A 115343-nucleotide genomic window follows, 5' to 3' on the forward strand; every position below is an offset into this window, starting at 1 on the left:
ATGAACGATTTCTGGCAACACTGTTCCGCACTGCTGGAGCGCGAGCTGACGCCCCAGCAGTACGTGACGTGGATCAAACCCTTGGCCCCGGTGGCCTTCGATGCGTCGGCGAACACGCTGTCCATCGCCGCGCCGAACCGTTTCAAGCTGGACTGGGTCAAGAGCCAGTTTTCGGGCCGGATCTCCGATCTGGCCCGTGATTTCTGGAACGCGCCGATCGAAGTCCAGTTCGTCCTCGATCCGAAGGCCGGCATGCGCAGCGCAGCGCCCGCGACCGGCGCCGCACCGGCTGCCCCGCGCGCGCCGCTGGCGCCGAGCGGCCCGGCCGCGACGGTCGCCGCGATCGCCGCCAACCTCGCCGCGAATGCCGCCGCCGCGCCCAGCGCGCCGGCCGACGTGCCGATGACGCCGTCGGCGGCCGCCGCGCACCACCTGAATGCCGACGACGCCGATATCGACCTGCCCAGCCTGCCCGCGCATGAAGCGGCGGCCGGCCGCCGCACGTGGCGTCCGGGCCCGGGCGCCGCGCCCACCAACGGCGGCGAAGCCGATTCGATGTACGAACGTTCGAAGCTGAACCCCGTGCTCACGTTCGACAACTTCGTGACCGGCAAGGCGAACCAGCTCGCGCGCGCCGCTGCGATCCAGGTCGCGGACAACCCCGGCATCTCGTACAACCCGCTGTTCCTGTACGGCGGCGTCGGCCTCGGCAAGACCCACCTGATCCACGCGATCGGCAACCAGCTGCTGCTCGACAAGGCCGGCGCGCGGATTCGCTACATCCACGCAGAGCAATACGTGTCGGACGTGGTGAAGGCGTACCAGCGCAAGGCGTTCGACGACTTCAAGCGCTACTACCATTCGCTCGACCTGCTGCTGATCGACGATATCCAGTTCTTCTCCGGCAAATCGCGCACGCAAGAGGAATTCTTCTACGCGTTCGAGGCGCTGGTCGCGAACAAGGCGCAGGTGATCATCACCAGCGACACGTATCCGAAGGAAATCTCGGGCATCGACGATCGCCTGATCTCGCGCTTCGACTCGGGCCTCACCGTCGCGATCGAGCCGCCCGAGCTCGAGATGCGCGTCGCGATCCTGATGCGCAAGGCGCAGTCGGAAGGCGTGAACCTGTCGGAAGATGTCGCGTTCTTCGTCGCGAAGCACCTGCGCTCCAACGTGCGCGAGCTCGAAGGCGCGCTGCGCAAGATCCTCGCGTATTCGAAGTTCCACGGCCGCGAGATCTCGATCGAACTGACCAAGGAAGCGCTGAAGGACCTGCTGACCGTGCAGAACCGGCAGATTTCGGTCGAGAACATCCAGAAGACCGTCGCCGACTTCTACAACATCAAGGTCGCGGACATGTATTCGAAGAAGCGCCCCGCGAACATCGCGCGGCCGCGGCAGATTGCGATGTACCTGGCGAAGGAACTCACGCAGAAGAGCCTGCCGGAGATCGGCGAGCTGTTCGGCGGGCGCGATCACACCACCGTGCTGCACGCGGTGCGCAAGATCGCCGACGAGCGCAGCAAGGACGCGCAGCTCAACCACGAGCTGCACGTGCTGGAACAGACGCTGAAGGGTTGAGCGCGCGCACCGCGCTTGATAATTCGGCCTCCGCCCCAATTTAAGGGGGGCGGTTCGGTTTTGAGGCACAATACTGGTTTGACCGCCCCGGTGGTGGCGGGCCAAGAGCCCGGCTGGCGGGGCGCTGCGAGGCTGCTGCGCTGCAGGCCGTTACTCAACGAAGGAACTCTATGCAACTGGTCAAGACCGAACGAGACACCCTCCTCAGGCCGCTGCAAACGGTCAGCGGCATCGTCGAACGCCGCCATACGTTGCCGATCCTCGCCAACCTGCTGATCACCAAGAACGGCCCGGACGTTTCGTTCCTGTCGACCGACCTGGAGCTGCAGATCACCACGCGCGCCGATTTCGGCGTCGGCGGCGACCAGGTCGCGACCACCGTCGCGGCCCGCAAGCTGCTCGACATCCTGCGCGCGATGCCTGACGGCCAGGTCACGCTGTCGCTCGCCGACAAGCGCCTCACCGTTCAATCGGGCAAGAGCCGCTTCGCGCTGCAGACGCTCGCGGCCGACGAGTTCCCGACCGTCGCGCAGGCGAAGGATTTCGGCGCCACGCTCACCGTCCCGCAGAAGTCGTTCCGCCAGTTGCTCGGCATGGTGCACTTCGCGATGGCGCAGCAGGACATCCGCTACTACCTGAACGGCATGCTGCTCGTCGTCGACGGCGACCAGCTGATGGCCGTGGCCACCGACGGCCACCGCCTCGCGTTCTCGTCGATGAAGCTCGAAGGCGGCACGTTCGGCCGCCAGGAAGTCATCGTGCCGCGCAAGACGATTCTTGAGCTGCAGCGCCTGCTCGAAGACATCGACGACACCGTCACCATCGACATCGCGCAAACCCAGGCCAAGTTCACGTTCGGCCAGGTCGAGCTCGTGTCGAAACTCGTCGAGGGCAAGTTCCCCGACTTCCAGCGCGTGATCCCGAAGGCGCACAAGAACACGTTCGAGATCGGCCGTGAAGAACTGCAGCGTTCGCTGCAGCGCGCGGCGATCCTGACTTCGGACAAGTTCAAGGGCGTGCGCTGCATCATCGCGCCGGGCCAGCTGAAGATCATGTCGACCAACGCCGATCAGGAAGAGGCGCAGGAAGAACTCGAAATCGCCTACCAGGGCGATACCGTCGACATCGGCTTCAACGTCACGTATCTGCTCGACGTGCTCGCGAACCTGAAGGTCGACACCGTGCAGGTGAGCCTCGGCGACGCCAGCTCGAGCGCGCTGATCACCGTGCCCGAGAACGACGAGTTCAAGTATGTCGTGATGCCGATGCGCATCTGACGCGCACGACATCAAGACACACACCAGGGGGCGGCAAGCCCCTTTGGCGTTTTTATGGCGAACCGACAACCCGCCCCTTTGGTGCCCTGACGGCGCCTAGGACGGGCCAGGAAAACTGGAGCGGCCCGGCGTTTTCGCAAGAAAACGCACCGCGCCGCCGCTTGAGTGGCCTCGCAGAACCGGAAGATATCCATGAGTGAACAGCACAATTCGCAACCCGATAACAGCAGCTACGGCGCCTCGTCGATCCAGATCCTCGAAGGTCTGGAAGCGGTGCGCAAGCGCCCCGGGATGTACATCGGCGACACGTCGGACGGCACCGGTCTGCACCACCTCGTGTTCGAGGTGCTCGACAACTCGATCGACGAAGCGTTGGCCGGGTACTGCAACGACATCCACGTGACGATTCACGCCGACAACTCGATTTCCGTGACCGACAACGGCCGCGGGATTCCGACCGACGTGAAGATGAACGACAAGCACGAGCCGAAGCGCAGCGCCGCCGAGATCGTGATGACCGAGCTGCACGCCGGCGGCAAGTTCGACCAGAACAGCTACAAGGTGTCGGGCGGCCTGCACGGCGTGGGCGTGTCGTGCGTGAACGCGCTGTCGAGCTGGCTGCGCCTCACCGTGCGCCGCGACGGCAAGAAGCGGTTCATGGAGTTCCACCGCGGCGTCGCGCAGGATCGCGTGCTCGAGGTGGTGGACGGCGTGGAAGTGTCGCCGATGCCCGTGACCGGCGACACCGAGAACCGCGGCACCGAAGTGCACTTCATGGCCGATCCGACCATTTTCGGCACGGTCGAGTATCACTACGACATCCTCGCGAAGCGGATGCGTGAACTCTCGTTCCTGAACAACGGCGTGCGGATTCGTCTCACGGACCTGCGCTCGGGCAAGGAAGACGATTTCGCGTTCGCCGGCGGTGTGAAGGGCTTCGTCGAGTACATCAACAAGACGAAGACCAACCTGCACCCGACGGTGTTCTTCGCCAACGGCGAGAAGGACGGCGTGGGCGTCGAAGTCGCGATGCAGTGGAACGACAGCTACAACGAAAACGTGCTGTGCTTCACGAACAACATTCCGCAGCGCGACGGCGGCACACACCTGACCGGCCTGCGGGCCGCGATGACGCGCGTCATCAACAAGTACATCACCGACAACGAAATCGCGAAGAAGGCGAAGGTCGAGACGACCGGCGACGACATGCGCGAAGGGCTGTCGTGCGTGCTCTCCGTGAAGGTGCCGGAGCCGAAGTTCAGCTCGCAGACGAAGGACAAGCTGGTTTCGTCCGAGGTTCGTGCGCCGGTTGAGGAAGTTGTCGCGAAGGCGCTCGAAGAGTTCCTGCTTGAGACGCCGATCGACGCGAAGATCATCTGCGGGAAGATCGTCGAAGCTGCTCGGGCGCGTGATGCTGCGCGGAAGGCGCGTGAGATGACGCGTCGGAAGGGCGTGCTCGACGGCGTCGGCCTGCCGGGCAAGCTCGCGGACTGCCAGGAGAAAGACCCGGCGAAGTGCGAAATCTACATCGTCGAGGGTGACTCGGCTGGTGGGTCGGCGAAGCAAGGGCGTGACCGGAAGTTCCAGGCGATCCTGCCGCTGCGCGGCAAGGTGCTGAACGTCGAGAAGGCGCGCTACGACAAGCTGCTGTCGTCGGAACAGATCGTCACGCTCGTGACCGCGCTTGGGTGCGGCATCGGCAAGGAAGACTACAACCTCGACAAGCTGCGCTATCACCGCATCATCATCATGACCGACGCGGACGTCGACGGTGCGCACATCCGGACGCTGCTGCTCACGTTCCTGTATCGCCAGATGCCGGACATGATCGAGCGCGGGTACGTGTATATCGCGCAGCCGCCGCTTTACAAGATCAAGGCGGGCAAGGACGAGCGGTATCTGAAGGATGACGTGGAGCTCAACGCGCATATGCTGCGCTTGGCGCTGCAAGGGTCGGAGCTGGTGCCGGGTGAGAATGCGGCCGCGATTTCTGGGGATGCGCTTGGGGAGCTGGCAAGGTCGTATCTGCTGTCGCAGAGCGTGATCGATCGGTTGAGCCGGTTGTATGACCCGGCTGCGCTGGAAGCCGTCATGGATGGCGTGGTGATCGATCTCTCCAGCGAGGAGTCGACCGAGGCTTCGGCGAAGGCGCTGCACGCTGCGTTGCATGATGAAGCGCTGAAGAACGAAGTGCGCGTGGTGCCTTCGTATGACGCGGTTCGCGAACAGCGGGCGCTGCATGTCGAGCGGACGCATCACGGCAACGTGCGGGTTTCGGTCATCGACCAGGAATTCCAGCACACGGCGGATTATCAGCAGCTCGTGACGACGGCGAATACGTTCAAGGGGCTTATTGGGGAAGGTGCGGTCATCAAGCGCGGTGAGCGCAGCATGGCCGTGGCGGACTTCAAGAGCGCGATGAAGTGGCTGCTCGCGGATGCTGAGCGGAACGTCTCCAAGCAACGCTATAAGGGCCTCGGCGAGATGAACCCCGAGCAGCTGTGGGAAACGACGATGGATCCGGCAGTGCGGCGTCTGCTGCGTGTGCAGATCGAAGACGCGATTGCTGCGGATGGGATCTTTACTACCCTCATGGGGGATGATGTCGAGCCGCGGCGGGCGTTTATCGAGTCGAATGCGTTGCGGGCGGGGAATATTGACGTGTAACTCACGCCTGTAGGTAGATGCATAATCTGAGAAAAACAGACCCACAAGTTGAGAAATTTGTGGGTCTTTTTTATAGCTCGTGTGCTGCCACTGCGACGCATTCCGGGAGTTCCATCCCTGAAGGGGGGAGACTGCGCTCCCCTGACATTGGCCACGCATGCACCGGTGTCATCTAGTGGCGACATTGCATGCACCAGATATTTCTGGTATCAATGACCCAGTTTGCTTGTGCCTCGTGCTGAGTGGTCCGGCCACCGGAACCGCAAATTCGCACGGTGCGCCCGGCGTGCAGCAATGTATCGCCGGACGGGTCAGCCATAGCATCGGCGCGCCCGCAGGAAACAGCCCGAGCCCTGTAGTCCGCCTTAGCACCGTAGCTTCAGCCGTTTTGAGGTCGCATTGGACGGTCGGTAGACTTTATTTTCAGGCTTGGGCGGGCCTGACGCTTCGCAGCGCTTGCCAGCCTGGGCAAAAAGCCCAGAATGGGAGGCAAAAGTGGCGTTTCAGGTCGAAAGCAAAAACGTGCCAGCGGCGAGCGCTTCGGCGGCTGCCTCTCGGCTTGCGCTTTGTTCTTGTGCCTCGTGCTGAGTGGTCCGGCCACCGGAACCGCAAATTCGCACGGTGCGCCCGGCGTGCAGCAATGTATCGCCGGACGGGTCAGCCATAGCATCGGCGCGCCCGCAGGAAACTGACCTCCCTGGGCTTGGGGCAAGCGAACCAATGCGGCCCCGTACCCAACAAGAAGCAGAAGCATGGGCCCTCTCTATAAGAAGGTTTGCCGCACACCCAATCTCCGCAAAGCGGCGCGCGCCGTTCTCACGAACGCCCTGAATTCAACGTCCGAAAGCACCCGCGACGAAGCGAAGAATTTCCAACTCGCACTCGACAAACATCTGGGGGCGCTCCGCAAAGAATTGGTTGCAGGTACCTTCAAATTCCCACCAGCTCGCGGCGTCGCGGCCAAAAAGCCAAACAAGACGACCCGTCGACCTATCGTCATCGCCCCCATCAAATCGCGTGTCGTTCAGCGGGCGATTCTCGACGTGCTGAGCGGCATGAAGTTCGTGAAGGATGTCCAGAAGAAGTGGCTGAACTTCGGCGGTGTAGAGGATGGAGGCGTAGCGAAGGCCATCGAGCGCACGTACCGAGGCGCGGTCCATTACCCGTTCTACATTCGCACTGACATCAAGGACTTCTTCACGCAGGTCCCGAAAGACGCGCTGCTCGCACTCGTAACGAAGCATACCGAGGACCCCGAGTTCGATGCATTGCTAAAGAATGCTATCCAAGTCGAGCTTGAGAACATCGCGGAATTGAGGGAACACAAGGAGCTTTTCCCGCTGTCGTCACGCGGTGTGGCACAGGGCTCTTGCCTGTCGCCTTTGCTATGCAATCTGCTTCTGCACGACATCGATGTGCACCTCAACAGCAGCGACTGCATGTCAGTACGCTACATCGACGATCTCATCATCTTTGCGCCCAATCGAAGCCAAGCGTTCAAGAGGTTGAAGGAGCTTAAGCACTCGCTCTACCAGTTCAAGCTCGATGCTTACGACCCTCCGACGCGAGGTAAAGATTCCGACTCGTCGAAGGCTGCGGCGGGCGAGACGAGGAAGGGATTCTCATTCCTCGGATGTGATGTCTCACCAGAGGCCATCTCGCCAGGGAAGCCTGCTCGAACTTCATTACTCGAAAAGGTGGATGCACTCTGCAAAATTGCTTTGATGAGTGAAAGACATCTCAATATCCGCACGAAGATGCAACTGCAGTTTGTGAACGACCCGACGCTGTTGGGTACTTACTGGCGTATCTCGAATACCGTTCGAGCCTGGGGCGCAGCCTTCTCATTCTGTACAGATCAGCGCATCTTCAGGCAGCTTGACACTGAAATCGAGCGAAGATTGACGGATTTTCGTCGACAGTGGGCCATCAAAGTGAAGTCATTGGCTCCCTCGGACCGGCAGCGTCTCCTTGGCATGAACCTGCTCGACGATACAGCTTTCAAGTCGGAGTATGCAGACTTGGTTTCATCACGAGCTGAAACAAAAGCCGTGAAGAGCACAGCGAATTGACGGAATGGCGAGGCCCTCGATTAACGCGAATATTGCAATCAACACTCTTATTCTCACTGAGACTCGATTTTATTCAAGTCAAATCAGACGCCTCCATTTTCACATCCCCGGTCAAATTCTTTGCTAGGTCCCGCAGTATATCGAATACGCCCTGAAACCCGACTAATGAAGGCGAATCGAACGGCTTGATACCTTGATCTACCGCATCGGCGAATTGCTTTTTGCTCATGACCACGGGTTTGCTACGCAAGCTACCGTAGCCGACAACGTCCGCATCAACGATGAGAGTCGTCGCCTTCGGATGACGGTAGATGACTTCTTCATTTCCAACGTGATTGCCATCTTGCTCGAACTCTTCTCGTGCAAACAGACGCCTACCTTGAGCATCCTTTTGCCAGAGAAATTCATTGAAATATAAGTGTTCGATGCAAATCTGTTGGCACCCCAATCTGTGCTCGGGGATTGGCAAGACAAGGGAGTACACATTGTTCCCATGATGTTTCAATTTCCCATATTTATCCTCGGCTTTTTTTGCAAATTCACTATCACGATCAAAAACATAAACTTGCGTTTGATGTCGAAATTCATCACGCTTCGCGTCACTCAGGCAATTTTGCCACAGCTTACCCTCTCCCCGTGGGCGGTCCGAATGGTCAGCCCAGTCGACGTTCAAGTCGGTGTACTGCCCATCCGCCTTGAATCGCCGAAACGCATGTCGCAGGTGGATAGTGTCCGTCACACCCTCGGTATAAAGCATTAGACGAGGCGAACTCATTTGAATTTTCTCCTCCACACCCAACGAGAAACCATCGTCCAACTTCACCAATTTCTTTGCTAATGCGAGGTAGGTTGTGTCCTCTGCCCCCTTGATGAAACGTACAAATTCCAGCCTGCCTCGAATTACTTCACGAAAATCTGGCGGCGTACTTTTCCAACCAGGTCGATTGCGCTTGTAGTGATTAGAGAAGAACCACGAAGTAGCAGACTCTTCGCCAAATTTCGACCAGACGTGCAGGACAGTTCTGAGCCCACGAATATATTCTCGGCTGACATTGACTTTTTCGTTGACCGTAATTCCGGTTACCTGCTGGCGACCACTTCTATCGAATATTCTAGTCTTTGCATCATTGACCTTGAACCCCTGCCGCTCAATTAATCCTCGCAGGCTGTCTCCGACGTTAGCTTGGATTGAAACGCCATCGGGCGATGCCGGAGAGCATATTTGAGGACTCAAACGCTTCAGATTTGTCGAGAAAATCAAGTCGTCCGCATAACGCGTATAGAGGCAACGATGCTCCTTTGCCATGCGTTTCAATTCAAAATCAAGTGACCTACATATGAAATTCGAGATAATTGGCGAAGTTGGAGCTCCTTGGGGCAATTCATTGCCGTCCATCACTATTTGCGCCAGCACTGTCGCGAGTTCGTCACTAAAATTAAATGGGTGCCCCTTGAAAACACCGAACACTCGACCGAAATTAACTGACGGGAAGAAATCCTTCAAATCGACTCGAGCAACCCATTTTTGCGCAACATGAATACGAGCCTTTTGGGCAATATTCTTGCCCTTTACGTATCCATACACATGCTGCCGCGGGCGATACTCTTTCGCCAACTCGGACGCTATAATTTTCTGAATCTTTTTGAGAAGCGGCACTGGGACCCGAAGCTTTCGGTCGTCACCGCTTCGCTTCCTTATTATTTCAGTCTTGTAGCGATACTCTGGATTGAGTTTGTACAGGAGGAAATTTAGTTTCCCTGCAGAGATACCAAGAAACTGGCAAAGCTCCGCCTTTGATGTCAAGTGGGCAAAGCCGCTGAAGAGGGTGCCTTGATTATTGATGCCCATCCGGTTCAACCTATCGTTTGGTGCCGACATCCTCGTTGGCGATACCTCCTGGTCGATCTCCCGGCTCTCTCGGCGTCGACCATGGCAGTCTTGGGATAAAGTTCAAGAACCGTGACGAATACATCACAGAAAAACAACCGGATGGGCACGGCAATTATACGTCGAATTTTGTCTGATGGAGTGAGTTGCAAATCGCAGCGTGCGCAATACGCGTGAGTATTGTTCACGATGCTTGAGACTCAATGGAGAATTTCGGATGCCTCCCCGCACCGCGGGGGAGTATCAAAAACTTATGTGCCAAGCGCACACACTTCTTTGGTCGGTCCCGTTGACCCTGATAATTCGCCAATAGCTTGTTAAGCTAGGCTCGCGGTGCACTCGATTGCACAAAATAGTCGTCACCCAGTCACCAGGCGCAGCGCTAGGATGAATAGCTGTGCGTCCAGTACCCGGGTGAGCACTAATGAATACGCCAGCCCTCGCCGGCATAGTGGCGCGTCACAAAATCCCACACTTCGTTGACCTTCGCGTTCCACAGGGCATCTGGATAGGGTTCCTGCGGCAATTCGTTCAGTCGATGCCGGATTTCGGACCACACAGCGCCGCGCGTTTCCTGGCCGCGCAACCAGTCCACACCGTCTACTAGCTCGTGGAGCTTAGCTAGCAGCGCCCTCGCAACGCGTTTTACCTCCACCTCCTCGGCCCCGGTTAGCTTCGGCTCCGGGGTGGTAAGCAAGTCGAAGATAGCCAGCTCCTCCTCTGTCAGCCCTTCGCGGGCGGCACGCTGTTCCTCCTCGGAGAGGCCGGCGACGAATTCTTTCAGCGCCTCGAAGAACTTTTCCGCGTCAATGGAGCCCGCGTTGTATTCGGCCACCAGCTTTTCCAGCTTCTCGACCAGATCGACGCGGGTCGGGTTGGCCTCGGCCATCTTCTTGACCTTGTCCTCGGCCTTCTCCCGCGCGCGTTCGGCAGCGACCTTGGGGCTCTTCTCGAACAACTTAACCAGCTTGCCGAAATCGATGCCGGAGAGATCGACGCGCCCATCGGCGCCTGCACCTTCAACGATAGGCGTCAGGATGGCGACGCCTTCCAGTTTCTCGTCCAGCAATTCGGCGATCTTCGCCTGAATGGCGGAAATATCCGTCGGGCCGAGCTTAGCCTTCACAGCGTCCGCCAGCATGTGGAACACCGCAACCGGCTTGAGATAGGGCGCGGCCCGCTCATCGGGCAGCAACGCCTTATAGGCCTTGGTCACCGCGCCGGCGAGGCGGCCAAACTCCCTCCGCCTCTCATCAGGCGCGATCAGCACCTCCACAGCCTTGGCGATCAGGCCGAGACGGGAAAGGGTATCTGCCGCCATGATCGCATCGGTATCGACAGCCAGCGGCTGCGTGAAGCTCCGTGCCTGTTCCAGCGCCACTTCCAACGCCTTGACCAAGGCGTCCTTATCCTTGATCGGCGTTTCGTCCTTGTCGGCGCCGCCCGCGCTGCCGGCGTAGATCGCCAGTGCCTTCTGCAGATTGTTGAACACGCCCACGTAATCGACGATCACGCCGCTGGTCTTGCTCGGCGCGTTGCGGTTGGCGCGCGCAATGGTCTGCACCAGAGTGTGGTTTTTCATCGGCTTGTCGAGATAGACAGTGCCGATGCTGGGTACGTCAAAGCCAGTGATCCACATAGCGCAGACGAAGACGAGCCGCAGCGGGTCGTTTTTGTCCTTGAACTTCTCCTCCAGGTCTTCTTTCTGCATCCGCTCCCGGTGGGGGAGGATATCGAGGTCCTTTTTCTTGAGGTCGCCGATCTCGTTCTGGCTCTGGCTGACAACCACGGCCATATCGAGCTCACGCAACCACAACAGTCGCTCGGCAATAGCCGCGCCTTCCGCTTCATGCGCAGTCTTGAGCGCCTTCTCATCCGCCGCGATCAGCCGAGCGACCGCCGCCGTAACGCGATCATGCATAGAAACCGCGGTTGCCTTGTCGATGGCAACGAACATCGCCTTGCCGCGATATCCGCGCATGGCGAAGTGGAGCGCTACATCATCGGCCACCTTGTCGAGCCGGTCGGGGTTTGTAATGAGCGTGTATTGTCGGCCGAATTCGCGTTGGAGCTTCTTCTCCTGCTCCTCGCTCAAGTCCACCTCATCGAGCAGCTCGTCCAGTTCCTCCTTCAGCTCGTCAGCGTTGAGCTGAAGCTCGGGTTTGCGCGATTCATAGTAGAGTGGCACCGTCGCACCATCGCGGACGGATTGCGCGAAGTCGTAGACCGAGACGTAATCGCCGAACACCTCACGAGTGCGGCTTTCCTCGCCCTGGATCAGCGGCGTGCCGGTGAAGCCGATGAAGGCGGCGTTGGGCAGCGCCGCGCGCATATTCGCGGCGAGCTGGTCATACTGGCTGCGGTGCGCCTCGTCGGTAATCACGATGATGTCGGAACGCTCGGAGAGCACTGGCATTGGCTCCCGATCAGCGGTCGAGAATTTCTGGATCAGAGTGAAGACGTAACGCTCGTTTCCTGCCAGCAATTCCCGCAGATGCGCCCGGCTATCTGCTTGCACCTGTTGCGTATCCTTGGTGAGCGCGCCAACGCTGGCGAATTGCCCCGCAATCTGGTCGTCCAGCTCTGTGCGGTCGGTCACGATCACAAAGGTGAAATTCCCGCCCAGGCGCCGCAGCACCTTTTCCGCAAACATCACCATGGAAAGGGACTTGCCCGATCCCTGCGTGTGCCAGAACACCCCGAGGCGGCCCTTGTTCTGGCCGACATGCGCCACCGCAGCCATCGCGCGGTTCACGCCCAGCACCTGATGGTATTTGCCTACCACCTTGCGCAGACCGCCCTTGGCTTCATCAAACAGTAGGAAATTTTCGATCAGGTCGAGGAATCGCGCTGGCTCGCAAGTGGCTCGCAGCATCGTCTCAAGACTCGGGTCTTCCGGGCCATCCTCATCAAGACGTTTCCACGGCGCGAAGAAATCGAAATCGGTATGCGAGCCGCCCATCAGCGATTCATGGCCGTTGGAAAGGATCACAAAGCAGTTGAACGGGAACAACTGCGGGATGGTGTCGCGATAATCGCGCAGGTTTTCGTCGTAGGCGTTGAAGATCGGCTTGGAAAGCGCCTTCCACTCCGCATGAAGCAGCGGCAGGCCATTGACGAAGCCGACGGTGTCCGGACGACGCTTATGCAGCAGGCCCTCGATCCAGACCTGGCTGGCGACGAGAAAATCATTGGCCGCCACATCGCGCCAGTCGATCACGCGAACGGTTACGGTTTCGGTTTTGCCGTCATCCGGGCGCTTCACCTCCACACGGACGCCGTCGCGCAGCAGGTAGTAAAACTCGCGATTGGCAGCGATGGGGGAAAGCGCAGAGCGATCCTGCACCAGCGCCTCCTCGGCCAGTTTCAGTGCTTCCGCCGACAGTCCGGGGTTGAGTTTGGTGAGCGCCGCGCGCAATCGCGACGGGAGCCAAGCCTGACGAAAGTTGGTGCGGCCGGTGGGATTATCCGACCCCAGCTTTTCCTCGATCAGGTTGACGTGTTGCCAGCCAAGCTGCTGCAACAACGCCAGCGCCGGCTGCTCAACGGCGGCGTCTTCGGAAAACTCGCTGGAGAGTGAGGGCGGCATCATCTCAGGCGGCCTCCTGTTCCCGCTCGGCCTGGGTGACAGAAAGCTGGCCAGAGATTAGGCGAGGGAGAAGCAGGTCGCGTGCTGCGGCAAGATTGCGATTGGATTGCTCAATATCCCAAAGCAATGCGTAGAGTGGGCTGAGTTGCTTTTCGACCTGGTCGCGGATCGCCAATGGTGGCAATGCAATTCCAACTCGCTCGATATCCTCACGGCCGACTGCTTTATATATAGCCCCATTACCGATCAGGTCTGTCGCGTGAAAAGTTGCGCGTAGATGCGCCAATAGAAAGAACGGGGTCCCGATCTTGCTGCGGATCGAGCAAACACCTCGCCCGATGACCACGTCCTCAGTCGCCAAGTTAATCCGTCCAACGGGTGCCCTAACACTAAAAAGAATGTCGCCTGGGATAGCCACTTTCTTCCTGTTTTGCGCAGTGCAAAACACGCGCTTATCTGGGAAAAGGGCTCCGAAATCCGTTACTCCTTGATGAAACGGCAATCCAATTCCGTCCTTGTTCAGCAGTTCTGATGGTGGGGATTGGCCCATAATTAGATCGGCCAAATCTCCTAAGGACACGATTTGCCACCCGGCAGGCACGACGATACTATCGTTATCGCCGGCCGCTTGCGGCAGAGTACCTAGCGGTATGGTAACAAGGCCATGAAAGAGCCCCCGAGCCATCTCCTCCAGCACAGCGATCCGCCGACGGTTGACCTCGATCAGATCGTCATAGGCCCCCAAAATCTCCGCTATTCGGCGTTGAGTTCTGAGGGGGGGGATGTTGATCGGCATTAGTTTAAGTAGACCAATCGCCATTCGAACCTGATTGGCGGCACCTCGTGCGCAGCCGATAATGTAGTCGCGAAAAGGCTGATCTCTCCCCAGCCACCCGAGCCATTTCTGATCCACATCGTCACACGTAGATCGCACGATTACGGCATTCTGATTCAGTAAAGCATTGACGGCATTTGAGCGTGCAATCGCAGGTCGCCCGACGACAGAGTTGGGCTGACTTGGATGAGAACCTACTGTTGCAATGATTAAGTCGTTCTGTCGAATTAGATGTCTTTCATACTTTTCGAGAGAGGACTTTGGCAGATATTTGCAACCGGATAGATCTATTTGATTTCCACGGATGTTGGAAACTTGCACAACGGGAATTCCATGGTCGGTGTATTCGCTCTGACTCCAAGCTCCGCCGTTGATGAATTGAACAACCTCGCCAAGCTGGCGAACTTGCGAGCCCATTTCACTCATATCTCAAGTACCTCGGCCACATTCCGCGCGATCACAAACTGAAGCTGTGTGGCCTCGACGTTTAGCCCCTCCAACTCTTCCTGCAAAGCTTCCAGCCGCTCGCGGAAATTCTCGTCGTCGGGCTGTTCGCCCGGCGCGACGCCCACATAGCGCCCGGGAGTCAGGCTCCAGTCCTGCGCGGCGATCTCGGCGCGGGTGGCGACTTTGCACAGGCCGAGGATGTCCTTGTAGCCTTCGTCCTCGAAATGCGTGGTCATCTGCGCGCCGCTGCCCGCTGCCAGTTCCGCGTCCTCGCCACGCCACAGGCGCACGATATTGCCCAAGAATTCGATCTGGTCAGGCGTAAGGTCGCGATGGGCACGCGTCACCAGGCGGAAGATATGGCGCGCGTCGATAAACAGCACCTGATCCTCGCGAGGGGTGCCCTTCTTCCCCTTGTCGAGGAACCACAGCGTCACTGGCAGAGTAACTGTGAAAAACATATTGGGCGAGGTGGACACGATTACATCGACCGCACCGCTCTCAATCAGCTTGCGCCGCATCTCCCGCTCGGAACCGCCCGCGTCCGAAGCGGAGTTGGCCATCACGAAGCCGGCGCGGCCGTGATCGTTGAGAGCGGAATTGAACAGACCGATCCACAGGTAGTTGGCGTTATTGACGCTGGGTACGCCCAGCGAAAAGCGCGCGTCCACACGCCCTGCCTCGTTCACCAGGCGGGCGGTATCGACCTCTTTCTGGTTGAAGGGCGGATTGGCCATCACGAAATCGAACTTGCCCACCATCTGGTGCGGGTCTTCGTAATAGCTACTGGCAACGCGGATATCGCCAGAAAGACCGTGGACCGCGAGATTGAGCCGACACAGCTTCTGCGTGTCGGCCATCTTCTCCACGCCATAGACGCTGATGGCCCGCGCGGGGTTTTCGTTATGCCGCTTCACGAATTCGGCAGAATGGACGAACATGCCGCCGGAGCCGCAGGCGGGATCGAGGATGCGGCCATGAAAAGGTTCGATCACCTCGACGATCAGCTTCACGATGCTGGACGGCGTGAAATACTCGCCACCCTTCTGCATGAAGGCGGAGGCGAACTCGCCCATGAAGTATTCGAAGATCAGGCCGTAGGCGTCGCCTGCAATCGCGAGCGGTTGCAGCAGCCGCAACAGCTCACGCAGCACAGAATTGGGCAGAGAGCCGTAGCCCTGCGGCAGCACGCCGGAGAGATCGGGATTGTGCTCGGCGATGGCCTTCATCGCCTCGTTCAGCGCCTCGGCCAGATTCTCCGTCTCCGGCAGGCCAAGCAGATAGGAGAAGCGTGCATGCGGCGGCAGGAAAATCGCGCCCTTTGCGTGATAATCCGGGGGAGTCGGATTGCCGAGTCGACCGCCGCGCGGAAGCTCTGCATCGACGACATCGAACCGCGCCTCCATCTGCCGTAGAGCAATCAGTGCCAACACAGGCTGCGCATATTGGTCCGGCCTCAGCTCGGTATTCGTCCAGAGCTGGTTCGCCGTGGCGAACAGGCGCCGAGAAAGGTCTTGAAGATCTACTGCCATTGTTTCCCCTGGATGGTCATACGCCACCTGATAAGCCGATGCCGGCGAGCGCGCTCAGGATTGTATCAATGCTACGCATGATCCTGGGTCGCTCCATTGCATCGCGCGGAGGACCCGGCCCTTCTGATTGATCGCCCCTGCATCCGCGCGGGACTTGTAGCAAGGCTTCACGGCTTGAGCCAACTAATGACCGCTCTCAGAAGGTCCGACAACCGCCTGGGACGACTTCGGACCTTCGACGAAGGCAGCAGCAGGTTCACCCACTGACTATGAACTTTCTGGCGCACGGTCACCCGTCAAAACGCAGTGACATCCCAAGTTCTTGTTCACGAAATCAACACGTTGCCGGTGACCGCCTACGTCAGAAATGGAGTGTCGCGCTTCATAGTGAAAGGGCGGCGTTGATGGCCTTGCTAGGATCAACTCAATGCTCCCTGTGCTGTCGCTGCAGCCGCTCCGTGGACAGCGGAGCACGCGAAACCTAGACTGATCGCCAGTAGTTGCCGAATCCAAAAAATTTCCGCGCTTCACACCCTTAGCCATTCACGACCTACCATCCTCGAGCTACTATCTCAAAATAATTTTCACCAACTCGGGATCAAAACAATGCGAAACGCCCAGTTGTCACCGGCCGACTGCGCTATCGAATACGTACGCTCAACGGTTCTATCTCCCGCCCTAAATAGCGCCCTTCCATTAGAAATAAAAAACAAAGTGAAGCACGTTAATCGATGGCTACCGAATTTCAAGCGTGTCGGAGATTTGTCGATCTATTTATCCCGATTCGACGGCGACCGATCCTCCGCGGTCTATTCAGCAATGAAAGCTCAAGGGTTAACAACATTCGAGGATATATCGAGTGAATTTAACCGACGATTTTCCAGATGGATAACAGATGCAACAAGGCCGAGCGATTTCGTAGTCGGAGAAAATTACAGCCCTTACGATATATTGATTTTCGTCCAGAACTACGACTTGCGATCGGGTGGAATGTTTGTACTGGACAGCGATGGCAAGCCAAATTTTGTCGTCATCAAAGCCACGTTCAACGGTGGTCGCTATGCAAACAAATGGCTCGTGCGTGACAAAAAATTAAAATATTTTCTCAAGAGCAAAGGGAACGTCTTTGGTGAACACTATAAACCAAATGCAGCAATACTTGGCATTGTAGACATACCCATTCTTACGTTCGTTCGTGACAACGACGAACTTCCGTTCACATATGCAGGAGTCTTTAAATACAATAAAATTCATCGCGAAAGTGATGGAAGCAAATGGTTTGAGTTGGATCGCGACAAACTTGACAGTTTCGGAGAAGCCATTAACGCCAGGCTCATACAGGACGATCTGACTACAAGAATTGAGAAATCCTTCGCACTTCCAGACAATGAGCTGGAACGTCTTGCGAGAGAGGCGCCCAAGAAGCCTGCACGCTTTTTAGTTCACACTACGGCTTTCGATCGCGACCCTAACATCATTGCACTCGTTCTACGTCGCGCCCAAGGTTTTTGCCAGGAGTGCGGTAGTCCATCACCGTTCTCGCGCAAGAAGGATGGAACACCATATCTTGAAGTACATCACCGCGTTCCGCTAGCGCAGGGTGGCGACGATTCGCTTGAGAATGCCATAGCGTTGTGCCCGAACTGCCATCGCCGCATGCATTTTGGATAATTTTCTTTTGTTTAATTTCTCAAACACAGAAAAGTATAAATATTCGTCAAAATAAAGACAATCCCATCCAAACAACAGATAGACAAAATTTTTGAAAAAGCCACCACTGATAAACGACCAGCAAGACCACTTACAAAATATGAAGAGCAAATAGAAAAATTTACGAAATTTCTCGTCTCTCATCAACTAACGGGATTTATAGCATCCTTACTGCTCGCAGCCATCGCGTTTTTTTCCGACGATGTCACCGTTGCCCATACCGCATTCGCAACACTCACTCTTGTGGAGCTTTTCGCACTTCCACTAGGCATCGCTGTCATACTCATTTCCGCGCTATTCATATATCGAATGTTCAAAGAACCGTTCCATCAATTTTTTTATATAGCGATAACATCAGCAGAATTTGATACAAAATATATTGATGCTCTTTCACAATGCGATCCCACGGCACTTCGCTACGTTCTGACGTATTACGAAGGAGAAAGAATCTCATTGGAAAAGCGTTCAAGTTTACTGTGTGGGTCGGTAGAACGAATCGGAATCTTTCCGGCGCTCGCTGGCCTTGGAGCGCTATCCCTTAGCCTATCGAAGCTCTCCATTCTTCAAGGATGGGCAAGTTCATTAATTTTTTAATTTTTGCATTTTACATACTCAACACAATATTCGCCATGACCCAGCGGCAAGATCGTGTTATCAGCCTTCTTAAGTTCTGCATTGATATATCAAAGTAGCAAGTCCCGTCTGTTTGACTTCAGGGTGCGGCGCACCCCATCCACAACTATGCCGTTTGGCCACTCCTTGAATTTTCCGTATTTCGAGATGCCCAGTTAGGTAGACTCAAATGGCGTCACCGCAAAAAGCGCGGGCCGCATGGGCTGCCACCCATACGACCCGCTGACCACAACCAACTCACCGAGGAGTCGGAAATGGCTAACGCCAATCATAAGTCACGTGCCCCCGTAACGGAACGCTTCGTCACTGTTCAAGAGTCAGAGCGCCATCATTCCTTGACTAGGGTCCTCCGTGCCATCAGAGCACACCGGAAACTGAACACGACGTATTACCCGTGGATCAAATTGGCGGGAGTATGGCTTGAGGACGCGGGATTCGAGGCGGGAGAACGCGTCCGGATTACTGTCGAGGACAAGCGACTCATCATCACGCCGATGTGATCGGCGCATTGTCGATGATGAGCGTCGCAAGTCACTATCCGTCTGGAAGCTCGGTACCCGATGCCCCATACCGTTAGTAACTGTGACTAGCGACGATTGTTCTGAAACTGCAGCGGGCCGGTCACTCAGGCCCGCTGCCGCAAGCCTTTCGGCACGAGCTGCAACCCATACCAGACGCGCCATACATTTCCACCGCCCAAATGCAAAAACCCCCGCCTTGTCGGGCGGGGGTTTCTGGCTTAGGGAGCCTGACGATTACCTACTTTCACACGGGAATCCGCACTATCATCGGCGTAGAGTCGTTTCACGGTCCTGTTCGGGATGGGAAGGGGTGGGACCGACTCGCTATGGTCATCAGGCAAAGAGGGTTGTTCTGCTGGCGTGGCCAACAGAACCAATCTTGGAAGAAGCAGTAATTTTGAGTTGTGTGTATCACACACGAGAATCCAACATGTCGCTTTGGATCGCGGCCAGTGCTTTCACACGGCGCCGATCTACAAGGCAGACTTGTTATAGGATCAAGCCTTACGGGCAATTAGTATCAGTTAGCTGAACGCATTACTGCGCTTACACACCTGACCTATCAACGTCCTGGTCTCGAACGACCCTTCAAGGGGATCTAGTCCCCAGGGATATCTCATCTTAAGGCGAGTTTCCCGCTTAGATGCTTTCAGCGGTTATCTCTTCCGAACATAGCTACCCGGCGATGCCACTGGCGTGACAACCGGTACACCAGAGGTTCGTCCACTCCGGTCCTCTCGTACTAGGAGCAGCCCCCTTCAAATATCCAACGCCCACGGCAGATAGGGACCAAACTGTCTCACGACGTTTTAAACCCAGCTCACGTACCTCTTTAAATGGCGAACAGCCATACCCTTGGGACCGGCTACAGCCCCAGGATGAGATGAGCCGACATCGAGGTGCCAAACACCGCCGTCGATATGAACTCTTGGGCGGTATCAGCCTGTTATCCCCAGAGTACCTTTTATCCGTTGAGCGATGGCCCTTCCATACAGAACCACCGGATCACTATGACCTGCTTTCGCACCTGCTCGACTTGTCGGTCTCGCAGTTAAGCACGCTTATGCCATTGCACTATCAGCACGATTTCCGACCGTACCTAGCGTACCTTCGTACTCCTCCGTTACGCTTTGGGAGGAGACCGCCCCAGTCAAACTGCCTACCATGCACTGTCCCCGACCCGGATCACGGGCCAAGGTTAGAACCTCAAACAAACCAGGGTGGTATTTCAAGGACGGCTCCACCGAAACTAGCGTTCCGGTTTCATAGCCTCCCACCTATCCTACACAGATCGGTTCAAAGTCCAATGCAAAGCTACAGTAAAGGTTCATGGGGTCTTTCCGTCTAGCCGCGGGTAGATTGCATCATCACAAACACTTCAACTTCGCTGAGTCTCGGGAGGAGACAGTGTGGCCATCGTTACGCCATTCGTGCAGGTCGGAACTTACCCGACAAGGAATTTCGCTACCTTAGGACCGTTATAGTTACGGCCGCCGTTTACCGGGACTTCAATCAAGAGCTTGCACCCCATCATTTAATCTTCCGGCACCGGGCAGGCGTCACACCCTATACGTCCACTTTCGTGTTTGCAGAGTGCTGTGTTTTTATTAAACAGTCGCAGCCACCAGTTTATTGCAACCCCTTCACCCTTTGCCCGCAGGGGCATCAAGCTACAAGGGCGTACCTTATCCCGAAGTTACGGTACCAATTTGCCGAGTTCCTTCTCCCGAGTTCTCTCAAGCGCCTTAGAATACTCATCTCGCCCACCTGTGTCGGTTTGCGGTACGGTCATCGTTAGACTGAAGCTTAGAGGCTTTTCTTGGAACCACTTCCAATTGCTTCGCTCCCTAGGGAGCTCGCGCCACACCCTTGAATTCCGCGCCCGGATTTGCCTAAGCGCCTTCTCCAATGCAGCGACCGGGACTTCCAACACCCGGACAACCTTCCGCGATCCGTCCCCCCATCGCATCTAACAATGGTGCAGGAATATTGACCTGCTTCCCATCAGCTACGCATTTCTGCCTCGCCTTAGGGGCCGACTCACCCTACGCCGATGAACGTTGCGTAGGAAACCTTGGGCTTACGGCGAGGGGGCCTTTCACCCCCTTTATCGCTACTCATGTCAGCATTCGCACTTCCGATACCTCCAGCACGCTTTTCAACGCACCTTCGCAGGCTTACGGAACGCTCTCCTACCATGCGTGCAAAGCACGCATCCGCAGCTTCGGTATATAGCTTAGCCCCGTTACATCTTCCGCGCAGGACGACTCGATCAGTGAGCTATTACGCTTTCTTTAAAGGGTGGCTGCTTCTAAGCCAACCTCCTGACTGTTTTAGCCTTCCCACTTCGTTTCCCACTTAGCTATATTTGGGGACCTTAGCTGGCGGTCTGGGTTGTTTCCCTCTTGACACCGGACGTTAGCACCCGATGTCTGTCTCCCGTGATTGCACTCTTCGGTATTCGGAGTTTGCTATGGCGGGGTAATCTGCAATAGACCCCCCAACCATGACAGTGCTCTACCCCCGAAGGTGAGACACGAGGCACTACCTAAATAGTTTTCGGAGAGAACCAGCTATTTCCAAGTTTGTTTAGCCTTTCACCCCTATCCACAGCTCATCCCCTAACTTTTCAACGTTAGTGGGTTCGGACCTCCAGTACGTGTTACCGCACCTTCATCCTGGCCATGGATAGATCACTTGGTTTCGGGTCTACGCCCAGCAACTGAACGCCCTATTCGGACTCGCTTTCGCTACGCCTGCCCTATACGGTTAAGCTTGCTACTGAACGTAAGTCGCTGACCCATTATACAAAAGGTACGCCGTCACCCCTTACGAGGCTCCGACTGTTTGTATGCATGCGGTTTCAGGATCTATTTCACTCCCCTCCCGGGGTTCTTTTCGCCTTTCCCTCACGGTACTGGTTCACTATCGGTCGATCACGAGTATTTAGCCTTGGAGGATGGTCCCCCCATCTTCAGACAGGATTTCACGTGTCCCGCCCTACTTGTCGCACACCTAGTTCTTTCATACTGTTTTCGCCTACAGGGCTATCACCTGCTATGGCCGCACTTTCCAGAGCGTTCGGCTAACAATACAAATAAAGAGTGCAAGGCTCATCCCATTTCGCTCGCCACTACTTTGGGAATCTCGGTTGATTTCTTTTCCTGCGGTTACTTAGATGTTTCAGTTCACCGCGTTCGCTTCACATGGCCTATGTATTCAGCCATGGATACTCCAAAAGGAGTGGGTTTCCCCATTCGGACATCTACGGATCAAAGCTTGTTTGCCAGCTCCCCGTAGCTTTTCGCAGGCTACCGCGTCCTTCATCGCCTGTGATCGCCAAGGCATCCACCACATGCACTTGTTCGCTTGACCCTATAACGAGTCTGTCTCATCGACAGTCGCTACAGGTTGAGTTCTCGCGTTGTGCCGTATTCCAATTTAAGTCGAACATAGAGTTCGAATCATCTTGAGATACATCGATACAATCACAACCCGGATAGTTTTCACGTCCATCTCAAGACGCTTCCGCTATCCAAATTACTTGCTTCTTCCAGATTGTTAAAGAACGACAGCCGATATCTGTTGATATCCTCTGACTGGCTCAATCGCCAATGAGAAAAACTCGAACCAAACTTCATTCGAATGTTTGTCATTGATGATTATCGAAAGCGGCCGGCATTATAACCGTTTAAACCGCTAACAGACAGTCTTTCTGTCTTTATCAACAGCCGATAAGCGTGAGCGCTCAACTTGGCGAGAAGCTCTGGAAAGGAGGTGATCCAGCCGCACCTTCCGATACGGCTACCTTGTTACGACTTCACCCCAGTCATGAATCCTACCGTGGTGACCGTCCTCCTTGCGGTTAGACTAGCCACTTCTGGTAAAACCCACTCCCATGGTGTGACGGGCGGTGTGTACAAGACCCGGGAACGTATTCACCGCGGCATGCTGATCCGCGATTACTAGCGATTCCAGCTTCATGCACTCGAGTTGCAGAGTGCAATCCGGACTACGATCGGTTTTCTGGGATTAGCTCCCCCTCGCGGGTTGGCAACCCTCTGTTCCGACCATTGTATGACGTGTGAAGCCCTACCCATAAGGGCCATGAGGACTTGACGTCATCCCCACCTTCCTCCGGTTTGTCACCGGCAGTCTCCTTAGAGTGCTCTTGCGTAGCAACTAAGGACAAGGGTTGCGCTCGTTGCGGGACTTAACCCAACATCTCACGACACGAGCTGACGACAGCCATGCAGCACCTGTGCGCCGGTTCTCTTTCGAGCACTCCCACCTCTCAGCGGGATTCCGACCATGTCAAGGGTAGGTAAGGTTTTTCGCGTTGCATCGAATTAATCCACATCATCCACCGCTTGTGCGGGTCCCCGTCAATTCCTTTGAGTTTTAATCTTGCGACCGTACTCCCCAGGCGGTCAACTTCACGCGTTAGCTACGTTACTAAGGAAATGAATCCCCAACAACTAGTTGACATCGTTTAGGGCGTGGACTACCAGGGTATCTAATCCTGTTTGCTCCCCACGCTTTCGTGCATGAGCGTCAGTATTGGCCCAGGGGGCTGCCTTCGCCATCGGTATTCCTCCACATCTCTACGCATTTCACTGCTACACGTGGAATTCTACCCCCCTCTGCCATACTCTAGCCTGCCAGTCACCAATGCAGTTCCCAGGTTGAGCCCGGGGATTTCACATCGGTCTTAGCAAACCGCCTGCGCACGCTTTACGCCCAGTAATTCCGATTAACGCTCGCACCCTACGTATTACCGCGGCTGCTGGCACGTAGTTAGCCGGTGCTTATTCTTCCGGTACCGTCATCCCCCGACCGTATTAGGGCCAAGGATTTCTTTCCGGACAAAAGTGCTTTACAACCCGAAGGCCTTCTTCACACACGCGGCATTGCTGGATCAGGCTTTCGCCCATTGTCCAAAATTCCCCACTGCTGCCTCCCGTAGGAGTCTGGGCCGTGTCTCAGTCCCAGTGTGGCTGGTCGTCCTCTCAGACCAGCTACTGATCGTCGCCTTGGTAGGCCTTTACCCCACCAACTAGCTAATCAGCCATCGGCCAACCCTATAGCGCGAGGCCCGAAGGTCCCCCGCTTTCATCCGTAGATCGTATGCGGTATTAATCCGGCTTTCGCCGGGCTATCCCCCACTACAGGACATGTTCCGATGTATTACTCACCCGTTCGCCACTCGCCACCAGGTGCAAGCACCCGTGCTGCCGTTCGACTTGCATGTGTAAGGCATGCCGCCAGCGTTCAATCTGAGCCAGGATCAAACTCTTCAGTTCAAACCTGTTACTGTTTTCGGTTCAGTCAAGAACCGGTCGCTCACTCAAAGCTGACAGGAATATGAATCACTTCATAAACCTGACTTACTTTAGTGTGAGACTCTTGATACTTTCGCTATCTGATCCGAGGATCAGCTCGCTTCCATCAAGCGCCCACACTTATCGGCTGTTAATTTTTAAAGAGCATTCTGCGAAGAACCTGAAGTTTCTCAGCAGCGCTGCGTTTTCAGCAGCAGAGAAGCGAGATTATCAACCGTTTTTTGAAACTCGTCAACAACTTTTTTAACTACTTCGTTGCGACGACTGCGGTTTAATTTCGCGAGCACTGGAATCGATAAAACCGACTTCAACAGCACCGCTTCCCTCTTCTTCCCCCGCGCCGCGTTTCCGTTAGCGCGAAAGAGGCGTGATTCTATGCATCTGCCCCGATCTCCGCAACCCTTTTTGTGAAATATTTTTGACATGGTATAGCGGGGACCGCTGAGCCTTCCATTGCTCATATATAAGCGACACGACAGGAACAGCCCCGGTCGCCCGTGAACCGCCCCGCCGTATCGCACGCAACCTTCCGTCGATTACCGCCCCACCATCGCCCTCACCACGCCGTCCCGCCGAATCAGCCCGTGATACAGCGCCGCGGCAAAGTGCGCGAGGAACGTCAGGAAGAACAGATAGGCCAGCACGCGATGCGCAACCCTGAGCCAGGCGAACGTCACCGGATCAGCCGAAACGATCGCCGGCAGCTGCACGCCACCGCCCAGCGTCACCGGATACCCGCCGGCCGACAGCATCGCCCACCCGATCAGCGGCATCGCAACCATCAGCGCGTACAGCACCAGATGCGATCCATGCGCGGCCACCCGCTGCCACCATGGCAGATCCTCCGGCAACGCCGGCGGCTTCGACAGCACCCGCACCACGATCCGCACGCACACCAGCACCAGCACAGCCACGCCCAGCGGCTTGTGAATCGCCACCAGGATCTCGTGCCGCCCGGAAACGGACGCCACCATCCCCACCCCGATGAACAGCATCGCGAGGATCATCGCAGCCATCACCCAGTGCAGCACCCGCGCCGGCAAGCTAAACGTCGTCGAAGCCTTCATCATCGTCCCTCCCCACTCACTCGCGCCACGCCGGCCACCCCGGCCTCTTCACTCGTGCGCCGCAGATACGAATCCGCATACGCGGCCGACCGCGCCGCCAGCAACGGATCGCCCGACACCTGAATCCCCTGCGGCAGCACCGTCGGGTCGTAATTCACGTCGCGGCACGGCCCGCTGTCCTGCGCCTCCACGCGGTCGAGCACGAGCGTGCCCGCGTCGATCGTCGTGCGCTGCGCGGGCCAGACCTTCGTCGCGTCGTCCACCGGATCGCCAGGCTCCGCCAGCGTGACCAGCAGCTTCCACTTCTGCGCCCCGGCCGCGATGCGCTGCGTCACGTCCCGCTGCAGCACGTTCGGATCTCCGGCCGTCGCGACGTCGCCGGCGCCGGCCGCCTGCTCCGGCACGACGCGCCACCGCACGGCCTGGCGCTTGCCGGCCGCGTCGACGAAGTAGAACGCGTTCAACCCGTAATAGCTTTCGGTGACGTAGCTCGCGCTCGGCTTCGCACCCTTCACCCATTGCAGGAACGCGCCCGCCTCCGGATGCGCGCCGAAAAACGCCTTCACCTTCGCCGGATCGGGCTTGCCCGTCTTCGGATCGGGCCGCGTCGCGAGCGTCTGCTGGTAGAACGCCTGCGGCGTCGCCACCGGAAACACCGGCATCGCGTTCATCCCGGTCCGCCATTGCTCGCCGTCCGGTGCGGTGAGCTTCAGCGCGAGGCTGCGAATCGGCACGCTGCTGTCGGGCGCGTACGGATTCCCGCCCGGCAACGCGAAGCGCCCGACCACCGGCGTGCGTACCGCCTTGAAGAACGGCGCGACCGAATACGCGCTCGCGGCGCCGTTGCCTTCGAAGTAACCGGTCACGCACACGCCCTTCGCGTGATTGCGCCGGAAACCGGGATGGACGCCGCTGTTGGTCTGCAGCGCGTCGACGAGCCGGTGCGGGGTCAGACGCGCCGGCGCCAGCCAGCCGCCCGCATAACCGAACGCGACGGCCACGCCGGCCACCGCGCCGCCGATCACGGCCCAGCGCCACCACCCGCGCCCGGGCTCGCGCTGCGGCGAAGAAGAAGAAGGTTGCTTCATGAATGCGCTCCCGATCATCAGATCATTGTCGAACGCGCGTAGGACGCCGCCCGCGCCGCTTTATTCCACAGAAAATTTTTTCGTATGCTGGAGGGAATAATCTATGTCGCCCGGCGTCCTACGCGGCATCTACGACCCTTTCGGCAACCGGCCCGGCCATGCCCTCCACCGCCCTCGACGACGATGCATTGCGCGAACTCATCCCCAGGCTGCGACGCTTCGCGCTCTGGCTGGCGCGCGACGTCCACGCGGCCGACGATCTCGTCCAGTCGACGCTCGAGCGCGCACTGTCGCGCTGGACGAGCCGTCGCGACGACGCGTCGCTGCGCAGCTGGCTCTTCACGATCCTGTACCGGCAGTTTCTCGACGGGAAACGCAGCGCGAAGCGCTACAGCTGGCTGCTCGGCCGCATTCGTGACGACGACGAAGCGCACTGGCCGTCCGCCGAACGCGAATTCACGGCGCGCGCGACGCTCGAAGCGTTCGGCCGGCTCTCGGACGAACAGCGCAGCCTGCTGCTGCTCGTCGCGGTCGAGGGCTTCACCTATCAGGAAGTCGCCGACCTGCTCGAGGTGCCGATCGGCACCGTGATGTCGCGGCTCTCCCGCGCGCGCCAGGCGTTGCGCCAGCTCAGCGACGGCGAACTTCCTGCTCCTTCCTTGCGGTTGATGAAAAAATGAACACGCTTCCGAACGAACATGACCTTCAGGCTTACGTCGACGGCCAGCTCGACGACGATGCGCGCGCCGCGGTCGAGCGCTATCTCGCGCTGCATCCGGAGCGCGCGGAACAGGTGAAGCAATGGCAGCAGGACGCGCAGCGGTTGCGGGCCGCGCTGGAGAGCGTGCGGATGCCGGCCGATAACCCCGCGCTGGATCCGGCGGCGATTCGCGGCCGACGGGCCGAGCGCTCGCGGATGCGGTTCGCGATGGCGGCTTCGTTCGTGTTCTGCGTCGGGCTCGGGACGTTCGGCGGATGGCAGGCGCGCGGGTGGAACGCGGCGCCGCCGATCGCGCCGATGAGCGATGCGGTCAAGGCTTACCAGATGATGGTGGTCGATCGGACGGCCAAGGTCGATTACCGGCCGACCGGTGCGAGCGATTTGCAGGGATGGCTCACCAAAGGCGTGGGCGCATCGGCGCGGCTGCCGGATCTGAGCGCGGCGGGGTTCAGGCCGGTCGGTGGGCGGTTGTTCACGACGGACAGCGGGGCGACTGCTGCGATGGTGCTCTATGAGGATGATGCGGGACGGACGCTGAGCTTCTATCTCCGGCCGGCGGAATCGAAACATCGGCTGCTGCCGAACGGGCAACGTGTGGATGGTGCGCTGCTCGCGCGGTATGGGTCGGTGAACGGGCTCAATTATGCGGTGGTCGGGCCGGCGGGGAGTCTTGGGGAAAAGGCGGTCGTGCAGGCGCTCGATCAGCAGACTTGAGTGGTACGATGCGCGCCCGGCTGGAGGTCGGTGGTAGCCGGCAGGGCCTTATGCGGTGTGGCTCGGCGAACTTGAGTACGCTTGCGCTCATCGGTTGATTGCACAGCGTTCCGATTGGCCTTGCCGGCTGGTTTTCCACATCGGTGGAGCGTGTTCGGTACCCTCGCCTTTAGAATCACAGGGTTTCGAGTCGCTGCGGAGCAGGATGTCCACATCCATCATGGTTATGCTCCATGCGGACATTGATCGGCTCACTCACCTTGGGTCGGCACAGCGTTTCGGGTTGTTTGGGTGCGCGATATCCACAACCCGTAAGATAACGCGAACATCCGCACCGAATTCGCTTACCCTCACCCGTTGACTGCACAGGATTTCGAGTGTCTTGGCTTCTCGATATCCACAAGGCATTCAATCACGGCGGATCGCGCGAGCACTCTCCATATCACCCGCTCTATTTCGGCAAAGCCTTGTCAGACAAGGCGTTCTGGCAGATTCGCGTAGCCGAATGCAAAGTGCTCACCTGTTCGATGCACAGCGATTCGACTGGTCGGGTGTGGGGGTTATCCACATACGGGCCGCCGACAAGTGCACGAGACACGTCGCATATTCCGCATGCGTCCACGTCGTCGAGTCAGCCGTCTCCATCCAGTTGTGCGCTCGCGCATTCGGTTCGGCTCTTCACGGTCAGAATTCACCGAAATCCACGCCTGGCCGGCGATCCGGCTGCGCGCTCACCCTCTGCTTTCACAGCGTTTCGCATCGTTTTGTGCCTTGGTTATCCACATGCGAAGGCCGATCATCTCCACCGTCTCCGAAGTCACTTGGTCAAATAAGTCCCTAGAATCTCGCCCGTCTCCGGCCAAACTACGTAATGGATCGACTTCCCGAGCCGGTTTGCGTTGCCGAGCCCCCGCATGCCGGGAATCAGTTTCGCCATGAACGTAATCCCGATGACGTGATCCTCCGGCTTGGGATCGACCCTCGCTGCACCTTCGTCCTCGATGTAGATCTCGAAGTTGCGCAGGTCCTGCCCGGTCTTCGCAAAGTCTTCATAGGCGGCCTTCAGGCCGAGCAGCGTCGCGGTGTTGAGCGTGACCGAACACCGATCGGCCGTGCCGAAATTCAGCTTGCTCATGGTGTTCTCCGAATATCACCGGTCCAAGTTTGTCAGCGACGCCTGCAGCGGCTCGAGGAAATACTGCGATTCATCGGGAACGACGCCGTCCGTGTAACGCCGGTCTTCCCACAGCAATCGCCAGCACGTCGGGATGAACACTCCCGGGAAATCGTCCGTGATGTCCGGCGCACGCGTGCCCCGAATGAAATAATTGAAGCAACCACCATTACGCAAACCGGGCATGACGATCGGCACGATGCCCGGGCGCCTCGACCACTTGACGACGACAGGCTCCCAGATGCCGTCGCAAGGTACTTTCCGGCCGGTCCAGATGACCGGGCCCACCGCTTGCGGAACCACGGGCAGCGCGTCCGGAAACACCGGGTACGAAAGCCTGTAGAAGTTGCGCGCATAGGCATCCGGGGACAACAGCCATCTTGCCGAGCGCAGTTTTGCGAGGTCTCCGAAATAACCCTCCAGACCGAACGGCGCATACTCCATCTGGTATTCCGATGCGTGCAACAGTTGGGCCAGCGCGTCGATCTTCGGCGAGTACGGGGCAACCTGTCGACCGCGATCCCAGTAATTGGGATTCGGATAGAAGTAGGCCTCCAAAAGGTCATACTGCCTGGACGCGTGCTGCAGCAGCCCACCGCGCTGCCAGACGTGCCGGTTCCCTCGGGCCAGCTCGGGCAGCCCTCGATCGTAAGCAGCGAGAATCTCGGCGATGATCGGAAAGTGGGTGTCCTGGATGGGCTCCGGATCATCCGCGGGCCACGTGTTCACTGCATGCTCGTACGCGTTCGCAAATCGCGCAAACGCATCGCGCTTGCGCGTCCAGAGCGACAGGCTCGTCAGGCGTTGAAGCAGCCAGAAGATCTTGCGCCGGGTGGAATCGTCCGTCATGTCGTACTGCTCGACCGTGTCCGTCATCGCTGACCTTCGCCATTCGCCGCCGATCACTTCGATGCGGTCATCTTGGTTTCACTGAGCAGTCCTGCTCGGCAATCTTCTTGGTCCACGCAGCGCGGCACCGGCTTCGACGCGCAGCGTATTGCCGGTCATCCATCTCCCGCGATGCGCTTGCCACTCCTACCCTGCATCCTGCACGGCAATCAATTCCCTCAGGCATTCAACACACGTTGCCGTCAACAATCCGATCGCTGTTTCCATCGACTCGTCGTCGTCGAACCGATAGACGCCTCCTCCTTCATGCGTCCCACCCAATTCAAGCAGTTTCGTCTCTTCGGATTCGAGCATGTAGCCCGGAAACTCGATCTCATCGCGCACCAGCGTTAGCGGCACGACCCTGCGGCCGCCCTTCCAGTTGCCACGATCGTTGACGAGGTCGGACACGGCACGAGTCACGAGCTCGCCTCCGACATGTCCGTGATATGAACAATTCACCAGCGGCATCATTTCACCTTTGATTTCCAATCCGGTCGCCCGGATATCTCATTCCTTCTTTACCTTTGCCTTGAAACCCAGCTTTCCGAGATATCTCATCTGACCCAACGGCCCCTTCGGAACATCCGCTCCTCCAGCACGAAGCACATTCGCGACATGGTCGACACAACTGTTCGTACGCTCGTCATAGGCACCAAACGTCTTTCCAATCTGAGCCTGCTGATAGGCCAAGGCTGCCTTTGCGTCAGGCAACGGAACCTCGGCGGTATGCAGAATCGGGTCACCCGTCATATAACGTTCGCGCCTCTCGTTCACGATCTTGGTGGTTCCGGCCGCCTTGTCCGTCACCTGATGCGTGTGAACCGACATATAGCCGCTCTCCACCTCTACGGTGTAATGCCCGGTCGCCGAATCGGTGTCGTAGTGCCGGATAATCGCCTTGCCGCCGCACCCGCAACAAGGATCTTCGCTCAGCCCCAGCGGATCGACCCACGCGGTCGGCGCCAACACATAGCGATATTGATTGACGCCCCCCAACAAGCCAATGGGATCGGCACTCACATAGCGTGCTGTCGCGGCGTCGTAGTAACGGTGACGGTTATAGGCGAGCCCGGTCTCGTCATCCAGTTGCTGCCCCTGAAAACGAATCGCGTTCCGCACCGCGTGCCCGGATGCGCGCGAGACGCGTGAAACAATTTCCTTCGCTTCACCCCACGCCTTGTAAGTCGCTTCCCACACAACCTCACCGAGTTCGTCGGTCAGCATCAATGGCGTGCCGACTTGATCGCAGTGGTAGTAATACAGGTGAGCGTCCGCCTCTGAGACCGGAATCCGCTGCAATGGATCGTCTTCGGACGCATAACGTGCCGAACCATCACGCGTCGGAGTCGGGATCCCGCCGACAGGTACGCTGACGTATTGTGCAAGCGGCACAAAGGAATTCGCTTCGTACACGTAGTGCGTACTGCGCTCGCGATCGCTCTCATAAGCGAGCCGGTTGCCGTCCCAGCCGAATATCGTCGCGATCCCGTCGACCTCCTTCGCGATTCGTCTCCCCGCGGCATCGTAGAAATACCGCGCATCGGTCTGGCGCGCCGGCGATTCGATTCGTGCACGAACCAATCGATTGAACGCATCCCACTCAAAGCGTTGCACGCTTTCCGGTGTACGTTTCTCGGTGACGTTCCCTTGCGGGTCGTAACTGAAGCGCGAACCGGCATATTCGCTAAGCAGGTTGCCGAGCACTTTCGGCACCCCAGGAGGCAGCGTGCTGACCGATCGAACCGGGCTCGGCGCCGCTGACGTGCGCGCATGTTCCGGGCTACCGGCATCGACAAGGTTGCCGGCAGGGTCGAAGGCAAAACGCTCGGCACTGCCGTGCCCGGTCGCTTCGATCAACCGCCCGACCGGATCGTAACGATAGTCGAACAACCCTCGCCGGCTGTCCTCGATATGGGTGATCTGGCTCGCGGCGTCGTAGCGGTAATGCCGGGCCATCAACGGCGCGGGGGCCTTCTCGCGGTGGAGCGTCCAGTTCAGCAAGCGGCCGGCCGGGTCATATTCGGTCCGCTGTTCGAGCTTGCTCGCGTAGGTTCGTTGAACTTCGCGATACAAATCATCGCGTTCAAAATTCACGCGCGCTTCGTTGTCGAGCAACATCCCGTGGACGTGCCCTGATCCATACGTGAGCCAGTCGATCCTGTGTCCATCCGGCCGCACCGTACCGATACGCGTGCCCAGTTCGTCGTACGTGTGATGCCAGACGTAACTGCGCTGTTCGCCGAAAAGATCATATGCGTGATGCTCCCGCACCAGGTTTCCCGCGGGATCGAAGAAATGCTGGATGCGACTGCAGGCGTTTTGCGCGTCGACGAGTCGACCGAGTGCATCGTAGGCGAACCGCTCTTCGTTACCATCGCACGTCCGTCGTACCAGCCGGCCTCCGCGATCGAATTCGACGTGGGTAATCTTCCCGGCTACATCGATGGCGGATACATAGCCGGTGTCGTCACTGTAGGCATAGCGCGTTTCCGTACCGTCGAAGCCGACCGTCTCGAGCAGCCGGCCAACGGGATCGTACTTGCACTGATAGGTCGCATGATTCGAGTCGGTCAACCTCACCAGGCGCCCGAGCCTGTCGTAGCCGTAACTCAGCGTGTTCCCCAGCGCATCGGTGCGCACCGCGACGCGCCCCGCAACGTCATAGCTGTAGCGCGATGTACGCTCCATCGGGTCCGTGATCGCAAGCAGGCGTCCTTCGGCGTCGTATTGAACACGTCGAGTACCGGCTGCCGTGCGAATTGCTTCGAGCCGCCCGTTGCTGCCATATCGATACGCGGTTACCCTGCCTGACGCATCCGTCTCTTCGGTCAACCGACCCTGCACGTCATAGGCCCAGGTCGTCGTCTTGCCCGAGCAGTCCGTATGCGAGATCAACCGGCCCGCGTCGTCATACGACATGACCTTGACGCCACCCTTGGCATCGGTCACCTCTACCGGCAAGCCTTGTGCGTTGTAGCTGTATGTCGTCTTGTGTCCGAGCGGATCGGTTTCGACGGTGACGCGCCCCGCGTCGTCATATTCACGCAACCACACGGCACCCTGGGGATCGACGATTCGAACCATATGGTCCTTGTCGTCGTAGTCCATCTCGGTCACGCTTCCGTCGACACGAACATGCCGGACAAGGTTGTCGTGTTCGTTATAGGACATGCGTTCAACACCACCGTCCGGATAGGTATGCTGTACGAGATTGTGATAAGCATCCCGATACATCCATTCCTCTCGACCATCCGGATGGACGATGCGGAACGTGTAGCCATGCAGATCGTAATAATGCTTCGTTACGTTGCCGAGCGCGTCCGTCACACTGACCATGCGGAAGTCCGGATGCCATGCAAGTCGCGTGTCAAAGCTGCCGTCATCCGCATACTCGCGGACGCATTTCGATTTCGGCCCCGTACCGTCCCACTCAAGGTTCATCGCACGGTCGGTTCGATCCGTATAGCGTGTAATGAGGTGGTGACGGTACTCGTATTCGCGACGACCTCCATTCCGGTCGATCGCCACGAGGAGATCGCCGTCCGTGCCGTACGTATAGCGTGCAAGCGTATCGATACGCTTGCCATCGGCACCATGATGCGTCGCCTCGACGATCCGCCATTTTTCGTCGTAATGGAAGGCAACGATCGCGGTCGGCGCGATCAACCGCGTCAGCCGATGACGATCGTCGTAGTCGAGCGTGACCTGGTTGCCCGACTGATCCTTGACGAAGGCAAGACGAAATGCGTCGCCGCGCAATTCATAGGCCTCAAGCAGTTCATGTCCCCGCGTCAACGTGATCCACGTGTCGTCGAGTCGCAACAACGTCACGCCCTCGCTCCGGTCGACATGGGCGTCGCCAGGCATAAGCCGTGGATAGTCGATGCTGCGGCCTGTCGCGTCGTGGTACGTCAATCGATCCCGATGCGCATCGATACGCGTGGTGTATGCCGTAATCCAGCGTGCACCAAGCTCTCCGCCCGAATCATTCGCGTCGAAAAACGATCGATAAGTCCGTGTCCATGTAATGGGAAGAACACCGGGCAACGTGAAATCGTGGTGCTCGAGTCGCTCGTCGCCCAGCGCAAATCCCACCGAACGCTTCGTCGCAACCGGCGGCGAAGGTCGCGGACAGATCAGCTTGCTGTCGTTCGGCCCCGGATGTTGGGCCGGTTCCGTATGCCTGACCGTTTCCTTCTGTCCCTCACCTTCATGACGATGAACTTTCGTCGTTCCCTGTTCCTTGATGCCAGTCGAATGCACTTTCTGCTTGCGCAACGCATCGCGCTTCTTGTCGATGGCAGTCTGGATAAGGTTGATCAACCAGCCGATCTTGCCGGCATCGATGCCGCCCAGCGCGAGGATTTTCTCCTTGACCACCGGGATCATCGTGCGCAACGTCTTCGCCATGTTCAGCAGCGGCTCGCGATACTTGAGATCGAGCACTTTCGCTGCCTGCGTCCCCGTGTTGATGAGCTCTTTCGCCTCGATCTTCACGAAGTCGACGAGCAGATGACCGAGCCCGGCAAATGTCTTGCGAGCATCGTGCGCTGCGAAGCCCGACGTAACCTGGCCCGCATGTTGTCCCACCGCCCGCACATTGTGCGCGATGCTCAACGGCTTCTCGCCCGCCACCTCCTCGAACAGGCGCACGAAGCCGTCCATGAATTTCTCGATGTAATCGGCACAGGTCTTGAGCAGGTTGTTCAGCTCTTTCTTCACGCCGTCGACGAAACTCTGGATGCGGCCGGCGAACTGCTCGCTCAGACTGTCGATGAGTGCCTGCAGCAGCGCTGTCTGCATCACCTGCAACGTCGCTTCGCCCAGCGCCTTGCCGCTCTCGGCGACCTTCTGCCGAACGAGCTTCATCACCGGACGCATACCCATCCGGAATTCGCCCGTACCGGGTGGAATCGGGATGATGCCGATCAGGTCCAGACCGAGGTTCAGATAATCGAACACATCGGGATGCTTGCCGCTCTGCCCATGCTCAATCATGTCCTTGATATCGAGCACGAGATCGACGGCTGCCATGATGTTCGCCACCACCGGCAGCGCGTTGGCAACCATCTCGAGCCGTTCGATGGTGATGAAGTCGTGGCTGATGGCACGCAACCATCGGTCACACACCTTGACGCCCGCCTTGACGTCGACGGTTTCGATTTGCAGCAGCGGCGCAACGTAGACTTCCGTCGGCTTCGGGAGAATGACATTCGAAGAAGCGGTCATGACTGTTCTTTTTTCGAAAATGTGAGGACGCGTATCGCGCGAATGGATCGTCAGAGCATGCTCAGCGCGGGCACGGCGCTGCGCGCCGCTTGAGCAAGCGCGCCGACCTGTTTTGCCGCGGCGCCAAGCTGGGCCGCCTGCGACAGCGCCGTGCCGGCGCCCGATGGCAGCGCGCCGGTGAGCGCGCCCCTGGCAAGATTCATCGCCTGACCGCCCAATGCCTGAGCGATGCCGCTCTGGCCAACCTGCCCCGCCATGCCGGCCAGTTGAGTCGCCCCCGACACTGCCTGCATCGCGCCCGACGGCAACACGTTCGCGAGTGCCCCCTGCGCGAGCCCCATCGCCTGTCCGCTCAACGCCTTCCCGATACCGCCTTGCGCGGCCTGCCCCGCGATAGCCGCCAACTTCGTCGCAGCCGGTAGTGCCCCGGGCGGCAGCAGACCGCCGAGTTGAGACATCGCCGTCGCGGTCGGATCCGCTCCCTGCATTGGTTTCGCGGGCCATTGCGCCGTCTTGAATACGCTCGACGGATCGTACTGATTGCGCGGATCCTCGCCGAACTGGACCTGCACGGCGCCGGCCGGCAAGCCGCTCACGATCGTATGTCCCTTCGCATCAAGCGAGCCTTCCCGCAACACGCCGCCGCTGGCGTCCAGCACCGTGAACTTACCGCCCTTGAAACCCTCGCCGTTCGCGTACTGATGCAGCAACTCCAGTTGACCCGGCTGATCCGGCCTTGGACTCGGCAACGGATACCCCATGCTCGCCGGACCCGCGAACGTATGAGACGCCCCCTTCACGTCGATCTTTCCGGGCGCATGGACCTCGACATTGCCGTCCTTGATCCGGATGTATGCCCCGCCGCTCGTCAGCAGGATTTCCTGATCGGCCGCGATCTCGATGCGATCCGTCGCCGACACGACCTTCACCGCCTTCTGCGCGGTCACCTCGATGTTGTCCGACTGCGCCTGGATCTCCACCTTGCCCTTGCCCGCGAACAGCTTCATCCCCGCGTTCTGCACGAACAGGCTCAGCTTCTGCCCGATGCTCCCGATCAGCGACTTGCCCGCGGCCACATGCACGCTCTGCCCGCTCGCCACGTTCACGTGATCGTTCGCGACCACGTGCACCGACTGCTGCGTCGACATCCCGATCCCCGACGGGCTGCCGAACAGCATCACCGGTTCCTTGAACGCGTTCGCGTTACCCGTGCCGCCGCCTGCCGTGCGCCCGCCCGACGCGCTGCCCGACTTGCTGTCCTGCGTCGCGTCGGTGAACGAGCGCATCGTGTCCTGCGCGTCCTTCAGGCTTTCCGCCTGATGCTGCTCGCTCACGCCCGACATCGCCTCGATCAGGCTCTCGCCCGTCACGAGCTGCTGTTGCGCTTCCTTCACGTCGAGCGGCTGGCTGTTCGCCGCCTTCGGGTGCGTCGTCACGTACAGGCCCTGGCTCGCGCGCACCGCGCCGTACGCATCCGATCGCAGGTCGAACCCGCTGCCGAGATACGACCCGCGCGAATTGCCGTTCTGGTCGATGATGTAGCCGAGGTGCAGCAGGCTGTTCGCACTGCTGCTCATCAGCTGCACGCGGTTCTGCCCGGTCGCGTCGTCCATCACGAGCTGGTTGTAGCCGCCGCCCGAATATTCCTTCGACCGGTAGCCGGACAGGATCCCGTCGCTATGCCATTGCGGCTGGTTCGCGCCGTTGTACACGCGCCCGACCGCCAGCGGCCGATCGCAGTCGCCGCCCACATAATCGATCAGCACTTCCTCGCCGATACGCGGCACGTGCACGCCGCCGTAGCCGACGCCGGTATCGGACTGCACCACGCGCACCCAGCACGATGCATTCTCGTTACCCGGGTTCAGGCGGTCCCACACGAACTGCACGCGGATCCGGTTCAACTCGTCCGTATAGACTTCCTCGCCCTGCGGCCCGACGACGATCGCCGTCTCGAGATGCATCTCCGGCTTCTTATGCTCGAACGGGCTGCGATACGGCACGCTTACACGCTGCGCCTCGACTTCGACGAGATAGAAGCCGACCGAACCGTCGTCATGTGATACCTGAAGCCCAGGCGTGTTTTCGTAACGTGCTCGCGTCCGGTCGAGCGAGCGTTTCAAGCTATGCGGGAAATCCGAATCGCTACCGGCTACGGGAAGGTTGTTCTCGATCCACCACGCGACCTCGATCGCCGCAAACTCGCGCTGATCGGCGGAATCGCGATCATGCTCGGGATGGTCTGCCAGCGTGAAGCGTCGGCCGGCATCGATCGCGCGCACGCCGCCCGCGGCATGGAAGCGCTTTGCCTGCGACTCCCATCCCTCCATCTTTACCTTCGCCAGGTGATCACCACGGGCCTGATCCAGATACGTATAAGCGCCGGTGTACTCGTAGACTTCGAGTTGATCCGGCAACTCGCCCTGGCCGACCATCGTCGGCAACGACGTGCCCTTCGGGTTCGACGGCTGTGCAGGATTCTTGTAGTCGAATGTGCGCGTCGTGAGCGTCACACTCTGCAGCGTGCGCGTGCCTGACCATTGCGTGAACGCGTCCGCTTCGCCCGCCGTCCCGCCGCGGTAGAAGCGCAGGATTTCCGGCGACAGCGGCGCGAACGTCTGCAGGTTGTCGGTGATCACGAGCGTATGCGACTTGCCGTCGTCGGCCTGCTGCCATGCGCAGTAAAGCCCCTCGTCTTCCATCAACCGATGTACGAGGTTCCAGTCCGTCTCGCTCTGTCGCGTGTACGAACGGTTCGCCAAAGGCTGTGACAAGGCAAAGCGGAACCGCCCGCGCGCTTCCGGATGCATGCCAAGTACGTCGGAAATGATTTCCTCGACGTTCTTGTCGATCCAGATCTTCTCGTCTCGGCGAAACCGGAGCACGTGCATCCAGGCGCGCAACTCGAACTGATAGGTCGTCAACCCACCGTTCGCGCCAAGCCGGCGCGCTGTGTAGATGTAGCCGCTGACCGGCCGATATGCATTGTTCCCGAGCTGAATCCAAAGCGTCGCAGGCTGAGCGATCAGCTTCTTGAGCTCAAGACTGTCATTGCTCGATACGACGTCGAGCGTAAACGAATAGTCCCTGCCGATCTGCGATCGGCCGACCACGCGCTGTACGGCAAGTGTGTTGGCCCCCAGCGGGGTGTCCAACTTGAGCAAACGATCCTGCTGAAGCAAGCCGCCGCGAAGCGCGGCGCCGATGTCCGGCATGTTCATGATGCAGCCCTTTTTTTATTTCAGCACCCTCGGATGGTGTCTGTGACTCTGTCGGGCGGGATTTTACCGTTTAATCAGGACGTTATGGTTAATCGTCGGACCAAGAAAAGAAACATGACCAGAACACGCGCCACACGATCCATGATGCGGATCGCACCTGCCGTTGTCGCATCGTTCAGCGTCTTCCGCTGTAATCACCCCGCCTCCTTCGTGAGTGATCTAACGATTTCCGCGATGTCTTCGTCGGAGACCTTCCCGACACGATCGACAAACACCCCATAGTCGAGATCGAACTTCACATTGAATCGCTCGCCTTTGTAGCGGCAACACAGGACCTCGGCTTCCGGTATCGACACGCGTTGCTCGAACACGATGTCGCCCGGATGTTGCTGCATCCGATGTACGACTGTGTCGATATCGAGCGCGTCGAGCCGGGTCAACGAAGAATCGGTCATGGGCGGTGAGCTTATCCGCAGGGCCTTTGCATCCTGGATGCCCGCGATTCTACAGACATGACGGCTCACGTATCCCCCAGGCGCTTCACAGCTTCCCGATTCGTTCCTCTGTTCGCCGCACGCAGTGCATATCCTGAGCGGATCACAGTCGACGGACTGTGCTTATCCAAAGGTGTTAACAGGGTTCGTATATATACGTAGTGATAGTTAACAAGCGCTGTGCCCCACAGTGGATAACCTCTGTAACGCACTGAATTTTCAGCGCGAAGCGGGATGCATAACCATGGGTGTGGCACGTGAACAGCGCCGCGCAGCACAGAACAACTTTTCGTCGATTCACAGCGTCGCCGACATATCCTCAATCGTTCCACTGTGAATCCAGAGGCTTGCCGGATGGTTATCCAGAGGGGAATGTGGATAACACCACAGCGCATCGACACGTTTTGCTGTGATGCGAACAGGTGAAGCCAACGCTCCCGGCATCGCCACGCACCATCGATCGTCAGCGTCCACACACGACGATTCAAAAAATTTTCACGAAGGGGCTTGTGCTCCTCCAAAACCCTCTCTATAATTCGCGGCTTCTTAGGCTCGTAGCTCAGTTGGTTAGAGCACCACCTTGACATGGTGGGGGTCGTTGGTTCGAATCCAATCGAGCCTACCAACGAACAAAATGAAGGGGTCTGGCAGCACAACTTGCCTACAGGCAATGCGGCTCGCCAACATACAAACGCCACGCGGCAACATCGCGTGGCGTTTTTCTTTTCCGGTCCGAAACAACGCGTGAAGCCCCGATGCGTTGTGCGATATACGGCCCGGTATCGCATCGTCTCCGACAATCCGCTCCATCACACAACTGCCGCTGCACGGCGCGTAGAATCGTGTGCGCATCGACGCGGCTGCTCCGACCGTCGCTCGATCTTCACCGCATCAAAACAACAACGCTGAGAGCATACGATCATGTCCGAGGTCACGACCGCCGCACCGTCCGCAAGCAACGATGAAATCGCCGCTTACGTCGGCAAGAAAGCCGCCTGGTTCGAGCACAAATGGGCGATCGCCGAATCGCGCAAGAACCGGCTGTCGTGGAATTGGGCCGCGTGCTTCCTCGGCCCGGTCTGGATGGCGTACCGATGCATGTACTGGCAGGCGGCCGCCGTGCTGGGTGCCACGCTCGGCATCACGCTGGTCGAATTGCTGTTTTTCCCCACATACTTCGAATCGAGCACGGTCGACCCGGTCACCATCGGGATCGCGGTCTCGCTCGGCTGGTGCGGGAACAGCCTCTACAAGCGGCACGTCGAACGCAGGATCGAAAAACTGCGCCCGAGCGCGACGTCTCGCGAATCGCTTCTCGCGTTGCTCGAGGCGCAAGGCGGCACGAACTGGCTGGCGGCGGCCGGCTTCGCCGTCGCGACGCCGCTGCTCGGCGTACTGCTGTACATGATCGGCAACGCCGGAGGCGCGATGTACTGATCGCGGTAGACGGCAGTCGGCAAAGCAGAAAGAAGAGGGCGGACGGCGCCGTCGCCATGCATCCGCATGGCATGCAGTGCAGGCTCGCGCCACCTTCAATGCAGATGCTTCAACTTGTCAGGATTCCGCACGACATAGATCGCGACGATCTTCCCGTCGTCGATCTCGAGCGCGGTGGTCTGCAGCTCGCCATCGGCTTCCAGCGTGACGAACCCCGGCAGCCCGTTGATGAACCCGGCCCGCACGAGTTTCGACGCATGCGTCGCGAACAGCCCGGCCAGGTACTCGTGCACCTTCATCACCGGCTCGAAGCCGAACACCGGCTTGCCTGCGGCCGTGCGCTTGCCGCCGCCATCTGAATGCAGGCTCACATCCTCGGCAAGCATCGCGCCGAGCGTGCGCATGTCGCCGCTGCGCGATGCCGCGAAAAACGCCTCGGCCAATTCGATCCCGCGCTGCTTCTCGACATGAAACCGCGGCCGCGCCTCGCGCACGTGCGTACGTGCCCGCGCGGCGAGCTGCCGGCACGCGGCCGCATCGCGCTGGATCGTCGTGGCCACTTCGTCGAACTCGAGGCCGAACACGTCGTGCAGCAGGAACGCCGCACGTTCGAGCGGCGAGAGCCGTTCGAGCGCGAGCAGCAGCGGCAGCGTGACGTCCTCTTGCTCATCTTCCTCGACGACCGGCTCGGGCAGCCACGGGCCGATATAGGTCTCCCGCTGGTGCCGTGCAGACTTCAGCTGGTCGAGGCACATGCGCATCACCATGCGGCGCAGGAACGCCTCGGGCACGCGCACCTCGGTGCGATCGACATCCATCCAGCGGATGAACGCGTCCTGCACCATGTCCTCGGCATCCGCGACGGAACCGAGCATCCGGTACGCGACGCGGATCAGCATGCGACGCAGCGGGTCGAAGCTCGCCGCCGCATCGGCCCGTGCTTCGGGGCTGCCCTTGGCCGGGTCGAGGTTCGTCATCAGGCCACCATCTTCGCGGCGGCGGCTTTCGCGTCGGCCGGCTCGATCCACAGGCCGAAGCCGACGGCGAGCCGGTTCCAGCCGTTGATCACGTTGATCATCAGCGTGAGTTTCACCTGTTCCTCCTGGCTGAAGTGGTCGTTCAGCGCCGCGTAGGCCGCTTCGTGCGCCGCGTGGCCCTCCGACAGCCGTGTGAGCGCTTCGGTCCAGCCGAGCGCCGCGCGTTCGCGGTCGGTGTAGCAGGGCGCCTCGCGCCACGCGGACAGCAGGTAGATGCGCCGCTCGGTCTCGCCTTGCTCGCGCGCCTCGGCGGTGTGCATGTTAATGCAGTTCGCGCACGCGTTGATCTGCGATGCGCGGATCTTGACCAGCTCGATCAGCGTCGGCTCGAGACTGCCGGCAACGGCGACCGATACGGCCATCCAGTTCTTCATCAGCGCGGGGGCGGCGGCAAACGGATTGAGTTTCGCAGTCATGGTTCCTTCTCCTTTCGTGTGGGTTCCGGTGATATGACGAGCGAGCCCCCCGCGCGTGTGACATCGACGCAAAAAATTTTTGCGGCTGGAGAAGCAAGCAAAGAGCAGGGCGCCGAAGGTCGCGACGCCCGCATGCGGATAGCAGGCGAATCGGCTGCACGACGCCGTTCCTCCGACGAAACCGTGCACGCCCGCTACCTTTCATGCGCGCCGCGCGGCTGTCACCGGACGTCAGTAGCGCGCAGGAGCGGGCATGCGTATTGTTCTCTTCGCAGAGCCCCCGCCATGGCGGGCACGGGCCGGACGTCACGCCGGGGGCAGGCATGCTGGAAATTCTTTCATTTTTCTTTCGCGTTCGTTTCACCGGAAATCCGATTCGCGACGTTCACATTTCTGGCCCATACTGTTCTGCACGGGCAGATGAAGTGACGCCGCACCTGCGGCCCGGCGCGCGCGCCGGCTGCCCGACGACGCAGCAGCAGGTCGCACGTCAGCCGCGCGCATCCGAGCGCAAGGCTTTCCCTTTTCCGGCAACGCAACGCAGCGAATCGCGACGTGGACGGTAAACCGATGAGCCTTCTTGCATCACAGCTTCAGCGCCGTTACCAGGACGTGCGCACCCATAGCGTCGCACTGACCGCGACGCTGTCCGCCGAAGACCAGGCCGTGCAGTCGATGCCCGACGCGAGTCCGACGAAATGGCACCTCGCGCATACGACCTGGTTCTTCGAAACCGTCGTGCTGATGCGCCGCGTGCCCGGCTACGCGCCGTTCGACGACGCCTTCCAGTTCCTCTTCAATTCCTATTACGAAGCGCTCGGCCCGCGCCATCCGCGGCCGCAGCGCGGGCTGCTCACGCGTCCGTCGCTCGACGAGGTGCACGCGTACCGGCAATACGTCGACGACGCGATGCTGCGCGCGCTGGCCGGCGCCGATGCGGCGCTGCTCGACGCGATCGCGCCCGAGCTCGTGCTCGGCCTGCATCACGAGCAGCAGCACCAGGAGCTGATCGTCACCGACATGCTGCACGCGTTCTCGTGCAACCCGCTGAAGCCGGCGTTCCGGCCGCGCAACGGCGCCGACGCGGAACGCGCGCTCGCCGCGGGTGACGCCGGGCCATTGCGCTGGCTGCATCAGCCGGGCGGGCTCGTCGAGATCGGCCACGATGGCGAAGCGTTCTCGTTCGACAACGAACGGCCGCGCCACACGGCGCTCGTGCGGCCGTACGAGATCGCGAGCCGCCTCGTGACGAACGCGGAATTCGCGGCGTTCGTCGCCGATGGCGGCTATGTGCGGCCCGAGTTCTGGCTGTCGGACGGCTGGGCGACGGTGCAGCGGGAAGGGTGGCAAGGGCCCGCGTACTGGATGCCCGACGACGACGACGCGGCCGGCACGCGTGTGCGGCGCACGTTCGGCCTGCACGGCGTCGAGCCGCTCGCGCCCGATGCGCCGGTGTGCCACGTGAGCTTCTACGAAGCGGCCGCGTATGCGGAATGGGCCGGCGCGCGGCTGCCGACCGAATTCGAATGGGAGACCGCGTTCCCTGCTGAAGGCATCCGGCAGATGCTCGGGCACGTCTGGCAGTGGACGCGTTCGTCCTACGAGCCGTATCCGGGCTTTCGGCCGCTCGCCGGGGTGGCCGCCGAATACAACGGCAAGTTCATGGTCGGCCAGCAGGTCCTGCGCGGCAGCAGCATCGCGACGCCGCCCGGGCACGAACGGCCGACGTACCGCAATTTCTTTCCGCCGGCGGCACGCTGGCAATTCACGGGAGTGCGACTTGCGCGAGACGTCTGAGCAGACGGCCACGAGCGGTGGCCAGCAACCCGCCCGCGATTCGCGGCCGAGCGCGTTCGCGCGCGACCTGATCGACGGACTGTCGCGCATGCCGCGCAGCATTCCGCCGAAATACTTCTACGATGCGGCCGGCTCCGAGCTGTTCGACCGCATCTGCGAACTGTCCGAGTACTACCCGACACGCACCGAGCTCGGCATCCTGCGCGATCGCGCGGCCGAGATCGTGCAGCGCGTCGGCCCGCATGCGGAACTCGTCGAATTCGGCGCCGGCTCGCTCGAGAAGATCCGCGTGCTGCTCGACGCGTTCGCGGGCAACTATGCGAACGCGCCGGCGCGCTACGTGCCGGTCGACATCTCGGCCGACTACCTGCAAGTTGCTGCCGCGCGGCTGCGGTCGGCTTATCCGTGGCTCGACGTCGCGCCGCTCGCGGCCGACTACACGAAGGCCGAGCAGATGGCCGTGCTGACCGAGACGCCGCGGCGGCGCATCGGCTTCTTTCCCGGCTCGACGATCGGCAATTTCTCGCCGGAAGAAGCCGACACGTTCCTGCACGACGCCGCACGGCTGCTGCGCGGCGGCGGCCTGCTTGTCGGCGCCGATCTCGTGAAGGACGAGCGCACGTTGCATCACGCGTACAACGATGCGCAGGGCGTGACCGCGCAGTTCAACCTGAACCTGCTGGTGCGCGCGAACGCGGAGCTCGGGGCGGATTTCGACGTCGACGCGTTCTCGCATTGCGCGTTCTACAACCGCGAGCGGCAGCGCATCGAGATGCACCTGGTCAGCGACGTCGCGCAGACGGTGCACGTGCGCGGCCACGCATTCCGCTTCGAAGCCGGCGAGCACATCCACACGGAGAACTCGCACAAGTTCACGATCGACGGCTTCCATGCGATCGCGCGCCGCGCAGGTTTCGAGCCCGATACCGTGTGGACCGACGCGGACAACCTGTTCAGCGTGCACTGGCTGCGCAGCGTCGACGATATCCGCGCGTAACGACCGCTGTTGCGAACCGTTCGCACCGCACGGTGCGGGCGGTTCACCTCCCGCGCACGCCGGCGATTGCGATCGAATCGCCCGGTTTCGCGCCGAAACGCCCGTTTTACCGGCCCGATGCACCGCTGCAACGGTGTTTCGAGTACGGTCTCTCCCTTGTCCGGCAAGGCTTTGCGAGCATCCGTAAACGTCCGTTACCTGTCTCGCATACCCGTTTCACCTGTGTCTGTGTCCGATGCCTAGACTTCGAACCGTATTCACATGAAGCACGACACGTGCAGGGAGTCGCGAGATGAGCAAGAAACTTATTCTCGGTGCAGTTCTCGGTGTAGCGGCGCTGGCAGCCTCGGGCGTCGCGTCGGCCCACGTCGACCTGTCGGTCGGCATCGGCGTGCCGGGCGTCTACGCGGCGCCCGCACCGGTCTACGTCGCGCCGCCGCCGCCCGTCATGTACGCGCCGGTCGGCTATCGCGATGACGGCTGGCGTGACGATGGCTGGCGTCGGCGCGAATGGCGCGAACACGAGTGGCGCCGCCGTGAATGGCGCGAGCACGAGTGGCGCGACCGCGGCGGCTGGCGCGGCGGACGCTGGGATTGAGCGGCCCGACTGATCACCACGAGAGGAGAGTGACAACATGATGCCCACTCGGCACATCAGGCTGTGCGCTGCCGCCACTGTCGTTGCGCTCGCAACGATCGGCAGCGCGCACGCGGCGGGCTGCATGAAGGGTGCGGTGGTCGGTGGGGTCGCCGGCCACTATGCGGGGCACCACGCGGTCGTCGGTGCGGTCGGCGGCTGTATCGTCGGCCGTCACATGGCGAAGAAGCAGGCGCAGGAGCAGGCCGCGCAGCACAAGGCCGCCGCGCAGGGCATGCAGCCGGCGCAGTAAGCACTTCATCACCGTGGCGGCGCCGAAGCGCCGCCACCGCCTGCTTCGTTCCCCGTTCATGCAGATCCGGATTGATCCGACGAATGCGCGCTGCGCGCATCGTTACGATCATTTACAACGTCGTGTGGCGCGAATTTCGCGCGTTCATAGAATGTAGTCACACGAACGCGCTCCAGGGAGCACAAGATGAAACAGCAACGATACCTGTCCGTATTGACGGCCGCGCTTCTCGCGCTCGGCTCGGTGTCCGCCTACGCGGCGGCCGGCGGCAATGGCGGTGGCAACGGCGGCGGTCATGGCGCAGGCGGCTCGGGCGGCAACGCGGGCGGCATGTCCGGCGGCCACATGAGCGGCCAGGCGCTGAGCAACTCGAACGGCATGCACGCGGGCGACCGCGACAAGGGCCTGTCGCGCGCGGCTGACCGCTCCGATACGATCGCCGATCGCGCCGGCGTGCAGCCGGGTCACGGCCACACGCAAGGGCATGCGCATGGCCACACCGCGCATGCGTCGACGTCCACGCATCGTTCGCATCACAACGCATTCGGCCGCACGCTGTAAGCACGGCGCACGCATGCGATGAAAGGGCGCTTCGGCGCCCTTTTTTCATGGCGGAAACGCAACGCCGCCGGCGCGCGGAAACGTCGTGCCGACCCGATTTGCAACCAGCCGTAACCGCGCCGCGGAGAGCCCCGGCACGATCGATCGACGCAGAAAAAAGGGCGGCTCGTCGCCGCCCTTCGTATCACCGCCCGGTGCCTGCCAGCGGCACCGCCGGCTCGAACAACGCATCGGCCTGCCTGACGCGCACGAAGCGCGCGGCGCCGTCGCCGTCCACCAGCGCACGGAAATGCGCTTCGCCGCATGCGAGCTTCGCACGCTCGTGCTCGCTCGGCACGTGGCCGTCCGCATTCGGCGTATCGACGACGAAGTACAGGCGTTCGCCGCCGTCCTGTTCCGCGAGCACGGCCCAGTCCGGGTGATAGCTGCCGAGCGGCGTCTGCACGCGGAACCACGCAGGCAGCTTCGCGTACAGCTTCACGCCGTCGTGCGCTTCGAGCGCATCGGCGAACGCGCGCTCCGCGTCCGTCTCGCACACGACCGCTTCGTGGATCGACTTCTGCGCATCGGGCCGCAGGTTGCGCAGGTAACCGGTCAGCGCTTCGCTCTCGAACGATTCGAGCGCATGCACGTGGCGCTCGCCGAGCTTGCGGTACGCGATGCCCGCGACCAGCGCGTGGCGCTTGCAGCGGTTGATCGCATCGGCCGCGACCGCGATGAACTGCTGCGGATTCACGCGGAAGTCGTCGAGCCGGCCGCTGTCGGCCAGGATCGTCGCGAGCGAGCGGCGCGTGAGTTGCGTGCGGTCCTGCAGCTCGGTGAGCAGGTCGGGCAGCGGCAGCTCACCTTCGTCGAGCAGCACCGTGCCGGCGCCGGCCACTTCGATCGCCTCGATGCCGGCCTTGCCGATGTCGATCTCGGCCTTGCGCCACTGCAGCCGCGCACGCGCGATGTCCGGTGCGTCGTGCAGCGCGGCTGTGCAGTCGCGCACGAGCTTCGCGTTGTCGAACTCGACGCTGTACACGGTGCGATGACGGATGCGATCCCACAACGCGCGGAAATCGTCGCCGAACACGACGGCCTTGCCCGACGCATCGCGCCGCAACGCGATCGCGCGGCGCTCGTCGGCGTTGCGCACCGCGAAGCGGCCCGACAGCTTGCGCAGCGTCGCGACGATCGGCGCACGCAGCATCTCGAACGCGTCAGGCAGCACCAGCGCGCTCTGGCGCAGCGCATCCTTCAGCCGGTCGAGCACCTTGCCCTGCGCGTCGACGTAGCCCTGCTCGTGCAGGTGATTCCACAGCACGCGCGACAGCTCGATGCCGAGCGCGTGCGCGGGGCCGTCGTCTTCCTGCACGGGCAGCGCCGCGAACTGGTGTTCCTCGACGATCCCGAAACGGATGCCCGTATCGGCCTCGATTTCCTTCTGCAGGTTCTCCGCGAACGACTCGTAGCGTTCGGTCGCGATCACGGTGAGCGTGTTCACGCCCGCGTCGCGCACGCGTTCGCCGTCCTGGTCGACGGCGAGACGCAGCCCGCGGCCGAGCGTCTGGCGGCGCTCGCGCTCGGTCTGGATGTCGCGCAGCGTGCAGATCTGGAATACGTTCGGGTTGTCCCAGCCTTCCTTCAGCGCCGAGTGCGAGAAGATGAACTTCAGCGGCGTGTCGAACGACAGCAGCGCTTCCTTCTCGCGCATGATCAGGCCGTACGCGCGCTCGGCGTTCTCGCGGGCCGCCGCGCTGCTTTCGCTCGTGTCGGTCCAGCCGCCCTTGCGGTCGATCGAGAAGTAGCCGTTGTGCGCTCGCCCGACTTCGAGCGCGACGTCGACGCCGTCGAACAGCGCACGGTACGCCGGCACGCGCGCCGCCCGCGCATATTCCTCTTCGAAGATCAGCGCGTAGTCGCCCTTCACGGGCATCCCGTTCTCGTCGTAGCGGCGATAGCGTTCGACCGAATCGACGAAGAACAGCGACAGCACCTTCACGCCGCGCTCGGCGAGGCGCAGTTCCTTGTCGAGATGCTCGCGGATCGTGCGGCGGATCATCTCGCGCTGCACGGCGAGCGTGTCGATGTCGCCGAACGCCTCGCCGAGCGACAGGAATGCCTCGCCTTCCGGGTGGCGCAGCTCGACGTATTCGGCGCCCTTGACCGCATGCACTTCGCCGATCCGCAGCCCCGCGTACAGCGCGCGCTTGGTCAGGCGCTCGAGATCGTCGCCGTCGGTGGCCGTCACGATCTGGCGCTTCACGCCGGCCGCCGTCGCGACGTCGAGCTCGACGCGCGCGCTGATCGCGCCGCGCCGGTTCGACACGCCGACGAGCCGCACGTACGGCTTGTTGTGCGCATCCTCGACGATCGCCGACGCGATCTCGATCTGCTTGACGAGCTTGCGCTCGTACGCGTCGACCGCGTCGAGCCGGTACACCATGTGGTGACGGTCGACGTGCGTGGCCGAATAGCGCAGCGTGCAGAGCGGCGCCATCGCGGCGAGCGCTTCGCGCCCGCGGCCCTCGAGGCCGCCGTCGACGCTCTGCGGCTCGTCGACGATCACGATCGGCCGCGTCGCGCGGATCAGGTCGATCGGCTTCTCGCCGCCGGTCTTCTCGCTGTCCTTGTAGAGGTTGTTGATTTCCTTCTTGTTGATCGCGGCAACCGTCATCACCATGATCTGGATCGCCGCGCTCGCCGCGAAGTGGCGCACCTGGCCGAGCTTCGCGGAGTCGTACAGGAAGTAGTCGTACGGCACGCCCGCGTACAGCGCGCGGAAGTGATCCTCGGTGATCGCGAGCGTCTTGTGCACGCCTTCCTTGATCGCGATCGACGGCACGACGATCACGAACTTCGTGAAGCCGTAGCGGCGGTTCAGCTCGAAGATCGTGCGCAGGTACACATAGGTCTTGCCGGTGCCGGTTTCCATCTCGACGGTGAAGTCGCGCGAGCCGGGCAGGCCGGACGGCGGCAGCCCGCCGCGCAGCTGCACGTCGGCGAGATTGCGCGCGAGCGCGTCGTCGGTCAGCGACAGCCGGTTGCCGACGCCTTGCTCCGACACCGCGAAGCCGAGCGAGCCTTGCGCGGCGGCCGTCGTGCCGGGCGCGGCGTTCGCGAGCACGCTGAAGTCGCCGCGATACGATTCCTGCCCGCGAAACAGGTCGCAGACGGCGTCGATCGCCTCGCGCTGGTAGTCGAGATCCGCTTCGAAATGCAGCCGCATCACAGGCTCCGCACGCGCTTCACGCCGTGCTGCTCGAGCAGCGCGGCGAGATTGAGCTTCGCGACGTCGTCGACGAAGCCGCTGTCGCGGAACAGGCAGGTGACGTCGCGCGACGCGCCGGTCGCGTCGAGCAGGTCGACGATGCCGTCGGCGAGCGGGCCCGCGTCGTCGCGCGAAATGCGCGCATCGAAGCACGCGACGATCGAGCGGCCGATCAGGTGCACGGTCTTGCCGGCCACCTGGTGATGCTCGACCGGCGTGCACAGGTCGAGGCCGAGCTTCAGCGTCAACTCGGCGAGCAGGTCGTCCTCGGTGCGGCCGGTCTTCACGTGCTCGACGGACGCGAACAGCGCGTGGTCGAAGTCGTCGCGGCGCGGGTCCCACTCGATCACGTTGGTCGTGTCGAGCCGGTACACGCGGAAACCGAGGTCGCCATAGCTTTCCGGATAGTCGCGTGCGACCTGCTGCGCGGCGCGGCGCAGGCGTTCCTTGGTCACTTCGGCGAGCGTCAGCGGCTTTTTCAGCTTCGCGCAGAAATCGGCGGCCGCCAGTTGCGTCTTGTCGCGGCGGTCGAGCGCCTCGGGCAGCTGCACGAGGATGTAGCGGCGCGCGCCGCCGTCGGTCGCGTTCACCTGCATCACCGCGTGGCCGGTCGAGCCGGAGCCCGCGAAGCAGTCGAGCACGATGTCGTCGCCGCGCGTGCACCAGCCGATCACGGCCGCCGCGAAGTCGACCGGCTTCGGCAGGTCGAACGGGATGCCGAGCGTCTTCAGCAGCGCGTCGTCGGAGCCGGCGAACGGCAGCACCGACGGCACGTTCTCGTACATGTTCTCGTCGAGGTAGTAGATCCGCTGCGGCTGCGTGGTTTCATCCGCGCCGAATTCGATCTGGCCGCGCTCGATCAGCGCCTGCATCGTCGCGGGCGGGTTGCGCCAGCCGCGCGCCGGCATCGCGCACGGCTTGCCGGTGACGGGGTGGATCAGCGGCGTGAAATACTCTTCCGGCGCCTTCTTCTTGTTCGGCCAGGCCATCGACACGAGGCGGTACACGCGGCCGTCTTCCGACAGCCGGTCGTACATCACCTCGCCGCCGGACAGGTTGGTCTGCGCCTTCATCCATGCGCGGTATGCCTTCTGCGCGTCCTTCGCGTTGCCGCTGCGGTACACGGCGTCGTGTGCGGCGTCGAGCATGCGCTGTGCATTACGCTTCGGGCGCTTGAGCGGCGCCTGTTCGAGCAGCGTCTCGGCGTTGCGCGCGAACATCACGAGCGATTCGTGCTGGTACGCGACGCCGCGCGCGTCGCCCTTCGGGTTGCGCTTGTCCCACACGGCCACGCCGAGCTCGTTCTCCTCGCCGAAGATCTCGCGCAGCATCAGCACGAGCGCATGCACTTCGTGCTCGTCGATGTGCACGGCGATCAGCCCTTCGTCGGACAGCAGCGCGTGAGCGAGCTTCAGGCGCGGATACATCATGTTCAGCCAGTCGGTGTGGAACCGGCCGTTCGCCTCGGTATTGGTGCTGCGCTTCACGCCACCCTGGGTCTGCCCGGTCATCGCCAGGTAGTGGCGGATGCTGTCGCTGAAGTCGTCCGGATAGACGAAATCGCTGCCGGTGTTGTACGGCGGGTCGATGTAGACGAGCTTCACCTTGCCGGCGTAACTCTTGTGCAGCAGCTTCATCACGTCGAGGTTGTCGCCCTCGATCACGAGATGGCGCGTGTCGTCCCACGCGACGCTGTCGTCGGGGCAGGGTCGCAGCGTGCCCGTCGACGGCGTGAGCGCGGCCTGGCGCGCGCTGCGCTTGCCGTGCCAGTGGAAGCCGTAGCGCTCGTCGGCGTCGCCGACCGTGCGGTCGCCGATCAGCGCCTTCAGCACGTCGACGTCGACCGACGCGCCGTTCGGGCCTTCGGTCACGAGTTCGGGGAACAGCGCCTTCAGGCGCGCGACGTTGTCGGCGGTGAAATCCGTCGACATCGCCTGCGGGCTGGCCGCATCGAGTTTCTGCATCGTCTTTTCCATCGGAGCCCGGCCGCGCGCGCCAGGACGTCGGGCGCGCTCACGGCACCGGCGGCAATGGCCGCCCGGGCAAACCCGAAACGCTAGCGAGTCGGTCGGCGCAGGTCAAGCGCCGATGTGGGCCGCGCATCCGCGTATCGGCCGCGATCGCCCGCCGGACGGGCCGCAAGCGGTTTCGGGCCGGTTGTCGCACGGGCCGGCCGGCGGCACCGGGAGCAGGAGGAAAAAGGACGAAAAAAAGGGCACGGTCGGCGCCAAAGCGCCGGCGTGCCCGCATGGAGAATCCCGGATTGACCGCCCGAGGTCAGAAGCGCGTACGGATGCCCGACGTCAGTTCGAGCTGGTTCTTCGCGCCGAACGTCGACGACACCGTGTAGCCGCCGTGCAGCTTCATGTAGTCGCCGGCGAGGTACACCTCGGTGCGCTTGCTCAAGTGATAGAACACCGACCCGTAGATCGTCTCCTTGAAGCCGTTGGCGACGCCGTTGGTCAGGCTGAACGCGCCGAGGTTGGCGTTCGGCGTGAAGCCGTCCGCGTTGTTCGCGGCGTTCTTGATGCGCATCTGCTGGTAGCCGAGCTCGTAGTCGAGCGCGCCCTTCGGCGCGATCTTCATCGACACCGTCCACGAATCGTCGTGACGCTGGCCGAGCGCGCCCTGGTCACCGTTGTAGCGGAAGTAGCCGGCGTTCAGGCGCACGATGTCGAACGTGTAGTTGCCGCCGACCGAGAACGTCTGGTTACGGTAGCCGTTGTGGTTCACGTGGTTGTAGAAGCCCGACACGTTGAACGGGCCGCCGTTGTAGCCGAGCGCGGCCTGATACGCGGAGCCGGTCGCGAACGAGGTCGAGTTGCTGAACTGGTAGCCGGCGCTTGCGAAGATGCCGTTGCTGAACAGCTTCTTCCACGCGATGCCGTTGTTGTAGCGCGTGCCGGTCGGGCCGGCCGCGTAGAAGATCATCTGCTTGAAGTTGTTCGAGTTGGTCCAGCCGCCTTCCTCGGTCGACAGCCTCGCGGAGCCGTACGCATCGCCGTAGATCGTGGCCGCATCGCGGGCAATCGTGTTCTGGAAGCCGGCCGTCAGCTTGCCGAAGCGCTCGTCCTCGACGCCCACCCACGCGTCGCGGTCGAAGATCTGGCCTTCATCTTCCATCTGGCCGTTCGCGACCACGAATTCGCTTTCGAGGCGGAAGATGATCTTCGTGCCGCCGCCGATGTCTTCGGCGCCTTTCAGGCCCCAGCGGCTGCCGCTGAACCACGGTTCGCCTTCGTTGCCCATCCCGATCACGTGTTTGCCGTTCGCGTCGGCGTGGGTCCGGTAGGTCGGAAAGCTCAGGTCCATCAGGCCGTAGAGCTGCACGCTCGACTGCGCATGCGCCTGGGTGCCGGCACACAGGCCAGCCGCCGCGATGGAAAGGGCAAGGGTTTTTCGTTTCAAGATCGTCTCCTCCGAGCTGCCGCATTGAAATCTTGTCGTTTGCAGTACGTAATGTATGCCGACTCTTGCCGGCCACAGCGAGAGGGCCGACGCATAGCATCGTAGAGCGTGCAATCCTTCACGACGCTTTCCCGGACGCAAGAATCGGATCGGTGAAAACACCGAACGCGCAACAATCGCGGATCGGGCAGGCGTGCGCAAGCGGGCCTGCCGGGCATCCGGCTGACCTGAAAGACCTTTCGTGCTACGAATCGATGTTCCCGGCGTCGGGGGCGTACCCGTCAGTCCTGCGTGCTCTTCATGCGCAGGATGTAACCGAGCCCGCGCAGCGTGATGATTTCGGCCGTGCTGCCCGCGAGATGCTTGCGCAGCCGGTGGATGTAGATGTCGATCGCGTCGGCGCTCGGCTCGTCGTCGAGCGCGAACACGCTGTCCATCAGCCGCGCCTTCGATACCGTCTTGTTCTGCTGCAGCATCAGCGTTTCGAGGATCGCATGCTCGCGGCGCCGCAGCGCGAGCACCGTTTCGCCGCAGCGGAATTCGCGCGTGCCGAATGCATAGACGAGATCGCCGCACACGAGCTGCGTCGTGCCGACGCCGGCCTGCCGGCGAATCAGCGCGCGGATTCGCGCGACCAGTTCGCGCGATTCGAACGGCTTCACGACGTAGTCGTCGGCGCCCGCGCCGAAGCAGTCGACCTTGTCGTCGACCGAACCGTGCGCGGTCAGCATCAGCACCGGCACGTTGTCGTTGCGCCGCCGCAAACGGGCGAGCACCTCCTTGCCGCTGATGCCGGGCAGGCGCATGTCGAGCAGCACGGCGTCGTAGCGTTCGGTCTTCAGCACGGTGTCCGCGCGTTCGCCGTCGCCGACGCAGTCGACCGCGAAATCCTCGCCGCGCAGGAGGTTCACGATCCAGTGCGCGAGTTCGGCGTTGTCTTCGACCAGCAGGAGTTTCATGACGGCCTTCTCTTCATTCGTAGGCGGGCAGCCGTACGGTCACGACGATACCGCGATTGCCGGCTCCCGGCGCGAGCGACACGCTGCCGCCATGTGCCTGCGCGATCTCGCGGACGATCGCCAGTCCGAGCCCCGAGCCTTCGGTGTCGGCCGACACGCGGTAGAACCGCTTGAACACGTGCGGACGCGCTTCGGCCGGGATGCCGGGGCCGTCGTCGACCACGTCGAGCACGACCGCGTCGTCGTCGCGCCGCGCGCAGACGGTCACGCAGCCGCCCGGCTGTGTATAGCGCACCGCGTTGTCGACGAGGTTCATCACCAGCGCGGTCAGCAGGCTGTCGCTGCCCGCGACGTCGAGCCGCTCGCCGAGATCGGCGCCGAGGTCGATTTCGCGCCGCTGCGCGAGCACGATCGTCTCCTCCAGCACGCTCGACACCACGGCGGCGAGATCGACGCGATGGATCAGGAGCGTCGACGGCGTCGCTTCCGCATGCGCGAGCAGCAGCAGCTTGTCGGTCACGTCGGCCATCTTGCGGCTGCTGCGCTGCATGCTGTCGAGCACCGTCGCGAGTTCCGGATCGTCCTGCCCGCGCCGCTGCGCATACTGGATCTGCGTGTCGAGCACCGCGATCGGCGTGCGCAGCTGGTGCGCGGCATCCGCGATGAAGCGGCGCTGCGTGGCCGTGTGCGTGTTGAGCCGCGCGATGCACTGGTTGATCGCGTCGACGATCGGCCGCAGTTCGTGCTGCAGCCGCTCGGGGCGGATCGGCTCGAGTTCCATCGGCCCGCGGTCGGCGACATCGTCCTTCAGCTTCATCAGCGGGCGCAACTCGAAGGTGAGCCCGAGGTAGACGAGGACCACCGCGAGCACCAGCATCAGCGACAGGCGCACGAGCTGCGGCCGCCAGATCGTCGCGACCATCGCGCCGTGCGAGCGCGTCGTCTTCGCGACGACCACCGTGACGGTTTCGACCTGTCCTTCGTCGTACAGCTGGCGGTCGTAGGCCACCGCGCGCAGCGGCACGTTGTCGAGCGACGTGTCGTACAGCGTCGGCTCGACGCCGTGCCGTGCGGGCAGGTCGAGCGCCGGATTGCCGGCGAGCAGGCGGGCGTGGCCGTCGATCACCTTGTAGAACACCGAATCGCCCGACGGCGACTCGAAGATCTCCAGCGCGGCCGGCGGCACGTCGGCGACCGGCAGGCCGTTGCGCCATTCGACGTCCTCGCCGATCGTGCGTGCGGACGCGACGAGCGCGCTGTCCTGTACGAGCGCGGCCGTGGTCCGCGCGGTGTCGTACGACATCGCGCCCGCGATCAGCACGAACACCGCGAGCGGCAGCAGCAGCCACCACAGCAGCCGTCCGCGCAGGCTGTGCGCCATCCCGTTGCGCTCCTTCTCCGAAATGCCGAACCGCGCCGGGGTCGCCGGCGCGGTCGGGTGTGTCATGTCAGGCGTGCGCCGGCGGCGTTCAGAACGCCGCGGGCCGCCACTTCAACAGCCGTTTCTCGAGCCAGGTCAGCAGGTAGTCGGCGGCCAGCGCGACCACGGCCAGCACGATCATCGCCGCGAACACGCCGCTCGCGTTGAACGCGCCCTGGGCGGTGGAGATTAGCAGCCCGATGCCCTGTTTGGAACCCAGGAATTCGCCGACGACCGCACCGACCAGCGCGAAGCCGAAGCTCACGTGCAGGCTGGCGAGAATCCAGCTCAGCGCGGACGGGATCACGACGGACGTGGTGATCTGCCGGCGCGACGCGCCGAGGATCTGCGCGTTCGCGATCAGGTAGCGGTCGGCTTCGCGCACGCCCTGGAACGCGTTGCCGAACACGACGAAGAACACCATCACGACGGCCAGCGCGATCTTCGACGCCATCCCGAGGCCGAGCGCGATCACGAAGATCGAGCCGAGCACGACGCGCGGGATCGAGTTCGCGATCTGGATGTACAGGCCGAACACGTCGGCCATCAGCTTGTTGCGGCCGAGCACGATCCCGCAGATCACGCCGGCGACCGAGCCGATCACGAAACCGATCCCGGTTTCCTCGAGCGTGACCCAGACCTGCGTGAGCAGCGGCCCTTGCGACGTGCCGTTGACGAACCAGTCCTGGAGCTGCGCGAAGATCAGCGTCGGCTGCGAGAAGAAGAACGGATCGATCCACTTGAGCCGCGCGGCGAGTTCCCAGCCGCCGAGCGCGACGACGAGCACGGCAATCCGCAGGCCGATGATCAGTTGCCGGCGGCGGCGCAGCCGGGTTTGAGCGGCGCGCGACTCGTCTTCGAGCGTCGTCGCCGGAATGGCGGTGGGGGGAAGCGTCATGTCGGTCATGCTCCTGTCCTTGCTGTCCTTGCCGTGCGGTGTATGCGTCAGCCGATCTGCACTTCTTCGCGCAGGTCGTGCCAGATGTCCTTGGAAATTTCGATGAAGCGCGTGTCGTAGCGGATCTCCGACGTGACGCGCGGGCGCGGCAGGTCGATCTCGTACACGCGCTTGAGCGTCGCGGGGCGCGCGGTCAGCACGAACACGCGGTCGGCGAGCGCGATCGCCTCTTCGAGATCGTGCGTGACGAACACGACCGAGCCCTTGTTGGCGGACCAGAGCTGCAGCAGCTCGTCCTGCATCAGCGTGCGCGTCTGCATGTCGAGCGCGGAGAACGGCTCGTCCATCAGCAGGATTTCGGGCTGGTTGATGAAGGTCTGCGCGAGCGCGACGCGCTTGCGCATCCCGCCGGACAGCTGGTGCGGGTAGTGCTTCGTGAACTTGTCGAGGCCGACCTTGCGGATCCATTCCTCGGCCTGCGTGTACGCGACGTCCTTCGAGCGGCCGCGAAACAGCGGGCCGGCCGCGACGTTGTCGATCACGTTGCGCCACGGGAATACGGCGTCGGCCTGGAACACGAAGCCGATGCGCGGGTCGATCCCGTCGACCGGGCGGCCCATCACGCGGACTTCGCCCGACGCGGGCTTGAGCAGCCCGGTGATCAGGTTCAGCGTCGTCGACTTGCCGCAGCCGGTCGGCCCGACGATCGCGATGAACTCGCCGCGCGCGACGCTCATGCTGAAGTCGCGCAACGCGACGGTGGCCTTGCCTTCCGGCGAAATGAAGCGGCACGACACGTTGCGAAACTCGATCGCCGGTGTGCTCTGGGAGACTGCCTGGTTCATCGCATTCGTCCTGCGGGTGAAGAGGGCGTCGCATCGTGGCGGCGCCGGGCCGGCCAGCCGGACCGGAACGGGGGAGCGCACGGCGGCGGGATCTCCGCCGCCGGCGCCGCTGCTTACTTCGCGTTCACGAAATCGTTCGTGTAGGTGCGGGCCAGGTCGATATGCTTGCCCTTCACCGACGGGTTGAACGCCGACAGCACCTTCAGCACGGTCGCCGGGCCGTCGGCCGGCATCTTCGCGTCGGCCGTGTACATCGGCAGCGACGCCTTCAGCGCGGACACGTACAGCGCCTTGTCCTTCTGGTAATCGGCCGGCATCTTCGCGGCGATCTCGTCGGCGCTGTGCGTGTGGATGAACTGCATCGTCTTCGCGAACGCATGCGCGAGCTTGGTCGCTTCCGCCTTGTGCGAATCGGCCCAGGCCGACTGCACGTACAGGCTCGCGGCCGGGTAGGTGCCGCCGAGCGCGGCGCGCGTGCCTTCCAGCGTGCGCAGGTCGACCAGCACCTTCGCGTCGCCCATCTTCTCGAGCGCGGACACCGTCGGCTCGGTCGTCATCCCGGCGTCGATCCGGCCCTGCTTGATCGCGGCGATGAAGCTCGCGTCGGCGCCGACCGGCAGCATCGTGTACTGCGTCGACTGCACGCCATGCTGCAGCGCGAGGTATTGCGTGAGGAAGCTCGTCGACGAGCCGAGGCCCGTCACGCCGAGCGTCTTGCCTTTCGCGTCGGCCATCGACTTGAACGTCGGCGCGGCCTTGGTCGACACCATCTCGACTTCGCCCGGCACCTGGCAGAGCACGGCGATCGCCTTTACGTCCTTGCCCTTGCTCTGCAGATCGACCGTGTGGTCGTAGAAGCCGACGACGCCCTGCACGGCGCCTGCGAGCAACTCGTTCTCGGCGTCGACACCGGCCGGCTGCGACAGCAGCTCGACATCGAGCCCTTCGGCCTTGAAGTAGCCGAGTTCCTGCGTGAGCCGCGCGGGCAGGTAGATCAGCTTCGCGATCCCGCCGACCATGATCGTGATCTTGCCGCCGTCGTCGGCAAAGGCGGGGTGAGCGGCAAGCGCGCAGCTCAGGCTGGCTGCCACGGCGAGGGTGCGCAGGATGGGTCGCATCGGGTCGTCTCCGTTCGTTGTATTCGTCTGGCGCGATGCTTGTTGCATCGTCACGACGAGTATAGGGACGCGAAACCTTCTGCAACCTTTCGCGGGTTGGCGGTTCGTTTAGGGGTTTTCCAGCAACGGGGGGCTGGAACGGGCGCGACACGCGCCGAAGCGCGGCGAAAGCGGCCTGCCGGGCGTCACCGCCAGCCGATCAGCACCCGCCCCATCGCATCGAGTCCCATGTCGAACAGGTGCGACACGAACGGCACGAGGTTCGGGATCATCAGTTGCACGAGCAGCAGCCCGACGATCAGCGTGACGGGAAAGCCGATCTGGTACATGCCGATCTGCGGCGCCGCGCGGTTCAGGATGCCGAGCGCGAGGTTCGCGATCAGCAGCGCCACGACCACCGGCAGCGACAGCAGCAGCCCCATCTCGAACACGGTTACACCGAACGCGGCAAGCGTGCGCCAGCCCGGCGCGTGCAGCAGGTCGGCCGACACCGGCAGCGACTGGAACGACGCGGCGAGCGCGGCGAATACCTGCAGGTGGCCGTCCACGGCCAGGAACGCGAGCATCGCGACCGCGTTCAGGAACCGGCCCATCGCGGGCGTCGCGCCATTTGAATGCGGATCGAAGAAGGTCGCGAAGCCGAGCCCCATCGACAGCCCGATGAAGTCGCCGGCCGCTTCGACGGCCGCGAACACGAGCTGCATCGTGAAGCCCATCGCGACGCCGATCAGGAACTGCGTGACGACGATCCAGATGCCCTGCGCGGAGAACACGGTGACGTCCGGCATCGCGCCGAGCGTCGGCGCCACGACGAGCGCCATGAACGCGGCGGCACCGATCTTCACGCGCACCGGCACGGCCGCGTGGCCGACCATGGGCGCCGTCGCGACGAGCGCGAGCATTCGCACGAACGGCCACAGGAAGGCCGTCAGCCAGCCGTTGAGCTGCGCGTAGGTGACCGAGAACATGGCGGGAAAGGGGCGCCGGACGCGCGGCTCAGCCGACGCCGAGCGTCGCGACGTGCAGCAGCGTCTGCCGCAGGTAGTCGAGCATCGTCGTCAGCATCCACGGGCCGGCGATCACGAGCGTCGCGGCGACCGCGAGCAGCTTCGGGATGAACGACAGCGTCGGTTCGTTGATCTGCGTCGCGGCCTGGAACAGGCTCACGACGAGGCCGACCGCGAGCGCGACCAGCAGCAGCGGGGCCGCGAGCAGCAGGCCGATCATCATCGCCTGGTGCGCCAGCGTCATCACTTGTTCGGGCGTCATCGCGCGAATCCTCCGCCGCTTAGGTGAAGCTCTGCGCGAGCGAGCCGATCAGCAGCTGCCAGCCGTCGACCAGCACGAACAGCATCAGCTTGAACGGCAGCGACACGGTGGACGGCGACACCATCATCATCCCCATCGACATCAGCACGCTCGCGACGACCATGTCGATGATCAGGAACGGGATGAATACCGTGAAGCCGATCTGGAAGCCGGTCTTCAGTTCGCTCGTGACGAACGCGGGCACCAGCAGCGACAGCGGCACGTCCTCGGGGCCCTGCATCGGCGCGGCCTTCGAGATCTTCGCGAACAGCGCGAGATCGGTCTCGCGGGTCTGCTTCAGCATGAAGGTCTTGAACGGCGCGATGCCGCGCTGCACGGCCTGCTCCATCGGCAGCGAGCCGTCGGAGAACGGCTTGTAGCCGTCGTTGTACGCACGGTCGAGCACCGGCGACATCACGAAGAAGGTGAGGAACATCGCGAGGCCGACGAGCACCTGGTTCGGCGGCGTCGTCGCGGTGCCGAGCGCCTGGCGCAGCAGCGACAGCACGATGATGATGCGCGTGAAGCTCGTCATCATCAGCAGCATCGCCGGCAGGAACGACAGCATCGTGAGCAGCAGCATCGTCTGCACGCTCAGCGAATAGGTGGTGCCGCCGTGCGGGCCCGGGCTCGTGTTGAACGCGGGCAGGCCGTTCGCCTGCGCGTACGCGAACGCGGGGACGAGGCAGAGGATCAGCACGGGCGCGACGCGCGCCGCGCGATGCAGGAATGCGTGTTTCATCGGAATGCGGGGACGGAAAGAGGGCACAGCGCCATGTCAGCGGTCCTTGCCGCGACCGAGGCGCTTCGCGGCTTCGCCCGCGAGCGCGTCGCGAAACCGCGAACCGAACGTGCCGGGCAGAGCGCCGTCGGACGGGTTGCCGCCGGCGGGTGCGCCGGCCGACGTGGAAGCCGTTGTCGCCGCCGGGCCGGCCGGCAGCGTATGCAGCAGGCGCACGTTGCCCGGCGCGACGCCGAGCACGAGCCAGGTGTCGCCGATCTCGACGATCGTCGCGCTTTCCTTCGCACCGACCGCGACGCTCGACACGACCTTCAACGGGCCGCCGCGCCGCGCGGGCTGGAACCCGAAGCGCCGCGCGAGCCACGCGCATGCGAACACGAGGCCGATCACGACCGCGAGCCCGACGAGCGTCTGCAGTACCGCGCCGATGCCGAGCGACGGCGCGGCCGAGCCGACCATCACGCTCGACGCGATCGAACCGGGGTGGTTCACCGCGTTCATGTCGGCGGCGCCGGCCGGCGCGTACGCGAGCGATGCGGCAGCGGCAAGCGCCGCCGCTGCGATCGTGCGGCGCACGCGGTGGCCAGGCTTCACGACATTCACCGGTTCAGCTTCCGGATGCGTTCGGCCGGCGTGATGATGTCGGTCAGGCGGATGCCGAACTTGTCGTTGACGACCACGACCTCGCCCTGCGCGATCAGGCAGCCGTTCACGAGCACGTCCATCGGCTCGCCGGCGAGGCCGTCGAGCTCGACGACCGACCCCTGCGCGAGCTGCAGCAGGTTGCGGATCGCGATCTTCGTGCGGCCGAGCTCCACGGTCATCTTGACCGGGATATCGAGGATCATCTCGATGTCGTTGTGCGTCGAGCTCGGCGCGGCCTTCGACAGCGGCTGGAACACGCCGGCGCCCGTCGCGCCCGCCTGCACCGGCTGCTCGTTCTGTTCGGCGAGCGCGGCCGCCCAGTCGTCCATGCCAGGATCTTCCTCGGCCGCGGCCGGGGCAGCGTGCGTGTCGGCGGCCGAAGCCGCGAGGGCCGCGTCGGCCATCGCCTGGATGTCGTCGTCGGGCGTCTGGTTCAGCTCACTCATATCCACCTTCCTTCATCGTATCGCCCGCGCTGATCATCTTCTGCACGCGCAACGCATATTGACCATTGAAAATTCCGTAGCCGCATTCCATCACCGGCACGCCGTCGACCTTCGCGGTGATCGTGTCCTCGATCTCCAGCGGCAGCACGTCGCCCGCGCGCAGGTTCAGGATCTTCTCGAAGGTCGACGAGATCTCGGCGAGATTCGCGCTCAGCTCGACCTCGGCGGCCTGCACCTGCTGCGACAGCACGCGCACCCAGCGGCGGTCGACTTCGAGCGCCTCGCCCTGGATCGGCGACGCGAGCACGTCGCGGATCGGCTCGACCATCGAGTACGGCATGCAGATGTGCAGCGTGCCGCCCGTCGGCCCGAACTCGATCGAGAACTGCGTGACGATCACGATCTCGTTCGGCGTCGCGACGTTCGCGAACTGCGTGTGCATCTCCGAGCGCACGAATTCGAACTGCAGCGGCCGCACGCTCTTCCACGCGGTCGTGTAGTGCTCGAACACGAGGTTCAGCAGCTTGCCGATGATCCGCTGCTCGGTGGCCGTGAAGTCGCGGCCTTCGACGCGCGTGTGAAAGCGCCCGTCGCCGCCGAACAGGTTGTCGACGACGAAGAACACGAGGTTCGGATCGAACACGAACAGCGACGTGCCGCGCAGTGGCTTCACGTGCACCAGGTTCAGGTTCGTCGGGATCGGCAGGTTGCGGGTGAACTCGCTGTACTTCTGCACCTTCACCTGGCTGACGGAGATTTCCGCCGTGCGCCGCATGAAGTTGAAGATGCCGATCCGCAAGAGGCGCGCGAAACGGTCGTTGATGATCTCGAGGCCGGGCATCCGGCCGCGGACGATCCGCTCCTGCGTCGCGATGTTGTAGGGGCGGACGCCCGAATTGTCGCGCTGCTCGTCGACAGAATCGGTTTCGCCCGTGACGCCCTTGAGGAGGGCATCGACCTCCTCCTGGGACATGAACTCCTGGTGACCCATACGCGCTCCTTTCTCGGCCGCGTTACTGGACGACGAACTCGGTGAACAGCACGTCGTCGACCTTCGCGCGCTGGTTGCCCGGCTGCGTCGGCTGCTCGATCAGGGCCCGCAGTTCCTTCGCGAGCGAATGTTTGCCGTCCGGCGTCGCGAGTTCCTCGGGATGCTTGTTCGACAGCGCGAGCAGGATCCGGCTGCGGATCTCCGGCATCCGCGCGGTCAGTTGCTCCTGTGCCTTCGGGTCGGTGAGCTTCAGCGACAGGCCGACGCGCAGGTAGTGCTGCGCGCCGTCGTCCGACTGCAGGTTCACGGTCAGCGGGTCGAGCGGGAAGAACACCGGCGCGGCCAGCGGCGGCGGTTCTGCGGGCGCGCTCGCATGGCCGACGCCTGCCTTGCTCAGGAACACGTACATGCCGCCGGCGGCGGCAGCGGCCGCGCCCAGCGCGACGATGGCGATGAGTGCGATGCGCTTGAACTTGCCGGACGAAGCCGGCTTGTCGGCGGTCGGGTTTGCGGTCGTGGAGGCCATGTGAATGCGTGCGTGATGTCTCGTAGCATGCATTGTTCGGCATCCGGGCCGAGCCCGATGGGCGGAACAGAGGGGGGATTTGCGGCTATCTCAGCCGATTGTCGGCCGGATGCAGGGTAGCGGGGCCGGCGGAACGCGGCGGGACGGTACGCCGGGCGGGCGTCGGCCGCCCGGCGCGCGGGTGTCAGATCGGCAGCAGCGTCAACAGCGGTGCGATCAGCACCATCGCGACGCCCGCGATCATCATCGTGAGGCTCGACACGACGCCTTCCTCGCTGCCGATCTCGCGCGCCTTCGCGGTACCCACGCCGTGGGCGGCCGCGCCGAACAGCGCGCCGCGCGCGAGCCGCGTGCGCATCGGCACGAGTGCGAGCACGAGTTCGCCGAGCAGCATCCCGCAGATGCCGGTCGCGATCACGAACAGCGCCGTGAGGTCTTTCGGCGCGTGGATCTTGTCCGACACGGCGAGCGCGAACGGCGTCGACACCGAGCGCGTCATCAGCGAGCGCTGCAGTTCCGGCGACAGGTGCAGCAGCTTCGCGAGCAGCAGCGACCCGCACACGCCCGCGCCGATTCCGACCGCGACGCCGACCGACAGCGACAGCCAGTGGCGGCGGATCAGGTCGCGATACTCGTAGATCGGCACCGCGAACGCGATCGTCGCCGGGCCGAGCAGCCACATCAGCCAGCGCGTGTCGCGGAAGTAGACCGAATACGGGATGCCGGTCACCAGCACGAGCAACACCAGCACGCCAGGCACGAACACGAGCGGCGAGAACAGCAGCGTCTTCTTGTACGCGTAGAGCCGCTTCGACAGGAAATACAGCACGACCGTCAGCACGAAGCAGCCGACGGAGATCGCGGTGTTCACGCGGTCGGCGGACAGGTTCGATAGCGCGGCAAGCATGGGCGGCTCCGGCTCAGTGCGCGGACACGGCGCTCAGGCGCGTGCGGCGGCGTTCGGCGAACATGCGCTGCGCGGCGAGCCGGCGTTCGAGCTTCGCGGCGAGATCGACCGCGACGGCCACCGCGACCATCACGAACGCGGTGCCGGCGAGCATCACCAGCGCGATGCGCCAGCCGTCCTCGCGGAACAGCCCGCCGTACTGCACGGCCGCGACGGCGGCCGGCACGAAGAACAACAGCATGTCGGACAGCAGCCAGTTCGCGCCGTCCTTCACCCACGCGGGCGCGACGCGGCCCGAGAACAGCAGCGCGAGGAGCACCGCGAGGCCGATCACGCCGGAAGGAATCGGCAGCCCGACCTTGCGCACGGCCCAGTCGACGGCCATCCACAGCACGCCGAGCGCGGCGGCCTGCAGCGCGATCCGGCCCGTATGCGCGAGGCTGCCCGAAGCGGCAGGGCGGGCGGCGGTGGTCGGCTTGGTCATGGCGGGCTCCATACAGATCGTGCGTTGATGGTGTGAGTATAGGGTTTCCCCTAACCATAAATAAAATGACTTGTCTCTATCCTTGTCATTCCAATTCGGAATTCAGCTTGGGATTGCCGCACCAATTTGGGGAGATGTCGATGGAATTGCGCGCACTGCGGTACTTCGTCGAGGTGGTCCGCCAGCAGAGCTTCACGGCGGCCGCCGACAAGCTGTTCGTGACGCAGCCGACCATCAGCAAGATGGTGAAGGCGCTCGAGGACGAGATCGGTTCGCCGCTGCTGCTGCGCGACGGCCGGCAGATGGTGCTGACCGATGCGGGGCGGATCGTGTTCCAGCGCGGCCAGGACGTGCTCGCCGCGCAGGCGCAGCTGCAGTCGGAGCTGAAGGATCTCGGTACGCTCGGCCGCGGCGAGCTGACGATCGGCATCCCGCCGCTCGGCGGTTCGCTGTTCACGCCGATCATCGCCGCGTACAAGCAGCGCTACCCGAACATCGAGCTGAAGCTGTTCGAGCAGGGCGCGCGGATGATCGAGGCCGCGCTGACGTCGGGCGAGCTGGAGCTCGGCGGGCTGCTGGAGCCGGTCGATCCCGGCACCTTCGAGCGGCTGCCGATGGTGCGCGCGCCGCTGTGGCTCGTCGCGCCGCGCGAGTCGCGCTGGGAGGATCACGCGGCCGTGCCGCTCGCCGATCTCGCGCGCGAATCGTTCGTGTTCTATGCGGAAAGCCTCGCGCTGCACGACGCGGTGCTCGATGCGTGCCGGCAGGTCGGCTTCACGCCGTCGATCGTGAGCCGCAGCGGCCACTGGGATTTCATGGCCGCGCTCGTGCATGCGGGCGTCGGCATCGCGCTGCTGCCCGAGCCGTATTGCCGGCGGCTCGACGCCGGCCAGTTCACGTGCCGGCCGATCGTCGAGCCGGAAATCACGTGGGCGATCGCGCTCGGCTGGCTGAAGAAGGGTTACCTGTCGCACGCGGCGCGCGCGTGGCTCGACGTCGCGCGGGCGACGCTGCCGCTCGCGCCGGCAGACGATCTGGCGTTCGGAGGGTTGCGGGCGAGGGAGTGAGGGCCGGGCCGCCGGGCGATGAAGCGAACGGTGAAACAAAAAGGGCGGCCATGATGGCCGCCCGTCGGGTCCTCAGTGCCCCATCGCGGGCCCCGCCCCCTTCTTCGGCTTCGTGATCCACACGAGCGCCGCGAGCGCGATGAACATCACCGCCGACAGGTGGAAGAAGTCGTTCGTCGCCATCATGAAGCCCTGCTGGGTGACGAGCTGGTTGAGCTGCGCATTGGCCGTCTGCCCGACGATGCCGAGCTGCGCGAGCGCGCCCTGGTAGTCGGTCGTGTTCTGCGCGTAGATGCTCACCGATTCCGACAGCCGCGCATGGTGGTAGATCGCGTCGTTCTCCCAGAACGTCGAGCTGGCCGCGGTGCCGATCGCGCCGGACAGCGTGCGCAGGAAGTTCGACAGCCCCGACGCGCTCGCGAGCCGCTCGTCGGAGATGCTCGACAGCGTGATCGTCGTCATCGGCACGAAGAAGCACGCGACGCCGATCCCCTGCACGAGCCGCGGCAGGATCACGTGGTTGAACGGCACGTCGAGCGTGAACGTCGCGTTCCACAGCGACACGCCCGCGAACACGATGAACGCGAAGCTCGCGACCATCCGCAGGTCGAGCCGGTGCATGTTGCGGCCGATCAGCGGCGACAGCACGAGCGCGAGCAGCCCGACCGGCGCGGTCGCGAGGCCGGCCTTGCCGGCCGTGTAGCCCATCACCGTCTGCAGCCACAGCGGGAAGATCACGACCGAGCCGAAGAACGCCATGAAGCCGAACGAGATGATCAGCGCGCCGAGCGCGAAGTTGCGGTCCTTGAACAGCGACAGGTCGACCACCGGCTCCTTCTCAGTCGCCTCCCACACGAGCATGAACGCGATCGACACGACCGCGATCAGCGCCAGCGCGACGATGAACGACGAGTTGAACCAGTCGCGGTCCTTGCCGAGGTCGAGCATCATCTGCAGGCACGACACGCCGATCACGAGCAGCGCGAGGCCGATCGCGTCGATCCGCTGCTTCGATGTCTTCGTCTCGCGGCCGCGCAGCAGGAAATACGCGCAGGCCGCGGAGAAGATGCCGATCGGCAGGTTGATGTAGAAGATCCACGGCCATGTGTAGTTGTCGCTGATCCAGCCGCCCAGCAACGGGCCGAAGATCGGCGCGACGATCACCGTCATCGCCCATAGCCCGAGCGCGAGCCCGCGCTTCGCGGGCGGATAGCTGCGCATCAGGATCGTCTGCGACAGCGGCACCATCGGCCCCGACACGAGGCCCTGCAGCAGCCGGAACGCGATCAGCGTCTCGAAATTGGTCGCGAAGCCGCACAGGGCGGACGCGATCGTGAACGCGAGCACCGACAGCGTGAACAGCCGCACCTCGCCGACCCGCCGCGCGAGCCAGCCGGTGAGCGGCACCGCGATCGCGGACGCGACCGAATACGACGAGATCACCCAGGTGCCTTCGCTGGTCGCGACGCCGAGGCTGCCCGAGATGGTCGGCACCGCGACGTTCGCGATCGACGTGTCGAGCACTTCCATGAAGGTGCCGAGCGCGAGCCCGACGGTGAGCAGCGCGAGCGTCCCGCCGGACAGCGGCGCGGGTTCGGCGGCGGGGGAGGCGGCGGATGCCGTGGTGGCGGACATCGGAATCTCCTAGACGCGGCGCGCACGAGGCGCCGGCACAACGCACGGGCGCGCGACGCAGCGCGGCCCGGCCGGGTGGAACGAAAAAGGGAAAAAGCGGAGCGCGTGTCCTGTCATCTTCTGCCCAGACAGAGAAATAAGCGAATGCTTAACCTAGACATGGGGGCCTCCGCGCGCATCAGGCGTCTTCGTCGGGCTTCGGACAACCGGACGTGCCGAGCCCGTTGGCGATGAAGCGCTGCAGCAGGCCGGTGAGCGTCGCGAGTTCGTCGGCCGAGAAGCCTTCGAGCTGCGCGTTGAGCACGGTCGCGACCAGCGACGGCAGCGCGCGGGCGGCTTCGATGCCGCGCTCGGTCAGCGTCAGCTCGATCATCCGGCGGTCCTGCTCGCTGCGCGAGCGCGCGATCAACCCCTTGCGTTCGAGCCGGTCGAGCATCCGCGTCATCGAACCGCTGTCGTACGACATCTTGCGCGACAGCTCGAACGGCGTGCGCGCATAACCGCGCGACAACAGCAGGATCACGCCGATCTGCTGCGCGGTGAGATCGAGCGGCTCGAGCGCGCGATCCATCCGCTCGACGAGCGCCTGCTTCGCCTTCGACAGGTAATAGCCGAGGCTCGTTTCAAGCGCGATGTTCTCGGGATCGTAGAGGCCGCCGGTCATACGATTGCGCGCGCAGCAATAGTGCGTTTCAGGTTAAAACGCGCCCAGTATCTTGAAAAATGATTGCTTAGTCAATATTATTTGAGTCAACCAGTTACGACGTGCATGTTGCACTGCCGGAGACTATGTTCTGACCGATGCGCCCGCGCTGCGGGCACCCCGAGGATGTTCGCGATGCTGTTCCTGAAAAATGCCGCCGGCGCGCTGCGCCGCAACCTGACCGATACCGCTCATCATGTGTTTTCCGGGCCGCACCGCGGCTGGAAGATCGCGCTGTACGTGACGATGCTGGTCGTGCCGGGCGGCTCGCTCGCGGCGCTCGGATTCGCGTGGTTCGATCATCGCCGGCAGCGCAACGCGAAGGACGGCGCCCGCCGCACGAGCCAGCCGGCCGCCACGGAGCCGTCGACATGGCGGCCCGCCGCCGAGCCCGTCGCGGTGCCGGTGCGCTGCCACTGACACGCCACCCGCTGTCCCGCCTGATTTGGCCGGGCGCCTGCTGCGCTCCGCGCGGCAGGCGTCGCGCGCCCGTTTTCCCGCAAGCGATCCGTAATGGCCGGTAAACCGGCCAGCCGCGCCGGTAACACAATCAGGCCTTCGCGCACCGTACCCTTAGGGCTGCGCAGCTTCTCCGCCGTCAGTTACCATTTGTCCGCCAGCGGCATGACGACCGCATCGCGCGACGCCGCTCGCCGGCCGTCACGCCCAGACAGGAAAACCACCATGCCGTACGCCTCCCTCCCGCGCGCCCTTCGCCCGCTGAGCGCCGCCGTCGTCGTTGCGACGGCCGTGCTGCTCGCCGGCTGCGCCGTCGGGCCCGACTATCACCGGCCCGACACGTCGATTCCCGCCGCCTTCAAGGAAGCGCCGGCCGGCTGGAAGGTCGCGCAACCGGCCGACCGCGGCGATCGCGGCCCGTGGTGGACGGTCTACAACGATCCGCAGCTCGATACGCTGATCGGCAAGCTCAACGCGTCGAACCAGACCATCGCGCAATCGGCGGCCGCCTATCGGCAGGCACGCGCGCTCGTCACCGAAGCGCGCGCCGCGTATTTCCCGACCGTCGGGCTGACCGCATCGGGCTCGCGTGCCCGCACGCCGCGCACGTCGGTGTCGTCGGGCTCGTCGTCGAGTTTCGGCAGCGGATCGACCGGGTCGATCAACAACAGCTACAGCGTCGGCCTCGACGCCAGCTGGGAACCCGACCTGTGGGGCAAGGTGAGCCGCACCGTCAGCGCGCAGCGCGCCGGCGAAGCGGCGGCCGCGGCCGATCTCGCGAACGCACGACTGTCGCAGCAGGCGCTGCTCGCGCAGACCTATTTCCAGCTGCGCACGTCCGATGCGCTGCAAAAGCTGCTCGACGACACCGTGAAGTCGTACGAGCAGTCGCTGAAGCTCACGCAGAACCAGTACGCGCAGGGCGTCGCCGCACGCGCCGACGTGATCCAGGCGCAGACGCAGCTGCAGAGCGCGCAGGCCGCGCAGATCGACAACGGCGTCGCGCGTGCGCAGTACGAGCACGCGATTGCGACGCTGATCGGCGAACCGGCGTCGACCTTCTCGCTGTCGCCGAACCCGCTCGCGGCCGAGCCGCCGATCACGCCGGTCGACGTGCCGTCCGCGATCCTCGAACGCCGGCCCGACATCGCGGCGGCCGAGCGCCGCGCGGCGGCCGCGAACGAGCAGATCGGCGTCGCGATCGCCGCGTTCTTCCCCACCCTGACGCTGTCGGCCACCGGCGGCTTCCAGAGCTCGGTGTGGTCGCAGCTGTTCACGCTGCCGGCCCGTTTCTGGACGGTCGGCCCGCAGCTCGCGGCCACGCTGTTCGACGCCGGGCTGCGCGCCGCGCAGACCGACGCCGCGCGCGCGACCTACGACCAGGACGTCGCCGCGTATCGCCTCGCGGTGCTCACCGCATTCCAGGACGTCGAGGACAACCTCGCATCGCAGCGCATCCTCGCGCAGGAAATCGACGTGCAGCGGCAGGCCGTCGACAGCGCCGAGCACTCGCTCGCGATCGTCACGAACCAGTACAAGGCCGGCACGGTCGCGTACCTGAACGTGCTGACCGCGCAAACCACCGCATTCACCGCGCAGCAGAAGCTCGCGACGATCGCCGGCCAGCGGATGGTGTCGTCGGTCGGGCTCGTGAAGGCGCTCGGCGGCGGCTGGGACGTGGCGGACATGACGCGCGAGAACGGCGGCATGGCGGCACCGGCACCCGTGCCGGCGTCCGGTACGGCCGCACCTGCGGCCACCGCACCGTCGGCCGCTACGCCGCTCGCGCAGAAGTAGGAAGAGGAGCGGGCGACGCGCGCGTCAGCGCTGCGCGTCGCCGAAGATCAGCGATACCTCGTTGTTCCCGATCGGATGGCCGAGCAGGTTCAGCAGCCCGGCGAGGTTCGCCTGCTGTTCGGGCGCCGCATGCGCGGTGCCGCGGAACGATCCCTGGCCGGGACCGAAGTTGCCGTGCCCGTCGAGGAACAGCGGGCCCTGCGTCGTCGACAGGTCGAGATCGGCGCCTACACCCTTCGCCTGCAGCACCGCGCGGTACGAACCGAGCGGCTTCACGCGCGACACGCGCGAACTCATCGAGTCGATCGTCACCGTCAGCTGGCCGAACGCGTTGTTGCCGAACAGGCGCCAGTCGCTCCAGCCGACCCGCACGTCGCCCTGCAGGTCGAGCGTGTTGAACGGCGTGCCGAGCCCCGCGAGCAGCGACGCGGGCACGGCCATCGTGCCCGCCGACAGCACCGCGCCGCGCCACGTCGCATCGAGCGTGACCGCATCGGGCATCGCCTCGGTCTGCCGCATGCGCATCTGCACGCGCCCGGTCAGCAGCGGCCAGAAGCGCGTGGTCCATTCGACCCGGCCCGGCAGCAGCGTCGCCGCGCTCTGGTCGGCGCCCGGCGCGAGCATCAGCGTGCCCGAACCGTGCCACAGCGACCCGTCCGGGTCGACGAGATTCACGTGCCCGCCGGTCGCGCGTGCGAACTGCGGCGCGATCCACGCGGCCGGCGCGAGCGCGACGAGCGTCACCGCCGTCGCCAACCCGCCCGCCAGCACCCACAGCAATACGGCGGCGAGCCGTTTCATTCCCGGCCTCATCGGCCGACCGTCGCTTGCGTCGTCCACTGCGTCATCTATTTCTGTACGGAAGGTTGCATCACGGCCGTCAGGTCGACCTGGCCGTCGTCCTTCAGCGCGGTCGCGTGCGCCTCGCCGACCTGCACCTTGAATTGCCGGCGCGCATCGTCGAGCCACTGCGTCCACGCGGGGAACGACACGTTCTTCATCTGGATCTGCACGCCGTTGCCGACGATCTGCACCTGCGCGCCCTGCAGCCCGTGATCGGACAGCGACGCGGTCAACGCGTCCTTCAGCGCGAGGCCGGTCGGCGCGACGCCCTGCGCGGCGGCCGTCAACGACTTCGCCTCGTTCGCCTGCGCGGTCATCTGCGCGAGTTCCTGGCGCATCGTCGGCAGCTCGCGCTGGATCCGGGCGCGGCCTTCCTGCGCGGGCGACCACAGCACCGAATACGCGATCGCGACGGCCAGCACGGCGCCGCCCCAGCCGAGCAGCGTCTTCTCGCGCGGCGAGCGCTCACCCCAGAACTGGGCCAGCGTCTGGTTCAGTTGTTCGGTTTTCATGAGCGGCTCCGGATCGTCCATTTGCCCGTGTTGCTGTCGACTTCGCCGGACAGTCCGTTACGTGCGAGGCGCTGCGTGAAATCGGGATCGACCTTGACCTCCGGCTTGAAGCCCACGTCGAGCCGCCGGTCGTGATAGTCGAGCGACGCGATGCCGTTCAGCGGCAGCGCGCCCATCGAGCGCGACAGCCCGCTCGACAGCGCGAGGAAATCGTTCGGCGACAGCTCGCCGGCCGCGAGGCGCAGCTGGTCGAGCTGGCGCTGCATCTGCGCGGGCGGATCGAGCACCGTCGTCGTCTTCGGGAACGCGGACAGCAGCGTCTCGGTGATCTGCGCGGACAGCGCATCGCGCTCGCGCGACAGCTTCCACCAGTGCAGGTTCATCCCGATCACCGCGACGCCGAGCGTCGCCGCGGCAAGCGCGAGCGGCACGCGCAGGCGCTTCAGCGTCGCGCGGTCGAAGCGCCACGGCTGCGACTCGAATTCGAACTGGCACAGATCGAACTTCTCGGTGAGCGCGCGGCGCGCGAACGTGTCGAACGGCAGCGGGGCGGCGCCCGGCAACAGCGCCGCGTCAGGTCGGCCGACCGATGCGAGCCGCGGCTCCGCGCCCGGTTCGCCGAGTTCGTACAGTTCGACGTCGCCGCCGCGTGCGAGCGCGGTCAGCGTGCCGGCCGCGCGCGCCGCAGGCGCCGCGAAGCCTTCGCCGAGCGCGCCGCGCGCCACGGCGAGTTCGAGGCGCGGCGCACCGGCTGCGGCCGGCTGCGCGCCGGCCTCGACGAGCACCGGTTCGACCGACGTCGCGAGCCCGAGCACCGCGGCGACCGTCGCCGGACGGACGGCCGGCTCGACGACATCCGTGGCGAGCGCGGCGACGGTGCTCTCGCCGTCGGCTGGCGCGATCGATGCCGGTTCGGCCGACGCGCGCGGCGCCGGCAGGCAGCGGGTGGCGGGCACCGCGCTCAGGTGCCGGTGGCCGGCGGCCGTGAACGCGTCGCAGATCGTGCGGAACCACGCGCGATCGACGACGGCCAGCACGCGGCGCCCGTCGGGCAGCGCGGTGGGATCGAGCGCGATGTGGCAGCCGAGCGGATCCTGGATCAGCTGATCCTCGACGATGTTGGGCAGCGCCTGGCGCAGCTTCGGCCCCTTCAGCGGCGGCACGGTCGCGGCCAGCAGCAGCACGTCGCGCGCGGCGACGATCAGCACCGTCGCGTTCGCGCGCGGCAGCAGCGCGAGCGCGGCGCGCCCCGCACGCTGCACCTGGCCGGCCTTGTCGACGAGCGTGAACGGCAGCTCGGGCCACTGCCATTCCTGCAACGGCACGGCAGGCTCGCGCGGCGGCAAAGAAACAATCAACGTGCTCACAAGAGCTCCTCTCCCGATTGGCGTCGTTATAGCTGGTCGCGGATACGCACGACCCGCGTCGAGTGCGTGGTCGGATCACGATACACGAGCGAGGTGCGGTCGACCTCCGCGCGATCGTGCTGGATCCGGCCGTGCACGATGAAATAACTCGAATTGACGTCGACGAGGCTCGAGTCGACCGTCACGTTCGGCGGCGCGCCGGCGCCGCGCAGCGCGAGCTGCACGTCGCCGACGTTCCGGAAAAACACGGTCTCGCGGCGCGACACGAGCGCCTGCGCGGACGACACGCTCATCCCCGGTATCAGCGCGGCGATCACTTCGGCCGGCGCGGTATTCATGTTCACGGGCGTCGTGGTCGGCAGCACGGTAACGAACGGGCGCAGCCGCGCGACCATCTCGGGCGTCACGCCGTCGACGTCGAGCAGGCTGTCGACGCTCGTCATCATCAGCGGCGCGGGCCCGCGATCGCCGCCGGAAAGCCCGGGATCGTCGGTGAAGCCGCTGCCTTGCTGGTCGCCGCTCGTCACCGGCGCAGTCGCGGCGTTCGCCGCGGTACCGCCGCCGCCGGGCAGGTTCGGCATCTGGAAGCGCGTCGCCGAATGCAGCAGGCCCGCGCGCACCTGCAGCGCGATGCGCTTCGCGAACGCGCCGTCGTAGCCGAGCGTCGTCAGCAGGCGCTGGAATGCCTGGAGCTGCGTGACGTTCAGCTGCAGCACGCCGGGCGCCGGCGACGACACGAGGTTGCGCAGGTTGAACTTCGCCTGCGCGTCCTCGATCGAGCCGGAGATATAGGTGTCTTCGCCGCCGCTGTCGTTGGGGGCGCCGATCCGGCCGAGGAAATCCGACAGCTTCGTCTTCGCGATCGGCACGCCCCAGATCCCGCCGAGATAGGTGATGCCGGGCGCTGTATCGCCTTCGGAGCGCAGGATCATCCGCGTCCAGTCGAGCGCGCCGCGCGCGACCCACTGCGCCTGCGCGATCACGCGCTGGTTCTCGATGCGGCGGATCTGCACCTGCTGGCGCCACAGCATCCCCGAGACGAGAATCGCGGACAGCGCGACGACGAGCAGCGCGGTGATGATCGCGGCGCCGCGCTGGCGGCCGCGTGCCTGCATGCGCGCGGCAGCGCGGTTGAAGGAGGAGCGACGGGACGGGCGCGCGCGCATCGTCATTCCCCGACGAGGAAGATGCGCGTGACCGGCACGCGCAGCGACGTCGCGCCTATGCTGACCTGCAGCCCGGTCACCGCGCGCGCCGGCGGCGCGTTGCCGATCTGCGGCACCTTGAGCGCATCGTTGTTCTGCGCGAGCGCGTCGTCGGCCGTCTGCAGGTTGGTGGTCCAGCCCACGCGCGGCACGTACAGCTTCGCGTCGATCGCGCCGACGCCTCCCATCAGCGCGACCCAGCTCCAGCCTTCGACGCTGCTGTCCTTCAGCACGGCGCGCAGCCGGTTCGCGTCGTCGATCGGCGGCGATGCATAGCGCACGACGCGCCCGCCGGCGATCCGGTAGCGGACCACTTGCAGCCGCGGCGCGGCGCCCGGCACCTCGAGTTCGCGCACGATCTGCAGCGTATTGCCGGCGACGCCGATCGCCGGCTGGCCGGCCTCGTCGTCGGTCGCGGCGAGCCGCGCGTCGATGCGCATCTGGTCGAACATCTGCGCGAACACGCGTTCGTCTTCCATCGCGGCTGCCACCTTGTCGCGGCCGCGCATGATCTGGTCGAGCCCGCGCCACGCGAGGATCGCGACCACCGCGAGGATCGCGATCGCGATCATCAGCTCGATCAGCGTGAAGCCGCGGGCGCGGCGGCCGGACGGGCGGCGCATCGGCGCGTCAGAGCGGACGGCTGGTTTCATTCGCGACCACCGTCACCATCTGCGCGAGCACGCCGGACTGGCCGGGCATGCTCACCGAAATCCGCACGCGCCGGAACACCGGGTTCGGCGTCGTGCTCACACGCTGCGTGCAGACGAGCTGCACGTTGCCTTGCGAGCAGTCGAAGCTCTGCTCGCCGACCTCCGGCCACGCATGCGTGAGCCGCAACTGCGCGAGCGCGTTGTCGGCGCTCCAGCCGGCCAGCAGCCGGCGATGCAGGTCGGACGCGTTGTTCGCCATCGTGCCGACCGCACGGATCGACGCGGCGAGCGCGACCGCGATGATCGCGAGTGCGACGAGCACCTCGATCATCGTGAAACCGCGCGATGAAGAAAGGGAGGAGGGCAGGCGACGACGCATCGTCATTGCACCTCGTAGCGGCCGTTGCCGGTGCCGACGATCGTCGCGCTGCCGGCGGCCGAATGCAGCGTCACGCGCACCGGCGTGTCGATGCTTTCGGTACCGAACACCACGCGATTCGCATGCGTGTCGGAACCCGGATAGTCGATGTCGGCGCCCGTGACGCCGCCGTCCCAGTCGCGCGGGCGCAGCAGGTCGTCGCGCAGCGTGCGCCAGCCGTCGGGCGAGCTCACGTCGAACCGGAAACCGTGCTCGGTCGGCTGCCATGCGATCGGCCGCGCGCGCACCTGCGCTTCGTCGCCGGCCGTCTCGAACAGCAGCGCGACGCGCTGCGCCTCTTCACGCAGGTCGGTGCGCGGATTGCGCGTCAGCGACAGCGACGCGAGCGACACGAGCAGCCCCGCGATCACCAGCACGACCAGCATTTCGAGCAGCGTGAAGCCACGCGCGCGACGACGCGGCGCGCCATGCTTCATCGGGCCGCCGTCGGCGCGTGCCGGTACGAACGACACCGCGCCGCGACGCGCACGGCGATCGCGACCGCAGCGGGAGGCCGTGCGAATGGCGGGCATGAAGAACGGAAATGAAACGTCGGGCCGATTGCCGGCTTATTGCCACGAACCGATGTCGGTATCGTTGCCTTCGCCGCCTTCCTTGCCGTCGGCGCCGTAGCTGAACACGTCGATCTCGCCGTGCACGCCCGGGTTCAGGTACTTGTATCCGTTACCCCACGGGTCGTTCGGCAGGCGTTCGAGATAGCCGCCGTCCTTCCAGTTGTTCGGGATCGGATCGGTGGTCGGCTTCTGGATCAGCGAATTCAGGCCCTGCTCCTGGGTCGGATAGCGACCGTTGTCGAGACGGTACAGCTTGAGCGCCTGCATGATCGTGCCGATGTCCTGCTTCGCGGCGATGCGGCGCGCCTCGTCCGGGCGGCTCATGATCTTCGGCACGATCAGCGCCGCCAGGATCCCGAGGATCGCGACCACCACCATGATCTCGATCAGCGTGAAACCGCGCTGGCGACGCACGGCCGCGTTGCGGCGAGTGATCCACGTTTGCATGACTGACTACCTCTTCCAAAAAATGTCGTCGATTGAGTGACGCACCCCGCGCACCGGGCGATTGCCTGACGGCAAGCTTCCGGTCCCGCGGGCGCGGAGCACGCATTGTAAGGCGCGCATCGTCGAGGGCTTTCACCCAACGCAAATTTCATATACATCCGTACAATAGCGCGCATGAACGCGCTCTCGATCCGGATCCTTTCCCTAGCCCTCTTCGCGGGTTTGTGCGCGACGGCCACCTACTGGGTCGTCACGCTGTCGGCCCGCGAAGCGCCGCTGCCCGCCGCCGCCGCGCGGCTGCCGATCCGCACCGAGGACGCCGCTGCGCTCTTCGGCGGCCAGCTCGACAAGAATCCCGTCCAGGACATCCACCTGTTCGGCATTCTCGCGCTCGACCATGGCGGTGCCGCGATCGTCGGCGTCGGCGGCGAACCGCCGCGCGCCGTGTCGCTCGGCGCGGACGTCACGCCCGGCGCGAAGCTTGCCGAAGTCCGCCCGCGCTCGATCATCGTCGACCGCAACGGCGCCCGCGCCGAAATCCAGCTCCCGGCGAACACGCCGTCCCCCGCGATCTACATGCGCTGATGCGCTGAACGGCGACGGCCTGACAGTCAGGCCGTCACGTCACTGCACCATGTTGTTCAGCTCGATGATCGGCAGCATCACCGCCAGCACGATCACGAGCACGATGCCGCCCATCGCCAGGATCAGCAGCGGCTCCAGCAGGCTCGTCAGGAACATGGTGCGACGTTCGAGCTCGCGCGCTTCACCTTCGGCCGCGCGATCCAGCATCGTCGTCACGTCGCCCGTCGCCTCACCCGAACGGATCAGGTGCACGAGCACCGGCGGAAACGTCTTCACGTTGTTCAGCGCGCGCGACAGCGCGGAGCCTTCGCGCACGCGCACGATCGCATCGTCGATGTTCGCGCGCATCGCGCGGTTCGACAGCGTCTCGCCGGCCGCCTGCAACGCGCGCAGGATCGGCACGCCGGCCGCGGTCAGGATGCCGAGCGTGCTCGCGAAGCGCACCGTGTTGTAGCCGCGCACGAGCTTGCCCGCGAGCGGCGCGGTCAGCACCCAGCGGTCGAACGCGAGCCGCGGCCCGTCGCGCGACAGCGTCGCCTTCACGAACCACACGACCAGCACGAATGCGATCAGGATCGCCCACCACCAGTGCCGCACGAAATCCGACAGCGCCATCATCACGACCGTGAGGATCGGCAACTGCTGTTTCGTACTCGCGAACACGTTGACGACCTGCGGCACGACGTAGCTCAAAAGGAACGTGACGATGCCGAACGCGATCAGCGTGACGATCCCCGGATAGGTGAACGCCAGCAGGATCTTCTGCTTCAGCGCGTTGCTCTGCTCGATGTAGTCGGCGAGACGCGACAGCACGATGCCGAGCTTGCCGGTGTGTTCGCCCGCCGCGACGAGCGCGCGGTAGATTTCCGGAAAGTCGCGCGGATGCTGGCCCAGCGCATTCGCGAGCGAATGGCCGCCGAGCACCTCGGCGCGGATCGCGGCCATCAGTTCGCGGATGTAGTCGCGCTCGGCCTGCTCGGTGAGCACGCCCAACGCCTCGTCGAGCGGCAGCCCCGCGATCAGCAGGCTCGCGAGCTGGCGCGTGAGGATCGCCTGTTCGCGCTGCGACAGCTTGCGGCCGAACGCGAGCCGCTGCGAACGCGCGCCGCGCGTCGCGCTGGCGGCCGGCTCGACGACGAGCGGCGTGAGCCCCTGCGTGCGCAGCTGGCCACGCGCGGCGCGCGCGCTGTCGGCGTCGATGACGCCCTTCTGCGCGCGTCCCGCCGAATCGATTGCTTCGAAACGGAATGCCGGCATCGCGCTATGCGCCTCCCGTCACGCGCAGCACTTCCTCGAGCGACGTCGCGCCGGACGCGAGCCAGCGCTCGGCATCGTCGCGCAGCGTGCGCATCCCTTCCGCACGGCCGGCGGCGAGAATCTCGGCATCGGCCGCGTTGCGGTGGATCAGCGTGCGGATCGATTCGTCGACCAGCAGCAATTCGTACACGCCGCGCCGGCCCGCATAACCCGAATGTCCGCACTTGTCGCAGCCGACCGGATGCCACACGGTGCGGCCGTCCTCGTGCCGCTCTTCCTTGCAGACGGGGCAGAGCTGGCGCACGAGGCGCTGCGCGAGCACGCCGAGCAGCGACGACGCGAGCAGGTACGGCTCGACACCCATGTCGGTCAGGCGCGTGACGGCGGACGCCGCATCGTTCGTGTGCAGCGTCGCGAGCACCAGGTGGCCCGTCAGCGACGCCTGCACCGCGATCTGCGCGGTTTCGAGGTCGCGGATTTCACCGATCATGATCACGTCCGGATCCTGGCGCAGGATCGAGCGCAGCGCACGGGCAAAGGTCATCCCGATCCGCTCGTTCACCTGCGTCTGGCCGATCCCGCCGAGGTCGTATTCGATCGGATCCTCGACGGTCATGATGTTGGTCGTCGCGGTCTCGAGCCGCGACATCGACGCGTACAGCGTAGTCGTCTTGCCCGAACCGGTCGGGCCCGTGACGAGCACGATGCCGTGCGGGCGCGCGATCAGCTTGTCGAACTGGACGAGCGTGTCGCGGCCCATCCCGAGCGCCTCGAGGTTCAGGCGCTGCGCGTCTTTTTCCAGCAGACGCAGCACCGCGCGCTCGCCGTGCCCGGTCGGCAGCGTCGACACGCGCACGTCGACCGGCCGGCCGCCGACGCGCAGCGTGATGCGGCCGTCCTGCGGCAGGCGTTTCTCCGCGATGTCGAGCTGCGCCATGATCTTGATCCGCGAGATCAGCGCGCCGTGCAGCGCCTTCTTCGGGCGCACGACGTCGCGCAGCGTGCCGTCGACGCGAAAACGCACGACCGACGCATTCTCGAACGGCTCGATGTGGATGTCCGATGCCTGCTCGCGCGCGGCTTGCGTGAGCAGCGCGTTGATCATCCGGATGATCGGCGCGTCGTCTTCCGACTCGAGCAGATCCTCGACTTCGGGGATGTCCTGCATCAGCCGCGACAGGTCGACTTCGCCTTCGACCTCGCCGACCACCTGCGCGGCGCTGCCGTCCTGGCGCGCGTACGCCTGGTTGATCGCCTGCGCGAGCTCGTCGGCCGGCACGTGGTGCACGGCGATCGAGCCGAAATTGCGCGCGATTTCCGCGAGCGCGGCATCGCTCGTGCGTTCGCTGATCCACACCTCGAGCGTGTCGTCGAGCTGGTGCGCGATCAGCACCTGGCCGCTCTTCGCGAAGCCGTACGGCAGCATCCGCGCGGCGAGCGGCGACGGCGGCTGGCGTTCGCCCGGCGCGCCGTCGTGGGTGGAAGACGCGTGCACGTCGCTCACTGCGACGCTCCCGGCGTGGCCGTCAGCGGCTGTTGCGGCACGGCCTGCTGCGGCACGCTCTGCGGCTGCGCGGGCGTCGCTTCCGGCAACGGCTGGGCCGGCACCGGCACGACCTGGCGCTGCAGTTGCTGGCGACGCATCTTGTCGAGATCGAACAGGTTGCCGGCCGGCGTGCCGCCCTGGCTCGGGCCGATCGGCATCGGCGGGACGACCGGATCGTCCTTGTCGCGGATCACGTTGTTGTCCGACTTGTACGCACCCGTCACGCCCTGGATGTAGTCGTAGCGGTTGGACGTGACTGCCTGCGCGGTACTGCGATCGGAGATGATCACCGGGCGCAGGAACACCATCAGGTTGGTTTTCGCGCGCACCTTCGATTCGGAACGGAACAGCTGGCCGATCCACGGGATGTCGCCGAGCAGCGGCACCTTGCTGTTCGATACCTGGTAGTTGTCCTGCATCAGGCCGCCAAGCACGATGATCTCGCCGTTGTCGGCCAGGATCGTCGACTGGATCGAGCGCTTCGTGAAGGTCGGGCCGGTCTGCGCGTTCGTGGTACCGCTGACGACCGCCGAATCCTCGGTATAGAGCTGCAGCTTCAGGATCCCGCCGTCGGTGATCTGCGGCTTCACGTGCAGCGTCAGGCCGACGTCGCGGCGGTCGTAGGTATTGAATGCGTTGCTCGTCGTGCCGCTCGTCAGGTTCGAATACGAGCCGGTCGCGATCGGCACGTTCTGGCCGACGACGATCTTCGCTTCCTCGTTATCGAGCGTGATCAGGTTCGGCGTCGACAGCACGTTCGCGTCGCTCACGCCCGCGAAGTATTGCAGCAGCGCGCCGAGCCCCTGCACGCCGAACATGTTGTGCAGCCAGCCGATATTGAGCCCCTGGGACAACTGCCCGAGATTGGAGGCCAGCCCGCCGCCGGTGACCCCGCCGGCTGCGTTGGTCAAGCCGCCCGCCGTCAGGTTGATGATGCTGTTGCCGAGGCCCAGCCCGGGGTTCAGGTTCGTGCCGCCGAGAAACTGGCCGCTCGCCACCTGCCACTGGATGCCGAGGTTGCCCTGCGACGTCGAATTCAGCTCGACGATCAGCGCTTCGATATAGACCTGCGCGCGCCGTGCGTCGAGCTGGTCGATCACCGAGCGCAGGTTCCGGTACACCGGATCGGACGCGGTGATGATCAGCGAGTTGGTGGCCGAGTCGGCCTGGATCATCCCGCCCGGCTGGTTGTCGTCGCCGCTCTTGTCCTTGTCGCCGCCGAGCAGGCCGCCGGTACCAAGGCCACCGCCGGACGTGCCGCTGCCATACCCGGACGAGGACGACGAGCCGCCCAGGCCGCCCGACGGCAGCGGCGGCGTGCCGGACGTGCCGGTCGAGAAGTTGCCGCTCGACGACGAGCCGCCATTCTGGTTGAAGCTGTTCGCATCGTTGGACGATGCCGACGAACCGCTGTCGTTGCCGCCGCCCTTGCCGAGCATCCCGCGCAGCGTTTTCGCGAGCTTCACCGCATCGGCGTTGCGCAGCGGCACGACGTGCATGTTGCCGGGCACCGCGCTCGGCGCGTCGAGCTGCTGCACGAGGCGCTTCGCGGCCGCGAGGCGCGACGCGCTCGACGCGCGCAGCATCAGCGAGTTGGTCCGCGGGTCGGCCGTGACCGACACCTTCAGCGTCGCGTCGCTGTTGCCGATCGCGCCCGGGTCGAGCATTTTCTGCAGCTGCGCGGCGAGGTCGATCGCGTTTGCGTTACGCAGCGGCACGACCTGCACCTGCGCGCCCGCGGCGCTGTCGACGCCCGAGATGATCTGCGCGATGCGGCGCACGTTGTCCGCATAGTCGGTCACGACGATCGTGTTGTTCGCCGGGTAGGCCGTCACCGTGTTGTTCGGCGAGATCAGCGGCCGCAGCACGGGCAGCAGGTTGTTCGCCGATTCGTTGTGCAGCTCGAACACCTGCGTGATCACCTGGTCGCCGCGGGCCTGCGGTGCATTGCCGACATAGGTCGGCACGCCCTGGAGCTTCGCATCGGCTTCCGGCACGACCTTCAGCACGCCGTGATCCTGCACGAGTGCGAAGCCCTGCATGCGCAGCGCCGACTGCAGCGTCTTCAGCGCCTGGTCTTCCGGCACCGGACGTTCGGCCACGAGGTTGAGCTGCCCCTTCACGCGGGGGTCGACGATGATGGTCTTGCCGGTTGCGGCGCCGATCGCTTTCGCGACCTGGTCGATGTCCGCATTCACGAAATTGAGCGTGACCTGAGCGTAGGCGGCCTGCGAGGCGATGATGCCGGCGACGAGGAGGGTCGTGGCAACGCGCCGCATAACGAAGCGATTTCTTGTCATGGATGAATGGGTCGATGCCGGCTCAGGCCACTTCCGGCGGTAGTGCTGGGATCCAAGTCCGAAAGAGGCGACATTAGCAGTTTTTCATGTCCGAAATATCACATTGATCCGAGGACTGTCTCACATACGACATGTATCCGGCGAATCGTATGCAATATGTAAGAATAGGCGCGGCTCTCCGCATGCCGGCCATCGCCTCCCGATTCGCGATGAACCGACATGGAAATGCGGTATAACCGGGCTGCCGTATTCCTGCCTGTCGCAATCTGGCGGTCTGCCGGTATGATACGGGCGGCGCGTTTCTCGTCGCACGAATAACAGGCACGGGTTTTCCCGACCTTCGCGCAATTCCTTTTCGTTTCCGCACGATGAACAGACGACGGTTCGCTTCGATCGCGTTGATCGCCACTGGCGCGTGGTTCGCCAGCGCAAACGCTCGTGCGGATTGTTTCGACGAAGCCGCTAAATATCAGCAGGTCAATCCGCTGATCCTGCGCGCGATCGCGTGGCAGGAATCGCGCAACCGGCCCGGCGCGCTGAACAAGAATACGAACGGCTCGGTCGACTACGGCCTGATGCAGATTAATTCGATTCACCTGCCCGCGCTGTCGCGCTACGGCATCGGCCGCGATACGCTGATGGAACCGTGCAAGAACGTCTACATCGCCGCGTGGCACCTGAAGCAGAAGATGAACCGCTACGGCAACACGTGGCAGGCCGTCGGCGCCTATCATTCCGAAACGCCGTCGCTGCGCGACAAGTATGCGCGGCAGATCGCCGGCATCCTGTCGCAGTGGAAGCTGCTGCCGCCCGTGCAGTGACGTTGCGCCGCATCGCGGCCCGACGCGGTGCCGGCCGGCCGGCGCGCGTTTGATGCACAATGCGGATCTCACGCCGCAACTTCGCCCGTCCGCGGGCCGATCGCGCCCCGGAAGGGCGCCGCGGCCGCTTTTTCATCTTCTCCGTTGGTGCATATCATCATGAATCCGGCAATGACCCAGCCGTTGCCCGTCACCGTGCTGTCCGGCTTCCTCGGTGCCGGCAAGACCACGCTGCTCAACCACGTCCTCGCGAACCGCGCGGGCCTGAAAGTCGCCGTGATCGTCAACGATCTCGCGGCGGTCAACATCGACGCGTCGCTCGTGCGCGACGCGCAGGCGCTGTCGCATGTCGAGGAACGCCTCGTCGAGATGTCGAACGGCTGCATCTGTTGCACGCTGCGCGACGACTTGCTCGTCGAGATCCGCAACCTCGCATCCGAAGGCCGTTTCGACGCGATCATGATCGAATCGACCGGTATCGCGGAGCCGATGCCGATCGCCGAAACGTTCACGTTCGTCGACGACGACGGCACGTCGCTGTCGACCGTCGCGCGGCTCGATACGCTCGTTACCGTGGTCGACGCGTACAACTTCCTGCGCGACTACGGCTCCGACGATGCGCTCGCGACGCGCGGCATCGCCGCGTCGGAAGAAGACGACCGCACGCTCGTCGAGCTGCTGATCGAGCAGATCGAATTCTGCGACGTGCTGGTGATCAACAAGGCCGACCTCGTCAGCGCCGACGATCTCGCGCGCCTGCAGCACATCCTCGCGCGGCTCAACCCACGTGCGCATCAGGTCGTGTCGACGTTCGGCAACGTGCCGCTCGACGAAGTGCTGAACACCGGCCGCTTCGATTTCGACGAAGCCGCGAACGCACCGGGCTGGCTCGCCTCGCTCGATCACGATCACACGCATTGCGACGATCCCGACTGCCATGACGAACATCATGCGCACGTGCATGGCGAAGCCGACGAATTCGGCATCGGCAATTTTGTTTACCGCGCGCGCCGGCCGTTTCACCCGGCACGGCTCTGGGCGCTGCTGCATCAGGAGTGGCCGGGCGTGCTGCGCAGCAAGGGCTTCTTCTGGCTCGCGACGCGCAACGACATCGCGGGTTCGCTGTCGCAGGCGGGCGGCGTGTGCCGGCACGGTCCGGCCGGGCTCTGGTGGGCCGCGCAGGACCGCACGGAATGGCCGGACGACGACGAGCTGCTCGGTGAAATCCGCGCCGAATGGCTCGGCGATCTCGACGATCGCACGGTCGGCGACCGCCGTCAGGAACTCGTGCTGATCGGTATCGCACTCGACGCCGATGCGTGGCGCGCGAAGCTCGACGGGTGCCTGCTGACCGATGCGGAATTCGCACTCGGCGCGGCGCAGTGGACGGCGTTCGACGATCCGTTCCCGGCATGGGACGTCGATTCGCACGACGACGACGATCACGGCGACACGCAGATCGTGCACCCTTGAGCGCGTCGTAACGGTTTGTAAAAGTAACCGTTAACTTTTGCAAGAGCGGCGCGGACTGTGGCAAAAATGCCGCGCGCGCCCAACAAAAAACCCGCCGAAAGGCGGGTTTTTCTTGGAACAGGCGCTGGTTTAACGCTTGTTGACGGCGTCCTTGAACGCCTTGCCAGCCGTGAACTTGACCGTCTTGGCTGCCGGGATCTTGATGGTTTCGCCCGTCTTCGGGTTGCGGCCCGTACGTGCTGCGCGCTTGCCCGAACCGAAGCTGCCGAAGCCGATCAGCTGAACCGCATCACCCTTCGACACGGCCTTCTTGATGACTTCGAGCAGCGTGTCCAGCGTTTCGCCGGTTTGAGCCTTGCTGGCGCCCGTTTGGGCGGCGACGGCGTCGATCAGTTCCTGTTTGTTCATTAAGGTTCCTTTATCAGGTTAGGTTGACACGAACAGCGCGAACGCGCCGATTATACGTGCGCGAACCGTGCCGTCGAGAGTCAGACTCCGACGGCACAGCGCCGAATCCTGGCCCGCGCGACGCGCCCTCCGGCTTGCCGGCGGCCACCCCGCGGTACGGCGTTGCTATGATAGCGCAGCGCAAACCCAATAACGACAAGGGTTTCAAAGATTTTCATCGGTATTTCGCCGAATGAATCGTCGATTGCCCGTTTTTTGACCTGCGCCAACCGGACAGGATACGCAGCGCGGTCCGACCGTGCGCCGCCCCGTTGCCCTTTTCCAACGGCCGGTCGGACGGCTCCGCGCAATCCCTTGCCAGGCTTGGCTGCCACGTTTTTTGTTTCGCATGCCCGACCGACTTGTACCCGCCACGCTCGCGCTTCGCGACGACGGCACGCTCGTCTCGCCCGAGTTCGGCGAGCTCCATCGCAGTGCATCAGGCACGCTTGCGCATCATGCGTTCGTCGCGGCAAACGGGCTGCCGGCACGCTGGCGGCAGCGTCGCACGTTCACGATCGTCGCGACGGAATTCGGCGCGGGCGCCGCCTTCCTCGCGACCTGGGCCGCATGGCGCGACGATCCCGCGCGCTGCGACCGACTCCATTTCGTCGCGGTCGAACCGCATCCTTTCTCGCGCGACGACCTGCGTCGCGCGGTTTCCCATCTGGTTGCGGATACAACTATCTCGGCAAAAGCGGATGCCGATGCATTGATCGACGTATGGCCGATGCTCGTGCCGGGCCTGCACCGGCTTGAATTCGACGAAGGGCGCGTGGTGCTCACGCTCGCGTTCGGCGCTGCGATCGACATGTTGAAGAAGCTCGTCGTGCGCGCCGATGCGTTCTATCTCGACGGCGCTGCATCGTCGGCCGATGTGATCCGCGCACTCGCGAAAATGGCCGGCGACGATGCAACGTTTGCAACGCGTGCACGTTCCGACGAGATGCAGCACGCGCTCGGCGAAACGGGTTTCACGTGTCGCGAAGTCGACGATCGGCTCGTCGGCGAATATGCGCCGCGCTGGCGCTCGCGCCGGCACGAGCCGCCGCGCGCACTGCCTGTCGCGACGCGTCGAGCGATCGTGATCGGCGCGGGCCTTGCCGGTTGCGCGGTCGTCGAACGCCTGGCCGCACGCGGCTGGGACGTCACGTTGATCGAGCGGCACGAACGGATCGCAAGCGAAGCGTCGGGCAATCCGGCCGGCGTGTTTCATCCGCTGATGACACGCGACGACAACGTCGCGAGCCGGCTCACGCGCAGCGGCTTCCTGCACGCGATCGCACGCTGGCGCGCGCTCGAACGCGCGGGGCATGCGTTCGCGCGCAGCACGCACGGCATGATTCATCTCGCCGAATCGGCCGACGACTTCGCACGGATGCGCGATGCATTCGATGCGTTCGGCGCGCCGTCCGACTATGTGACGCTGCTCGATACCGGCGCCGCACGTGCGCACCTGAACCTGCCGGTCGCGCATGGCGGCCTGCTGTTTCCGCACGGGGGCGCCGTCTGGCCGGCCGCGCTGTGCGCCGCGCAATACGCGGCAGCCGGCGAGCGCGTGCGCCTGCTTGCATCTACCGGCGTCGCGCGGCTCGAGCGGCGCGGCAATGCATGGCATGCGCTCGACGATACGGGCGCGACGCTCGCCGAAGCGCCCGTCGTCGTGCTCGCGAACGCGGGCGACGCCGCGCGTCTCGCCGGGTTGCGGCATGTCGCGCTGCAACCGGTACGCGGGCAACTGACGCTGCTGCCGCCGGGCACCACGGCGCCGCTGCCGTGCCCGACGATCGGCGACGGTTACGCGGTGCCGCTCGACGACGGCACGCTGCTGATCGGCGCCACGTTCGAACCCGACGACGTCGATCCCGCGATGCGCACGGCCGGCCATGTCGAGAACCTCGATCGCGTACGACACCTGCTGCCGGGCCTGATCGGCGACCTGCCGGATCCCGCTACGCTGCGTGGCCGCGTCGCGTTTCGCTGGGTCGTCGGCGACCGCCTGCCGCTGTTCGGTCCGCTCGCCGACGAAGCGCAGGCCCTCGCGAATGCGCGCGCGCTGGGTGGCGCGCAGGCGCGCGATCTGCCGCGCACGCCCGGCCTCTACGGCGCATTCGGCTTCGGCTCGCGCGGCCTCGTATGGGCGGCGCTTGGCGCCGAACTGATCGCATCGCAACTCGAAGGCGAGCCGTGGCCGCTCGAGCGCGAACTCGCCGACGCCGTCGACCCCGCACGCTTCCTGATCCGCGCCCTGCGCGCGCGCCGCGCCGGTTCCACTGGCTGACCGGCACGCTAATCGCTCACAGTTTCCCGATTTTCCCGTGCAAGGTTATCCACTCGACACTGTGGATAACCGCGCGGAATCCGCGCGCACTTCGTGTGCAATCACAGTGGACGTAAACTGGGCAACTCGGCACAGCTGTGCAACGGCCCGAAAGTTGCTCAACTCAAATGTCTGTGCACGAACAGCCTGTGCAACCGGTTATGGTTTCGCCAAGGCATTGATCCGTCAGCGTAAACCGAAGTTATCCACAGAACTGTGCGTCCTTTGTTAACTTCTACTACGTATATATACAAGTAAACCTTTGAAACCAAAGACCTGCAGTGCCGCACAGCGCCGCGAGTCGATTCAATCGGTTCCGGAGCGAAAAAGCTGTGGCACAATCGGTTTCCTTCGCGTTCGTTCGGCCAGGCGCCGGACATGCTTCAATGGAACGGTCGGCACGATTTCGAATCTGAATCATCGAGATCTGCGCAGTCCGTTCACACACCAGGCCGACAATCCAGATCGGCAACCTGAACGACGTTCCGCCCTGTGGCGGAACAGGCGGATCCCATGTACCGCCGTCGTCGAGCACAACAATCACATTCGGGGCGATTCCCAGCCGGCGCGCATCCATTTCTGACGCTTGAACCCGTGTCGCTGGCGGTTGCTTCCAAAGGAGAAGTCACCACGATGAAGTCGGCGTTCTCATTCCTGCCCAACTGGCCGCTTGCGCCGGATGCCGTGTTCTGGGCCGGGCTCGCGCTGTTTGCGGCCGGCCTGTGCGGCGAGCTTTGCTATCGCGCATGGCGCCTGCCGCGCATCACCGGTTATGCGGTGATCGGTCTCATCGCCGGGTCGTTCGGATTCGGCGTGATCGATGCCAGCACCGACGAAACGTCGCGGCTGCTGATGAATGTCGCGCTGGGCCTGTTGCTGTTCGAACTCGGCAGCCGTCTCGACCTGAAATGGATTCGCCGCAATCCATGGTTGATCGCATCGAGCCTCGCGGAGGCGACGCTGACGTTCGTGCTCGTGCTGTTCGTGATGCTCGCGCTCGGCGTGTCGGGCATGGTCGCGCTCGTGCTGTCGGCCATCGCGATCGCGACGTCGCCGTCGATGGTGATCCAGCTCAAGACCGAACTGCGCGCGGAAGGGCAGGTGTCGCAACGCCTCATCACGCTGACCGCGCTCAACAGCGTGTACGCGATCGTGCTGACCAAGCTCGTGACGAGCTGGCTTCACCAGGAAGCGTACGGCAACGTTTTCGCGACGATCCTGCAGCCGCTCTACCTGATCGTCGGTTCGTTCATCGTCGCGTACCTCGTCGCGCGTTCGTGCAACTACCTGTTCCGCCACATGACCTCGACGATGCGCGACGAGCATTCGTTCGTCGCGCTGTTCGGGCTCGTGATGCTCGCGATCGCGGTCGCACAGGCGTTGAAGCTGTCGACGCTGCTCACGCTGCTGCTCGCCGGCATCATCGTGAAGAACCTCGAAGCGCGGCCGCAGCTGTGGCCCGAGCATTTCGGCACGGCCGGCTGGCTGCTGACGGTGGTCCTGTTCGTGCTGACGCTCACGTCGTTCACGTGGGGCGACATCGCGCTCGGCGGGCTGCTCGCGATCGTGCTGATCGTCACGCGGCTCGTCGCGAAGCTGGGCGGCGTCGCCGCGTTCGCGAAGCCGAGCGGCCTCGGGATGAAGCAGGGCATCGCGCTCGGCATCGCGCTCACGCCGATGTCCGCGCTGTCGTACCTGCTCGTCGACGATACGTACCAGCTCTACCCGAATTTCGACCCGCACCTGCGCGCGATCGTGATGTGTTCGATCGTGATCCTGCAGCTCGTCAGCCCGTTCGTCGTCTACCGCTGCCTGTCGGCGGTCGGTGAACGCAGCGACAGCAACTGATTCCGGAACCTGCCATGGCACTCGAAACCTTCGTCAATTCCGAACCGTTCACGTTCGGCGTCGAACTGGAGATCCAGGTCGTCAACACGCACAACTACGACCTGACCAAGGCTGCATCCGACCTGATGCGCCTGATCCAGGGCGAGACCTTTCCCGGCAACATCACGCCGGAAATCACCGAGAGCATGATCGAGCTGTCGACCGGCATCTGCCATTCGCACGAGCAGGCCGTCAGCGAGCTGCACGCGATCCGCGACGTGCTCGTGAAGGCGGCCGACCAGCTGAACGTCGGGCTGGCCGGCGGCGGCACGCATGCGTTCCAGCAATGGAGCGACCGGCAGATCTACGATGCGCCGCGCTTCCAGTACATCTCGGAGCTGTACGGCTATCTCGCGAAACAGTTCACGGTGTTCGGCCAGCACGTGCACATCGGCTGCCCCCATCCCGACAGTGCGCTGTTCCTGCTGCATTCGATGTCGCGCTTCATTCCGCACTTCATCGCGCTGTCCGCGTCGTCGCCGTTCGTGCAGAACGTCGACACGGGCTTCCATTCGGCACGCCTGAATTCGGTGTTCGCGTTCCCGCTGTCGGGCCGCGCGCCGTTCGTGCTGACCTGGGACAGCTTCGAGGAGTACTTCACGAAGATGGTGAACACGGGCGTCGTCAATTCGATGAAGGACTTCTACTGGGACATCCGCCCGAAGCCCGGCTACGGCACGATCGAGGTGCGCGTGATGGACACGCCGCTGTCGGTCGACCGCGCGGCGGCGATCGCCTGCTACATCCAGACGCTCGCGCGCTACCTGCTGACCGACCGGCCGCTGAAGCTGTCGGAGGACGACTACCTCGTCTACACGTTCAACCGTTTCGAAGCGTGCCGTTTCGGGCTCGAGGGCACCTGCGTGAATCCTCAGACGGGTGAGCGCCGCACGATCGCGGAAGACATCCTCGATACGCTCGACCGGATCGCGCCGCATGCGGCCGCGCTGGGTTCGCGCGCGGCGCTCGACGAGATCGGCGCGCTCGCGAAAGCACGCGTGAACGACGCATCGTGGTTGAGAACCGTTTTCAAACAGGAAAAATCGCTGAACGAGACGGTCCGGCAGCAGTGCTTACGTTGGCGTGAATGAAAAAATGTTTTGCAGATTGCAGGCTCGACCGCGTCGCGATTCGCTGAATGACGATCGGAACCATTTCGGGCCGAAATCGTTGCCAGCCGTCCTGAAAATCTGTGGATAACTCAATATTCCGCTGCAAAGTCAACGATCTGTGCGCGGGATAACCCGGTGGATCGATGCCATTCGACCGATGGCCGATCCGAACAGGAAAATGCTGGCGCGCCCCCTTCAGCGGGCGCGCGGCATTGCAGGCACAACGAAAAATTTCAGTTATCCAGCGATTTTCCACAGAATGCAGGGGATAACTTAGCTGTGCGATTTTCCGCTCTCGCTTAGAATGTCGGCTTTGCGGACACCGGAACGACGCGTGTCTCTCCGGTCGCCGCGAACGCGACCGCCGCGTGTGCCTCGCGACGGCCGTGCTGACGCACTCGAGAGAGAGCGTCTGTTTTGAGATAGACATTCGATCTCCACACTACGGCCGCTCGGCAACCCGGGCGGCGGCAAAGCGAAAAGACTATGAGCGAAGGCGTTTACGGGAACCAGGCTGCGGGACGTGTGACCCACAGCCTGCTGCGGTTGAGCACGGCCATGCGGAGCGAGGCATGGGATTGGGCGGAAGGCGCTGGCCTCACGCCGACACAGGGCGAGATTCTCGTGCTGCTGCTGCAGCGCAAGGGCCCGATGCGGCTCGGCGAGATCGCGCGCGAGACGCAGCTCACCGCGGCCACCACGAGCGATGCGGTCAGCACGCTCGAGACGAAGGGGCTCGTCGAGAAGCGCCGTGCGCTGGACGACGGCCGGGCACTGGCCGTGCGCCTGTCGGCGCGTGGCCGCACCGCCGCGAAGAAGGCGCTGCAATGGCCTGAATTCCTGACGAAGGCGGTCGGCAAGCTCGGCGCGGACGAGCAGGGCACGCTGTATCGCGCGCTGCTGAAGACGCTGCGCGAGCTGCAGGTGGCCGGTGCGACGCCGCCGCAGCGCATGTGCTTGACGTGCGCCCACTTCCAGCCGGGCAAGCTGTCGAAGAAGACCGTGCATCACTGCGCGGCGCTCGACATCTCGATGTCGGACAGCGATCTGCGTCTCGACTGCTCGGTGCAGGAAGAAGCCGACGCGGCGACGCAGAAAAAGACCTGGAAGATTTTCGCAGGCTGACGTCCGTCGATCGACCGGGAGGCCGATGATGAACGCTGAAGTCGTGGCGATCCGCCATGTGCATTTCGAGGATCTCGGAAGCTTCGAGCAGGTGCTCGGCGAACGGGGGAGGCGGGTGCGCTATGTCGACGTCGGATCGTCGCGGGTCGAGGTGCTCGACGTGCTTGAGCCGTCGCTGCTCGTCGTGCTCGGCGGGCCGATCAGCGTGTACGACGATGCGCAGTATCCGACGATTGCGCCGCTCCTGGCGCTCGTCCGGCAGCGCATCGACGCAGGGTTGCCGATCCTCGGCATCTGCCTCGGTGCGCAGTTCGTCGCGCGGGCACTCGGTGCGCGCGTCTATCCGGCCGCGCAGCATGAACTCGGCTGGGCGCCGCTGGCGCTCACCGATGCCGGCCGCGCGTCGCCGCTGCGTCATCTCGATGGCGCGGTAACGTCGATGCTCCACTGGCACGGCGATACGTTCGACCTGCCGGGCGGGGCGATCCATCTCGCGTCGACACCGGCGTGCCGCCACCAGGCGTTCGCGTGGGGGCAGCACGTGCTGGCGCTGCAATGCCATCCGGAAATCCGCACCGACCGCTTCGAACCCTGGCTGATCGCGAACGCCGGCGAAATCGCGGCGATGCCCGGCATCGACGCACGCCAGTTGCGTGCCGATACCGCGCAGCACGGCCCCGTGCTCGAAACGGCCGCGCGGCGCATGTTCTCGGATTGGCTGGACGGCGTCGGGGTGTAGCGCTGCGGGCGGCCCCGCCCGCCTCGAAGGTTGGGTCCGGCCTGCATCCGTTGCAGGCCGGCGCATTGCTGTACGCCACGCTTTTTCCGCATCGCCGGCACGTTGCCGCCGGCCCTGCCTGACCATCCGCTTACGGCCGGTTGCGCCGCCTGCACGCTTCAAGCCTGCGTGCTACGCTCGTCCGCTCTTTCCCTTCCCAGGCGAGCGGCTTCCATGACTGCGCTGTTTTCCCCGTTCACGCTGCGCGGCGTGACCCTTCCGAACCGGATCGTGATTTCCCCGATGTGCCAGTACTCGGCCGAACGCGGTGAAGCGACCGACTGGCACATGATTCACCTCGGCCATCTCGCGCTGTCGGGTGCGGGGCTGCTCTGCATCGAGGCGACCGCGGTGGAACCCGACGGGCGCATCACGCACGGCGACCTCGGCCTCTGGGACGACGTGACCGAAGAAGCGCTGAAGCCCGTGCTGGCCGCGATCCGCAAGCATTCGCCGGTCCGCATCGCGATGCAGCTGTCGCATGCGGGGCGCAAGGCGTCGAGCGCCGTGCCGTGGGAGGGCGGCCAACTGGTATCGGTGGCCGACGGCGGCTGGCTGCCGCACGGGCCGTCGGCCGTGCCGCACAAGGACGGCGAGACGCCGCCGCTCGCGCTCGATGCCGCGGGCTTGAATCGGATCCGCGAAGCGTTCGCGGCCTCGGCGAAGCGTGCCGCGCGGCTCGGCATCGACGCAATCGAAGTGCATGCGGCGCACGGCTACCTGCTGCACCAGTTCCTGTCGCCGCTCGCGAACCAGCGCACCGACGAATACGGCGGCTCGCTCGAAAACCGGATGCGCTTTCCGCTCGAGATTTTCGAGATCGTGCGCGCGGCGTTTCCGGAGGACCGGCCGGTCGGCGTGCGCGTGTCCGCGACCGACTGGGTCGAAGGCGGCTGGGAGCTCGACGATACGATCGCGTTCGCGCACGAGCTGAAGCGGCGCGGTTGCGACTGGATCGACGTGTCGTCCGGCGGCGTGTCGCCGCTGCAGAAGATTCCGTTGTCGCCTGGCTACCAGGTGCCGTTCGCGCAGGCCGTGAAGCGTGCGGTCGGCATGCCGACGATCGCGGTCGGCCTGATCAACGAGCCCGAGCATGCGAACCGGCTGATCGAAGCAGGCGATGCCGACTTCGTCGCGATGGCGCGCGCGATGCTGTACGACCCGCGCTGGCCGTGGCATGCGGCGGCCGAGCTCGGCGCGCAGGTGACGGCGCCGCCGCAATACTGGCGTTCGCAGCCGCGCGAGTACAAGGCGTTGTTTGGCGACATCGCGTTCGGCCAGCGTTGAGCGTCCGGCGCGCAATATTGAGCGCGATGTTGAACGAAGCAATCGTGAACGTGTAGGATGCGGGTGATTCGCCGCATGCCCCGACGCGGCACCGACCGGTGCCGCGTTTTCGTTTGGCGCGACGCCGGGCCGGGATCGCGGCCGCTTCCATTCAAGTCGTCTTCACAAGGATTCGTTCGATGAGTTCACGCAGGATCGCGGTGCGCCGCTCGGGAGTACACGGCAAGGGCGTGTTCGCCGTGGCGCCGATCAAGGCCGGCGAGCGCGTAGTGGAATACAAGGGCGAGCGAATCTCGTGGAAGGAAGCGCTGCGCCGCCATCCGCACGACCCGAGCGAGCCGAACCATACGTTCTACTTCGCACTGGACGAAGGCGGCGTGATCGACGGCAAGATCGACGGCAACAGCGCGCGCTGGATCAACCACTCGTGCGCACCGAACTGCGAAGCCGAGGAAGTCAAAGGCCGCGTGTTCATCCATGCACTGCGCGACATCGGGCCGGAAGAGGAGCTGTTCTACGACTACGGCCTCGTGATCGACGCGAAGCTGACGAAGACGCTCAAGCGCGAATACGCGTGCCATTGCGGCGCGCCGTCGTGCCGCGGCACGCTGCTCGCGACGTCGGACGAAGGCGGGAAGAAGAAAAAGAAGAAGGACAAGAGGGACGGCAAGTCCGAGTCCAAGTCGAAGGACAAGAAGAGCAAGAAGTAAGACAGGCGGCGGCGCACCATGCGCCGCCGCTGTCGTTTGGGGCGGACGGTTGCCGCGTCGCCACCGCCCTTGCTGTTTCCCTTACTTGGCGGGCGGCCCGGCGGTTGTCCGCCGTGAACCATTCAGTTCGAGCTCAGTGCGTCGACGCCGCAGCCGGCGTTTCGCTGGCCGGCTTTTCCGTAGGCGCGGCGAGCGGCACCCTCACCACGAAGCGCGAACCACCCTCCGACGCATCCTCGTACGACACGGTGCCGCCGTGCATCGCGATGATGTCGTGCACGATCGCCAGGCCCAGCCCGGCACCCGTCTCGACGCCGTTGCCGCTTTGCGCGTCGCCGCGGAAGAAGCGCTTGAACAGGTCGGCCTGCTGGTTCGCGGGCACGCCGGGGCCGTTGTCTTCCACGACGATCTCGGCGGCCGGCTGGCCGTCCTCGAGCGCGCCGCGCGCGACGTTCACCGTGATCCGCGCACCGTCCGGCCGCGCGAGCGGCACGTATTTCAGCGCATTGTCGAGCAGGTTCGCGATCACCTCGCGCAGCAGCACGGGGTTGCCGCGCACGGTCAGCTTTTCGTCGTCGTCCGCGCCGTCGGTGCGCTGGAAGCCGAGGTCGACATGCGACGCAAGCGCGCGCGGCACCCATTCGGCACCGGTCTCGAACGCCATCGCCGCGAGGTCGACGTCGACGAAGCGTGCGGCCTGCTCGCCCGGTTCCGCCCGGGCAAGCGACAGCAACTGGTTGGACAGCCGCACCGCGCGGTCGGCCGCCGCGCGCAGTTCGCGCACCGCGGCGAAGGTCTGGTGCGGATCGCGCGCGACGGCAGCCTGCTCCGCGTGCAGCTTCACCGCGGTGAGCGGCGTGCGCAGCTGGTGCGCGGCATCGGCGATGAACTTGCGCTGCGCGTCGAGTGCGGTCTTCAGGCGGCCGAGCAGCGCGTTCATCGCGCTCGTCAGCGGCCGGATCTCCAGCGGCACCTCGGTTTCGTCGACCGGTTCCAGCGACGTGTGGGTCTGCCGGTTCAGCGAATCGGCGAGATGCGTGAGCGGGCCGAGCTGCTGGTTCACGACGCGCCACACGATGCCCCAGCCCGCGAGCAGCAGCAGCAGCAGCGGCATCATGATCGCGACGAGGAATTCGGCCGCGATCCGGTAGCGGTGCCGCACCGGCTGCGCGACCTCGACGACCATCGGCTTGCCGCCCTCGACGTTGTCGACGCGCACCTGCGCGACGCGCACCGCGCGGTTGTCGTATTCGGCCTCGAACACGTACGCGTGATGCATGCGGCGCACGTTGATGCCCTGCAGCGGCAGCTTCGGATCGCCGGCGAGTTCCTCCTCGCCGTCGCTGATCCGGTAGATCAGCGCTTCGGCCGGATCGGAGAACATCGCCTGCGCGAGCGGCGGCACGGTGAACTGCGCGTCGGGGCCGGCGATCTGGATCTGTTTGGAGATGGCGGTGGCGAGATCGGCGAGCGAGCGGTCTATCACGTGCTGCGTGTATTGCCACGCGAGCCAGTAGGCGATCAGGCCGCTCATCAGCGCGAGCATCGACAGCGGGGCGGCGAGGCGCCGGAGCAGCGAACGGCGCAGGCTGGTGGTCACAGCCGGATCAGGAGACATTTCGACGGGCAAATGGATAAGCGCCGCTCACGGGGAGCGGCGCGGTCGTACGCCGGGCGGCGAAACGGAGCGGGGCGCACACGCGCCGGCGGCACGCGGCCGGCCGGCGCGCGGCGCCGCTCAGACGCTCGCCGTCTGGCGGATTTCCTGCAGCAGGTAGCCGAAGCCGCGCACCGTGACGATTTCGACCCGGCACTGCTCGAGTTTCTTGCGCACCCGGTGCACGTAGACTTCGATCGCGGTGTCGCCGAGATCGCCGCCGAAGTGCGTGAGGTGATCCTGCAGCTGGGCCTTGCTGACCACGCGGCCGTGACGCAGCAGCAGCATTTCGAGCACCGCGAATTCGCGCGGCGACAGTTCGAGCGGCTTGTCGTCGTTGAAGATGCGGCGGTCGACGCCCGACAGGCGGACGCCGCCGAGCGACACTTCCGGACGCGGCATGTCGCTGTGCGGGCCGCTGCGGCGCATCACCGCGCGGATGCGTGCTTCGAGCTCGGCCGGCTCGAACGGCTTGAGCATGTAGTCGTCGGCGCCCGAGTTCAGGCCCTGGATCCGGTCGTTCAGCTCGTCGCGTGCGGTCAGCACGATCACGGGCGTATGGCGGTTGGTCTGGCGGAAACGCGTGAGCAGCGTCATCCCGTCGATGCCCGGCAGGCCGAGGTCGAGGATCACGAGTTCGTGGCGGTTCTGTGCCAGCGCCTGTTCGGCAAAAATGCCGTCATGCACCATGTCGACGGTGAAGCCAGCCTGCTCGAGGCTGCTCTGGATACCGCGTGCGATGGGGCGGTCGTCTTCGATCAGAAGGAGTCGCATGAAGTTCGCTCAAGTACAATGGGTTGGCGGTTCAGGCACGCGGACAGCACGACGCCGTTTCCACAGGGGCGCCGCATCGCCTGACATCAAGCATGGCGGCCAGCGAACGATTAAATCCAATCATGTCCGATATTTCGATCCACGACCTAGAAGCCGCGATCAATTTCTGGCGCGCCCGCTCGCCGTCGAGCGGCGACGAACTCAAACTCTGCGAAGAGGCCAGCGCGCTCTCCAAGCCGTATGCGCTGCTGATTGTACAGCGCGAAAGCGCGCTGCAACTGGAAGGTTTGGACCCCAAGGCGCGGAAAGCGTACGAGACTTACGTGCGCCTTAAGGATGGCTTGGAAAGCTGAAGGCTTTCGCTGACTACATCCTAGAAAACGTTCATCGAAATGAAAAGTTGACGCGCCGCGCATCGAAAGACGCGCGGCGGTAGGGGAATGCGTCAGGCGGCCGGTTGCGCGTGCACGCCGGCACGGTCGATGAACAGCGCGAGTTCGATGTCGCGTTCGGTCAGGCCGTCGGCGTCGTGGGTCGACAGCGTGACGTCGACACGGTTGTACACGTTGAACCATTCCGGATGGTGGTTCATTTCCTGCGCCTTGATCGCGACGCGCGTCATGAAGCCGAAGGCTTCGTTGAAATCGGCGAAGCGCAGGCTGCGCTGGATCGCGTCGCGGCCCGGCACGGCCGTCCAGAGCGGCAGGCCCTCGAGTTTCGTCTTGCGTTCTTCTGATGTGAGCTTGTGGATCATCTTGCACCTCTCGTTCGATAGCGGCACCCGCGCACGGCTGCGCCGCGCGGCGAAGGCACCGTTCATTGTTTCATAGTTGCGCAAAGGGCGACGGGCGACGGGCAGCCGGCGGCCGGCCGCGGCGCACCGGCGTATCACGCGTCGGCGTCGTCCGGCCAGCCTTCGCCCGTGCCGCGGTGCAGCACGCGATCGGTATCGAGCACCGCGCCGGCCGCGAATTCGGGCAGCGCCGCGAGCCGGTCGGCCAGCGCACGGCCGTCGACGTCGGCGAGCGCGAACAGCTGCGCGAAATCGTCGATCACGAAGTAGGTCTTCTGGAACGTGTCGATCCGGTACTGCGTGCGCATCACGCGCTCGAGGTCGAAACCGAGCCGGTTCGGCGCCGCGCTTTCGAGGCTGTACAGGCTTTCGCCCTTGCTCGACACGATTCCGGCGCCGTAGATCGACAGCCCGTTCGTGCCGCGCGGATCGCGGATCAGCCCGAATTCCACCGTATACCAGTAGAGCCGTGCGAGCCGCGCCAGCGCCGCTGCGTCGTCGGCGACCGCGAGCGCGGTGCGGCCGTACGCCTGCATGTAGTCGGCGAACACGGGCTCGATCAGCAGCGGCACGTGGCCGAACAGGTCGTGGAAGCAGTCGGGTTCCTGCAGGTAGTCGAGCTGGTCGGGGCGGCGCATCCACCAGGTGACCGGGAAACGCCGGTTCGCGAGATGCTCGAAGAACACGCGATCGGGCACGAGGCCCGGCACCGCGACGATCTCCCAGCCGGTCGCGGGCTTCAACTGGCGGTTCACGTCGGCGAACGACGGCACGCGGTCTGCCGGCAGCTCGATCTTGCCGAGCCCCGCGACGAATGCGTCGCAGGCACGCCCGCGCAGCAGCGCCGACTGGCGCGCGTAGAGCTGCTTCCACACCGCGTGATCGACCTGGCCGTAGCGCTGCAGCGGCTGGTCGATGGTGAAATCTGCGCGGGTTTCGAGGCCCGCGTCGAACTGCTCCTGCAGTTTCGCGGTGACGACGGTGGACATGATCAGGCTCTGCACGCTGTGGTGGGTAAGCATGCAAGTGTAGAGCGGGTAGCGCGCGGAATGGGCGCATAGTTGGCGCCAATTTGTTGATTGATGCGATAATCGCGCATCAAATCACGAATCAATGCGGAGAATGCTCATGCTGGAACTCGATCACTTCGATCTCGCGCTGCTGGACGTGCTGCAGCGCTTCGGTCGCGCGACGCATCAGCAGCTCGGCGAGGAGGTGCCGCTGTCGCCGTCGCAGATCGGCCGGCGGCTGCAGCGGCTCGAGGCGGCCGGTGTGATCGAAGGCTACCGCGTGATGCTGCGCCCGGAGAAGCTGGGGCTCGGCGTCACCGCGTTCACGAGCCTGAAGCTCAAGCACCACGGCGATTCGATCATCGAGCAGTTCCAGCAGCAGATCGACGTGCTGCCCGAAGTGCTCGAATGTCATGCGGTGGTGGGCGATGCCGACTACCTGCTGCGGATCGTCGCGCCGGACCTGAACGCGCTGTCGCAGTTCGTGATGAAGAAGCTGATGCGCGTGCCGGGCGTCGACAGCGTGCGCTCGAACATCGTGCTGACGACCTTCAAGCGCAACGGCGCGCTGCCGCTCGCGCACCTGGCGCCGGGCGCCGCGTGACGCCGCGGCGGGGCTGAAGGCGGTGCGTGCTGCACCGCCCGTCGTGGGGCCGGATCAGGCAGCTTCGTGCTGCGCGCCGGCATTCAGCAGGTCGACGTAGGCGACCGCGACGAGATCGTCCTGCGCCACGCCGAGCTTCGCGAACACGTCGTGCGCTTCGGCTTCGCCGCCGGCCTCGTCGTCGTCCGGGCCGAGCACGACTTCCAGCTCGATGAAATCGCCGAGGCCGTCGACACGGTCGAGGTGGATGCGCGTGCGGCCCGCGAGATACACGTGCCGTTCCTTCGTCACGATCCCGCGCGTGGTCAGCGCGGTGGCCAGCAGCGAGTGCATCGCGTCGGGGTTCGTCACCGGGCTGCGCGTGTAGTACGACGCCTTCGGGCCGTCGCGGTCGTCGCGCTGATAGAAGATCAGTTCGGCCGGCGTGCCGTCCTCGAAGCGGCGCAGCTTCAGCCGGCCGCGCGGCACGTCGTAGAAGAAATCCTGCTGGCGGTAGAACAGCGGCGCTTCGGTCGCGAGCTTGGCCGCCTGTTCGCGCAGCCGGTCGAATTCGCGGGCGCGGGCTTTGATCTCGATGTTGCGGGCCATGCGGGTCTCCTTCAATCGGGGTCTCGCGGTGTGCGAACGCACAATCTAGCAAAAAGCCTGCGATGGTGGCGTGACGGGCGGACGGAATGCGGCGACACGACGCGCGGTAGTCATTCGGCCCGCGACGGCGATCCGCGGCATGCGCCAGGCACCGAAACCCGATGCACGGCCGGCTGCGTCGACATCAGCAACACTCATATCGCCCACTGCGCGTCGATCAGCCGCAGCGCGGCCGCGATCGCCGGTTCGTCGCGCCGCTCGGCGAGCGTCACGAACGTCAGTTCGGTCGGCACCGTCACGCGCTCGACGATCGTCAGCGCATGCGCGTGCGCTTCGGCCAGCGCGGTAGAGTCGCGCGCGAGCGTCAACCCGATCCCCGATTTGACGAGGTCGAGCATCGACTGCTCCTGGTCGACCTCGGCGACCTTCACGGGCTGGGCGCCGGCGTCGGCAAAGCGGCGCGACAGCAGCCGGTGGTGCGCGGACGCCGGCGGCGTCCAGATCCACGGCAGCGCGGCGAGCGCGCGCCAGTCGTGCGCGCGCTGCACGCGCTCCTTCCAGCCGGCCGGCGCGAGTACGCGGTACTGGAAATGCGTGAGCGTGACGGTGTGGAACAGTGCGCCGTCGAGCGGATCGTCCTCGCCCGGCCGGCCGATGTAGTAGCCGACGTCGAGCGCGCGTGCGCGCACCTGTTCGATCACCCAGCCCGACATCCCGTGCCGCAGCGCCGTCTCGATCTGCGGATGGGTTTCGACCAGCGCGCGCAGGAAGCCGCCGAGCCGCAGGAAGCCCGGATCGAGGATCGTGCCGATCCGCAGCCGGCCGCGCACCTCGTGCCGCAGCGCAGCAGCGGCGCGCTGCACGTCGGCGGCCGCGGCAAGCGCGCGTTCCGCGTGCGGCAGCAGCGTCTGGCCGTCGCGCGTGAGCGCGAGCCCGCGCGACGTGCGCGTGAACAGCGTGACGCCGAGCGTTTCCTGCAGATGCTTGATCTGCAGGCTGACGGCCGGCTGCGTCAGGTGCAGCTGCACGGCGGCGCGCGTCAGGTTGCCTTCGCGCGCGACCGTAGCGAAGGCGCGGAGCAGGGTGAGATCCATCGTCGTGATATGAGCGCGGCTTATAACGCAGTTCAGCATAACTCATTGGATCGGCGGCCGGCGGCGGGAGTACGCTTCCTCGGGTCGTGGCGCGCGCGGCCGCCAGCGCGGCCCACGACGCACTATGCTGAAAATGCGCGCGGCATCGCGCCGCGCGGCGCACAACAAGGAAGAAGGGGACACGCCGTGAGTACTCCACGTACGCTCGAAGGCGAATTCGATTACGTGATCGTCGGCGCGGGCACCGCGGGCTGCGTGCTCGCGAACCGCCTGACCGAGGATCCCGACATCCACGTCCTGCTGCTCGAGGCAGGCGGCAAGGACGACTATCACTGGATCCATATTCCGGTCGGCTATCTGTATTGCATCGGCAACCCGCGCACCGACTGGCTGTACAAGACGCAACCCGAAGCGGCGCTCAACGGGCGCGCGCTGTCGTATCCGCGCGGCCGCGTGCTCGGCGGCTGCTCGTCGATCAACGGGATGATCTACATGCGCGGCCAGCGCGAGGACTACGACAGCTGGGCGGAAGCCACCGGCGACGCCGGCTGGTCGTGGGACAGCGTGCTGCCGATCTTCAAGCGCAGCGAGGATCACCATGCGGGCGCGAGCGACGCGCATGGCGCGGGCGGCTACTGGCGCGTCGAGAAGCAGCGGCTGCGCTGGGAGATCCTCGAATCGTTCGCGCAGGCCGCGCAGCAGACGGGCATCCCCGCCACCGACGATTTCAACCGCGGCGACAATACCGGGGTCGGCTATTTCGAGGTGAACCAGAAGCGCGGCGTGCGCTGGAATACGTCGAAGGCATTCCTACGCCCCGCGATGGCGCGGCCGAACCTGACCGTGATCACTGGCGCGCAGGCGCAGCGCGTGATCTTCGACGGGCGGCGCGCGGTCGGCGTCGAGTATCACGGCGGCGGCACCGATTACGTCGCGCGGGCGCGCTCGGAAGTGCTGCTGACCTCCGGCGCGGTGAATTCGCCACAGCTGCTCGAACTGTCGGGAATCGGCGACGGCCGGCGGCTGCAGGCGCTCGGTATCGACGTCGTGCAGGATCTGCCGGGCGTCGGCGAAAACCTGCAGGATCACCTGCAGTTGCGGATGGCGTTTCGCGTCGAAGGCGTGCGCACGCTCAACACGCTGTCCGCGCACTGGTGGGGCAAGCTGATGATCGGCGCGGAATATGCGTTGCTGCAGCGCGGGCCGATGTCGATGGCGCCGTCGCAGCTCGGCGCATTCGCGAAATCGGATCCGGACGATCCCGCGCTCACGCGCCCCGACCTCGAATACCACGTTCAACCGCTGTCGCTCGAGCGCTTCGGCGAGCCGCTGCACAGTTTCAACGCGTTCACGGCGTCGGTCTGCCATCTGCGGCCGACTTCGCGCGGCAGCGTGCACGTCACGAGCGCCGATCCTGGCGTCGCGCCGGCGATCGCACCGAACTATCTGTCGACCGACCACGATCGACAGGTCGCCGCGAACGCGCTGCGCCTGACGCGCCGGATCGCGTCCGCGCCGGCGCTCGCGCGCTATCGTCCCGCGGAAATCCTGCCGGGCACGCAATATCGAAGCGAAGCCGAGCTGATCGAGGCGGCCGGCGCCGTCGGCACGACGATCTTCCACCCGGTCGGCACGTGCCGGATGGGGCGGCCCGACGATGCGCGCGCGGTGGTCGACAGCCGGCTGCGCGTGCGCGGTATCGCCGGGCTGCGGATCGTCGATGCGTCGGTGATGCCGTTCATCACGTCGGGCAACACCAATTCGCCGACGCTGATGATTGCCGAGCGTGCGAGCGACATGATCCGCGCCGATCGCCGCGCGGCGCGTGAAGTGACGCCGGTGCTAACCGAGCCCGCGGTGACGGCCGCGTGACGGCACGCTGACACGCGCGACAGCGGGCCGTCATGAACGCGCCCGCTGATTCGCTATGCGAAACAAGCTGCCGTTGCGGTGGCTCGAACGGCACGATTCATGCGAGCCGCGCAGTCGCGCGGCTTTTTTTTTCATTGCGTGCGTGCCGGGCATGGCGGCAGGTCAACGCGCGATGATGCACGTGTCAAAAAAGCATGGCGAAAAATCGCGCACAGCCGCGCGCGACAGGCCGCCAGCCCTCTAAGTGCAAATCCCGATGATTGCACTGCACCAACGGCGCGACAATGTTGCGCAATGTGCATACGCGTCGGCGCGGGAGACCAACCCTCGAGGCGTACCACGGCGCCCGGGGGCAGCCCGCTGATCCGCTGACCTGTTCGCGGCCGCTTGCGCCAGGCATCCCGGTGCTTCGCCTGACTTCGTACGGAAGGGAACATGATTCTCGGCGACACGATTCTGGAAACACGCGGACTGACAAAAGAATTCAGGGGCTTCACCGCCGTGAACGGCGTGAACCTGCGTGTGCGGCGCGGCGCGATCCACGCATTGATCGGGCCGAACGGCGCGGGCAAGACCACCTGCTTCAACCTCCTCACCAAGTTCCTGACGCCGACAGCCGGCCAGATCGTCTTCAACGGCATCGACATCACCGACGAGCGCCCCGCGCAGGTCGCGCGGCGCGGCATCATCCGCTCGTTCCAGATCTCGGCCGTGTTCCCGCACCTGACCGCGCTGCAGAACGTGCGCATCGGCCTGCAGCGCGCGCTCGGCACCGAATTCCACTTCTGGCGCAGCGAACGCACGCTGAAACGGCTCGACGATCGCGCGATGGATCTGCTCACGCAGGTCGGCCTCACCGATTTCGCGCACGTGCCGACCGTCGAGCTCGCGTATGGCCGCAAGCGCGCACTCGAGATCGCGACGACGCTCGCGATGGAGCCCGAACTGATGCTGCTCGACGAGCCCACGCAGGGGATGGGCCACGAGGACGTCGACCGCGTGACCGCGCTGATCAAGAAGGTCGCGAGCGGCCGCACGATCCTGATGGTGGAGCACAACATGAACGTGATCGCGGGCATCTCCGACACGATCACCGTCCTGCAACGCGGCGAGGTGCTGGCCGAAGGCTCGTATGCGGAAGTGTCGAAGAATCCGCTCGTCATCGAGGCCTACATGGGCAGTGCCGACGCGGCGCTCGCGGGGGCGCACGCATGAAGCACAGCGAACGGGAGGAACGCGAATTGAGCGGCGTCGAGAGCGGTACGCCCGCGCTGGAGATTTCGGGCCTGGAGGCCTGGTACGGGGAATCCCACATATTGCACGGTGTCGACCTGACGGTGCATCGCGGCGAGGTCGTCACGCTGCTCGGCCGCAACGGCGCGGGCCGCACGACGACGCTGCGCGCGATCATGGGCCTCACGGGCCGCCGCAGCGGGTCGATCAAGGTCGCGGGCAACGAGACGATCGGCCTCGCGACGCACCGCATCGCGCATTTCGGCATCGGTTACTGCCCGGAGGAGCGCGGGATCTTCTCGAGCCTGTCGTGCGAGGAGAACCTGATGCTGCCGCCGCTGATCGGACCGCGCGAGCACGCGATGTCGCTCGACGAGATCTACGCGATGTTCCCGAACCTCGCGTCGCGCCGGCAGAGCCAGGGCACGCGGCTGTCCGGCGGCGAGCAGCAGATGCTCGCGGTCGCGCGGATCCTGCGCACCGGCGCGAACCTGCTGCTGCTCGACGAGATTTCCGAAGGCCTCGCACCGGTGATCGTGCAAGCGCTTGCGCGGATGATCGTCGCGCTGAAGGCGCGCGGCTACACGATCGTGATGGTCGAACAGAATTTCCGCTTCGCCGCGCCGCTCGCCGACCGCTTCTACGTGATGGAGCACGGCAGCATCGTCGAGCATTTCCAGGCGGCCGAACTGGAAAGCAAGATGCCGACCCTGCACGACCTGCTCGGGGTGTGACGCCGCCCCGTTTGCCTGGCCGCTAGCCGTGGCGGCCCTCGAACAACCACAACGCATCAGAACAACAGGAGACGTCAATGAAAATGAAGACCCTCGCACAGGCCTGTCTCGCGCTCGCGACTGCCGCGCTCACCGCCGGCGCCGCACACGCGGCGGATACCGTGAAGATCGGCTTCATCACCGACATGTCGGGGCTTTACGCGGATATCGACGGGCAGGGCGGCCTCGAGGCGATCCGCATGGCGGTCGCCGACTTCGGCGGCAAGGTGCTCGGCAAGCCGATCGAAGTCGTCTACGCCGATCACCAGAACAAGGCCGACATCGCCGCGTCGAAGGCGCGCGAATGGATGGACCGCGGCGGGCTCGACCTGCTGGTCGGCGGCACGAACTCGGCCACCGCGCTGTCGATGAACCAGGTCGCGGCCGAGAAGAAGAAGGTCTACATCAACATCGGCGCGGGCGCCGACACGCTGACCAACGAGCAGTGCACGCCGTACACGGTCCACTACGCATACGACACGATGGCGCTCGCGAAGGGCACCGGTTCGGCGGTGGTTAAGCAGGGCGGCAAGTCGTGGTTCTTCCTGACGGCCGACTACGCGTTCGGCAAGGCGCTCGAGAAGAACACGTCGGACGTCGTGAAGGCGAACGGCGGCCAGGTGCTCGGCGCGGTGCGCCACCCGCTGTCGGCGTCGGATTTCTCGTCGTTCCTGCTGCAGGCGCAGGCGTCGAAGGCGCAGATCCTCGGCCTCGCGAACGCGGGCGGCGACACGATCAACTCGATCAAGGCCGCGAAGGAGTTCGGCATCACGAAGACGATGAAGCTCGCCGCGCTGCTGATGTTCATCGACGACGTGCACAGCCTCGGCCTCGAGACGACGCAGGGCCTCGTGCTGACCGACAGCTGGTACTGGAACCGCGACGCGGCGTCGCGCCAGTGGGCGCAGCGCTACTTCGGCAAGATGAAGAAGATGCCGTCGAGCCTGCAGGCGGCCGACTACTCGTCGGTGTCGACCTACCTGAAGGCCGTGCAGGCCGCCGGCACGACCGACTCCGACAAGGTGATGGCCGAGCTGAAGAAGATCAAGATCAACGACTTCTACGCGAAGGGCTACATCCGCCAGGACGGCAGCATGATCCACGACATGTACCTGATGGAAGTGAAGAAGCCGTCCGAATCGAAGGAGCCGTGGGACTACTACAAGGTGCTCGCGACGATTCCGGGCGAGCAGGCGTTCGGGACCAAGCAGGAAACGCGCTGCGCGGCGTGGAAGTAAGCAGGACGTAGCGGCGCGCGCGGGCGCGCCGCTCGGTGGCGGCCGCGGCGATGTGCCCGCTGCGCCGCCCGCGCGTGCGACGCATGAAGGTTGCGCACGCAACGAAACTCATTCTGACGGCTAAGTCGATGGAAATCTTTGGCATTCCGTTGCCGGCGATGCTGAGCCAGTTGCTGCTCGGGCTCGTCAACGGCTCGTTCTACGCGATCCTGAGCCTCGGGCTCGCGGTGATCTTCGGGCTGCTCAACGTGATCAACTTCGCGCACGGCGCGCTGTTCATGCTGGGCGCGATGCTCGCGTGGATGGGCCTGTCGTACTTCGGGCTGCCGTACTGGGCGATGCTCGTGCTCGCGCCCGTGCTCGTCGGCGCGTTCGGGATCGCGATCGAGCGCTCGATGCTGCGCTGGCTGTACAAGCTCGATCACCTGTACGGGCTGCTGCTCACGTTCGGCCTCACGCTGGTCGTCGAAGGCGTGTTCCGGTCGATCTACGGATCGTCCGGCCAGCCGTACGACGTGCCGTCGCAGCTGTCCGGCGCGACCAACCTCGGCTTCATGTTCCTGCCGAACTATCGCGCGTGGGTCGTCGTCGCGTCGCTCGCGGTGTGCCTCGCGACATGGTTCGTGATCGAGAAGACGCGCCTCGGCGCGTACCTGCGTGCGGGCACCGAGAACCCGAAGCTCGTCGAGGCGTTCGGCGTGAACGTGCCGATGATGATCACGCTCACCTACGGCTTCGGCGTCGCGCTCGCCGCGTTCGCGGGCGTGCTGGCCGCGCCGGTGATCCAGGTGTCGCCGCTGATGGGCCAGCCGATGATCATCACCGTGTTCGCGGTGGTCGTGATCGGCGGGATGGGCTCGATCCTCGGCTCGATCGTCACGGGCCTGCTGCTCGGCGTGATCGAGGGCTTCACGCGCGTGTTCTATCCCGAAGCGTCGGCCACCGTCGTGTTCGTGATCATGGCGATCGTGCTGCTGTTTCGCCCGGCGGGCCTCTTCGGCAAGGAAAAATGATGCAGAGAAAAGTGCTCTACGGCGTGCTGCTCGCCGCACTGCTCGCCGCGCCGTTCATCGGCGCGTATCCGGTGTTCGTGATGAAGGTGCTCACGTTCGCCCTGTTCGCGGCCGCGTTCAACCTGCTGATCGGCTATACGGGGCTGCTGTCGTTCGGCCATGCGATGTTCCTCGCGACGGCCGGTTACGCGACCGGCTATTCGATGCAGACGCTCGGTTTCACGCCGGAACTCGGCGTGCTGGGCGGCACCGTCGCCGCGACGCTGCTCGGGCTCGTCGTCGGGCTGTTCGCGATCCGCCGGCAGGGCATCTATTTCGCGATGATCACGCTCGCGTTCGCGCAGATGGTCTACTTCATCTACCTGCAGGCACCGTTCACGCACGGCGAGGACGGCCTGCAGGGCGTGCCGCGCGGCCGCCTGTTCGGGCTGCTCGACCTGTCGAACGACGTCGCGCTGTACTACGTCGTCGTGGCGGTGGTCGTCGCCGCGTGCGCGTTCATCGTGCGGGTCGTCCATTCGCCGTTCGGCCAGGTGCTCGTCGCGATCAAGGAGAACGAGGCGCGTGCCATTTCGCTCGGCTACGACACCGACCGCTTCAAGCTGCTCGCATTCATCCTGTCGGCCGGGCTGGCCGGGCTGGCCGGCTCGCTGAAGGTGCTGGTGCTCGGCTTCGAGACGCTGTCGGACGCGTACTGGACGATGTCGGGCCTCGTCGTGCTGATGACGCTGGTCGGCGGGATGGGCACGCTGTTCGGGCCGCTCCTGGGCGCCGCGCTGATCGTTGCGCTGGAAGACCGGCTCGGCGACATCGGCGAATGGCTCGCGTCGACGACGGGCGTCGCGTGGTTCCACTCGCTCGGCGAATCGGCGACGATCGTCACCGGCCTGATCTTCATCGCCTGCGTGCTGGCGTTCCGGCGCGGCATCGTCGGCGAGATGGTCGCGCGGATCAAGCCGCTCAGGGCGTCGTCGTGAGCATGCCGTGCGCGTCGCCGCGCGTTGATGCGAAGCACCATCCGGCGCGCCCCGGGAGGGCGACACGGCGGGCCCGGGCCTGCACCGCGCGGCCGGCTGGCGCCCCATTTTCGTGCGGCGATGCACCATAGGGGTAAATGCTAAGTTGTCGTGGTGCTTAAGCCTCTTTAAGATTCACCCTAGTTCTGATGCACCGCGAAACGAATTTGCAGGTGGAGAACGAGGAGACAATCGAGGCACAAAGTGCCCGGACCCCAAAGCGCTGTTGGACGGAATCCAACAGCGCTTTTTCATTTGCGTGCACGGATTTCCCTCGATGGTGCACCGGCCTGCGCGATCATCCTGCTGCACGCCTGCATTCGCACCGCCTCTCTTCCGCGCTTCGCGCCGTCCCTCCGTTTTTTCCTGTTCCCGTCGTTCGTTCGCAGACCGCGCGCCATTGCGCACATGCTGTCCGGGCTTACCCGGTTGGCGTGCGCGAAACGCGTCCGTTACACTCAGTTTTCGCCGACCGCACGGTCGGGAAAACGGTCGGCAGTTCTCCTACAAGCAGAATGCAGAAGAGGGAGTACGGTTGGATGAGCAGCGCAGGACGATGGTTCGGGGCAGGAGAGGCGGCTGGCGCCGCTCGTTCGTCGCGGGGAAGGGGGCAAGTCATCGCGGCTTTCCCGAGCCGTTCCGCGGCCTGTATGCCCGTTCCGGTGCCATCGCAGGTCGTTGCGTTCGCATCCGTATCCGCTGCCTCATGAGCCGCCCGCTTTCCGACGTTTCACCGCTTGTCCATCCGGTCGTATCAGGCCGGATCGGCGTGCGTTCCCGCTATCGTTGCGCTCGCATCGATCTCCCGCACGATCCTGCATTTCTTCGCCTTCTTCATCGCGACGACATTGCTGTTGCGCATCGTGACGGTCGAACGACCGTTCCGGCCGGCATGCGGCGCATGGGTGAGACGTTTCACGGGAAAACGAGCATGGGCGCGGCTGGGCGAGATAATTAAGATATTAACTTGTTTGGGGACCGGGAGCCGCCGAGCGACCCGAGGCTTTTTCGAGCAGCGTTTGGAGACAACGTAGATGAAGATGAATCGATGGATGGAGGCCGTGCTTGCCGCGGGCCTCGTGTGCGCGGCGGCCACGGCGTCGGCGCAGGTGAAGATCGGCGTGACGCTGTCGGCCACCGGGCCGGCCGCGTCGCTCGGGATTCCGGAAAAGAACACGATCGCGCTGCTGCCGAAGGAAATCGCGGGCAAGAGCGTGCAGTACATCGTGCTGGATGACGCGTCCGACACGAGCCGCGCGGTGCAGAACGTGCGCAAGCTGATCGACGAGGACCACGTCGACGCGATCATCGGCTCGTCCGTCACGCCGAACTCGCTCGCGATGCTCGACCCCGTGTCGCAGGGCAAGACGCCGACGATCTCGCTCGCGGCGAGCGCGCAGATCATCGCGCCGATGGACGCGAAGCGCGCGTGGATGTTCAAGGTGCCGCAGAACGACCAGCTGATGGCCGACGCGATCGCCGGCTACATGGCGAAGCACGGCGTGAAGACGGTCGGCTTCATCGGCTTCGCCGATGCGTACGGCGACAGCTGGTACAAGACGTTCGATGCGGCGGCCGCGAAGAACGGGCTGAAGCTCGTGTCGAACGAGCGCTTCAACCGGACCGACGCGTCGGTGATGGGGCAGGTGCTGAAGCTGCTGGGCTCGAACCCGGATGCGGTGTTGATCGCAGGCTCCGGCACGCCGGCGGCGCTGCCGGCCAAGACGCTGAAGGAGCGCGGCTACAAGGGCAAGGTGTACCAGACGCACGGCGTCGCGAACAACGACTTCCTGCGCGTGTGCGGCAAGGATTGCGAAGGCGAGATCCTGCCGGCCGGCCCGGTGCTCGTGACCGACCAGCTGCCCGATTCGAACCCGGTGAAGAAGCCGGCGCTCGGCTACAAGGCCGCGTACGAGAAGGCCTACGGCGCGGGTTCGCTGGCAACCTTCGGCGGCCATGCGTGGGATGCGGGCCTGCTGCTGCAGCGGGCGATCCCGGAAGCGCTGAAGAAGGGCCAGCCGGGCACCGAGGCGTTCCGCGAAGCGCTGCGCGCATCGATCGAAAGCGTGAAGGACCTGCCCGTGTCGCATGGCGTGATCAACATGACGGCGACCGATCACAACGGCTTCGACACGCGTGCGCGCGTGATGGTGCAGATCGTCGACGGCAAGTGGAAGCTGCAGGCCGAATAAGCATCACGTGAAACCGGCGTGCGCGACGCGAACGGCGCCGCGCACGCCGTCGGCAGGGCGCCGGCCTGACGGGCCGCGCCCGTGCCGCCCGGAACGTCCGGGGCCCGACACATGGCGCATGATGCGTCTGTCGTGTCGTCCGCGGCTCGGCCGTTTCCGTCTTTCGTTTCCCCGCAGCATTCTCGATACACGAAACGTATGGATCTCTCGATTGCGGCGATCCTCGCGCAAGACGGCATCACGACCGGCGCCATTTATGCATTGCTGTCCCTGGCGCTCGTGCTGGTGTTTTCCGTCACGCGGGTGATCTTCATTCCCCAGGGCGAATTCGTCGCCTACGGTGCGCTGACGCTTGCCGCGTTGCAGGCGCAGAAATTTCCCGCCACCTGCTGGCTGCTGTTCGTGATGGGCATCGCGTGCTTCCTGCTCGACGTCGGCGGCCTGATCCGGCATCGCGAACGCCGCCATCAGCTCGGCCGCACGCTCGCGACACTCGGTAGCCGCTACATCCTGCTGCCGCTCGCGGTGTTCGCGATCACGCGCAGCTTTGCCGCGCAGCCGATGCCGATGCTCGCGCAGATTGCGCTGACGCTCGCGATCGTCGTGCCGATGGGGCCGTTCGTCTACCGGCTCGTGTACCAGCCGATCGCCGAAGGCACGACGCTGCTGCTGCTGATCGTGTCGGTTGCCGTCCACTTCGCGATGGTCGGCCTCGGGCTCGTGATGTTCGGCGCGGAAGGCTCGCGCACCAACGGATTCTCCGATGCGTCGCTCGCGATCGGCAGCATGACGGTGTCGGTGCAGAGCATCCTGGTCGTCGTCACGGCGCTCGTGCTGATCGGTGCGCTCTACGTGTATTTCGGCCGCACGATCGCCGGCAAGGCGCTGCGCGCGACGTCGGTGAACCGGCTCGGCGCACGGCTCGTCGGCATCGGCACGACGGAAGCGGGGCGGCTCGCGTTCACGTTCGCGGCGGGGCTCGGCGTGCTGTCCGGGATCCTCGTCGGCCCGCTGACGACGATCTATTACGACTCGGGCTTCCTGATCGGCCTGAAGGGCTTCGTCGGCGCGATCATCGGCGGGCTCGTCAGCTATCCGCTCGCGGCGGCAGGCTCGCTGCTCGTCGGCGTGCTCGAATCGTATTCGTCGTTCTGGGCGAGTGCCTACAAGGAAGTGATCGTGTTCACGCTGATCATTCCGGTGCTGCTGTGGCGGAGCTTCGTGACGCCGCACGCGGAAGAGGAAGAGGAGTGACGCGATGAAGACGATGGTACGCAACAAGACCTTCTGGGTGTTTCTCGTGGTGCTGTTCACGCTGCCGGTGCTGCCAGGCACGCTGCAGGTGCCCGAGTACTGGATCACGCTGCTGAACTACATCGGCCTCTATGCGATCGTCGCGATCGGGCTCGTGCTGCTGACGGGCGTCGGCGGGATGACGAGCTTCGGGCAGGCGGCGTTCGTCGGCATCGGCGCATATGCGACCGCGTTCCTGACGACGCGCTACGGCGTGTCGCCGTGGCTCGCGCTGATCGTCGGCGTCGTGCTGACGGCGCTCGTCGCGCTCGTGCTGGGCGCGGTCACGATGCGGCTGTCCGGGCACTTCCTGCCGCTCGGCACGATCGCGTGGGGCCTTGCGCTGTTCTACCTGTTCGGCAACCTCGAACTGCTCGGCAAGTACGACGGGATCAACGGGATTCCGGCGCTGAACCTGTTCGGCATCACGCTTGAAAGCGGCCGCAGCCTGTACTTCCTGATCTGGGCGGTCGTCCTGGCCGCGATCGTGTCGGTGCAGAACCTGCTGAACAGCCGGCCGGGACGCGCGATCCGCGCGCTGCGCGGCGGCGGCGTGATGGCCGAGGCGATGGGCGTGAACACGGCGTGGATGCGCGTGGTGATCTTCGTCTATGCGGCGGTGCTGGCAGCCGTGTCGGGCTTCCTGTACGCGCACTTGCAGCGTGCGGTGAACCCGACTCCGTTCGGCCTGAACCACGGGATCGAATTCCTGTTCATGGCCGTGGTCGGCGGCGTATCGCACGTGTGGGGCGCGGTGCTCGGCGCGGCGATCCTCACCGTGCTGCAGGACTATCTGCAGACGCTGCTGCCGAAGCTGCTCGGCTCGGAAGGCAACTTCGAGATCATCGTGTTCGGCGTGCTGATGGTGCTGCTGCTGCAGTACGCGCGCCAGGGCGTGTGGCCGTTCGTCGCTAGGCTGTTCCCGCGCGGGCCGCGTGCGCATGTGCCGGAGCAGGCCGATCCGTTGCCGCAGCGCGCGAAGCCAACGGCCGGCGAGCCGCTGCTCGTCGTAGACAACGCACGCAAGCAGTTCGGTGGCCTTGTGGCCGTCAACGACGTCAGCTTCGACGTGAAAGCGGGGCAGATCATCGGGCTGATCGGCCCGAACGGCGCCGGCAAGTCGACTACGTTCAACCTCGTGACGGGCGTGCTGAAGCCGACGGGCGGCACGATCACGTTCCGTGGCGAGCGCATCGACGGGCTCACGTCGCGCCAGATCGTCCGCCGCGGCATCGGCCGCACGTTCCAGCACGTGAAGCTGCTGCCGGCGATGACGGTGCTCGAGAACGTCGCGATCGGCGCGCATCTGCGCGGCCATACGGGCGTGTGGCGCAGCATCGCGCGGCTCAATGCGCACGAGGAAGCGCAACTGCTGGCTGAAGCCGCACGCCAGATCCGGCGCGTGGGGCTCGAGAAGCACATGTACGACGAAGCGGGCAGCCTCGCGCTCGGCCAGCAGCGGATTCTCGAAATCGCACGCGCGCTGTGCTGCGATCCGACGCTGCTGCTGCTCGACGAGCCGGCTGCCGGGCTGCGTTACCAGGAGAAGCAGCAGCTCGCCGACCTGTTGCGGCGGCTGAAGGCTGAAGGCATGAGCGTGTTGCTCGTGGAACATGACATGGATTTCGTGATGAATCTAACCGACCGGCTGGTGGTGATGGAGTTCGGCACGCGGATCGCGGAAGGGCTGCCGCAGGATGTGCAGCAGGACCCGGCCGTGCTCGAAGCGTATCTGGGCGGGGTGGAGTGATGACGGACACGACGATGCCGATTCTCGAAGTGCGCGGGCTGGCGGTACGGTACGGGAAGGTGGAAGCGCTGCATGGCGCGGCGATCAAGGTCGGCGCCGGGCAGATCGTCAGCGTGATCGGCCCGAACGGCGCCGGCAAGTCGACGCTGCTGAACGCGATCATGGGTGCGTTGCCGGTAACGGGGCATGCGTCGGGCGCGGTCGTATATCGCGGCAAGGACGTCGGCGCATTGCCGGTCGAGCAGCGTGTCGCGCGCGGAATGTGCCTCGTACCGGAAAAGCGCGAGCTGTTCAGCACGATGACGGTCGAGGACAACCTCGTGCTGGGCGCGTATCGCCGCAAGCAGGCGGGGGAATCGAACTTCCTCGACCAGCTTGATCACGTATTCGCGCTGTTTCCGAGGCTGAAGGAGCGCCGCAAGCAGGCGGCCGGCACGCTGTCCGGCGGCGAGCGGCAGATGCTCGCGGTCGGCCGCGCGCTGATGGGCAAGCCCGACCTGCTGATGCTCGACGAGCCGAGCCTCGGGCTCGCGCCGCTGATCGTGAAGGAGATCTTTCATATCATCAGCGCGTTGCGCGGTACGGGCGTGGCGACGCTGCTGATCGAACAGAACGCGCGGGCTGCGTTGCAGATCTCGGACTACGGCTACGTGCTGGAAACCGGTGAGTTTGCGCTGGAGGGGCCGGCTGCCGAGCTCGCGCAGAATCCGCGCGTGATCGAAACGTACCTTGGGCTGGCGAAGAAAACGGCTTGATGGTTGGGGCGGTTGGCGGGAAACGGGCGGCGTGTTTCACGTGAAACACGCCGTCTTTGTTTTTGGGTGAGTGAGGATAAGTGGCAAGGGAACAGTCGGAAGATCTGTGCTGAGGCAGCTTGTTCCACCGGCCGATGATGTATCGAACCCCCAGTGGACAAGTATCGGGGCAACCGGCAGAAATGCTGTGAGGAGGAGGGCGGGCACAGCGTGCCGCGTTCGTTTTGCCGCGCAGGCCACAGACATCGAGCGCGTTGCGAGTTCCTCATGACCAAGTTTTTGCACAGACCCAACGATGTGTGGCGGACCGCTCACAGCCATTGCTGGCGCGGCTCCGACAACCCGAATTCACCCGTCCACAGTCGAAAAAACGACGAAATGCACAGACCCTACCATTCGGACGGCATTCGGGCGAAAAGCGAACCCGCTATAATTCGGCCCATACATTTCTCTGATAGGTTCGTGCGCAGCTCTGCGTGCGGAATCCACCATGCTTTTTCCCACAGAATTTGACGTCATCGTCGTCGGTGGCGGTCATGCCGGCACGGAAGCCGCGCTGGCGTCCGCCCGTATGGGCGCAAAGACGCTGCTGCTGACTCACAACATCGAAACGCTCGGGCAGATGAGCTGCAATCCGTCGATCGGCGGCATTGGCAAGGGCCATCTGGTCAAGGAAGTCGACGCGCTGGGCGGCGCAATGGCCGCGGCCACGGACGAGAGCGGTATTCAGTTCCGGATCCTCAATTCGTCGAAGGGCCCGGCCGTGCGGGCGACGCGTGCACAGGCCGACCGTATCCTGTACAAGGCTGCGATCCGCCATCGGCTCGAGAATCAGCCGAACCTCTGGCTGTTCCAGCAGGCCGTCGACGACCTGATGGTCGAAGGCGACCGCGTGGTGGGCGCCGTCACGCAGATCGGCATCCGCTTCCGCTCCCGCGCGGTCGTGCTGACCGCCGGCACGTTCCTCGACGGCAAGATCCACGTCGGCCTGAACAACTATACGGGTGGCCGTGCGGGCGATCCGGCGGCCGTGTCGCTGTCGTCGCGCCTGAAGGAGCTGAAGCTGCCGCAGGGCCGCCTGAAGACCGGTACGCCGCCGCGTATCGACGGCCGGACGATCGACTTCTCGCAGCTCGACGAGCAGCCGGGCGACCTCGATCCGATCCCCGTGTTCTCGTTCCTGGGCCGCGCGGAACAGCATCCGCAGCAGCTGCCGTGCTGGGTCACGCACACGAACGAGCGCACCCACGACATCATTCGCGGCGGCCTCGACCGTTCGCCTATGTATACAGGCGTGATCGAAGGCGTCGGGCCGCGCTATTGCCCGTCGATCGAGGACAAGATCCACCGGTTCGCATCGAAGGAATCGCACCAGATATTCCTCGAGCCGGAAGGGCTGACGACTAACGAGTTCTACCCGAACGGAATCTCGACGAGCCTGCCGTTCGACGTCCAGCTCGAGCTCGTGCACTCGATGCGTGGTCTCGAGAACGCACACATCCTGCGCCCCGGCTACGCGATCGAGTACGACTACTTCGACCCGCGCGCGCTGAAGGCGTCGCTCGAAACGAAGGCGATCAACGGGCTGTTCTTTGCGGGCCAGATCAACGGCACGACCGGCTACGAAGAAGCGGCAGCGCAGGGCCTGCTGGCCGGCCTCAATGCGGGCCGCTACGTGCAGGAGAAGGACGCATGGTGCCCGCGCCGCGACCAGGCCTACCTGGGCGTGCTGGTCGACGATCTCGTGACGCGTGGTGTAGCCGAGCCGTACCGGATGTTCACGAGCCGCGCCGAGTATCGCCTGAGCCTGCGTGAAGACAATGCCGACATGCGCCTGACCGAGATCGGTCGTGAGCTGGGGCTCGTCGACGACGTGCGCTGGGACGCATTCAGCCGGAAGCGCGACGCTGTTTCACGTGAAACCGAACGCCTGAAGTCGACGTGGGTCACGCCGAAGACGCTGCCGCCGGAAGAGGCGACTGCGCTGCTGGGCAAGGCGATCGATCACGAATACAGCCTCGCCGATCTGCTGCGCCGCCCGGGTATCAGCTACGACGGCGTGTGCGGCCTGAAGGGCGGCGAATGCGGCCCTGCGGAACCGCTGGCCGATGATCCGGTGCTGCTCGAGCAGATCAAGGAGCAGGTCGAGATCGGTATCAAGTATCAGGGCTATATCGAGCGTCAGGCATCCGAGATCGAGCGCAACGATGCGAACGAGAACACGCGTTTGCCGGACGGGATCGATTACCGTGAAGTGCGTGGGCTGTCGTTCGAAGTGAGTCAGAAGCTCAACGAGTTCCGACCGGAAACGATCGGGCAGGCGTCGCGTATTTCGGGCGTCACGCCGGCGGCGATCTCGCTGTTGATGGTGCACCTGAAGCGCCGCGGCCTGGGCCGACGGAATGGTACTGCCGCCGAGGCAACGGAGCAGGGGGACGGTGCCGTCCCGACGCAACAATGACGGCGCGTCGCGCGCCGGCGGTTAATCGGGACGTACTGGAACAGATGCTCGTCGAAGGCACGACGGCGCTCGACCTCACGTTGACGGATACACAACGCAACCAGCTGCTCGACTACG

The 115343-nt window shown here is 64.2% G+C and carries 94 protein-coding genes, 1 tRNA gene and 3 rRNA genes (1 of these 98 running past the window's edge); 43 read left to right on the forward strand and 55 right to left on the reverse strand.

Going from position 1 to position 115343, the window contains the following annotated elements; genetic code table 11:
- From dnaA to AC5LXX_RS00020, 4 genes are all read left to right on the forward strand, one after another.
- A complete protein-coding gene (gene dnaA / locus AC5LXX_RS00005) occupies nt 1–1584 on the forward strand; it encodes a chromosomal replication initiator protein DnaA (RefSeq protein ID WP_493410111.1) in 1584 nt (527 codons plus the stop codon).
- Nucleotides 1585–1754: 170 nt separating this feature from the next.
- Nucleotides 1755–2861 (forward strand): DNA polymerase III subunit beta, encoded by a 1107-nt coding sequence (dnaN, locus tag AC5LXX_RS00010; protein ID WP_006756934.1) that lies wholly within the window; start codon nt 1755–1757, stop codon nt 2859–2861.
- Nucleotides 2862–3053: 192 nt separating this feature from the next.
- Complete coding sequence (gene gyrB, locus AC5LXX_RS00015; protein WP_493410112.1) at nt 3054–5528, forward strand: DNA topoisomerase (ATP-hydrolyzing) subunit B; 2475 nt, start codon at nt 3054–3056, stop codon at nt 5526–5528.
- Nucleotides 5529–6280: 752 nt separating this feature from the next.
- The gene (locus tag AC5LXX_RS00020; protein ID WP_493410113.1) at nt 6281–7600 is read left to right on the forward strand and encodes a reverse transcriptase domain-containing protein; all 1320 of its coding nucleotides are present in this window, start codon (nt 6281–6283) and stop codon (nt 7598–7600) included.
- Nucleotides 7601–7673: 73 nt separating this feature from the next.
- Here the strand turns inward: AC5LXX_RS00020 and AC5LXX_RS00025 are convergent, their stop codons facing one another.
- The 4 genes from AC5LXX_RS00025 to AC5LXX_RS00040 all read right to left on the reverse strand — a co-directional run bounded on the left by AC5LXX_RS00025 (nt 7674) and on the right by AC5LXX_RS00040 (nt 15891).
- Nucleotides 7674–9449 (reverse strand): reverse transcriptase domain-containing protein, encoded by a 1776-nt coding sequence (locus tag AC5LXX_RS00025; protein WP_493410114.1) that lies wholly within the window; start codon nt 9447–9449, stop codon nt 7674–7676.
- A gap of 460 nt (nt 9450–9909) precedes the next feature.
- Nucleotides 9910–13080, reverse strand: a complete 3171-nt coding sequence (locus AC5LXX_RS00030) for a type I restriction endonuclease subunit R (protein WP_493410115.1) — start codon at nt 13078–13080, stop codon at nt 9910–9912.
- 1 nt (nt 13081) lies between these two features.
- Nucleotides 13082–14338: a restriction endonuclease subunit S gene (locus AC5LXX_RS00035; RefSeq protein ID WP_493410116.1), complete on the reverse strand. Its 1257-nt coding sequence runs from the start codon at nt 14336–14338 to the stop codon at nt 13082–13084.
- Nucleotides 14335–15891: a type I restriction-modification system subunit M gene (locus AC5LXX_RS00040; RefSeq protein WP_493410117.1), complete on the reverse strand. Its 1557-nt coding sequence runs from the start codon at nt 15889–15891 to the stop codon at nt 14335–14337. Before AC5LXX_RS00040 ends, AC5LXX_RS00035 begins: the two co-directional genes overlap by 4 nt.
- A 606-nt stretch (nt 15892–16497) precedes the next feature.
- On the opposite strand from AC5LXX_RS00040, the gene AC5LXX_RS00045 reads away from it, so the two are divergent.
- Both AC5LXX_RS00045 and AC5LXX_RS00050 read left to right on the forward strand, forming a co-directional pair.
- A complete protein-coding gene (locus tag AC5LXX_RS00045) occupies nt 16498–17562 on the forward strand; it encodes an HNH endonuclease (RefSeq protein WP_493410118.1) in 1065 nt (354 codons plus the stop codon).
- Between the two features lie 926 nt (nt 17563–18488).
- Nucleotides 18489–18734, forward strand: coding sequence for a SymE family type I addiction module toxin (locus AC5LXX_RS00050; protein WP_493410119.1), 246 nt, complete (start codon nt 18489–18491; stop codon nt 18732–18734).
- Nucleotides 18735–18980: 246 nt separating this feature from the next.
- Here AC5LXX_RS00050 and rrf read toward each other — a convergent pair.
- From rrf to AC5LXX_RS00075, 5 genes are all read right to left on the reverse strand, one after another.
- A 5S ribosomal RNA gene (gene rrf, locus AC5LXX_RS00055) occupies nt 18981–19093 on the reverse strand.
- 155 nt (nt 19094–19248) lie between these two features.
- Nucleotides 19249–22130: ribosomal RNA gene (locus AC5LXX_RS00060) — 23S ribosomal RNA — on the reverse strand.
- Between the two features lie 395 nt (nt 22131–22525).
- Nucleotides 22526–24058: ribosomal RNA gene (locus AC5LXX_RS00065) — 16S ribosomal RNA — on the reverse strand.
- Together the 16S, 23S and 5S rRNA genes form the textbook arrangement of a ribosomal RNA operon.
- A gap of 575 nt (nt 24059–24633) precedes the next feature.
- Nucleotides 24634–25167: a cytochrome b gene (locus AC5LXX_RS00070; protein ID WP_124454492.1), complete on the reverse strand. Its 534-nt coding sequence runs from the start codon at nt 25165–25167 to the stop codon at nt 24634–24636.
- Nucleotides 25164–26252, reverse strand: a complete 1089-nt coding sequence (locus AC5LXX_RS00075; protein WP_493410120.1) for a catalase family peroxidase — start codon at nt 26250–26252, stop codon at nt 25164–25166. The genes AC5LXX_RS00070 and AC5LXX_RS00075 overlap by 4 nt, the downstream gene beginning before the upstream one ends.
- 158 nt (nt 26253–26410) lie before the next feature.
- Between AC5LXX_RS00075 and AC5LXX_RS00080 the strand changes: the two genes are divergently transcribed.
- Nucleotides 26411–26932 carry a sigma-70 family RNA polymerase sigma factor gene (locus AC5LXX_RS00080; RefSeq protein ID WP_124454496.1) on the forward strand — a complete coding sequence of 174 codons (522 nt, stop codon included), beginning with the start codon at nt 26411–26413 and terminating at the stop codon, nt 26930–26932.
- Nucleotides 26929–27687 (forward strand): anti-sigma factor family protein, encoded by a 759-nt coding sequence (locus AC5LXX_RS00085; protein ID WP_493410121.1) that lies wholly within the window; start codon nt 26929–26931, stop codon nt 27685–27687. The genes AC5LXX_RS00080 and AC5LXX_RS00085 overlap by 4 nt, the downstream gene beginning before the upstream one ends.
- Before the next feature lie 817 nt (nt 27688–28504).
- Here the strand turns inward: AC5LXX_RS00085 and AC5LXX_RS00090 are convergent.
- The 6 genes from AC5LXX_RS00090 to AC5LXX_RS00115 form a co-directional block, all read right to left on the reverse strand.
- Entirely contained in the window at nt 28505–28822 is a 318-nt protein-coding gene (locus AC5LXX_RS00090; protein ID WP_493410122.1) for a hypothetical protein, read from the reverse strand.
- A 15-nt stretch (nt 28823–28837) separates the two neighbouring features.
- Nucleotides 28838–29737, reverse strand: a complete 900-nt coding sequence (locus tag AC5LXX_RS00095) for an Imm72 family immunity protein (RefSeq protein ID WP_493410123.1) — start codon at nt 29735–29737, stop codon at nt 28838–28840.
- Between the two features lie 159 nt (nt 29738–29896).
- Complete coding sequence (locus AC5LXX_RS00100) at nt 29897–30241, reverse strand: hypothetical protein (RefSeq protein WP_493410124.1); 345 nt, start codon at nt 30239–30241, stop codon at nt 29897–29899.
- Nucleotides 30242–30259: 18 nt separating this feature from the next.
- Nucleotides 30260–34981, reverse strand: coding sequence for an RHS repeat-associated core domain-containing protein (locus AC5LXX_RS00105; RefSeq protein WP_493410125.1), 4722 nt, complete (start codon nt 34979–34981; stop codon nt 30260–30262).
- Between the two features lie 50 nt (nt 34982–35031).
- A complete protein-coding gene (locus tag AC5LXX_RS00110; RefSeq protein WP_493410126.1) occupies nt 35032–38202 on the reverse strand; it encodes a type VI secretion system Vgr family protein in 3171 nt (1056 codons plus the stop codon).
- A 194-nt stretch (nt 38203–38396) separates the two neighbouring features.
- On the reverse strand, nt 38397–38657 hold the full coding sequence (locus tag AC5LXX_RS00115; RefSeq protein WP_493410127.1) for a hypothetical protein: 261 nt from the start codon (nt 38655–38657) through the stop codon (nt 38397–38399).
- 587 nt (nt 38658–39244) lie between these two features.
- Here AC5LXX_RS00115 and AC5LXX_RS00120 point away from each other — a divergent pair.
- Together AC5LXX_RS00120 and AC5LXX_RS00125 are read left to right on the forward strand one after the other, a co-directional pair.
- A tRNA-Val gene (locus tag AC5LXX_RS00120) sits at nt 39245–39321 on the forward strand.
- 296 nt (nt 39322–39617) lie between these two features.
- The gene (locus AC5LXX_RS00125; RefSeq protein WP_493410128.1) at nt 39618–40133 is read left to right on the forward strand and encodes a DUF2628 domain-containing protein; all 516 of its coding nucleotides are present in this window, start codon (nt 39618–39620) and stop codon (nt 40131–40133) included.
- Between the two features lie 95 nt (nt 40134–40228).
- On the opposite strand, the gene AC5LXX_RS00130 is transcribed toward AC5LXX_RS00125, so the two are convergent.
- Both AC5LXX_RS00130 and AC5LXX_RS00135 read right to left on the reverse strand, forming a co-directional pair.
- On the reverse strand, nt 40229–41110 hold the full coding sequence (locus AC5LXX_RS00130; RefSeq protein ID WP_493410129.1) for a sigma-70 family RNA polymerase sigma factor: 882 nt from the start codon (nt 41108–41110) through the stop codon (nt 40229–40231).
- The gene (locus tag AC5LXX_RS00135) at nt 41110–41586 is read right to left on the reverse strand and encodes a carboxymuconolactone decarboxylase family protein (protein ID WP_493410130.1); all 477 of its coding nucleotides are present in this window, start codon (nt 41584–41586) and stop codon (nt 41110–41112) included. Before AC5LXX_RS00135 ends, AC5LXX_RS00130 begins: the two co-directional genes overlap by 1 nt.
- Nucleotides 41587–41909: 323 nt before the next feature.
- Between AC5LXX_RS00135 and AC5LXX_RS00140 the strand changes: the two genes are divergently transcribed.
- The 6 genes from AC5LXX_RS00140 (at nt 41910) to AC5LXX_RS00165 (ending at nt 45831) form a co-directional block, all read left to right on the forward strand.
- Entirely contained in the window at nt 41910–42152 is a 243-nt protein-coding gene (locus tag AC5LXX_RS00140) for a hypothetical protein (RefSeq protein WP_493410131.1), read from the forward strand.
- Nucleotides 42153–42156: 4 nt separating this feature from the next.
- On the forward strand, nt 42157–43383 hold the full coding sequence (egtB, locus tag AC5LXX_RS00145; RefSeq protein ID WP_493410132.1) for an ergothioneine biosynthesis protein EgtB: 1227 nt from the start codon (nt 42157–42159) through the stop codon (nt 43381–43383).
- The gene (gene egtD / locus AC5LXX_RS00150; protein ID WP_493410133.1) at nt 43367–44380 is read left to right on the forward strand and encodes an L-histidine N(alpha)-methyltransferase; all 1014 of its coding nucleotides are present in this window, start codon (nt 43367–43369) and stop codon (nt 44378–44380) included. Before egtB ends, egtD begins: the two co-directional genes overlap by 17 nt.
- A 292-nt stretch (nt 44381–44672) precedes the next feature.
- A complete protein-coding gene (locus tag AC5LXX_RS00155) occupies nt 44673–44978 on the forward strand; it encodes a hypothetical protein (RefSeq protein ID WP_027788766.1) in 306 nt (101 codons plus the stop codon).
- A 37-nt stretch (nt 44979–45015) separates the two neighbouring features.
- Complete coding sequence (locus AC5LXX_RS00160) at nt 45016–45270, forward strand: hypothetical protein (RefSeq protein WP_493410134.1); 255 nt, start codon at nt 45016–45018, stop codon at nt 45268–45270.
- Between the two features lie 186 nt (nt 45271–45456).
- Nucleotides 45457–45831 (forward strand): hypothetical protein, encoded by a 375-nt coding sequence (locus tag AC5LXX_RS00165; protein WP_493410135.1) that lies wholly within the window; start codon nt 45457–45459, stop codon nt 45829–45831.
- A 184-nt stretch (nt 45832–46015) separates the two neighbouring features.
- Here AC5LXX_RS00165 and AC5LXX_RS00170 read toward each other — a convergent pair whose 3' ends face one another.
- The 17 genes from AC5LXX_RS00170 to AC5LXX_RS00250 form a co-directional block, all read right to left on the reverse strand.
- Nucleotides 46016–49042: a type III restriction-modification system endonuclease gene (locus AC5LXX_RS00170; protein WP_493410136.1), complete on the reverse strand. Its 3027-nt coding sequence runs from the start codon at nt 49040–49042 to the stop codon at nt 46016–46018.
- Complete coding sequence (locus AC5LXX_RS00175) at nt 49042–51060, reverse strand: site-specific DNA-methyltransferase (protein ID WP_493410137.1); 2019 nt, start codon at nt 51058–51060, stop codon at nt 49042–49044. The genes AC5LXX_RS00170 and AC5LXX_RS00175 overlap by 1 nt, the downstream gene beginning before the upstream one ends.
- 301 nt (nt 51061–51361) lie before the next feature.
- The gene (locus AC5LXX_RS00180) at nt 51362–52492 is read right to left on the reverse strand and encodes a porin (protein ID WP_493410138.1); all 1131 of its coding nucleotides are present in this window, start codon (nt 52490–52492) and stop codon (nt 51362–51364) included.
- Between the two features lie 281 nt (nt 52493–52773).
- A complete protein-coding gene (locus AC5LXX_RS00185; RefSeq protein ID WP_034188218.1) occupies nt 52774–53451 on the reverse strand; it encodes a response regulator in 678 nt (225 codons plus the stop codon).
- A gap of 13 nt (nt 53452–53464) precedes the next feature.
- On the reverse strand, nt 53465–54832 hold the full coding sequence (locus AC5LXX_RS00190) for a sensor histidine kinase (RefSeq protein ID WP_493411076.1): 1368 nt from the start codon (nt 54830–54832) through the stop codon (nt 53465–53467).
- Nucleotides 54833–54920: 88 nt separating this feature from the next.
- Entirely contained in the window at nt 54921–55778 is an 858-nt protein-coding gene (locus AC5LXX_RS00195; protein WP_493410139.1) for an ABC transporter permease, read from the reverse strand.
- A gap of 38 nt (nt 55779–55816) precedes the next feature.
- The gene (locus AC5LXX_RS00200) at nt 55817–56614 is read right to left on the reverse strand and encodes an ABC transporter ATP-binding protein (protein ID WP_493410140.1); all 798 of its coding nucleotides are present in this window, start codon (nt 56612–56614) and stop codon (nt 55817–55819) included.
- A gap of 113 nt (nt 56615–56727) precedes the next feature.
- Nucleotides 56728–57732, reverse strand: coding sequence for an ABC transporter substrate-binding protein (locus AC5LXX_RS00205; protein ID WP_493410141.1), 1005 nt, complete (start codon nt 57730–57732; stop codon nt 56728–56730).
- Nucleotides 57733–57917: 185 nt separating this feature from the next.
- Nucleotides 57918–58700: a flagellar biosynthetic protein FliR gene (fliR, locus tag AC5LXX_RS00210; RefSeq protein WP_493410142.1), complete on the reverse strand. Its 783-nt coding sequence runs from the start codon at nt 58698–58700 to the stop codon at nt 57918–57920.
- Nucleotides 58701–58728: 28 nt separating this feature from the next.
- Complete coding sequence (gene fliQ / locus AC5LXX_RS00215; protein ID WP_124454534.1) at nt 58729–59001, reverse strand: flagellar biosynthesis protein FliQ; 273 nt, start codon at nt 58999–59001, stop codon at nt 58729–58731.
- A 19-nt stretch (nt 59002–59020) separates the two neighbouring features.
- A complete protein-coding gene (gene fliP, locus AC5LXX_RS00220; RefSeq protein ID WP_493410143.1) occupies nt 59021–59782 on the reverse strand; it encodes a flagellar type III secretion system pore protein FliP in 762 nt (253 codons plus the stop codon).
- 36 nt (nt 59783–59818) lie between these two features.
- On the reverse strand, nt 59819–60385 hold the full coding sequence (gene fliO / locus AC5LXX_RS00225; RefSeq protein WP_493410144.1) for a flagellar biosynthetic protein FliO: 567 nt from the start codon (nt 60383–60385) through the stop codon (nt 59819–59821).
- Nucleotides 60382–60873, reverse strand: a complete 492-nt coding sequence (fliN, locus tag AC5LXX_RS00230; protein ID WP_124454539.1) for a flagellar motor switch protein FliN — start codon at nt 60871–60873, stop codon at nt 60382–60384. Before fliN ends, fliO begins: the two co-directional genes overlap by 4 nt.
- Nucleotides 60866–61864: a flagellar motor switch protein FliM gene (gene fliM, locus AC5LXX_RS00235; protein ID WP_124454541.1), complete on the reverse strand. Its 999-nt coding sequence runs from the start codon at nt 61862–61864 to the stop codon at nt 60866–60868. The genes fliN and fliM overlap by 8 nt, the downstream gene beginning before the upstream one ends.
- Nucleotides 61865–61886: 22 nt before the next feature.
- A complete protein-coding gene (fliL, locus tag AC5LXX_RS00240; RefSeq protein ID WP_493410145.1) occupies nt 61887–62423 on the reverse strand; it encodes a flagellar basal body-associated protein FliL in 537 nt (178 codons plus the stop codon).
- Nucleotides 62424–62574: 151 nt separating this feature from the next.
- Complete coding sequence (locus AC5LXX_RS00245) at nt 62575–63297, reverse strand: LrgB family protein (protein WP_493410146.1); 723 nt, start codon at nt 63295–63297, stop codon at nt 62575–62577.
- Between the two features lie 13 nt (nt 63298–63310).
- A complete protein-coding gene (locus AC5LXX_RS00250) occupies nt 63311–63781 on the reverse strand; it encodes a CidA/LrgA family protein (protein ID WP_493410147.1) in 471 nt (156 codons plus the stop codon).
- Between the two features lie 140 nt (nt 63782–63921).
- On the opposite strand from AC5LXX_RS00250, the gene AC5LXX_RS00255 reads away from it, so the two are divergent.
- The gene (locus AC5LXX_RS00255) at nt 63922–64848 is read left to right on the forward strand and encodes a LysR family transcriptional regulator (protein WP_124454549.1); all 927 of its coding nucleotides are present in this window, start codon (nt 63922–63924) and stop codon (nt 64846–64848) included.
- A gap of 72 nt (nt 64849–64920) precedes the next feature.
- Here AC5LXX_RS00255 and AC5LXX_RS00260 read toward each other — a convergent pair whose 3' ends face one another.
- Entirely contained in the window at nt 64921–66483 is a 1563-nt protein-coding gene (locus tag AC5LXX_RS00260) for a DHA2 family efflux MFS transporter permease subunit (protein WP_493401958.1), read from the reverse strand.
- A gap of 178 nt (nt 66484–66661) precedes the next feature.
- The gene (locus AC5LXX_RS00265) at nt 66662–67147 is read right to left on the reverse strand and encodes a MarR family winged helix-turn-helix transcriptional regulator (protein WP_493410148.1); all 486 of its coding nucleotides are present in this window, start codon (nt 67145–67147) and stop codon (nt 66662–66664) included.
- Nucleotides 67148–67321: 174 nt separating this feature from the next.
- On the opposite strand from AC5LXX_RS00265, the gene AC5LXX_RS00270 reads away from it, so the two are divergent.
- The gene (locus tag AC5LXX_RS00270) at nt 67322–67606 is read left to right on the forward strand and encodes a multidrug ABC transporter ATPase (protein WP_493410149.1); all 285 of its coding nucleotides are present in this window, start codon (nt 67322–67324) and stop codon (nt 67604–67606) included.
- A gap of 264 nt (nt 67607–67870) precedes the next feature.
- On the forward strand, nt 67871–69442 hold the full coding sequence (locus AC5LXX_RS00275; RefSeq protein WP_493410150.1) for an efflux transporter outer membrane subunit: 1572 nt from the start codon (nt 67871–67873) through the stop codon (nt 69440–69442).
- Between the two features lie 24 nt (nt 69443–69466).
- Here the strand turns inward: AC5LXX_RS00275 and AC5LXX_RS00280 are convergent, their stop codons facing one another.
- Genes AC5LXX_RS00280 through gspG form a run of 8 tightly spaced genes read right to left on the reverse strand, consistent with a single transcriptional unit; the run spans nt 69467 to nt 75462 of the window.
- Nucleotides 69467–70255, reverse strand: a complete 789-nt coding sequence (locus AC5LXX_RS00280; RefSeq protein ID WP_493410151.1) for a type II secretion system protein N — start codon at nt 70253–70255, stop codon at nt 69467–69469.
- A gap of 35 nt (nt 70256–70290) precedes the next feature.
- On the reverse strand, nt 70291–70797 hold the full coding sequence (locus tag AC5LXX_RS00285; RefSeq protein ID WP_124454559.1) for a type II secretion system protein M: 507 nt from the start codon (nt 70795–70797) through the stop codon (nt 70291–70293).
- Nucleotides 70794–72164: a type II secretion system protein GspL gene (gene gspL, locus AC5LXX_RS00290; protein ID WP_493410152.1), complete on the reverse strand. Its 1371-nt coding sequence runs from the start codon at nt 72162–72164 to the stop codon at nt 70794–70796. The genes AC5LXX_RS00285 and gspL overlap by 4 nt, the downstream gene beginning before the upstream one ends.
- A gap of 26 nt (nt 72165–72190) precedes the next feature.
- Nucleotides 72191–73330, reverse strand: a complete 1140-nt coding sequence (gene gspK / locus AC5LXX_RS00295) for a type II secretion system minor pseudopilin GspK (protein WP_493410153.1) — start codon at nt 73328–73330, stop codon at nt 72191–72193.
- Nucleotides 73331–73332: 2 nt separating this feature from the next.
- On the reverse strand, nt 73333–73992 hold the full coding sequence (locus AC5LXX_RS00300) for a PulJ/GspJ family protein (protein WP_493411077.1): 660 nt from the start codon (nt 73990–73992) through the stop codon (nt 73333–73335).
- Between the two features lie 7 nt (nt 73993–73999).
- On the reverse strand, nt 74000–74407 hold the full coding sequence (gene gspI / locus AC5LXX_RS00305) for a type II secretion system minor pseudopilin GspI (protein WP_409364431.1): 408 nt from the start codon (nt 74405–74407) through the stop codon (nt 74000–74002).
- Nucleotides 74404–74973, reverse strand: coding sequence for a GspH/FimT family pseudopilin (locus AC5LXX_RS00310; protein ID WP_493410154.1), 570 nt, complete (start codon nt 74971–74973; stop codon nt 74404–74406). Before AC5LXX_RS00310 ends, gspI begins: the two co-directional genes overlap by 4 nt.
- A gap of 36 nt (nt 74974–75009) precedes the next feature.
- Nucleotides 75010–75462, reverse strand: coding sequence for a type II secretion system major pseudopilin GspG (gspG, locus tag AC5LXX_RS00315; RefSeq protein WP_034188200.1), 453 nt, complete (start codon nt 75460–75462; stop codon nt 75010–75012).
- Nucleotides 75463–75636: 174 nt separating this feature from the next.
- Between gspG and AC5LXX_RS00320 the strand changes: the two genes are divergently transcribed.
- Nucleotides 75637–76047, forward strand: a complete 411-nt coding sequence (locus tag AC5LXX_RS00320; protein WP_034188199.1) for a type II secretion system protein N — start codon at nt 75637–75639, stop codon at nt 76045–76047.
- Between the two features lie 39 nt (nt 76048–76086).
- Here the strand turns inward: AC5LXX_RS00320 and gspF are convergent, their stop codons facing one another.
- From gspF to gspD, 3 genes are read right to left on the reverse strand one after another with little or no spacing between them, the layout of a single operon-like run.
- Nucleotides 76087–77304, reverse strand: coding sequence for a type II secretion system inner membrane protein GspF (gene gspF, locus AC5LXX_RS00325; RefSeq protein WP_124454572.1), 1218 nt, complete (start codon nt 77302–77304; stop codon nt 76087–76089).
- A gap of 4 nt (nt 77305–77308) precedes the next feature.
- Nucleotides 77309–78808: a type II secretion system ATPase GspE gene (gspE, locus tag AC5LXX_RS00330; RefSeq protein ID WP_124454574.1), complete on the reverse strand. Its 1500-nt coding sequence runs from the start codon at nt 78806–78808 to the stop codon at nt 77309–77311.
- A complete protein-coding gene (gspD, locus tag AC5LXX_RS00335) occupies nt 78805–81150 on the reverse strand; it encodes a type II secretion system secretin GspD (RefSeq protein ID WP_493410155.1) in 2346 nt (781 codons plus the stop codon). Before gspD ends, gspE begins: the two co-directional genes overlap by 4 nt.
- Nucleotides 81151–81518: 368 nt before the next feature.
- On the opposite strand from gspD, the gene AC5LXX_RS00340 reads away from it, so the two are divergent.
- Together AC5LXX_RS00340 and AC5LXX_RS00345 are read left to right on the forward strand one after the other, a co-directional pair.
- Nucleotides 81519–81971, forward strand: a complete 453-nt coding sequence (locus AC5LXX_RS00340) for a lytic transglycosylase domain-containing protein (protein ID WP_124454578.1) — start codon at nt 81519–81521, stop codon at nt 81969–81971.
- Between the two features lie 159 nt (nt 81972–82130).
- Nucleotides 82131–83444 carry a GTP-binding protein gene (locus tag AC5LXX_RS00345; protein WP_493410156.1) on the forward strand — a complete coding sequence of 438 codons (1314 nt, stop codon included), beginning with the start codon at nt 82131–82133 and terminating at the stop codon, nt 83442–83444.
- Nucleotides 83445–83573: 129 nt separating this feature from the next.
- On the opposite strand, the gene AC5LXX_RS00350 is transcribed toward AC5LXX_RS00345, so the two are convergent.
- A complete protein-coding gene (locus AC5LXX_RS00350) occupies nt 83574–83852 on the reverse strand; it encodes an HU family DNA-binding protein (RefSeq protein WP_006401505.1) in 279 nt (92 codons plus the stop codon).
- A 388-nt stretch (nt 83853–84240) separates the two neighbouring features.
- Between AC5LXX_RS00350 and mnmC the strand changes: the two genes are divergently transcribed.
- From mnmC to AC5LXX_RS00385, 7 genes are all read left to right on the forward strand, one after another.
- Nucleotides 84241–86172: a bifunctional tRNA (5-methylaminomethyl-2-thiouridine)(34)-methyltransferase MnmC2/FAD-dependent 5-carboxymethylaminomethyl-2-thiouridine(34) oxidoreductase MnmC1 gene (mnmC, locus tag AC5LXX_RS00355; RefSeq protein WP_493410157.1), complete on the forward strand. Its 1932-nt coding sequence runs from the start codon at nt 84241–84243 to the stop codon at nt 86170–86172.
- A 672-nt stretch (nt 86173–86844) separates the two neighbouring features.
- Nucleotides 86845–88059, forward strand: coding sequence for a cation:proton antiporter (locus tag AC5LXX_RS00360; protein ID WP_493410158.1), 1215 nt, complete (start codon nt 86845–86847; stop codon nt 88057–88059).
- 14 nt (nt 88060–88073) lie between these two features.
- Entirely contained in the window at nt 88074–89189 is a 1116-nt protein-coding gene (locus AC5LXX_RS00365; RefSeq protein ID WP_493410159.1) for a YbdK family carboxylate-amine ligase, read from the forward strand.
- Between the two features lie 507 nt (nt 89190–89696).
- On the forward strand, nt 89697–90335 hold the full coding sequence (locus tag AC5LXX_RS00370) for a MarR family winged helix-turn-helix transcriptional regulator (RefSeq protein ID WP_174388678.1): 639 nt from the start codon (nt 89697–89699) through the stop codon (nt 90333–90335).
- Between the two features lie 28 nt (nt 90336–90363).
- Complete coding sequence (locus tag AC5LXX_RS00375; RefSeq protein ID WP_493410160.1) at nt 90364–91074, forward strand: glutamine amidotransferase; 711 nt, start codon at nt 90364–90366, stop codon at nt 91072–91074.
- Nucleotides 91075–91287: 213 nt separating this feature from the next.
- The gene (locus AC5LXX_RS00380) at nt 91288–92400 is read left to right on the forward strand and encodes an NADH:flavin oxidoreductase/NADH oxidase (RefSeq protein ID WP_493410161.1); all 1113 of its coding nucleotides are present in this window, start codon (nt 91288–91290) and stop codon (nt 92398–92400) included.
- A 179-nt stretch (nt 92401–92579) separates the two neighbouring features.
- Nucleotides 92580–93110, forward strand: a complete 531-nt coding sequence (locus tag AC5LXX_RS00385; RefSeq protein WP_493410162.1) for an SET domain-containing protein — start codon at nt 92580–92582, stop codon at nt 93108–93110.
- A gap of 133 nt (nt 93111–93243) precedes the next feature.
- Here AC5LXX_RS00385 and AC5LXX_RS00390 read toward each other — a convergent pair whose 3' ends face one another.
- Together AC5LXX_RS00390 and AC5LXX_RS00395 are read right to left on the reverse strand one after the other, a co-directional pair.
- Nucleotides 93244–94728 (reverse strand): sensor histidine kinase, encoded by a 1485-nt coding sequence (locus tag AC5LXX_RS00390; protein ID WP_493410163.1) that lies wholly within the window; start codon nt 94726–94728, stop codon nt 93244–93246.
- A 120-nt stretch (nt 94729–94848) separates the two neighbouring features.
- Entirely contained in the window at nt 94849–95541 is a 693-nt protein-coding gene (locus AC5LXX_RS00395) for a response regulator (protein WP_006401494.1), read from the reverse strand.
- A gap of 122 nt (nt 95542–95663) precedes the next feature.
- Between AC5LXX_RS00395 and AC5LXX_RS00400 the strand changes: the two genes are divergently transcribed.
- The gene (locus AC5LXX_RS00400; RefSeq protein ID WP_006401493.1) at nt 95664–95894 is read left to right on the forward strand and encodes a DUF3717 domain-containing protein; all 231 of its coding nucleotides are present in this window, start codon (nt 95664–95666) and stop codon (nt 95892–95894) included.
- Between the two features lie 92 nt (nt 95895–95986).
- On the opposite strand, the gene AC5LXX_RS00405 is transcribed toward AC5LXX_RS00400, so the two are convergent.
- Nucleotides 95987–96295, reverse strand: a complete 309-nt coding sequence (locus AC5LXX_RS00405; RefSeq protein ID WP_493410164.1) for a 4a-hydroxytetrahydrobiopterin dehydratase — start codon at nt 96293–96295, stop codon at nt 95987–95989.
- A gap of 134 nt (nt 96296–96429) precedes the next feature.
- Nucleotides 96430–97356 carry a phenylalanine 4-monooxygenase gene (gene phhA, locus AC5LXX_RS00410; protein WP_493410165.1) on the reverse strand — a complete coding sequence of 309 codons (927 nt, stop codon included), beginning with the start codon at nt 97354–97356 and terminating at the stop codon, nt 96430–96432.
- A 106-nt stretch (nt 97357–97462) separates the two neighbouring features.
- Here phhA and AC5LXX_RS00415 point away from each other — a divergent pair, with 106 nt between their 5' ends.
- Nucleotides 97463–97948, forward strand: coding sequence for an Lrp/AsnC family transcriptional regulator (locus tag AC5LXX_RS00415; protein WP_006408082.1), 486 nt, complete (start codon nt 97463–97465; stop codon nt 97946–97948).
- 54 nt (nt 97949–98002) lie between these two features.
- Here AC5LXX_RS00415 and AC5LXX_RS00420 read toward each other — a convergent pair whose 3' ends face one another.
- Together AC5LXX_RS00420 and AC5LXX_RS00425 are read right to left on the reverse strand one after the other, a co-directional pair.
- Nucleotides 98003–98536 carry a class IV adenylate cyclase gene (locus AC5LXX_RS00420; RefSeq protein ID WP_493410166.1) on the reverse strand — a complete coding sequence of 178 codons (534 nt, stop codon included), beginning with the start codon at nt 98534–98536 and terminating at the stop codon, nt 98003–98005.
- Nucleotides 98537–98730: 194 nt separating this feature from the next.
- The gene (locus tag AC5LXX_RS00425) at nt 98731–99630 is read right to left on the reverse strand and encodes a LysR family transcriptional regulator (protein WP_493410167.1); all 900 of its coding nucleotides are present in this window, start codon (nt 99628–99630) and stop codon (nt 98731–98733) included.
- 186 nt (nt 99631–99816) lie between these two features.
- On the opposite strand from AC5LXX_RS00425, the gene AC5LXX_RS00430 reads away from it, so the two are divergent.
- The 6 genes from AC5LXX_RS00430 to AC5LXX_RS00455 all read left to right on the forward strand — a co-directional run bounded on the left by AC5LXX_RS00430 (nt 99817) and on the right by AC5LXX_RS00455 (nt 106736).
- Nucleotides 99817–101502 carry a GMC family oxidoreductase gene (locus AC5LXX_RS00430; RefSeq protein WP_493410168.1) on the forward strand — a complete coding sequence of 562 codons (1686 nt, stop codon included), beginning with the start codon at nt 99817–99819 and terminating at the stop codon, nt 101500–101502.
- Nucleotides 101503–101937: 435 nt separating this feature from the next.
- Nucleotides 101938–102717, forward strand: a complete 780-nt coding sequence (locus AC5LXX_RS00435) for an ABC transporter ATP-binding protein (protein ID WP_006477266.1) — start codon at nt 101938–101940, stop codon at nt 102715–102717.
- Nucleotides 102714–103469 (forward strand): ABC transporter ATP-binding protein, encoded by a 756-nt coding sequence (locus AC5LXX_RS00440; protein ID WP_124454606.1) that lies wholly within the window; start codon nt 102714–102716, stop codon nt 103467–103469. The genes AC5LXX_RS00435 and AC5LXX_RS00440 overlap by 4 nt, the downstream gene beginning before the upstream one ends.
- Nucleotides 103470–103546: 77 nt before the next feature.
- The gene (locus tag AC5LXX_RS00445) at nt 103547–104746 is read left to right on the forward strand and encodes an ABC transporter substrate-binding protein (RefSeq protein WP_493410169.1); all 1200 of its coding nucleotides are present in this window, start codon (nt 103547–103549) and stop codon (nt 104744–104746) included.
- A 128-nt stretch (nt 104747–104874) separates the two neighbouring features.
- On the forward strand, nt 104875–105759 hold the full coding sequence (locus AC5LXX_RS00450) for a branched-chain amino acid ABC transporter permease (protein WP_027783150.1): 885 nt from the start codon (nt 104875–104877) through the stop codon (nt 105757–105759).
- Entirely contained in the window at nt 105759–106736 is a 978-nt protein-coding gene (locus AC5LXX_RS00455) for a branched-chain amino acid ABC transporter permease (protein WP_493410170.1), read from the forward strand. The genes AC5LXX_RS00450 and AC5LXX_RS00455 overlap by 1 nt, the downstream gene beginning before the upstream one ends.
- Nucleotides 106737–107529: 793 nt before the next feature.
- Here AC5LXX_RS00455 and AC5LXX_RS00460 read toward each other — a convergent pair.
- Nucleotides 107530–107694: a hypothetical protein gene (locus tag AC5LXX_RS00460; protein WP_493410171.1), complete on the reverse strand. Its 165-nt coding sequence runs from the start codon at nt 107692–107694 to the stop codon at nt 107530–107532.
- 115 nt (nt 107695–107809) lie between these two features.
- Here AC5LXX_RS00460 and AC5LXX_RS00465 point away from each other — a divergent pair, with 115 nt between their 5' ends.
- The 6 genes from AC5LXX_RS00465 to rsmG form a co-directional block, all read left to right on the forward strand.
- Nucleotides 107810–108967: an ABC transporter substrate-binding protein gene (locus tag AC5LXX_RS00465; RefSeq protein ID WP_493410172.1), complete on the forward strand. Its 1158-nt coding sequence runs from the start codon at nt 107810–107812 to the stop codon at nt 108965–108967.
- Between the two features lie 198 nt (nt 108968–109165).
- Nucleotides 109166–110221 (forward strand): branched-chain amino acid ABC transporter permease, encoded by a 1056-nt coding sequence (locus tag AC5LXX_RS00470; protein WP_493410173.1) that lies wholly within the window; start codon nt 109166–109168, stop codon nt 110219–110221.
- Nucleotides 110222–110225: 4 nt separating this feature from the next.
- Entirely contained in the window at nt 110226–112010 is a 1785-nt protein-coding gene (locus tag AC5LXX_RS00475; protein WP_493410174.1) for a branched-chain amino acid ABC transporter ATP-binding protein/permease, read from the forward strand.
- Nucleotides 112010–112765: an ABC transporter ATP-binding protein gene (locus AC5LXX_RS00480; protein WP_309286945.1), complete on the forward strand. Its 756-nt coding sequence runs from the start codon at nt 112010–112012 to the stop codon at nt 112763–112765. The genes AC5LXX_RS00475 and AC5LXX_RS00480 overlap by 1 nt, the downstream gene beginning before the upstream one ends.
- Nucleotides 112766–113255: 490 nt before the next feature.
- On the forward strand, nt 113256–115226 hold the full coding sequence (gene mnmG, locus AC5LXX_RS00485) for a tRNA uridine-5-carboxymethylaminomethyl(34) synthesis enzyme MnmG (protein WP_493410175.1): 1971 nt from the start codon (nt 113256–113258) through the stop codon (nt 115224–115226).
- Nucleotides 115223–115343 carry the beginning of a 16S rRNA (guanine(527)-N(7))-methyltransferase RsmG gene (gene rsmG, locus AC5LXX_RS00490; protein ID WP_124454621.1) on the forward strand. The gene runs 566 nt beyond the window's last position, so the window shows 121 of its 687 coding nt (coding positions 1–121); the start codon lies at nt 115223–115225; its stop codon lies off the right edge, out of view. The genes mnmG and rsmG overlap by 4 nt, the downstream gene beginning before the upstream one ends.

The organism is Burkholderia torrens (assembly GCF_984668525.1).

Excerpts from the sequence above, each read along its gene's own strand:
- AC5LXX_RS00020 (WP_493410113.1), top strand. The coding sequence starts at position 6,281 with ATGGGCCCTCTCTATAAGAAGGTTTGCCGCACACCCAATCTCCGCAAA.
- AC5LXX_RS00450 (WP_027783150.1), top strand. The coding sequence starts at position 104,875 with ATGGAAATCTTTGGCATTCCGTTGCCGGCGATGCTGAGCCAGTTGCTG.
- AC5LXX_RS00405 (WP_493410164.1), bottom strand. The coding sequence starts at position 96,295 with ATGATCCACAAGCTCACATCAGAAGAACGCAAGACGAAACTCGAGGGC.
- AC5LXX_RS00110 (WP_493410126.1), bottom strand. The coding sequence starts at position 38,202 with ATGAACATGCCGGACATCGGCGCCGCGCTTCGCGGCGGCTTGCTTCAG.
- fliR (WP_493410142.1), bottom strand. The coding sequence starts at position 58,700 with ATGTTCTCGGTCACCTACGCGCAGCTCAACGGCTGGCTGACGGCCTTC.
- AC5LXX_RS00425 (WP_493410167.1), bottom strand. The coding sequence starts at position 99,630 with ATGGATCTCACCCTGCTCCGCGCCTTCGCTACGGTCGCGCGCGAAGGC.
- AC5LXX_RS00165 (WP_493410135.1), top strand. The coding sequence starts at position 45,457 with ATGAAACAGCAACGATACCTGTCCGTATTGACGGCCGCGCTTCTCGCG.
- AC5LXX_RS00160 (WP_493410134.1), top strand. The coding sequence starts at position 45,016 with ATGATGCCCACTCGGCACATCAGGCTGTGCGCTGCCGCCACTGTCGTT.
- AC5LXX_RS00040 (WP_493410117.1), bottom strand. The coding sequence starts at position 15,891 with ATGGCAGTAGATCTTCAAGACCTTTCTCGGCGCCTGTTCGCCACGGCG.
- AC5LXX_RS00030 (WP_493410115.1), bottom strand. The coding sequence starts at position 13,080 with ATGATGCCGCCCTCACTCTCCAGCGAGTTTTCCGAAGACGCCGCCGTT.
- AC5LXX_RS00025 (WP_493410114.1), bottom strand. The coding sequence starts at position 9,449 with ATGGGCATCAATAATCAAGGCACCCTCTTCAGCGGCTTTGCCCACTTG.
- AC5LXX_RS00050 (WP_493410119.1), top strand. The coding sequence starts at position 18,489 with ATGGCTAACGCCAATCATAAGTCACGTGCCCCCGTAACGGAACGCTTC.
- AC5LXX_RS00420 (WP_493410166.1), bottom strand. The coding sequence starts at position 98,536 with ATGGCCCGCAACATCGAGATCAAAGCCCGCGCCCGCGAATTCGACCGG.
- AC5LXX_RS00475 (WP_493410174.1), top strand. The coding sequence starts at position 110,226 with ATGAAGACGATGGTACGCAACAAGACCTTCTGGGTGTTTCTCGTGGTG.
- egtB (WP_493410132.1), top strand. The coding sequence starts at position 42,157 with ATGAGCCTTCTTGCATCACAGCTTCAGCGCCGTTACCAGGACGTGCGC.
- AC5LXX_RS00345 (WP_493410156.1), top strand. The coding sequence starts at position 82,131 with ATGAATCCGGCAATGACCCAGCCGTTGCCCGTCACCGTGCTGTCCGGC.
- AC5LXX_RS00260 (WP_493401958.1), bottom strand. The coding sequence starts at position 66,483 with ATGTCCGCCACCACGGCATCCGCCGCCTCCCCCGCCGCCGAACCCGCG.
- AC5LXX_RS00265 (WP_493410148.1), bottom strand. The coding sequence starts at position 67,147 with ATGACCGGCGGCCTCTACGATCCCGAGAACATCGCGCTTGAAACGAGC.
- AC5LXX_RS00370 (WP_174388678.1), top strand. The coding sequence starts at position 89,697 with ATGAGCGAAGGCGTTTACGGGAACCAGGCTGCGGGACGTGTGACCCAC.
- AC5LXX_RS00080 (WP_124454496.1), top strand. The coding sequence starts at position 26,411 with ATGCCCTCCACCGCCCTCGACGACGATGCATTGCGCGAACTCATCCCC.
- fliN (WP_124454539.1), bottom strand. The coding sequence starts at position 60,873 with ATGAGTGAGCTGAACCAGACGCCCGACGACGACATCCAGGCGATGGCC.
- AC5LXX_RS00350 (WP_006401505.1), bottom strand. The coding sequence starts at position 83,852 with ATGAACAAACAGGAACTGATCGACGCCGTCGCCGCCCAAACGGGCGCC.
- AC5LXX_RS00255 (WP_124454549.1), top strand. The coding sequence starts at position 63,922 with ATGGAATTGCGCGCACTGCGGTACTTCGTCGAGGTGGTCCGCCAGCAG.
- AC5LXX_RS00075 (WP_493410120.1), bottom strand. The coding sequence starts at position 26,252 with ATGAAGCAACCTTCTTCTTCTTCGCCGCAGCGCGAGCCCGGGCGCGGG.
- AC5LXX_RS00115 (WP_493410127.1), bottom strand. The coding sequence starts at position 38,657 with ATGACCGATTCTTCGTTGACCCGGCTCGACGCGCTCGATATCGACACA.
- AC5LXX_RS00245 (WP_493410146.1), bottom strand. The coding sequence starts at position 63,297 with ATGCTTGCCGCGCTATCGAACCTGTCCGCCGACCGCGTGAACACCGCG.
- AC5LXX_RS00085 (WP_493410121.1), top strand. The coding sequence starts at position 26,929 with ATGAACACGCTTCCGAACGAACATGACCTTCAGGCTTACGTCGACGGC.
- gspK (WP_493410153.1), bottom strand. The coding sequence starts at position 73,330 with ATGCGCGCGCGCCCGTCCCGTCGCTCCTCCTTCAACCGCGCTGCCGCG.
- phhA (WP_493410165.1), bottom strand. The coding sequence starts at position 97,356 with ATGCTTACCCACCACAGCGTGCAGAGCCTGATCATGTCCACCGTCGTC.
- fliQ (WP_124454534.1), bottom strand. The coding sequence starts at position 59,001 with ATGACGCCCGAACAAGTGATGACGCTGGCGCACCAGGCGATGATGATC.
- dnaN (WP_006756934.1), top strand. The coding sequence starts at position 1,755 with ATGCAACTGGTCAAGACCGAACGAGACACCCTCCTCAGGCCGCTGCAA.
- AC5LXX_RS00125 (WP_493410128.1), top strand. The coding sequence starts at position 39,618 with ATGTCCGAGGTCACGACCGCCGCACCGTCCGCAAGCAACGATGAAATC.
- AC5LXX_RS00035 (WP_493410116.1), bottom strand. The coding sequence starts at position 14,338 with ATGAGTGAAATGGGCTCGCAAGTTCGCCAGCTTGGCGAGGTTGTTCAA.
- AC5LXX_RS00445 (WP_493410169.1), top strand. The coding sequence starts at position 103,547 with ATGAAAATGAAGACCCTCGCACAGGCCTGTCTCGCGCTCGCGACTGCC.
- AC5LXX_RS00400 (WP_006401493.1), top strand. The coding sequence starts at position 95,664 with ATGTCCGATATTTCGATCCACGACCTAGAAGCCGCGATCAATTTCTGG.
- AC5LXX_RS00045 (WP_493410118.1), top strand. The coding sequence starts at position 16,498 with ATGCGAAACGCCCAGTTGTCACCGGCCGACTGCGCTATCGAATACGTA.
- AC5LXX_RS00140 (WP_493410131.1), top strand. The coding sequence starts at position 41,910 with ATGCTGGAAATTCTTTCATTTTTCTTTCGCGTTCGTTTCACCGGAAAT.
- gspF (WP_124454572.1), bottom strand. The coding sequence starts at position 77,304 with ATGCCGGCATTCCGTTTCGAAGCAATCGATTCGGCGGGACGCGCGCAG.
- AC5LXX_RS00380 (WP_493410161.1), top strand. The coding sequence starts at position 91,288 with ATGACTGCGCTGTTTTCCCCGTTCACGCTGCGCGGCGTGACCCTTCCG.
- AC5LXX_RS00190 (WP_493411076.1), bottom strand. The coding sequence starts at position 54,832 with ATGGCGCACAGCCTGCGCGGACGGCTGCTGTGGTGGCTGCTGCTGCCG.
- AC5LXX_RS00155 (WP_027788766.1), top strand. The coding sequence starts at position 44,673 with ATGAGCAAGAAACTTATTCTCGGTGCAGTTCTCGGTGTAGCGGCGCTG.
- AC5LXX_RS00385 (WP_493410162.1), top strand. The coding sequence starts at position 92,580 with ATGAGTTCACGCAGGATCGCGGTGCGCCGCTCGGGAGTACACGGCAAG.
- AC5LXX_RS00205 (WP_493410141.1), bottom strand. The coding sequence starts at position 57,732 with ATGCGACCCATCCTGCGCACCCTCGCCGTGGCAGCCAGCCTGAGCTGC.
- AC5LXX_RS00395 (WP_006401494.1), bottom strand. The coding sequence starts at position 95,541 with ATGCGACTCCTTCTGATCGAAGACGACCGCCCCATCGCACGCGGTATC.
- AC5LXX_RS00285 (WP_124454559.1), bottom strand. The coding sequence starts at position 70,797 with ATGAAAACCGAACAACTGAACCAGACGCTGGCCCAGTTCTGGGGTGAG.
- AC5LXX_RS00365 (WP_493410159.1), top strand. The coding sequence starts at position 88,074 with ATGGCACTCGAAACCTTCGTCAATTCCGAACCGTTCACGTTCGGCGTC.
- AC5LXX_RS00440 (WP_124454606.1), top strand. The coding sequence starts at position 102,714 with ATGAAGCACAGCGAACGGGAGGAACGCGAATTGAGCGGCGTCGAGAGC.
- AC5LXX_RS00105 (WP_493410125.1), bottom strand. The coding sequence starts at position 34,981 with ATGACCGCTTCTTCGAATGTCATTCTCCCGAAGCCGACGGAAGTCTAC.
- AC5LXX_RS00185 (WP_034188218.1), bottom strand. The coding sequence starts at position 53,451 with ATGAAACTCCTGCTGGTCGAAGACAACGCCGAACTCGCGCACTGGATC.
- gspD (WP_493410155.1), bottom strand. The coding sequence starts at position 81,150 with ATGACAAGAAATCGCTTCGTTATGCGGCGCGTTGCCACGACCCTCCTC.
- fliP (WP_493410143.1), bottom strand. The coding sequence starts at position 59,782 with ATGAAACACGCATTCCTGCATCGCGCGGCGCGCGTCGCGCCCGTGCTG.
- AC5LXX_RS00070 (WP_124454492.1), bottom strand. The coding sequence starts at position 25,167 with ATGATGAAGGCTTCGACGACGTTTAGCTTGCCGGCGCGGGTGCTGCAC.
- AC5LXX_RS00415 (WP_006408082.1), top strand. The coding sequence starts at position 97,463 with ATGCTGGAACTCGATCACTTCGATCTCGCGCTGCTGGACGTGCTGCAG.
- fliL (WP_493410145.1), bottom strand. The coding sequence starts at position 62,423 with ATGCATGCTACGAGACATCACGCACGCATTCACATGGCCTCCACGACC.
- AC5LXX_RS00280 (WP_493410151.1), bottom strand. The coding sequence starts at position 70,255 with ATGAGGCCGGGAATGAAACGGCTCGCCGCCGTATTGCTGTGGGTGCTG.
- AC5LXX_RS00320 (WP_034188199.1), top strand. The coding sequence starts at position 75,637 with ATGAACGCGCTCTCGATCCGGATCCTTTCCCTAGCCCTCTTCGCGGGT.
- AC5LXX_RS00465 (WP_493410172.1), top strand. The coding sequence starts at position 107,810 with ATGAAGATGAATCGATGGATGGAGGCCGTGCTTGCCGCGGGCCTCGTG.
- mnmC (WP_493410157.1), top strand. The coding sequence starts at position 84,241 with ATGCCCGACCGACTTGTACCCGCCACGCTCGCGCTTCGCGACGACGGC.
- AC5LXX_RS00300 (WP_493411077.1), bottom strand. The coding sequence starts at position 73,992 with ATGCGCCGCCCGTCCGGCCGCCGCGCCCGCGGCTTCACGCTGATCGAG.
- mnmG (WP_493410175.1), top strand. The coding sequence starts at position 113,256 with ATGCTTTTTCCCACAGAATTTGACGTCATCGTCGTCGGTGGCGGTCAT.
- gspG (WP_034188200.1), bottom strand. The coding sequence starts at position 75,462 with ATGCAAACGTGGATCACTCGCCGCAACGCGGCCGTGCGTCGCCAGCGC.
- AC5LXX_RS00340 (WP_124454578.1), top strand. The coding sequence starts at position 81,519 with ATGAACAGACGACGGTTCGCTTCGATCGCGTTGATCGCCACTGGCGCG.
- AC5LXX_RS00275 (WP_493410150.1), top strand. The coding sequence starts at position 67,871 with ATGCCGTACGCCTCCCTCCCGCGCGCCCTTCGCCCGCTGAGCGCCGCC.
- dnaA (WP_493410111.1), top strand. The coding sequence starts at position 1 with ATGAACGATTTCTGGCAACACTGTTCCGCACTGCTGGAGCGCGAGCTG.
- AC5LXX_RS00270 (WP_493410149.1), top strand. The coding sequence starts at position 67,322 with ATGCTGTTCCTGAAAAATGCCGCCGGCGCGCTGCGCCGCAACCTGACC.
- AC5LXX_RS00095 (WP_493410123.1), bottom strand. The coding sequence starts at position 29,737 with ATGACGGACACGGTCGAGCAGTACGACATGACGGACGATTCCACCCGG.
- AC5LXX_RS00375 (WP_493410160.1), top strand. The coding sequence starts at position 90,364 with ATGAACGCTGAAGTCGTGGCGATCCGCCATGTGCATTTCGAGGATCTC.
- AC5LXX_RS00135 (WP_493410130.1), bottom strand. The coding sequence starts at position 41,586 with ATGACTGCGAAACTCAATCCGTTTGCCGCCGCCCCCGCGCTGATGAAG.
- gspI (WP_409364431.1), bottom strand. The coding sequence starts at position 74,407 with ATGACGATGCGTCGTCGCCTGCCCTCCTCCCTTTCTTCATCGCGCGGT.
- AC5LXX_RS00090 (WP_493410122.1), bottom strand. The coding sequence starts at position 28,822 with ATGAGCAAGCTGAATTTCGGCACGGCCGATCGGTGTTCGGTCACGCTC.
- gyrB (WP_493410112.1), top strand. The coding sequence starts at position 3,054 with ATGAGTGAACAGCACAATTCGCAACCCGATAACAGCAGCTACGGCGCC.
- AC5LXX_RS00130 (WP_493410129.1), bottom strand. The coding sequence starts at position 41,110 with ATGACGAACCTCGACCCGGCCAAGGGCAGCCCCGAAGCACGGGCCGAT.
- AC5LXX_RS00470 (WP_493410173.1), top strand. The coding sequence starts at position 109,166 with ATGGATCTCTCGATTGCGGCGATCCTCGCGCAAGACGGCATCACGACC.
- AC5LXX_RS00250 (WP_493410147.1), bottom strand. The coding sequence starts at position 63,781 with ATGACCAAGCCGACCACCGCCGCCCGCCCTGCCGCTTCGGGCAGCCTC.
- AC5LXX_RS00360 (WP_493410158.1), top strand. The coding sequence starts at position 86,845 with ATGAAGTCGGCGTTCTCATTCCTGCCCAACTGGCCGCTTGCGCCGGAT.
- AC5LXX_RS00175 (WP_493410137.1), bottom strand. The coding sequence starts at position 51,060 with ATGGAAAAGACGATGCAGAAACTCGATGCGGCCAGCCCGCAGGCGATG.
- fliM (WP_124454541.1), bottom strand. The coding sequence starts at position 61,864 with ATGGGTCACCAGGAGTTCATGTCCCAGGAGGAGGTCGATGCCCTCCTC.
- AC5LXX_RS00390 (WP_493410163.1), bottom strand. The coding sequence starts at position 94,728 with ATGTCTCCTGATCCGGCTGTGACCACCAGCCTGCGCCGTTCGCTGCTC.
- AC5LXX_RS00310 (WP_493410154.1), bottom strand. The coding sequence starts at position 74,973 with ATGCCCGCCATTCGCACGGCCTCCCGCTGCGGTCGCGATCGCCGTGCG.
- AC5LXX_RS00435 (WP_006477266.1), top strand. The coding sequence starts at position 101,938 with ATGATTCTCGGCGACACGATTCTGGAAACACGCGGACTGACAAAAGAA.
- AC5LXX_RS00195 (WP_493410139.1), bottom strand. The coding sequence starts at position 55,778 with ATGACCGACATGACGCTTCCCCCCACCGCCATTCCGGCGACGACGCTC.
- AC5LXX_RS00170 (WP_493410136.1), bottom strand. The coding sequence starts at position 49,042 with ATGCGGCTGCATTTCGAAGCGGATCTCGACTACCAGCGCGAGGCGATC.
- AC5LXX_RS00455 (WP_493410170.1), top strand. The coding sequence starts at position 105,759 with ATGCAGAGAAAAGTGCTCTACGGCGTGCTGCTCGCCGCACTGCTCGCC.
- AC5LXX_RS00200 (WP_493410140.1), bottom strand. The coding sequence starts at position 56,614 with ATGAACCAGGCAGTCTCCCAGAGCACACCGGCGATCGAGTTTCGCAAC.
- AC5LXX_RS00480 (WP_309286945.1), top strand. The coding sequence starts at position 112,010 with ATGACGGACACGACGATGCCGATTCTCGAAGTGCGCGGGCTGGCGGTA.